The organism is Flavobacterium sp. Arc2 (assembly GCF_041431385.1).
GTDB lineage: Bacteria > Bacteroidota > Bacteroidia > Flavobacteriales > Flavobacteriaceae > Flavobacterium.
Genome location: NZ_JASMRH010000006.1, coordinates 67,198 through 182,540, shown reverse-complemented (window position 1 = coordinate 182,540; position 115,343 = coordinate 67,198). Strand labels below are relative to the sequence as shown.

93 protein-coding genes, 2 tRNA genes and 3 pseudogenes (1 of these 98 running past the window's edge) are annotated in these 115,343 nt (G+C 34.2%); 45 read left to right on the top strand and 53 right to left on the bottom strand.

Annotation, left to right across the window (positions count from 1 at the left end; translation table 11 throughout):
- Positions 1-505: the end of a GNAT family N-acetyltransferase gene (locus tag QO182_RS05900; RefSeq protein ID WP_371560441.1), read on the top strand. 644 nt of this gene lie to the left of the window's left edge; only the last 505 of its 1,149 coding nucleotides appear in the window; its start codon lies beyond the left edge, outside the window; it ends in the stop codon at positions 503-505.
- Between the two features lie 7 nt (positions 506-512).
- Here the strand turns inward: QO182_RS05900 and QO182_RS05895 are convergent, their stop codons facing one another.
- Entirely contained in the window at positions 513-1,382 is an 870-nt protein-coding gene (locus QO182_RS05895) for a diacylglycerol kinase family protein (RefSeq protein WP_371560439.1), read from the bottom strand.
- 65 nt (positions 1,383-1,447) lie between these two features.
- On the opposite strand from QO182_RS05895, the gene QO182_RS05890 reads away from it, so the two are divergent.
- Entirely contained in the window at positions 1,448-2,416 is a 969-nt protein-coding gene (locus tag QO182_RS05890; RefSeq protein WP_371543031.1) for an App1 family protein, read from the top strand.
- Between the two features lie 201 nt (positions 2,417-2,617).
- On the opposite strand, the gene abc-f is transcribed toward QO182_RS05890, so the two are convergent.
- The gene (abc-f, locus tag QO182_RS05885; protein WP_371543033.1) at positions 2,618-4,525 is read right to left on the bottom strand and encodes a ribosomal protection-like ABC-F family protein; all 1,908 of its coding nucleotides are present in this window, start codon (positions 4,523-4,525) and stop codon (positions 2,618-2,620) included.
- Positions 4,526-4,599: 74 nt separating this feature from the next.
- Here abc-f and QO182_RS05880 point away from each other — a divergent pair, with 74 nt between their 5' ends.
- Positions 4,600-4,983 (top strand): DUF983 domain-containing protein, encoded by a 384-nt coding sequence (locus QO182_RS05880; RefSeq protein WP_371560438.1) that lies wholly within the window; start codon positions 4,600-4,602, stop codon positions 4,981-4,983.
- A 2-nt stretch (positions 4,984-4,985) separates the two neighbouring features.
- Here QO182_RS05880 and QO182_RS05875 read toward each other — a convergent pair whose 3' ends face one another.
- The 8 genes from QO182_RS05875 to QO182_RS05840 form a co-directional block, all read right to left on the bottom strand.
- Positions 4,986-6,038: an NAD(P)/FAD-dependent oxidoreductase gene (locus QO182_RS05875; RefSeq protein ID WP_371560437.1), complete on the bottom strand. Its 1,053-nt coding sequence runs from the start codon at positions 6,036-6,038 to the stop codon at positions 4,986-4,988.
- Between the two features lie 130 nt (positions 6,039-6,168).
- Entirely contained in the window at positions 6,169-7,059 is an 891-nt protein-coding gene (gene gldN, locus QO182_RS05870; RefSeq protein WP_371543092.1) for a gliding motility protein GldN, read from the bottom strand.
- A 50-nt stretch (positions 7,060-7,109) separates the two neighbouring features.
- A complete protein-coding gene (gene gldM / locus QO182_RS05865; protein WP_371560436.1) occupies positions 7,110-8,648 on the bottom strand; it encodes a gliding motility protein GldM in 1,539 nt (512 codons plus the stop codon).
- Between the two features lie 47 nt (positions 8,649-8,695).
- Positions 8,696-9,343, bottom strand: coding sequence for a gliding motility protein GldL (gldL, locus tag QO182_RS05860; protein ID WP_371560435.1), 648 nt, complete (start codon positions 9,341-9,343; stop codon positions 8,696-8,698).
- A gap of 28 nt (positions 9,344-9,371) precedes the next feature.
- Positions 9,372-10,784 (bottom strand): gliding motility lipoprotein GldK, encoded by a 1,413-nt coding sequence (gene gldK / locus QO182_RS05855; RefSeq protein ID WP_371560434.1) that lies wholly within the window; start codon positions 10,782-10,784, stop codon positions 9,372-9,374.
- 129 nt (positions 10,785-10,913) lie between these two features.
- A complete protein-coding gene (locus tag QO182_RS05850; protein WP_371560433.1) occupies positions 10,914-12,065 on the bottom strand; it encodes a formimidoylglutamase in 1,152 nt (383 codons plus the stop codon).
- Position 12,066: 1 nt separating this feature from the next.
- Positions 12,067-14,598, bottom strand: a complete 2,532-nt coding sequence (topA, locus tag QO182_RS05845) for a type I DNA topoisomerase (RefSeq protein ID WP_371560432.1) — start codon at positions 14,596-14,598, stop codon at positions 12,067-12,069.
- 322 nt (positions 14,599-14,920) lie between these two features.
- On the bottom strand, positions 14,921-15,133 hold the full coding sequence (locus QO182_RS05840; RefSeq protein ID WP_371543053.1) for a hypothetical protein: 213 nt from the start codon (positions 15,131-15,133) through the stop codon (positions 14,921-14,923).
- Positions 15,134-15,506: 373 nt separating this feature from the next.
- Here QO182_RS05840 and QO182_RS05835 point away from each other — a divergent pair, with 373 nt between their 5' ends.
- The 15 genes and pseudogenes from QO182_RS05835 to QO182_RS05765 all read left to right on the top strand — a co-directional run.
- On the top strand, positions 15,507-17,087 hold the full coding sequence (locus QO182_RS05835) for an FAD-dependent oxidoreductase (protein WP_371560430.1): 1,581 nt from the start codon (positions 15,507-15,509) through the stop codon (positions 17,085-17,087).
- Positions 17,088-17,106: 19 nt separating this feature from the next.
- Positions 17,107-18,603 (top strand): glycerol kinase GlpK, encoded by a 1,497-nt coding sequence (glpK, locus tag QO182_RS05830; protein WP_371543058.1) that lies wholly within the window; start codon positions 17,107-17,109, stop codon positions 18,601-18,603.
- A gap of 21 nt (positions 18,604-18,624) precedes the next feature.
- Complete coding sequence (locus tag QO182_RS05825; protein WP_371560428.1) at positions 18,625-19,356, top strand: MIP/aquaporin family protein; 732 nt, start codon at positions 18,625-18,627, stop codon at positions 19,354-19,356.
- 18 nt (positions 19,357-19,374) lie between these two features.
- Positions 19,375-20,166 carry a hypothetical protein gene (locus tag QO182_RS05820; protein ID WP_371560426.1) on the top strand — a complete coding sequence of 264 codons (792 nt, stop codon included), beginning with the start codon at positions 19,375-19,377 and terminating at the stop codon, positions 20,164-20,166.
- Positions 20,167-20,500: 334 nt separating this feature from the next.
- Complete coding sequence (gene miaB, locus QO182_RS05815; protein ID WP_371560424.1) at positions 20,501-21,946, top strand: tRNA (N6-isopentenyl adenosine(37)-C2)-methylthiotransferase MiaB; 1,446 nt, start codon at positions 20,501-20,503, stop codon at positions 21,944-21,946.
- Positions 21,947-21,957: 11 nt separating this feature from the next.
- Positions 21,958-22,104: a hypothetical protein gene (locus QO182_RS05810; protein ID WP_371543069.1), complete on the top strand. Its 147-nt coding sequence runs from the start codon at positions 21,958-21,960 to the stop codon at positions 22,102-22,104.
- A gap of 70 nt (positions 22,105-22,174) precedes the next feature.
- Positions 22,175-23,434, top strand: coding sequence for a sigma 54-interacting transcriptional regulator (locus QO182_RS05805; RefSeq protein WP_371543071.1), 1,260 nt, complete (start codon positions 22,175-22,177; stop codon positions 23,432-23,434).
- Positions 23,435-23,620: 186 nt separating this feature from the next.
- The gene (locus tag QO182_RS05800) at positions 23,621-24,124 is read left to right on the top strand and encodes an LptE family protein (protein ID WP_371543073.1); all 504 of its coding nucleotides are present in this window, start codon (positions 23,621-23,623) and stop codon (positions 24,122-24,124) included.
- Positions 24,125-24,172: 48 nt separating this feature from the next.
- On the top strand, positions 24,173-25,024 hold the full coding sequence (locus tag QO182_RS05795) for a tetratricopeptide repeat protein (RefSeq protein WP_371560423.1): 852 nt from the start codon (positions 24,173-24,175) through the stop codon (positions 25,022-25,024).
- A gap of 3 nt (positions 25,025-25,027) precedes the next feature.
- On the top strand, positions 25,028-25,354 hold the full coding sequence (gene secG / locus QO182_RS05790) for a preprotein translocase subunit SecG (RefSeq protein ID WP_339918758.1): 327 nt from the start codon (positions 25,028-25,030) through the stop codon (positions 25,352-25,354).
- A gap of 131 nt (positions 25,355-25,485) precedes the next feature.
- Positions 25,486-25,761 (top strand): co-chaperone GroES, encoded by a 276-nt coding sequence (groES, locus tag QO182_RS05785; protein ID WP_371543078.1) that lies wholly within the window; start codon positions 25,486-25,488, stop codon positions 25,759-25,761.
- Between the two features lie 75 nt (positions 25,762-25,836).
- Entirely contained in the window at positions 25,837-27,465 is a 1,629-nt protein-coding gene (gene groL, locus QO182_RS05780; RefSeq protein ID WP_371543080.1) for a chaperonin GroEL, read from the top strand.
- 1,649 nt (positions 27,466-29,114) lie between these two features.
- Positions 29,115-30,206: a hypothetical protein gene (locus tag QO182_RS05775; protein ID WP_371560421.1), complete on the top strand. Its 1,092-nt coding sequence runs from the start codon at positions 29,115-29,117 to the stop codon at positions 30,204-30,206.
- A gap of 11 nt (positions 30,207-30,217) precedes the next feature.
- Positions 30,218-30,817 (top strand): DUF6705 family protein, encoded by a 600-nt coding sequence (locus QO182_RS05770; RefSeq protein WP_371543087.1) that lies wholly within the window; start codon positions 30,218-30,220, stop codon positions 30,815-30,817.
- A 97-nt stretch (positions 30,818-30,914) separates the two neighbouring features.
- Positions 30,915-31,235, top strand: a pseudogene (locus QO182_RS05765) (TCP-1/cpn60 chaperonin family protein); the annotation flags it as partial.
- 108 nt (positions 31,236-31,343) lie between these two features.
- On the opposite strand, the gene QO182_RS05760 reads toward QO182_RS05765, so the two are convergent.
- The 5 genes from QO182_RS05760 to QO182_RS05740 form a co-directional block, all read right to left on the bottom strand.
- Positions 31,344-32,027 carry a DedA family protein gene (locus QO182_RS05760; RefSeq protein WP_371560419.1) on the bottom strand — a complete coding sequence of 228 codons (684 nt, stop codon included), beginning with the start codon at positions 32,025-32,027 and terminating at the stop codon, positions 31,344-31,346.
- 293 nt (positions 32,028-32,320) lie between these two features.
- On the bottom strand, positions 32,321-33,676 hold the full coding sequence (locus QO182_RS05755) for an MBL fold metallo-hydrolase RNA specificity domain-containing protein (protein ID WP_371535973.1): 1,356 nt from the start codon (positions 33,674-33,676) through the stop codon (positions 32,321-32,323).
- A gap of 28 nt (positions 33,677-33,704) precedes the next feature.
- The gene (locus tag QO182_RS05750) at positions 33,705-34,538 is read right to left on the bottom strand and encodes an ATP cone domain-containing protein (protein ID WP_371535971.1); all 834 of its coding nucleotides are present in this window, start codon (positions 34,536-34,538) and stop codon (positions 33,705-33,707) included.
- Between the two features lie 116 nt (positions 34,539-34,654).
- Positions 34,655-35,524 carry a transglutaminase N-terminal domain-containing protein gene (locus tag QO182_RS05745; RefSeq protein WP_371560417.1) on the bottom strand — a complete coding sequence of 290 codons (870 nt, stop codon included), beginning with the start codon at positions 35,522-35,524 and terminating at the stop codon, positions 34,655-34,657.
- Positions 35,514-38,096 carry a circularly permuted type 2 ATP-grasp protein gene (locus QO182_RS05740; RefSeq protein WP_371560415.1) on the bottom strand — a complete coding sequence of 861 codons (2,583 nt, stop codon included), beginning with the start codon at positions 38,094-38,096 and terminating at the stop codon, positions 35,514-35,516. Before QO182_RS05740 ends, QO182_RS05745 begins: the two co-directional genes overlap by 11 nt.
- A gap of 83 nt (positions 38,097-38,179) precedes the next feature.
- Here QO182_RS05740 and QO182_RS05735 point away from each other — a divergent pair, with 83 nt between their 5' ends.
- The gene (locus QO182_RS05735; RefSeq protein ID WP_371535965.1) at positions 38,180-39,022 is read left to right on the top strand and encodes a transglutaminase family protein; all 843 of its coding nucleotides are present in this window, start codon (positions 38,180-38,182) and stop codon (positions 39,020-39,022) included.
- A gap of 135 nt (positions 39,023-39,157) precedes the next feature.
- Positions 39,158-42,580, top strand: a pseudogene (locus QO182_RS05730) (DUF2126 domain-containing protein).
- A gap of 109 nt (positions 42,581-42,689) precedes the next feature.
- Here the strand turns inward: QO182_RS05730 and QO182_RS05725 are convergent.
- Both QO182_RS05725 and xrtF read right to left on the bottom strand, forming a co-directional pair.
- Positions 42,690-43,121 carry an exosortase F system-associated protein gene (locus QO182_RS05725; RefSeq protein WP_371560413.1) on the bottom strand — a complete coding sequence of 144 codons (432 nt, stop codon included), beginning with the start codon at positions 43,119-43,121 and terminating at the stop codon, positions 42,690-42,692.
- Positions 43,108-43,659, bottom strand: a complete 552-nt coding sequence (gene xrtF / locus QO182_RS05720; protein WP_371560411.1) for an exosortase family protein XrtF — start codon at positions 43,657-43,659, stop codon at positions 43,108-43,110. The genes QO182_RS05725 and xrtF overlap by 14 nt, the downstream gene beginning before the upstream one ends.
- Before the next feature lie 72 nt (positions 43,660-43,731).
- Between xrtF and QO182_RS05715 the strand changes: the two genes are divergently transcribed.
- The 12 genes from QO182_RS05715 (at position 43,732) to rpe (ending at position 57,211) form a co-directional block, all read left to right on the top strand.
- On the top strand, positions 43,732-44,187 hold the full coding sequence (locus QO182_RS05715) for a GAF domain-containing protein (protein ID WP_371560409.1): 456 nt from the start codon (positions 43,732-43,734) through the stop codon (positions 44,185-44,187).
- Positions 44,188-44,221: 34 nt separating this feature from the next.
- Positions 44,222-44,380: a hypothetical protein gene (locus tag QO182_RS05710; RefSeq protein WP_371560407.1), complete on the top strand. Its 159-nt coding sequence runs from the start codon at positions 44,222-44,224 to the stop codon at positions 44,378-44,380.
- Between the two features lie 49 nt (positions 44,381-44,429).
- On the top strand, positions 44,430-45,164 hold the full coding sequence (locus tag QO182_RS05705; RefSeq protein WP_371560405.1) for an energy transducer TonB: 735 nt from the start codon (positions 44,430-44,432) through the stop codon (positions 45,162-45,164).
- A 107-nt stretch (positions 45,165-45,271) separates the two neighbouring features.
- Positions 45,272-45,538: a 30S ribosomal protein S15 gene (gene rpsO / locus QO182_RS05700; protein WP_007137711.1), complete on the top strand. Its 267-nt coding sequence runs from the start codon at positions 45,272-45,274 to the stop codon at positions 45,536-45,538.
- Between the two features lie 151 nt (positions 45,539-45,689).
- On the top strand, positions 45,690-47,831 hold the full coding sequence (locus QO182_RS05695) for a polyribonucleotide nucleotidyltransferase (RefSeq protein ID WP_371535958.1): 2,142 nt from the start codon (positions 45,690-45,692) through the stop codon (positions 47,829-47,831).
- 162 nt (positions 47,832-47,993) lie between these two features.
- On the top strand, positions 47,994-48,746 hold the full coding sequence (locus QO182_RS05690) for a hypothetical protein (RefSeq protein ID WP_371560403.1): 753 nt from the start codon (positions 47,994-47,996) through the stop codon (positions 48,744-48,746).
- 4 nt (positions 48,747-48,750) lie between these two features.
- Positions 48,751-51,537, top strand: a complete 2,787-nt coding sequence (locus QO182_RS05685) for a TonB-dependent receptor domain-containing protein (RefSeq protein WP_371560401.1) — start codon at positions 48,751-48,753, stop codon at positions 51,535-51,537.
- Between the two features lie 21 nt (positions 51,538-51,558).
- Positions 51,559-52,737, top strand: a complete 1,179-nt coding sequence (locus QO182_RS05680; protein WP_371560399.1) for a DUF4249 domain-containing protein — start codon at positions 51,559-51,561, stop codon at positions 52,735-52,737.
- The gene (locus QO182_RS05675; RefSeq protein ID WP_371560398.1) at positions 52,725-54,455 is read left to right on the top strand and encodes a hypothetical protein; all 1,731 of its coding nucleotides are present in this window, start codon (positions 52,725-52,727) and stop codon (positions 54,453-54,455) included. The genes QO182_RS05680 and QO182_RS05675 overlap by 13 nt, the downstream gene beginning before the upstream one ends.
- Positions 54,456-54,532: 77 nt before the next feature.
- Positions 54,533-55,396 carry an RNA polymerase sigma factor RpoD/SigA gene (locus QO182_RS05670; protein WP_007137700.1) on the top strand — a complete coding sequence of 288 codons (864 nt, stop codon included), beginning with the start codon at positions 54,533-54,535 and terminating at the stop codon, positions 55,394-55,396.
- A 359-nt stretch (positions 55,397-55,755) separates the two neighbouring features.
- Positions 55,756-56,370, top strand: a complete 615-nt coding sequence (locus QO182_RS05665) for a hypothetical protein (RefSeq protein WP_371560396.1) — start codon at positions 55,756-55,758, stop codon at positions 56,368-56,370.
- A 178-nt stretch (positions 56,371-56,548) separates the two neighbouring features.
- Positions 56,549-57,211, top strand: coding sequence for a ribulose-phosphate 3-epimerase (gene rpe, locus QO182_RS05660; protein ID WP_371560395.1), 663 nt, complete (start codon positions 56,549-56,551; stop codon positions 57,209-57,211).
- Between the two features lie 241 nt (positions 57,212-57,452).
- Here the strand turns inward: rpe and QO182_RS05655 are convergent, their stop codons facing one another.
- Positions 57,453-58,154: a helix-turn-helix domain-containing protein gene (locus QO182_RS05655; RefSeq protein ID WP_371560393.1), complete on the bottom strand. Its 702-nt coding sequence runs from the start codon at positions 58,152-58,154 to the stop codon at positions 57,453-57,455.
- Between the two features lie 544 nt (positions 58,155-58,698).
- Between QO182_RS05655 and QO182_RS05650 the strand changes: the two genes are divergently transcribed.
- The 4 genes and pseudogenes from QO182_RS05650 to QO182_RS05635 form a co-directional block, all read left to right on the top strand.
- On the top strand, positions 58,699-59,595 hold the full coding sequence (locus QO182_RS05650; RefSeq protein WP_371560391.1) for a tail fiber protein: 897 nt from the start codon (positions 58,699-58,701) through the stop codon (positions 59,593-59,595).
- A 51-nt stretch (positions 59,596-59,646) separates the two neighbouring features.
- Positions 59,647-68,244: a LamG-like jellyroll fold domain-containing protein gene (locus QO182_RS05645; protein ID WP_371560388.1), complete on the top strand. Its 8,598-nt coding sequence runs from the start codon at positions 59,647-59,649 to the stop codon at positions 68,242-68,244.
- Positions 68,245-68,303: 59 nt separating this feature from the next.
- Positions 68,304-69,221 (top strand): hypothetical protein, encoded by a 918-nt coding sequence (locus QO182_RS05640; RefSeq protein ID WP_371560386.1) that lies wholly within the window; start codon positions 68,304-68,306, stop codon positions 69,219-69,221.
- A gap of 333 nt (positions 69,222-69,554) precedes the next feature.
- Positions 69,555-69,807 (top strand): annotated as a pseudogene (locus QO182_RS05635) (ribulose-phosphate 3-epimerase); the annotation flags it as partial.
- 63 nt (positions 69,808-69,870) lie between these two features.
- On the opposite strand, the gene QO182_RS05630 reads toward QO182_RS05635, so the two are convergent.
- The 17 genes from QO182_RS05630 to QO182_RS05550 all read right to left on the bottom strand — a co-directional run bounded on the left by QO182_RS05630 (position 69,871) and on the right by QO182_RS05550 (position 88,171).
- Positions 69,871-70,302, bottom strand: coding sequence for a CBS domain-containing protein (locus QO182_RS05630; RefSeq protein WP_371560384.1), 432 nt, complete (start codon positions 70,300-70,302; stop codon positions 69,871-69,873).
- 137 nt (positions 70,303-70,439) lie between these two features.
- Positions 70,440-71,249, bottom strand: coding sequence for a zinc-dependent peptidase (locus QO182_RS05625; protein WP_371560382.1), 810 nt, complete (start codon positions 71,247-71,249; stop codon positions 70,440-70,442).
- A gap of 337 nt (positions 71,250-71,586) precedes the next feature.
- Positions 71,587-71,660: transfer RNA gene (locus tag QO182_RS05620), tRNA-Arg, on the bottom strand.
- Positions 71,661-71,745: 85 nt separating this feature from the next.
- Entirely contained in the window at positions 71,746-72,195 is a 450-nt protein-coding gene (locus QO182_RS05615) for a GatB/YqeY domain-containing protein (RefSeq protein ID WP_371560380.1), read from the bottom strand.
- Positions 72,196-72,507: 312 nt separating this feature from the next.
- Complete coding sequence (gene ftsZ, locus QO182_RS05610) at positions 72,508-74,442, bottom strand: cell division protein FtsZ (RefSeq protein WP_371560378.1); 1,935 nt, start codon at positions 74,440-74,442, stop codon at positions 72,508-72,510.
- Between the two features lie 59 nt (positions 74,443-74,501).
- On the bottom strand, positions 74,502-75,884 hold the full coding sequence (gene ftsA, locus QO182_RS05605) for a cell division protein FtsA (protein WP_371535925.1): 1,383 nt from the start codon (positions 75,882-75,884) through the stop codon (positions 74,502-74,504).
- A 7-nt stretch (positions 75,885-75,891) separates the two neighbouring features.
- Positions 75,892-76,614 (bottom strand): cell division protein FtsQ/DivIB, encoded by a 723-nt coding sequence (locus tag QO182_RS05600; RefSeq protein ID WP_371560376.1) that lies wholly within the window; start codon positions 76,612-76,614, stop codon positions 75,892-75,894.
- On the bottom strand, positions 76,601-77,950 hold the full coding sequence (murC, locus tag QO182_RS05595; protein WP_371560375.1) for a UDP-N-acetylmuramate--L-alanine ligase: 1,350 nt from the start codon (positions 77,948-77,950) through the stop codon (positions 76,601-76,603). Before murC ends, QO182_RS05600 begins: the two co-directional genes overlap by 14 nt.
- A gap of 17 nt (positions 77,951-77,967) precedes the next feature.
- Entirely contained in the window at positions 77,968-79,062 is a 1,095-nt protein-coding gene (gene murG / locus QO182_RS05590) for an undecaprenyldiphospho-muramoylpentapeptide beta-N-acetylglucosaminyltransferase (RefSeq protein ID WP_371560373.1), read from the bottom strand.
- 47 nt (positions 79,063-79,109) lie between these two features.
- On the bottom strand, positions 79,110-80,399 hold the full coding sequence (locus tag QO182_RS05585; protein WP_371560371.1) for an FtsW/RodA/SpoVE family cell cycle protein: 1,290 nt from the start codon (positions 80,397-80,399) through the stop codon (positions 79,110-79,112).
- Positions 80,400-80,436: 37 nt separating this feature from the next.
- Positions 80,437-81,768, bottom strand: a complete 1,332-nt coding sequence (murD, locus tag QO182_RS05580) for a UDP-N-acetylmuramoyl-L-alanine--D-glutamate ligase (protein ID WP_371535913.1) — start codon at positions 81,766-81,768, stop codon at positions 80,437-80,439.
- A 1-nt stretch (position 81,769) separates the two neighbouring features.
- Positions 81,770-82,999, bottom strand: coding sequence for a phospho-N-acetylmuramoyl-pentapeptide-transferase (mraY, locus tag QO182_RS05575; RefSeq protein WP_371535910.1), 1,230 nt, complete (start codon positions 82,997-82,999; stop codon positions 81,770-81,772).
- Positions 83,000-83,006: 7 nt separating this feature from the next.
- Positions 83,007-84,470 carry a UDP-N-acetylmuramoyl-L-alanyl-D-glutamate--2,6-diaminopimelate ligase gene (locus QO182_RS05570; protein ID WP_371535908.1) on the bottom strand — a complete coding sequence of 488 codons (1,464 nt, stop codon included), beginning with the start codon at positions 84,468-84,470 and terminating at the stop codon, positions 83,007-83,009.
- Positions 84,467-86,470, bottom strand: coding sequence for a penicillin-binding protein (locus tag QO182_RS05565; protein ID WP_371535906.1), 2,004 nt, complete (start codon positions 86,468-86,470; stop codon positions 84,467-84,469). Before QO182_RS05565 ends, QO182_RS05570 begins: the two co-directional genes overlap by 4 nt.
- Positions 86,461-86,808, bottom strand: coding sequence for an FtsL-like putative cell division protein (locus QO182_RS05560; RefSeq protein ID WP_371535903.1), 348 nt, complete (start codon positions 86,806-86,808; stop codon positions 86,461-86,463). The genes QO182_RS05565 and QO182_RS05560 overlap by 10 nt, the downstream gene beginning before the upstream one ends.
- Positions 86,809-86,814: 6 nt before the next feature.
- Positions 86,815-87,723 carry a 16S rRNA (cytosine(1402)-N(4))-methyltransferase RsmH gene (gene rsmH, locus QO182_RS05555; RefSeq protein ID WP_371535900.1) on the bottom strand — a complete coding sequence of 303 codons (909 nt, stop codon included), beginning with the start codon at positions 87,721-87,723 and terminating at the stop codon, positions 86,815-86,817.
- The gene (locus tag QO182_RS05550; RefSeq protein ID WP_371535898.1) at positions 87,698-88,171 is read right to left on the bottom strand and encodes a division/cell wall cluster transcriptional repressor MraZ; all 474 of its coding nucleotides are present in this window, start codon (positions 88,169-88,171) and stop codon (positions 87,698-87,700) included. The genes rsmH and QO182_RS05550 overlap by 26 nt, the downstream gene beginning before the upstream one ends.
- 395 nt (positions 88,172-88,566) lie before the next feature.
- Here QO182_RS05550 and QO182_RS05545 point away from each other — a divergent pair, with 395 nt between their 5' ends.
- Together QO182_RS05545 and yihA are read left to right on the top strand one after the other, a co-directional pair.
- On the top strand, positions 88,567-89,331 hold the full coding sequence (locus QO182_RS05545) for an alpha/beta fold hydrolase (protein ID WP_371560369.1): 765 nt from the start codon (positions 88,567-88,569) through the stop codon (positions 89,329-89,331).
- A gap of 37 nt (positions 89,332-89,368) precedes the next feature.
- A complete protein-coding gene (gene yihA / locus QO182_RS05540; protein WP_371535895.1) occupies positions 89,369-89,989 on the top strand; it encodes a ribosome biogenesis GTP-binding protein YihA/YsxC in 621 nt (206 codons plus the stop codon).
- Between the two features lie 202 nt (positions 89,990-90,191).
- On the opposite strand, the gene gldC is transcribed toward yihA, so the two are convergent.
- The gene (gene gldC / locus QO182_RS05535) at positions 90,192-90,527 is read right to left on the bottom strand and encodes a gliding motility protein GldC (protein WP_371560367.1); all 336 of its coding nucleotides are present in this window, start codon (positions 90,525-90,527) and stop codon (positions 90,192-90,194) included.
- Positions 90,527-91,483, bottom strand: coding sequence for a gliding motility lipoprotein GldB (gene gldB, locus QO182_RS05530; RefSeq protein WP_371560365.1), 957 nt, complete (start codon positions 91,481-91,483; stop codon positions 90,527-90,529). Before gldB ends, gldC begins: the two co-directional genes overlap by 1 nt.
- 101 nt (positions 91,484-91,584) lie before the next feature.
- Between gldB and nadE the strand changes: the two genes are divergently transcribed.
- Positions 91,585-92,385, top strand: coding sequence for an NAD(+) synthase (nadE, locus tag QO182_RS05525; protein ID WP_371535887.1), 801 nt, complete (start codon positions 91,585-91,587; stop codon positions 92,383-92,385).
- Between the two features lie 90 nt (positions 92,386-92,475).
- Positions 92,476-93,105, top strand: a complete 630-nt coding sequence (locus QO182_RS05520; protein ID WP_371535884.1) for a LuxR C-terminal-related transcriptional regulator — start codon at positions 92,476-92,478, stop codon at positions 93,103-93,105.
- Here QO182_RS05520 and dnaG read toward each other — a convergent pair whose 3' ends face one another.
- The 5 genes from dnaG to QO182_RS05495 all read right to left on the bottom strand — a co-directional run bounded on the left by dnaG (position 93,106) and on the right by QO182_RS05495 (position 98,737).
- A complete protein-coding gene (gene dnaG / locus QO182_RS05515) occupies positions 93,106-95,073 on the bottom strand; it encodes a DNA primase (protein ID WP_371560364.1) in 1,968 nt (655 codons plus the stop codon).
- A gap of 129 nt (positions 95,074-95,202) precedes the next feature.
- The gene (locus QO182_RS05510) at positions 95,203-96,279 is read right to left on the bottom strand and encodes a hypothetical protein (protein ID WP_371560362.1); all 1,077 of its coding nucleotides are present in this window, start codon (positions 96,277-96,279) and stop codon (positions 95,203-95,205) included.
- A gap of 30 nt (positions 96,280-96,309) precedes the next feature.
- Positions 96,310-97,011: a hypothetical protein gene (locus QO182_RS05505; RefSeq protein ID WP_371535876.1), complete on the bottom strand. Its 702-nt coding sequence runs from the start codon at positions 97,009-97,011 to the stop codon at positions 96,310-96,312.
- Entirely contained in the window at positions 96,998-97,558 is a 561-nt protein-coding gene (locus QO182_RS05500; protein ID WP_371535874.1) for an RNA polymerase sigma factor, read from the bottom strand. The genes QO182_RS05505 and QO182_RS05500 overlap by 14 nt, the downstream gene beginning before the upstream one ends.
- Before the next feature lie 201 nt (positions 97,559-97,759).
- Positions 97,760-98,737: a polyprenyl synthetase family protein gene (locus QO182_RS05495; protein WP_371535872.1), complete on the bottom strand. Its 978-nt coding sequence runs from the start codon at positions 98,735-98,737 to the stop codon at positions 97,760-97,762.
- A 193-nt stretch (positions 98,738-98,930) separates the two neighbouring features.
- Here QO182_RS05495 and QO182_RS05490 point away from each other — a divergent pair, with 193 nt between their 5' ends.
- The 3 genes from QO182_RS05490 to QO182_RS05480 are packed head-to-tail and all read left to right on the top strand — an operon-like array spanning position 98,931 to position 104,532.
- On the top strand, positions 98,931-102,020 hold the full coding sequence (locus QO182_RS05490; RefSeq protein WP_371560361.1) for a SusC/RagA family TonB-linked outer membrane protein: 3,090 nt from the start codon (positions 98,931-98,933) through the stop codon (positions 102,018-102,020).
- A gap of 10 nt (positions 102,021-102,030) precedes the next feature.
- Positions 102,031-103,437, top strand: coding sequence for a SusD/RagB family nutrient-binding outer membrane lipoprotein (locus QO182_RS05485; protein ID WP_371560358.1), 1,407 nt, complete (start codon positions 102,031-102,033; stop codon positions 103,435-103,437).
- A 12-nt stretch (positions 103,438-103,449) separates the two neighbouring features.
- Positions 103,450-104,532 carry a sulfatase-like hydrolase/transferase gene (locus QO182_RS05480; RefSeq protein ID WP_371560356.1) on the top strand — a complete coding sequence of 361 codons (1,083 nt, stop codon included), beginning with the start codon at positions 103,450-103,452 and terminating at the stop codon, positions 104,530-104,532.
- Between the two features lie 74 nt (positions 104,533-104,606).
- Here QO182_RS05480 and rlmN read toward each other — a convergent pair whose 3' ends face one another.
- Positions 104,607-105,650: a 23S rRNA (adenine(2503)-C(2))-methyltransferase RlmN gene (gene rlmN, locus QO182_RS05475; RefSeq protein ID WP_371560354.1), complete on the bottom strand. Its 1,044-nt coding sequence runs from the start codon at positions 105,648-105,650 to the stop codon at positions 104,607-104,609.
- A gap of 81 nt (positions 105,651-105,731) precedes the next feature.
- On the opposite strand from rlmN, the gene QO182_RS05470 reads away from it, so the two are divergent.
- On the top strand, positions 105,732-106,373 hold the full coding sequence (locus QO182_RS05470) for an O-methyltransferase (protein ID WP_371560352.1): 642 nt from the start codon (positions 105,732-105,734) through the stop codon (positions 106,371-106,373).
- Between the two features lie 160 nt (positions 106,374-106,533).
- Here the strand turns inward: QO182_RS05470 and QO182_RS05465 are convergent, their stop codons facing one another.
- The 9 genes from QO182_RS05465 to QO182_RS05425 all read right to left on the bottom strand — a co-directional run bounded on the left by QO182_RS05465 (position 106,534) and on the right by QO182_RS05425 (position 114,112).
- Complete coding sequence (locus QO182_RS05465) at positions 106,534-107,097, bottom strand: phosphatase PAP2 family protein (protein ID WP_371535861.1); 564 nt, start codon at positions 107,095-107,097, stop codon at positions 106,534-106,536.
- Positions 107,097-107,423, bottom strand: a complete 327-nt coding sequence (locus tag QO182_RS05460) for a twin-arginine translocase TatA/TatE family subunit (RefSeq protein WP_371535860.1) — start codon at positions 107,421-107,423, stop codon at positions 107,097-107,099. Before QO182_RS05460 ends, QO182_RS05465 begins: the two co-directional genes overlap by 1 nt.
- A gap of 107 nt (positions 107,424-107,530) precedes the next feature.
- The gene (locus QO182_RS05455) at positions 107,531-109,771 is read right to left on the bottom strand and encodes a M1 family metallopeptidase (RefSeq protein ID WP_371560351.1); all 2,241 of its coding nucleotides are present in this window, start codon (positions 109,769-109,771) and stop codon (positions 107,531-107,533) included.
- A 64-nt stretch (positions 109,772-109,835) separates the two neighbouring features.
- Positions 109,836-110,339, bottom strand: a complete 504-nt coding sequence (locus tag QO182_RS05450; protein WP_371560348.1) for a DUF6702 family protein — start codon at positions 110,337-110,339, stop codon at positions 109,836-109,838.
- Positions 110,336-111,076 (bottom strand): hypothetical protein, encoded by a 741-nt coding sequence (locus QO182_RS05445; RefSeq protein WP_371560346.1) that lies wholly within the window; start codon positions 111,074-111,076, stop codon positions 110,336-110,338. Before QO182_RS05445 ends, QO182_RS05450 begins: the two co-directional genes overlap by 4 nt.
- Positions 111,077-111,142: 66 nt before the next feature.
- Positions 111,143-111,886, bottom strand: coding sequence for a hypothetical protein (locus tag QO182_RS05440; RefSeq protein WP_371560344.1), 744 nt, complete (start codon positions 111,884-111,886; stop codon positions 111,143-111,145).
- Positions 111,876-112,604 carry a hypothetical protein gene (locus QO182_RS05435; RefSeq protein WP_371535846.1) on the bottom strand — a complete coding sequence of 243 codons (729 nt, stop codon included), beginning with the start codon at positions 112,602-112,604 and terminating at the stop codon, positions 111,876-111,878. Before QO182_RS05435 ends, QO182_RS05440 begins: the two co-directional genes overlap by 11 nt.
- On the bottom strand, positions 112,591-113,358 hold the full coding sequence (locus QO182_RS05430) for a hypothetical protein (RefSeq protein WP_371560343.1): 768 nt from the start codon (positions 113,356-113,358) through the stop codon (positions 112,591-112,593). The genes QO182_RS05435 and QO182_RS05430 overlap by 14 nt, the downstream gene beginning before the upstream one ends.
- Complete coding sequence (locus QO182_RS05425; protein WP_371535841.1) at positions 113,345-114,112, bottom strand: carboxypeptidase-like regulatory domain-containing protein; 768 nt, start codon at positions 114,110-114,112, stop codon at positions 113,345-113,347. Before QO182_RS05425 ends, QO182_RS05430 begins: the two co-directional genes overlap by 14 nt.
- Before the next feature lie 161 nt (positions 114,113-114,273).
- Here QO182_RS05425 and pepE point away from each other — a divergent pair, with 161 nt between their 5' ends.
- A complete protein-coding gene (gene pepE / locus QO182_RS05420; protein WP_371560341.1) occupies positions 114,274-114,981 on the top strand; it encodes a dipeptidase PepE in 708 nt (235 codons plus the stop codon).
- Between the two features lie 34 nt (positions 114,982-115,015).
- Here the strand turns inward: pepE and QO182_RS05415 are convergent.
- Positions 115,016-115,088 (bottom strand) — tRNA-Gly (locus QO182_RS05415).
- Positions 115,089-115,343 lie beyond the last annotated feature (255 nt).

Below are 115,343 nucleotides of genomic sequence, written 5' to 3'. Positions count from 1 at the left end.
TTCTAAAAGAAAGTTGTCTCTAGAGGAAATCACAACTTACAATTCAAGAATCTATGAATTGTACATGAATGTAGCCAAAAACGCTCCTTTCAATACCTTTTACTTAACTGAAAATCATTTTAAAACTTTAAAAACAGCATTAAAAGACAAGTTCTTATTTTACGGGTACTTTGTTGGAGACGAGTTAATTGGATTCAATACACTGATAAAAAACGGAAAAGATATAGATACCTATTTTCTGGGTTATGACGAAGTCTATCAAAGGGAAAAAATGTTGTACCTGAACATGCTTTACGACATGATTGGTTTTTCAATAAACAAAGGATACAGCCGTATTATTTTTGCCAGAACAGCTTTAGAGATCAAAAGTTCTGTAGGAGCACAACCTATGGATATGTTCGGGATGATGCAACATAGTAATTCTTTTATCAATCTGTTTGTCTCAAAAACGTTCAGCTATTTTGAACCAAAAATGGAATGGAAGGAACGAAACCCATTTAAATAATAAGCAGTTAAGGTATAGCTACTTTTAACTTTTTTGGAGAAATAGCCACGTTCAGCTCTGTCTCTCTACCACAATATTCTCCGTCAATTTGAAAACTTACTGGTGAATTTAATTTGATATTTGCCTTATCCGTTGAAATGATCTCGATATCACCAGTTTCTACTGGTATATTACCTGCAATAATTTTAGCAAAAATGGGCAAATCCAGATTTTTCAAAAGCACCAATTCAAACTTTCCATCATTCATGATTCCCTGAGGGTTAATAACAACTCCTGTTCCGTATTTTTTAGAATTAGCTATAACTATCATTTGTGCTACACATTCAACAATCTGACCATTAGCTGTAATTGTTGCGGTGAAAGGATCTTCTTTGTCAAGCAAAGTATTAAACACTTGTAAGGCATAACCCCACTTACCATGTATGGCGCTACTCTCATAGTTTTTTATGAGTTCTGCATTTAGCCCAAGATCACTAAGGTGCAAACTTTTGTTGCCATTTATAAGTATCATATCCATTTCCATAAAAGCATTATGAAATGCTACTGGAATGTTATCTTCTAATTTTTTAGGAATATTTAAATCAGTTGCCAAACCATTAGCAGAACCAGCAGGTATTATCCCAAAAATAACATCTGCATTTTCCAACGCTTCGGCGACTAATTTTATAGTTCCATCACCTCCTGCCACAACCACCCTTTCTGGTTTTAATGTGTCGTATAGCTCTTTTATTTTAGCAGTATCATCATCGGCTGTAGTAGTATAAATCACAATATTTAAGCCTTCCTTATCTGCAAACGCTGAAGTTGCTTCAATAATCTCTGACTTATCCATTCCTCCCGAAACTGGGTTTACAATCAATAGGATATTCTTTTCCACCGTTTTATTTCTTTTATTGATTAAAAATAATTAATTTTCAACATACTCCAAAAGTAGTAAACAAAATGAAACCAATCCTAAAATTATATCGTGGTTATGCAAATGAGCAAGAACTAATTGTGATGGGACATGTTTTTAAACCAACAACAAAAAAGGATTACGATTTTCTTTCAAAAAGTTTAAAAAATGCAAGATCTGTAATCAGTATGTTTCGGATTAAAACACAAGCAAATGCAGACGTCTACCTAATACACAACAACACAAAAATACACACAAAAACACTAGATGATGGTTATTTTAAATTTTGCATCCCGTTAGAAGAAACTACTCATTACGGATGGATTGACTACGAAGTTAGTATCATTTATAAGAATGATACAATTGTAACCAAAGGAAGCTATAACAGACCCAGAATAGGTAATTTAGGAATCATATCTGATATAGACGATACGTTTTTAGTTTCTTATACTCTGAACCCTTTTAAAAAGTTATACCATCTCTTATTTAGAAATGTCCACTCTAGAAAAGTTTTTGAAGATGTTGTTCCGCATTTCCAAGCTTTAAGTTCTGAAGGAAGAGCGGGTAACGAGGAACTAAATGCTTTTTTTTATGTTTCAAGTAGTGAGTGGAATTTGTATCGATTTCTTATACTATTCACCGAAATTCACCGCTTACCCAAAGCTGTTTTGCTGTTAAAAGATATTAAAACCAGTTTGACTAATTTCTTATGGACCGGAAGAGGTGGTCACAATCATAAGTTTGAAAAAATAAAACACATTTTAGAATTCTATCCTAATTTACAGTATGTTTTGATAGGTGATGATTCGCAGCATGATCCTTTTTTATATGAGGCCATAAGCAAGATTTTCCCTTTGACCGTGAAAGCAGTTTATATACGGCAAACTGGGAAACATAAAAAAGAAAAGATAATCAAAGTGCTTAAAAACCTGGAAACCTTAGATGTTTCAGTTTGTTATTTTGAAAATAGCGCACAAGCCATTTCACATTCTAAGAAGACAGGTCTAATTTCCTAATGAACACGATATCTCTTGGACGGACACCACAGTAGCCCAGATGGCAATGAAATCCTTTTACAGCCTCGTTCTATTTTTTCTTAGACTAAAAGAGCGACCTACGGAAGCTCCTTTTAGTATGTAGAAAAAACAAACGAGACCAGAAAGGATGGAATGAACAGCTGGAAAAAGCTACTCAAAAAATTTAAAATAATATATTAATTAAGCTTTGTCGATTTCTTCTTGAACATTTTCCCAGTCCAAAAGTAATTTATCCAAATCTGCCTTCTTTTTATTATATGCTTTGAAGAAAGAAGCGTCTTCAATATTTTTATTGTAATTTGAAGCTAACATTTTATCATCATGCTGAATGTCTTTTTCTAATTGCTTAATTTGACTTTCCACTTTGCTTAGACGATTCTGCAATGCTTTCCCCTTTTTTTGTTCTTCATACGAAGCTTTATTACTATCCTTGGGAGCGGCAGCTTTAAGAGCATCTTTCTTCTCGACCTCACGCATATTCTCTAAATTACGCTGCTCTAAGAAGTAGTTAACATCTCCTAAGTATTCTTTTATCTTTTGATCTCTAAACTCATAAACAATGTTAGACATTCCCTGAAGAAAATCCCTATCGTGCGAAACTAGAAGTAGCGTTCCTTCATATTTTTGTAATGCTGCTTTCAAAACGTTCTTAGATTTAATATCCAAGTGATTTGTAGGCTCATCCATTACCAATACATTTATAGGCTGTAAAAGCAATTTACAAAGTGCTAGACGGTTTCTTTCTCCTCCTGAAAGGACTTTTACCTTTTTCTCAACATCGTCGCCACGAAAGAGGAATGACCCTAGCATATCACGTACCTTAGAACGGTTAGTATCTGTAGCGGCATCTTCCATAGTTTGTAATAACGTAATCTCACCATCCAGATACTCTGCTTGGTTTTGGGCAAAATAACCTACTTGTACATTATGACCTAACTTTATATCTCCTTCATATTCAAATTCATTGACAATAGCTTTAATAAAAGTTGATTTACCTTGTCCATTTTGACCGACAAAAGCAATTTTACTTCCGCGCTCTACTAACAGTGAAATATCTTTTAAAATGGTTTTATCACCGTAGCTTTTTGTTACTTTTTCAGCTTCGATTACAACACGACCAGGAACCTTAGAAAGCGGAAAAGAGATATTCATTACAGAATTATCATCCTCATCTACTTCGATACGTTCTATTTTATCCAGTTTTTTAATCATCGATTGTGCCATGGAAGCTTTGGATGCTTTGGCACGGAATTTCTCAATTAATTTTTCTGTTTCTTCAATTTTTTTGGCTTGATTCTTTTGTGTAGCCAATTGTTTTTCGCGAATTTCATGACGCAATTCTAAATATTGAGAATAAGGTTTGTTGAAATCGTATGCTTTTCCAAGGGAAATTTCAATCGTTCTATTAGTCACATTATCTAAAAACATTTTATCATGCGAAACAATTACGACAACACCTATATAATTACGCAAGAAACTCTCCAACCAAATGATACTTTCGATATCAAGGTGATTCGTTGGCTCATCCAGTAGCAAAACATCATTAGCTTGCAGTAAAAGTTTAGCTAATTCGATTCGCATTCTCCAACCTCCAGAAAAAGTCTCTGTTTGATTATTAAAAACTTCTCTTTTAAAACCTAAACCTAAAAGAATTTTTTCAGTGTCACCAACATAGTTATAACCACCCAATAATTCAAAACGATGCGTATAATCGGATAAGTCTTCAATTATTTTAGAATATTCCTCACTTTCATAATCAGTACGGGTGACTAATTGATGATTGATTTCTTCTAATTTTTTTTCTACTACTTTTATATCGACAAAAGCTTCATAAGCCTCTTCTAAAACTGTACGGCCCTGCTCAAAATCAATATCTTGACGTAAAAACCCCATTCTCACATCTTTTTCTTGAGAAATCACGCCTGTATCAGGAAGAAAGTCACCAGCCAACATTTTGAGCATTGTAGATTTACCTGCACCATTTTTACCAACAAGACCTACGCGGTCTCCGGCACCCAATCGAAAGGTCACTTCTTCAAATAAATAGGAACCTCCAAACGAGACAGATAAATTGTGTATATTAAGCATGTATTATGATTTTATTCCCTTTCAAATTTGTAAATTTGTCACTCCAAAAAAAGGAAAAATTAAATTTTTTGCAAATGTTAAAAAAAGGATCCAAATTATATAGCATTTTAACAGGAACTTGTCCAAAATGTCAGAAAGAAAGTATGTATTTAGACCCAAATCCACTCCATCTGGGTAATATCTTAAAAATGCATGAAAATTGCAGCCATTGTGGATTAAAATATCAAATCGAACCTTCCTTCTTTTATGGCGCTATGTATGTCAGTTATGGACTAAATGTAGCTATTGGAATAACTGCGTTTATAATTTCATATGTACTATTAAATTCCTCTCTAAAAGTAGCTTTTATTTCAATAATCGCCTCTCTAATAGTTCTATTTCCATTTGTATTACGATGGTCGAGAAATATATATATCAACATGTTTGTCTCCTATGATCCTAATTTCAAGCAAAAATAACATTATCTCTGTCCTTTAGGCTGGAACCTTTTTATGTCAATTGCGGCATCGAGAACGATGTCATTTTCTATAGCGTCATACAAGGCCTTAGCCATAGAAGGGCCTAACATTACTCCTCTTGTCCCTAATCCATTTAAAATATGAATTGTAGGATGCATGGAGTGCGTTCCCACCAATGGTCTTCTGTCTTTTACTGTTGGTCGAACTCCTGCAAAATGTTCGATTATTTCAAAATCACAGCTAATAATTTCTTTTATTCTATCTACTAATTCCAGTTTCCCTTCTTCAGTCGCTAAGTCTGTCTTATCTTTCCAATTATAAGTTGCCCCCACTTTAAACAGATTATCGCCTAACGGCAGTATAAAGACACTTGTGTTCATAATAACATCAAGATCAAGCATAGGGGCTTTAATAATGAATAACTCCCCTTTTGTACCATCTAATGGTAAATGCTTAAAATAAGGATTAGCATGCATCCCAAAACCCTCTGCAAAAACAATATGTCGAGCCTCAATATCTTTGTAACGTACACCTCCAGATACAACTTCGAGTAATTCATAATCAAACGATTCTCCTAGGAATAAATCATTTCCAACAAGGTACTCCCTATATTTTTCTAATAAAACAGCTGTATCAACATGACCTGTTTGTAATACTTCTCCATAGTTGTAAGGCGAATCAATTCCTGAATATTTTTTGGTAATCAATTCCGTGGATAAAAATGGTGCCAATGAAACTTTATCAGAAGCTGCAAACCAATTATTTTGTTCTTCAATGGAAAAAAACTTCCTTAGAATAGGTTTCTTAAAATCAACTTTAGTTTTTAATTTATCTTCCAAAACACTATAGAACTCTTTCATCACGACTAATTGTTCTTGCGCCTGCCAAACTTCGCTAAAACGCTTAAGAATTACAGGGTTGTACAATCCGCCAGCAATCCTGGAAGAATTTTGGGAATTATTATCCAAAACCAAAATTGTCTTACTATTGCGTATTGCAATTTCAGCAAATCCAATACCAGCGAGACCCGAACCTATAATTAAATAATCAATCATCCTATAAGAGTAAAAGTTAATATAAAAACACAAAGAAAGAACATTAAAAGAACCAAACTTAAAAATTCAATATAAAAAAAACTCTCATCAATTACGACAAGAGTTTCCTTCTATTTAATAAAATATGAAATTAGTAATTCCACATATCTGATTCAAAGTCACGAATTTTTTCTTTCACTCTTTCTGATTCTAACAATTGATTCTGAGCATTGTCTTTCATGTACTCATCTATTGCTCTATCTCCATATACATTTTCTTCTTTGTATATAACGCTATTAAAGTGTCTGGAGTTCAATATTTGGTCAAAAGAAATTGGCATTGCAGAGTTAGCATCGTTAAAAGCTTTTGCTTCATGTAAAACCTCTCTCGCCGACGGGAAGAAAATCCAAAATAACTCAATATAATCTTTCTCGTCATTGTTCATTGTATAAACATCTGGCGTAACCGGACAAATACCCAACAATCGATATTTCAATTCACTTTGACGTTTATCAAAATACCAATATCCTTTAATCTTATACTGCGTAACATCCTGAGCTGTCAAATCTGACCGCATGATATATTCAGGAGAAACACTCATTCCTGCATTTACTTGCTCTCTACCCGCATCAGTTGTATCAACACGAGACAAAGATGCCTGAATGTCTTTGTACGACTTTTTTGTATTGAAGTAGCTATCAGAATACACTTCAGTAATAGCACCACTTTTTACAGCTTTTGTAAGTACGTCATATAATGAACGTCTGTTAGAACCAATATTTGCGGTATCAATAGGAAAATATAAGGCAAAATTAATTCTCTCATTAAGATCTATAATCTCCCAAACAGTTTTACCCATCAATATATCCCTATCATGCACATAACCATAAGCCAAAGGCTTATCATTGTCTGATATTAGTTGAGCAGCAGTTTTAAGACCTATCTCGCTTGGTGTTTTTGCATTTAGCAAATTAGATTGTGCAAAAGTAGCACATCCTCCAGCAATGGAAATAACAACTATTAAAAAATTTCTAACATTCATCATAATGTGATTATAAGATATTGAAGTAGCCTTTTAAAGCAACCTACGTATTATTGTATTTCAAAAATAACTGGAGCTGTTCTTGGTAATAAATAACTACCTGCACCAACAAGCTTCGTTTTAATCTCCGAAATAGTAACTTGATCTCCTCTTCCCGCTTTAGAAAGAACAGCCTTACATTGTGCATTTAATTTATCTCCTTGAACAACAACTGTTGCTTGCCCAGTAACTTTTAAATTAAATCCAACTACGTTCAAACCAACTTCAAAATCAAAATCTTCCAATTTAGCACCAATTGTAGCAATCTCTAAATTTGATTTAGGTCCTTTTACGACACCTGTTTCTCCTCTAATTGTACCTGTAGGTCCCGGAATTCCTTTGATTCTAAATACTTTTTTATCAGTAGCAACTTTTCCGTCAGACATTTTACCTGACACACTAATTACAACTTCATTTCCTCCACCTGGACTCATGTTGTATTTCCCATTACCTGCTTTAGACAAACCAGGAGCTGAAACAGAAACATCGCTATCAGATATACCAGCAAATGAAATAGACATTGGATTAACAACACCTCTATATACTACATTCATTTTATCTGCTGAAATCGTAGCAGAATTAGGTCTTGGAACAACTACATATTTTCCTTTAAACGCAAGAGGAACTGTTTTCCCATCTTCAAGAAAAGAAAATTGACCTGCTATTGTCTGCTCTCCTACACCACCTGCCGTCATTGAAATCACAGCTTGACCATTAACAATTTTTCCTGGACCTGAAAAAGAAGTTGGTTTTGTATTCCCATCATATCTACCAAGTACCACTTTACCAGTAACAGTCTCGCCTTGGAAGTAAGCGTTTTTATCGAGTACAACAATCGCTTCATAATTGCTATAAGATGCCGCAGCAACAGCCGCTTTACCTAAAGCAGAGCTATAAACATCTGATTCCGCTTTGTTAATATCATTTTGCCAAGTTGAAAGCTTTGCTATAGTTGCAATAGCTGGAAAACCTTTGAAATGATATGATAAAAATTTATCTTTTAATCCTTCTTTATTCTTTACATCTGAAACGTCAAATTTACTTTCAACTTCTTTAATAATTGAAGCATATTTTGCATCTGCTCCTAGTACAGACTTCATATCTGCTTTATACTTATTGATAGTAGCTATAATTTCGGTCCCCTTTTTTGAGTAACCTTCACCTTCAAACCAATCATCAATATTATCACCCTTATCCATATCTTCATAAGGCAATTTTCCAGTTTCAGGGTCTATTTCAAATCCTGTACCAGCTTGTGTTTTTAAAGATGCTATATAATTAAAAAAATTATCTGTTATTGTTTTTACTTTATGTGCTGTTTCTACTGCTACTATAAATTCACCTTTTGCTTCTCCAGCTTTTGCTTCTAATGCTCCTAAAAGTTGATCATTAGACAATTTTGAACTTTCATTTGATGTTTCAAATTTCTCATTCATCAATCCAAAACCTGAAATAACTTCTTTTGATACATTCATTGCCAACATAGCGATAAAAACCAGATACATAAGGTTTATCATCTTCTGTCTAGGGGTTAGTTTTCCTCCTGCCATATTTTCTAATAATTAGTTAGTTGTTTGTTTATCTAGTTCGAAACTAATTATCCTTTTTTACCCATTGCAGAAAGCATTCCACCATAAACATTATTCAACGATGACAAGTTAGTTGTCAATGATTGCATTTGTTCTTTTAATTTTAAATTATTTTCAAGAACTTCTTCATTGATTTGTGCATTTCGAGAAGCACTTTGCAACTGTACTTTATATAAACTGTTCAAAGATTCCATTTGCGCTGCCGCCATAGTTAACTCTTCACTGTATTTTTGCGTAGAAGCCATAGATTCAGCAGTTGGAGCAATACTTTTCGCTGCTGATTCAAAATTCTTGATGCTGTTTCCTAAACTTGACATTAATTCCCCATCAATTTTAGCATCTTTCAACATAGCGTCTAATTTTTGCGATAACATTCCTTGCGAATCAGAAGGCGCTTCCACTCTTTTTTTCGTTTCTGTTTTTATACCATTCGCCAACTCCGGATAAACCAATGTCCAGTCTAACTCATCATCAACGGGCTCAAATGCTGAAAGGGCAAAAATAAAAGCTTCTGTCAACAATCCCACTGCAAGCATTCTTGTTCCTGTTAACGGTCCAATTTCAAAGTGAATAATTTTGAATAAAGCGCCAACGATTACAACTGCAGCACCCATTCCATATGCGAAATTCATTGCTTTTTTACTTAATAATGCCATAATTTTTTTTGATTTAAGGGGGTTTTTTTTATCTGTTTTTAATTTTGGTTCCGTTTCCGGTTGTTTGTAATCCCATGTAATCCTGAACGGTTCTAAATCCGATAAAACTTCGTGCAGAATCAGCATATTCGAAATCTCTTGTACTTACTTGTAGGAAATAAGCAACATCTTTCCATGAACCTCCACGAACTACCTTACGTTTATTAGAAGCATCTAAAACATTTGGGTTCATTGAGGAAACATACTCATATGCATTGGGGTCGTAAGAAGAGTCTGTCCATTCTGAAACATTCCCTGCCATATTATATAAATTGTAACCATTCGGTTCGTAAGATTTTGCTTCAACAGTATACAATGCCTGATCTGCTGCATAATCTCCCCTATTTGGTTTAAAGTTTGCAAGAAAGCATCCTCTGTCATTTTTAGTATAAGGTCCACCCCATGGATATGTAGCTGACTCTAAACCTCCCCTAGCTGAATATTCCCATTCTGCTTCCGTTGGCAATCTAAATGAGTTTATTAAATCATGTCCTTTTTTCTTTGATTTAATATAACTGTTTTTATTTAATGTTCTCCAAGCACAAAAAGCTTTTGCTTGTGTCCATTTTACTCCTACAACAGGATAATCCCCGTACGCTTTATGCCAGAAATAATCATTGTGCATTGGTTCATTATAGGAGTAAGCAAAATCTTTAATCCAAACAGTGGTATCTGGATACACTTTTACTTCTTCTGTTTTTATAAAATCTTTTCGTTTCCCAACTTTAGCTTTAGCCGCAGCTTGAATATCCATCCAAGAATAACGAAATTTTAATTTATCAACATCAATAGTTCTTAATCCGTTGTATGAAGCCTCTTGTGGTAAATACATAGAATCCATTACTTCCACATAATACTCATCTGGATATAATTTAGGGTCTCTAATTAATTTTACTTTTTTATTAAGCTTTCTTCCAGCATAAGGATCGTCATCTGTACCAATACTATAATAGTTATCATACATATACTTGTCATAAGCAGTCATTTTTTCAGGATCTGAATCGTTAAAAGCAAAATCACCTATACTACCTGCATTTTTTCCCTTACCTTTTGTATCTCCGGCTTTTATACCACTCATATCTGCAAGAATAGCTAAACGAACTCTCATGGTAGAATCCTTAACCCATTCCACAAATTGACGGTACTCACTATTTGTTATCTCCGTTTCATCCATATAGAACGACCTAACAGTTACTGTTTTAGTAGGAGCGTCTTGTATTGAAGCAACATCATCATCAGATTTACCCATAATAAAAGCACCACCAGGCACTAATGTCATACCATATGGTTTCTCAGGATGCCATTTTTCTCCTTTAACTCCGACCAACTCACCTTTGTCACTTGACTTACCACAGCCTGCTAACAGTGCCAATATTGCCATAAATGCAATGAACTTCTTCATATAAATGCGGGTTATGTATTCATTATTTTTAAAGTTTGTAAACCTATTTATTATTTTTTAAAAAAACAATACTTTTAAACTAAACATTCTTTTTAATAGAATTAATTTAGTTGTATAAAATTCTTCTTTTTAAATACTGTTTTTACGCTGTGCCTTCCACCATCTTTCCGGCAATTCCTGATTACATGCTCCCAAATATTCATCGTAAGAACATGGTAATAACGTATTCCTCTTCAATTTATTATTGCCATTTGAAATAAATGGTATTTCAATCCACCATCTATCCGTTTTGTCACTTTTATGAAAAACTAGCACTTCATCTTCTAGAGGCACAATATATTTAATATAATTTTCTCGACTCCCAAACGGGTACTCATTAGATCGATAATGAAATCCTTCTATAAAATACCAAATGATCTGGGCTATTAGAACAGATTCCTGAGCTGAGTTATTATGATTGAATATTCCAAATATAGACACTTTATCACTAATTCCCGCATATCTTGATAAAGAACATATTTCTTTTCCGTTAAAACCGTTAGGTGCAAACGTATCAAAATTACCAGAATCAGATGACTTTACAGAATTCAAATCAAGACTAACTACATCTGCATCTCTAAATACAGGCTCCGCTAAAGCAATATTATTAGAAATCTCTCCTAATCTGTAACCATCAAAAAATAACTTCTCAATTAGATCAATCTCTTCTTGAGAATTATAATAAGTCTGATACCCTATATTACAAAAATTAAACAGATTATTGGGCTCGTCAATAATTATTTTAGTCAAATAAGACGAAGCATAAACCTCATCATTTTCTTTTCCAAAGTCAAATTTACTGTCTATTGAAACTAAATTTACCATCTGTTCCAATTCATCAAACGCTCTATAAAGTGCAAATGTTAAATCTTGTGAGCCACCAATAACTAAGGGTATAATTTTTTTCTTAATTAAATTTGAAACTACTTTTCGCAAAGCAAAATAAGAGTCTTCTATCGAATTTCCAGCCAGAATATCTCCTAAATCAGCAATTGACGCATCCCAGTTACCCGGAAACATAGTATATAACTCTTTACGAATTGCAGATAAATCGACAGCTTCTGTTACTTTACCTCCACCGCGGTTCTCTAAAACCCCGATTACAGCTATATTAATCTTATTTAAATCCGGAAGCTGGTCTTTTGTATGAAAAACTACTTTACTCCCCAACTGCTGGGATGTCAACCCTTGAACCAACTCAAGAATTTCATTATCAACAGCTTCTAAAAAATCAAATTCCATTCTATTTCTTTTTTGCTACAGGTTTCTTAACTGCGGTTTTTTTAGTTGCTGCTTTCTTAGCTGGTGCTTTTTTGGCAGCCACCTTTTTTGCAGGCGTCTTTTTAGCTATCATTTCTTGAACTTCTTCTAGGGTCAATTTTGTCGCATCAACTTCTTTAGGAAGTTCAATTTTTATTTTTCCTTTAGTTATAACAGAGCGTCCCCAACGTGCTTTTTCAACCAAAATTCCTTCCTCTTCCCAGTTATGCAAAACTTTATCAATATTTTTCTGCAATTTGTCTTCAATCAATGCTTCAATATCTGATTGCGACAAATTATCAAAATTATATTTCTTACTTACATTGATAAACAAACCATTCCATTTTATAAAAGGACCAAAACGACCAACACCTTTCTGCACACCCTCACTTTTATAAACCGCTATCGGCGCATCAGCAATTGCTTTCTCATCAATCAATTCTTTTGCTCTGTCAAAATCTACATCCAAAGGATTTTCTCCTTTTGGCAAGGACACAAAAGCAGCTCCATGACGAATGTAAGGACCATAACGACCATTACTCACCTCAACTTCTTCTTCTTTATATACTCCCAAATTTTTTGGAAGTAAAAACAAATTCAACGCTTCTTCCAAACCAATATTTCCAATATTCTGATCAGGCATTAAACTAGCAAATTTCTTTTCTTCGTCATCTGCTTCTCCAATTTGAGCCATTGGTCCAAATTTCCCTAAACGAACAGAGACTTGTTTTCCAGTTTTCGGGTCTTTTCCTAGAATTCTTTCTCCGCTTTCTCTTTCGGCATTTGCTTCTACATCTTTTACCGTAGGATGAAATTTATCATAGAATTCTTGCATCATCTCTGTCCAGTTCACATTTCCTTCTGCAATTTCATCAAAATCCTGCTCTACTTTTGCGGTAAAATTATAATCTAAGATATTACCGAAATTCTTCACTAAGAAATCAGTTACGATTGTCCCGATATCTGTTGGGACTAATTTTCCTTTATCAGAACCCGTATTCTCTTTAAGTAACTTCTCTTCTAATTTCCCGGATTGCAAAACCAATTGCGTATAATTACGTTCTTGACCGTCAAGATTTCCTTTCTCAACATAATTTCTGTTGATAATGGTAGAAATGGTAGGCGCATAAGTTGACGGACGACCAATTCCTAGTTCTTCTAGTTTTTTAACCAGGGAAGCTTCTGTATAACGTGCCGGAGCTCTTGAGTATCGTTCCGTTGCAGTAATATAATTATTTTGAAGTTTTTCATTGACTTTCATCGCTGGCAACATTCCTTCTTGCTCCTCTTCATCGTCATCATGACCTTCTAAGTATACTTTTAAGAAACCTTCAAAAAGTAAAACCTCACCAGATGCCGTAAAAATTTCACTATGATTGTTTGCTTCAATTTTTACGTTTGTTCTTTCCAGCTTTGCATCACTCATTTGCGAAGCCAAAGTTCTTTTCCAGATTAAATCATATAAACGAGCTTGATCTCTATCGATATTCACGGTATGACGTGACATGTCTGTGGGACGAATTGCCTCGTGCGCTTCCTGTGCTCCTTTACTCTTATTAACAAAAGTTCGAGGTTTAGAAAATTCTTTCCCGTACGATTTTATGATTTCTGCCTCAGCAGCTTCCATTGCATCCTTAGAAAGGTTTACACTATCCGTTCTCATATAAGTTATAAGTCCAGCTTCATATAAACGTTGCGCTAATTGCATTGTAATTCCAACAGGCAAATACAGTTTTCTTGCCGCTTCTTGTTGTAAGGTCGAAGTCGTAAAAGGTCCTGTTGGCGATTTTTTTGTTGGCTTTGTTTCTAAATCCGCAACCTTATAAGTAGAACCGATATTTTTATTTAAAAAAACTTCCGCTTCTTTTTTAGTATTAAAATTCTTCGGAAGTTTTGCCTTGAAAGATTTCCCTGATTCATTGGTAAACTCGGCAACAATAGAATAACTTGCTACAGCATTAAAGTTCTGAATATCTCTTTCACGCTCTACAATTAAACGAACCGAAACAGATTGCACACGACCTGCTGAAAGTCCGCCTTTAATTTTTCTCCATAAAACAGGAGACAATTCATAACCTACTAATCGGTCTAAAACACGACGAGCCTGTTGTGCATTTACTAAATTATAATCAATTTCACGTGGATTATCAATCGCTTTTAGAATAGCGGTTTTCGTAATTTCATGAAATACAATTCGTTTTGTTTTTGCTTTATCTAATTTTAATTCTTCGGCAAGATGCCAAGAAATAGCTTCTCCCTCGCGATCCTCATCACTTGCTAACCAAACCATTTCGGCTTTCTTAGCTAGTCCTTTTAGCTTGGTTACTAAGGCTTTCTTATCAGATGAAACTTCATATTTAGGTTTAAAACCATTCTCTACATCTACCCCAATTTCTTTAGAAGGCAAGTCGGCAATATGCCCATAACTTGACTCCACCTGAAAATCACTTCCTAAAAATTTCTCGATTGTTTTCGCCTTTGCAGGGGACTCCACTATTACTAAATTCTTTGCCATTGCTCTATTTTTCTGGGACAAAAGTATCTATTTTTTTTAAATATAGTGCTTTTGGTAATTTTAAAAGTGTTTTTTTCTGATAGGAAGCTTCAAAATATAGGTGCGATTCACACTTTTTTTTGCCAAAACAAACGTAGAAATACAACCGAAACATTTAATCACAACATATTTGAAGTAGGATTATTTAGAGAACCAGAAACAAAATAATAAACCTGCAATTCACCAGCTATAAATACATTAATTCGAATTTCTCTTCTCCTTTCATTTTAGTTTCTACATTAATACCATAATCGGTAAGAAGTATCTCTATTTTGCTAAAACCTCAGCTATTCATTTTTGTCACCTCAGCCATAATGACAACATGCTTAGCAACTTTAATCATAGTATAATTTACAAATGCATCCAAAACATTTAAAGTACTCAAACCAAATTCTAAATGGATAACAGCTGTTCCTGAAAATAATATTTTGCAAGTAAATTGGGTCTCAGGCTGAAGTCGCACTGTTTCAAATACCACCTCCCAATTGTGCCGCATCTATTTTTATTCCTCTAAAACGTTCTAAAGACACTTTTAACGAAGGTGCAAATACGCTCAATTTTTAAAACCAATTACTCCCCATGTGTGAGAAACAAAAGCTTCTCATTTTCTAAAAAATTAAAATCCTTTCATATGGCGTGGGCTGGAAGAGTATGTGTTGTGTAGAAATTTACCACATATCCATTTTGTTTTAATTCGATAAATAAATCCGCTTGTAGTCTGTTGACAAAAGTTATACTACCTATTAAACAGTATAATTGATGGTAAGAATAGCCATTGTAAAATTCACTTTTTTTTTGGTTTCGTTTTTTTTCGTTATCTTTAAAATCCTAAAGTAATTTGATATAAAAAAAATTATAACAAACTCATAATGAATAGACTAGAACAGTTAAAAAAACTAAAACAAACCACTGAATGGGATGTAATCGTAATTGGAGGCGGGGCTAGTGGACTTGGCACAGCGCTAGATGCAGCAAGTAGGGGTTACAAAACAATTTTACTAGAAGCAATAGATTTCGCCAAAGGAACCTCTAGTAGAAGTACAAAATTAGTTCACGGAGGTGTTCGTTACTTAGAACAAGGCGATATTTCCATGGTAAGGGAAGCTTTAAAAGAAAGAGGATTAATGGCTCAAAACGCCGCGCATTTAGTTAAAAACCAATCATTTGTAATACCTAATTACAACTGGTGGGGCGGTTATTTTTATACCATAGGACTTACTATTTATGATCTGTTAGCCGGAAAACTAAGTTTAGGTAGTTCTAAATATATTTCAAAGAAAAAAACCATTGAGCTACTTCCAACAATAAAGCAAAAAGGCTTGGTAAACGGCGTCACCTATCACGATGGCCAATTTGACGATTCCCGATTAGCCATAAATATCGCACAAACTGCAGTAGAAAATGGCGCTTGTGTTTTAAACTACACCAAGGTCGTAAATCTATTGAAAGACGACGAAAACCAAGTTACGGGTGTTCAAGTAGAGGATCTAGAATCTGGCGAGAAACACGAAATAAAAGGCAAAGCCATCATCAACGCAACAGGTGTTTTCACAAATGCCATAATGAAACTGAACGATACTGTATATAAAAAATACATTGTTCCAAGTCAGGGAATTCACCTTGTATTTGATAAATCTTTTTTGCCAAGCGATTACGCATTGATGATTCCAAAAACAAGTGACGGAAGGGTTCTGTTTGCAGTGCCTTGGCACAACAAAATAGTAGTAGGAACTACAGACACCCTAATGAAAAAGCACAGTGTAGAGCCAATTGCATTAGAAACTGAAATTGAATTTGTCTTAGAAACAGCACAAAGATACTTAGCAAAAAAACCCACAAGGGCCGACGTTCTATCTGTTTTTGCAGGGTTAAGACCATTGGCTGCACCAGACGAACCCGGAAAAAGCACCAAAGAAGTTTCCAGAAGCCATAAAATAATTGTTTCCGACACAGGACTAATAACAATAACTGGAGGGAAATGGACTACTTATAGAAAAATTGCCGAAGACCTCGTAAACAAGGCGATACGAGTACGACATTTATCAAAAAATAAATGTAAAACGGAGCATGTTTCTATTCACGGAAACAAAATAACGAACGCAATAGATCGGGAAAACCACCTATACATTTACGGAACAGATATCCCTAAAATAGTGGAATTACAAAACAAAGAACCCGAATTAAAAGAAAAACTACATCCAAATTACGACTACACCATGGCAGAAGTAGCTTGGGCAATTCGTTATGAAATGGCTAGAACAATTGATGATGTTTTAGCAAGAAGAGTACGCTTACTATTCTTAGATGCCCGTGCAGCAATCGCTTCATGTGAAAAAGTTGCGCAATTACTGGCAAAGGAATTGGGCCATGATGAGACTTGGACACAGAACCAAATAGCAGAGTTCAAAACTCTCGCTAATGGATTCCTCCTAACAGAATTTAGGAAATAACATCATTAAGTAGACAATCATGCAAAACAAATTAATCTTAACACTAGATCAAGGAACAACTTCCTCCAGAGCTATCGTCTTTAACCATGATGGTGAAACGGTAAGTATTTCTCAAAAACCATTTGAACAGATATTCCCAAAACCTGGATGGGTTGAGCATGACCCAAATGAGATTTGGTCCTCTCAAATTAGTTGCGCTGCAGAAGCTATCGCTAAAATAGGGATTTCCGGTAGAGAAATAGCTGCCATTGGCATCACCAATCAACGCGAAACAACAATCGTCTGGGATAGAGAAACTAGCAAACCTTTATACAATGCCATTGTTTGGCAAGATCGCCGAACAGCAAAATATTGCGATAAATTAAAAGCAGATGGCCATGCAGATATGATTCAAAAAAAGACAGGACTGGTTTTAGACGCTTATTTTTCTGGGACTAAGGTAAAATGGATTTTGGACAATGTAGAAGGCGCTCGTGAAAAAGCAGAACAAGGAAAACTATGTTTCGGAACTGTAGACACCTGGTTAATCTGGAAACTAACTCGAGGTAAAATGTTCATGACTGATGTCTCTAATGCAAGTCGAACTTTATTGTTAAACATTCATACATTAGAATGGGATACTGAATTACTTGAGTTATTCGACATACCACTAGCCATGTTACCCGAAGTAAAACAAAGCAGCGAAATATATGGACAAACCAGCACTACACTATTTTCTACAAAAATTCCAATCGCCGGTGTAGCAGGAGACCAACAAGCCGCACTTTTTGGACAATTATGTACCGAACCGGGTATGGTAAAAAACACTTACGGAACGGGATGCTTCATGCTAATGAATATTGGCGACAAACCTGTTTATTCTAAAAATAATTTACTGACTACGGTCGCTTGGAAAATCAACGGTAAAACCACTTACGCCTTAGAAGGAAGTGTTTTTGTAGGTGGAGCGGCAGTTCAATGGTTGCGAGACGGGGCAAAAATGATCAATACAGCGGCAGAAATCGAAACTTTGGCAGCGAGCGTACCAGACAATGGAGGCGTTTATTTTGTTCCTGCTTTAACTGGATTAGGTGCGCCACATTGGGACCAGTATGCCAGAGGCGCAATTCTGGGTATTACAAGAGGAACGACCAACGGTCATATAGCACGTGCGACCCTAGAGGGAATCGCTTATCAAGTATATGACTTAGCAAAATCAATGGAAGCTGATTTTGGAAAAGAAGGAAAAGAATTAAAAGTCGATGGTGGAGCAGCTGTTAATAATTTAATGATGCAATTTCAATCCGATTTGTTTGGCTCTAATGTAATTAGACCAAAAACGCTAGAAACGACAGCATTAGGCGCTGCTTACTTAGCTGGATTGGCTGTGGGCTACTGGAAAAGTGTAGATGACTTACAACAACAATGGTCTATTGACCGGGAATTTACTCCGGAAATGCCAAGAGAAGAAGTAGATAAACTACTAAAAAACTGGAACAAAGCCGTTGGGCGCGCTGGAAACTGGGTTGAAGAATAATTTTATCTCTAAAACAAAAATATGACACCATTTGTAGCAGAAATAATAGGCACAATGCTCCTTATTTTACTAGGTAACGGAGTAGTCGCAAACGTCGTTCTAAAAAAAAACAAAGGCAATAGTTCAGGATGGATTGTTATTACCGCAGGATGGGCATTTGCTGTTTTCGTAGCTGTTACCGTTGCAGGGCCAATTAGCGGAGCACACATAAATCCTGCCGTGACCATTGGGCTGGCAATCGCTGGTAAATTTGCATGGAATCAGGTAACCTATTATATCATTGCACAAATGATTGGAGCTATGTTAGGAGCATTCTTAGTCTGGCTTTTCAATAAAGATCATTTCGCTATCACCGATAATGAAGGAGAAAAGTTAGCTTGCTTTAGTACAAGCCCAGCTATCCGCAATTATTCTTCTAATTTAATCAGCGAAATCATCGGGACTTTCGTTTTAATTTTTGTGATCTTTCATATTGCTGGACCAGAACTTACTTTGAGCGCAGACAGTACTGCAAAAATAGGATTGGGTACTATTGGTGCATTGCCTGTCGCCATTTTGGTTTGGGCCATCGGTCTGTCTTTAGGAGGAACAACCGGTTATGCCATTAATCCCGCAAGAGACCTGGGGCCACGTATAATGCATGCAATCTTACCTGTAAAAGGGAGCAGCGACTGGTCTTATGCCTGGATTCCGGTAGTAGGACCTATAGTTGGGGCAGCCATAGCCGCAGGGCTACATATGGTACTACAATAACACTAAAAAAATAAAGTAATGAAAACCAAAATTTTTTGCGCTCTATTCATATGCTTAGGGTTAACTGGATACGCTCAAAAAACGGTTGTTTCAGACACAATAAACACCTCTAAAACGGAAATAAAAACATCTCGATTAGATTTTAATGTCAATCTTAGAACTAGCCATTTATGGAGAGGACTGGTCATAAACGATGGCATGACCGCCACTGGTTACATCCACTATGCCCTAAACAAAGAACAAAACTTTACTGTTGGGTTTTGGGGCGGAGCCGGATTTGATGGAAGGTACACTGAAATAAATTATTTCGTTCAATACCAGAAAAACAACTTATCAATTGCATTGTGGGATTTATTCAATACGACTGGGGTTGAAACTCCGCGGGTATTTAATTATGACAAACGAACTACCACACATCTCATTGATTTAAGAACATCCTACCGTTTTCCAGGAAACTTCCCTGTACGAATTGAAGCGGATGTATTACTTTATAGTGGTTTAAATGATCGTAAATTAAACGATGGTAATGATTATCGTAGCATACACTCTACCTATGTAGAATTAAGTTATCCACTTATTAGAGACCAAAAGGTAAATCTGAATGTATTTATGGGCGCTGCTTTTCCTATTAATGGGAGTAAGCATTTATATACTAACAAAACAGAAAGTAATTTTGATATCGTAAACACAGGTATGACGGTCACGAAAAACATTGAAATATTTGATTATAAGTTAGCTGTTTCTACAACTGCGATGTGGAATCCCGCTAATAAAATTGCAAGAATCCAATTAGATGTCGGTTTATTCTAAAGTTTTAATTTGTTGCATAAAGACTCGCTTATACTGAAAGAGAGTCTTTACTATTTTTAAAATTGTAATCTTTAGTTAGCCCAGATTAGAGTGAAAAGCCCGGAGTAAAAAAACTAAAAGTTTCTTGTTCTAGAAAAGCGACTGTAAGAAGCTCTTTCTGGGACTTTGGAAACTTTAATTCTTTACGAGGACTTGCAACGGAAAGCTGGAAAGAGCTGCACCTTTTGATTCTCAGCAGTAATACAAATAAAAACCAAAAACATTGTTAAATGTTCATCTGACATCTTGTCACATCTATAGCAATTACCGTATCTTTGCAATCTGAAAAAAGATAATGGAAAAGATAATTGAAGAAAGCAAACAAGGTGAAAGTCTTGTTCTAGAAAACAAACCTGAGAACACTAAAAAACTCTTTATAGAAAGCTATGGCTGTGCGATGAATTTTTCGGACAGCGAAATTGTAGCTTCCATATTATCTGTTAACGGATACAATACCACTCAAGTTCTAGAAGAAGCCGATTTGGTTCTAGTAAACACTTGTTCCATTCGTGATAAAGCAGAGCAAACAGTGCGAAAACGTTTAGAGAAATACAATGCTGTAAAGCGTATTAACCCGAAAATGAAAGTTGGGGTTTTGGGCTGTATGGCAGAGCGTTTGAAAGACAAATTCCTAGAAGAAGAAAAAATTGTTGACCTAGTTGTAGGGCCTGATGCCTATAAAGATTTGCCTAATTTATTGGCTGAAGTTGAAGAAGGACGTGATGCGATCAACGTAATTTTGTCGAAAGACGAAACCTATGGCGATATTTCACCGGTTCGTTTAATGAGTAATGGAATTACAGCACTAGTTTCTATCACTCGTGGTTGTGATAATATGTGTACGTTTTGCGTGGTGCCTTTTACCCGCGGACGAGAAAGAAGTCGTGAACCTCAAAGTATAATGAAGGAAATTCAGGATTTGTGGGACAAAGGGTTCAAGGAAATTACACTGCTTGGGCAAAATGTGGACAGTTATCTTTGGTATGGCGGCGGATTGAAAAAAGATTTCGCAACCGCATCTGAAATGCAAAAAGCAACTGCAGTTGATTTTGACCAATTATTAGAAATGGTAGCTGTTGGTTTCCCAAAAATGAGAATTCGATTTTCTACCTCTAATCCACAAGACATGCACGAAAGTGTTTTGCACGTAATTGCAAAACATCCAAATATCTGTAAACATATTCATTTACCAGTTCAATCAGGAAGCAATAGAATCTTGAAGGAAATGAACCGTTTGCATACCCGTGAAGAATACATGACATTGATTGATAAAATCAGAACTATTATTCCAAACGGATCTATCTCACAAGATATGATTGCCGGTTTCCCAACAGAAACAGAAGAAGACCATCAAGACACCTTGAGTTTAATGGAATATGTGAAATACAACTTTGGTTATATGTATTCTTACTCTGAAAGACCGGGAACATTAGCCGGAAGAAAAATGGAAGATGATGTAACCGAAGAAACTAAAGCACGAAGATTGCAGGAAATTGTAGACTTGCAACAAAAACATGCCTGGTCACGCTCTGAGGAATTTATTGGACAAACTGTAGAGGTTTTGGTAGAGAAAGTTTCAAAAAAATCTACCGAGGAATTTTCTGGAAGAAACTCACAAAGCATTACCGTAGTTTTCCCTAAAGAGAATTATAAAATTGGTGATTTTGTAAACGTAAAAATCACAAGCTGCACTAGCGGTACTTTAAAAGGAGAAGCAATTGCGTTGAGTGACATAAATTAAAAATACAAATAATGACAAAAAAACAAATACTCATCGCTATACTTACTTTCATCATAGGATTTGGAGGAACGTTTTATATAATTAGAACCTATTTCCCAAAACATAAAGTAGAAAAAACAGCCCTACAAAAAGACACGCAAACAAAAACTGACGAATAGACTATCTTTAAGATTATTAAGTCCCTGACTTAAAAAAAAGTTCTCTCGAAGCCAGTAAACAAAAAAAATAATGGAATCAGTTCAAAACATAAAACAGCGATTTGAGATTATTGGGAATGACCCAAAGTTAAATCGTGCGATAGAAAAAGCCATTCAGGTCGCCCCTACTGATATTTCAGTATTGGTTGTGGGTGAAAGTGGTGTTGGAAAAGAAAGCATTCCGAAAATTATTCATTCCCTTTCCCATAGAAAACACGGGAAATACATTGCGGTTAACTGTGGTGCGATACCTGAAGGTACGATCGACAGTGAACTTTTTGGTCATGAAAAAGGGGCTTTTACAGGAGCAACAGCAACGCGCGAAGGTTATTTTGAAGTAGCTGATGGCGGAACAATTTTCCTTGACGAAGTAGGCGAACTACCACTTACAACCCAAGTTAGGTTACTTCGTATTCTAGAAAATGGCGAATTTATGAAAGTTGGTTCTTCCCAAGTACAAAAAACAGATGTAAGAATCGTAGCAGCTACCAATGTAAATTTATTTGATGCTATCGAAAAAGGAAAATTCAGAGAGGATTTATACTATCGTTTAAGTACCGTTGATATTCTACTCCCCCCATTACGAGACAGAAAAGATGACATTCATTTATTATTCAGAAAATTTGCTGCTGACTTTGCTTTCAAATACAAAATGCCTCCATTAAAACTGGATGAAGGCGCAGTTCAAGTATTACAAAAATTTCGCTGGAGCGGAAACATCCGTCAACTGCGAAATGTTGCTGAACAAATTTCTGTTTTAGAAACCAATCGCGATATTAGTGCTGCTGTTTTACAATCTTATCTACCTTCTGAAGGCAGCAATTTGCCTTCGGTTATAAAGGATAAAAAAAGTGAGAGTGATTTTAGTAACGAAAGAGAAATTCTGTACAAAGTGCTTTTTGACATGAAAAGTGATTTACATGATCTAAAAAAACTTACTTTAGAATTGATGGAAAACGGCAGTTCTAAAGTTCAGGAAACTAATAAAAACCTGATTACCAAAATATATGGCTCTAAAGAAAATGATAATGAAATAGATTTTGAAGAAGAACCAAGAACAGCATTGATTTCGAGTCAAAGCAATGAAGGAAACTATCAAGAAAATGACGACAATTATCTTTTTGCCGAAACTGTTGAAGAGGAAGAAGAAGTTTTGAGATTAGAACAAAAGGAAATCGAAATGATTAAAAAATCATTAGAAAAAAATAAAGGAAAACGAAAAGCCGCTGCAGATGAGTTAGGGATTTCGGAAAGAACTTTGTATCGAAAAATTAAACAATTCGATTTATAACACAACTAAAACATCCAAAAAATAATTCGCTATTTTCCGATAGCTGAGCGAATTCTAAATTTGGAAAAGCAAAAACTAATAAATCAATTTCCTCATCCAAATTAGTATATTTGGCAAAATTGAAAATTATAAATTCGATCAAATTGGAATTTGAGTTTTCAAAAAATGGAATTTTCAATAATAAATATGAAAAAAATATATTCTTCACTAGCGCTGTTTTCTCTATTTATTTTAACTTCTTGTTCCGTGTACAACTTCACTGGAACTGGAAAGATCGATGCAAAAACATTTCAAGTTAACTTTTTTCAAAACAATGCCGCATTGATTGAACCTGGAATTGATAGAACATTTACGCTTGCCTTACAAGATATTATTCAGAATCAAACCAATCTAAATTTAGTAAAAAACGGAGGCGATTTAACCTATGAAGGCGAAATTGTCGATTATAGAATAAGCCCAATGACTGCGACGGCAGATCAAAAAGCTTCCCAAAACCGTTTGAAAATTAGAGTGAACGTAAGATTTACTAATAAAAATAAGGAAGCCGATAATTTCGAAAAAACCTTTGAATTTTATTTTGATTACGCTGCTACCGAACAACTTTCTGGCTCCACTTTAAATAGTGCGATTGACGTGATTTATGAAAGAATCACCCAAGACATATTTAATGAATCTCTCGCTAAATGGTAATCACACTTCGCAATTAGATTTAAAAAATCTGAAATCTGAAACTTAAAAATGAACGTAACGTCTTATACAGCCTTAATCAATAAACCAAACACTATTTCGGAGCTAGATACTTTAGCTTTAGATAAAGTGCTGGATGAATTTCCCTTTTTTCAAAGTGCAAGAGCTTTACGATTAAAAGGACTATACAACCAAAATAGTTTTAGATATAATTTTGCTTTAAAAGTTACTGCTGCACATACAACCGATAGAACGATCTTATTTGACTTCATAACTTCAGATAGCTTTATCGCAATTCAAAACGATTTGTTTGATAAAAAAGCGTTGGAACTTCTAGATATCGATGTCATTGACGGCGAAATAATCTCCCCTCAAGAGATTGTAGAGCCAAAAAAGAACACACTAGAACAATCAATCTTAACCTCTATAAAAGGAGTTTCTGCTGTTGAGATAAATACTGAACTAAATCCTACAGAAGAGAAACTAGCCATAGGCACACCATTAGATTTTTCTAAGAACGAACAACATTCTTTCCAGGAATGGCTTCAGCTATCTAGAACACAGCCTATCGACAGGGAGAATAAAAAAACAACCATCCCAAAACCAACAACACAAAACGAAGGTCAAAAGAAAAAAGCAGCATTAATAGATAAGTTTATTGAAACGAGCCCGAAGATATCTCCAGTTAAACACGGAGTAACATCCACGGTTCGAATTGATATAAACAGGGACGATCATTCTTCACTAATGACTGAAACTTTAGCAAGGGTATATTTAGAACAAAAAAAATATCAAAAAGCGATTCAAGCTTATGATATATTAATTTTGAAATATCCAGAAAAAAGTAGTTTCTTTGCAGACCGTATAGCGGATATTAAGATTTTACAACAAAATAATAATTAAACAATGAGCACATTTTCAATTTTTTTAGTTTTAATAACAATAGTTTGTTTTCTATTGATTGTAGTAATAATGGTTCAAAACCCTAAAGGCGGTGGATTATCATCTACAATAGGTGGTTCTCAAATGTTAGGTGGAGTACAAAAAACAACTGACTTTTTAGACAAAAGTACTTGGACATTGGCTACAATACTAATCGCATTAATATTATTATCAAGTTTAAGCTTCACAGGAACATTAAGCGATACAGATTCTAAAATTATTGACAACACAGAAACTGCAGCTCCAGTTGCACCTGCTACACCAATACAAGACGTACCAGCTACAAAATAATTCATCACATATATTATAAAAAATGCCAGCCTGACAAAGCTGGCATTTTTTATAAGAAATTATGTCAGTTAAATAAGGGTGGCATAATTTCTGACTTTCAATACACACTAATATAATTAAAAAATAAAATCATGGCTTTAAACATTAAACCACTTTCTGACCGCGTTCTTATAGAACCAGTAGCTGCTGAAACAAAAACTGCGTCAGGGATTTTTATTCCAGATACTGCTAAAGAAAAACCACAAAAAGGAACTGTTGTTGCAGTTGGAAATGGTACAAAAGAACTTACAATGACTGTAAAAGTTGGAGACAGCGTTCTTTACGGAAAATATGCTGGTACTGAATTGAAATTAGAAGGTAAAGATTATTTGATAATGAGAGAAGATGACATTCTTGCAATAATATAATTGCAGAAATAAATCTAAAATAATACAGGCAAGTATAAACTTGTCTCTTCAAAAAATTTAAAAAAAATAAAAGAAATGGCAAAAGATATAAAATTTGATATAGAAGCTCGTGACGGATTAAAACGTGGCGTTGATGCATTAGCAAATGCGGTTAAAGTTACTCTAGGGCCAAAAGGTCGTAATGTAATTATTGGAAAATCATTTGGTGGACCAACAGTAACAAAAGATGGAGTAACTGTAGCTAAAGAAATTGAATTGAAAGACCCATTAGAAAACATGGGAGCTCAAATGGTAAAAGAAGTAGCATCAAAAACCAATGATTTGGCTGGTGACGGAACTACAACTGCAACTGTTTTAGCGCAAGCAATTGTAAAAGAAGGATTAAAAAACGTTGCGGCAGGAGCAAATCCAATGGATTTGAAACGCGGTATCGATAAAGCGGTCGAAGCTATTGTTGCTGACTTAGCGAAACAATCTCAAGTGGTAGGTACTGATTCTGATAAAATCAAACAAATTGCTTCTATCTCTGCGAATAATGACGAAGTAATCGGTGAGTTAATCGCTGCTGCTTTTGCAAAAGTAGGAAAAGAGGGTGTTATCACCGTTGAAGAAGCAAAAGGAACAGATACTTATGTAGATGTTGTAGAAGGAATGCAATTTGACAGAGGATATCTTTCTCCGTATTTTGTTACCAATTCTGAAAAAATGGAAGTAGAATTAGAGAATCCTTATATCTTGTTATACGACAAAAAGGTTTCTTCTCTAAAAGAATTATTACCAGTTCTTGAACCAGTTGCTCAATCTGGAAAACCATTGTTAATTATTGCTGAAGATGTAGATGGTGAAGCACTATCAACATTGGTTGTAAATAAATTACGTGGAGCTTTAAAAATTGCTGCTGTAAAAGCACCTGGTTTTGGAGATAGAAGAAAAGCAATGCTTGAAGATATCGCGATCTTGACTGGTGGAACTGTAATCTCTGAAGAAAGAGGATATACCCTTGAGAATACTACCTTAGAAATGTTAGGTACTGCTAAAAAAGTAACTATCGATAAAGACAACTCAACGATTGTAAGTGGTGCTGGTGAAGCTGACATGATCAAAAATCGTGTAAACCAAATTAAAGGTCAAATGGAAGCTACAACTTCTGATTATGACAAAGAAAAATTACAGGAACGTCTAGCTAAATTAGCTGGTGGAGTTGCTGTTCTTTATGTTGGTGCTGCTTCTGAAGTAGAAATGAAAGAGAAAAAAGACAGAGTTGACGACGCACTTCACGCAACTCGCGCAGCTGTAGAAGAAGGTATTGTTGCTGGTGGTGGTGTTGCATTATTAAGAGCTAAAAATGTATTAAGCGCTATAAAAGCAGACAATGCAGATGAGGCAACTGGAATACAAATTGTATCTCGTGCAGTTGAATCACCATTAAGAACTATTGTTGAGAACGCAGGTCTTGAAGGTTCTGTTGTTGTTGCAAAAGTAGCTGAAGGAAAAGGCGATTTTGGTTACAATGCTAAAACAGATGAATATGTAGACATGCTGAAAGCTGGTATTATCGATCCTAAAAAAGTAACACGTGTTGCGTTAGAAAACGCTGCATCAGTTGCGGGAATGATTTTGACTACTGAATGTGCTTTAATTGATATTAAAGAAGAAAACGGTGGTGGAAACCCAATGGGTGGCGGTATGCCAGGAATGATGTAGCATCAAACAAACCCTTTTATATAAAAAATCCGTCCCGTTTAATAATGGGACGGATTTTCTATTTATACAGATCTGCTAAAAACCACAAGTATCAGTCCTAAAAAAACAACATGTGTAACATTGAAAAATGCTTCCTCATTTACCAGAAAAAAAATTAACCACTGAATGTCTTTTGATTGATATTAAAGAAGAAAATGATGGAGGAAACCCAATGAGTGGCGGTATGCCAGGAATGATATAATGTTTTGTCGAAAGACAAAAACAGAGCTGAAAAGCCCGAAGTTTATCGCTTCGGGCTTTTTTTGTGCCTATTTTTGGATCAAGGCTGTACTTTTCAAGTTTTAACAAAATGTACAGCGTAAACTGTATATTTTGTTAACGTTTAAAATAAAAAAAACAAATATTATTTCTTTATTATACTTTCGAGATGGAAAGAAATTTCATGCATAAAGTCTTTAATTCTGTAGGATTATATATATATATATATATATTAGCTACATGAATGGCAAAAAAAATGTTAAAACACACATATATATGTTCTCCTTGCTTTTATTTTTACAAATTATAAAAACAAAATAGTAACAACAGCTCAGGTTAAAATTAAGCAAACAAGTTTTTTTGTTGATGCAAAAAATAAAAATGCAGTTGACTATTATCGGAACGAGATTGAAAGTACCGTTTCGCTATTAGTCTCTCAAAAACAAATTATAAATCGAGAGTTAAACAAAAACGAAAGAGCAGCAATCATAGCAATTGCATTTCCAGAGGTCATACGATTTAACTCGTTTAGTGATTTAATTGAAACCTCTTCCAATAGAATATTATACATCAACAGAGGAAAAATGGCTTCTGATTTTTCGATAGGATATTTCCAGATGAAACCCTCTTTTGTAGAAGACTCGGAAGAGTTTGTCGCTAATTCTGAAAACTTAGAAAAATACAATTTTATTGTAATTTAGGATAAAGATGAAAAGAAAAGCAGAGAAGAAAGAATTAATCGTTTAGAAAACGTGCAATGGCAGTTGCGGTATTTAAAGGTATTTTATCAGGTGCTTGATGAAAAATACAAAAATATTGCCTTTAGAAGCAGAGATGAAAAAATTAGGCTTTATGCCACAGCTTACAATTATGGATTCTAGCAACCTGAACAAGCAATAATCAAGTATCAAACCATAAAAGTATTTCTGTACGGAAAAAACTCGAACAAAAAAAAATTGGCGTTTGCTGATTTTTCAATAGATTTTATAAATACATACTCAACCATTTTTAACCAATAAACTGCTATAAACTATGAAACAAAACAAAATAGTATTAATTAGTGTGCTATTCCTATTATTGACAAATTATTCTTGCCAAGTGAAAGAATTGTAACCCATTTCAACTGTAAAAGGTTCGCTTGAAACTACGAAAAAGGTAAGTCCTGCTTTTTTTAAACACGATTTAAGCAGTTACAAGATCATACCCATCTGGAAATCGGCAATAACATTTGAAAATACAGAAGCTGTAGAAGTGAATTTTACCTTGGATAAAAAAACTTATAAGCCATTATCTAAAAATGGAAAAATTAGTGGGCGACAGCGATTATTGCTTACATTTGAAAAGGAAAAATTAGAGAAACCATTATAGAATATATTCCATCAGATACATTTATGGGAGATATAAAAGAAATCAATAGCGGTAACTTTAAATCAAAGCAATTTGATGGCGAAGTTTCATTTAAAAACCCAAAAGACAATTATACTATGGTCTGGGTCTTATCAAAAGGTGTTGTAAATAAAAAATTAAAACGGACGTCGTCAATCACAAAACAAAAAAAGACATCTAAAACAGCTACTAACCTAGGCTACGTTTGTGCTGACCGTGAAACTGAATATGAAGTTTGTGTTGGCCCAGGAGGAGAGGAAGTTTGTTCAAACTACACATATAGTGTTTATGAATGTGAATGGATAGACGAGCCAGATCCAGAAACACCACCCCAAGAAGATCCTTATGACTGTGCAGTTAATAATAGTTGGCCTTGGTGTCAAGATGGTGGTGGTGGGGAAGACCCTCCTCCTCCAGCCGATCCACTTAGCGCCCCTTGTGATAACTTAAGAACAGTTTTTAGTGACATTAACCCAGAAAATATAAAATCACAAATTGATTGGCTAAAGGAGAAAGTGAATGCTCCAATTAATAACTTAGAACACGCCGTAGAAGTTCAAAAACGTATGAATCCTGATGAAACTTATAGATATGAATACACTCAGATTTCCTCAACTAATGAATTTTCAGTAGAGATATCAACGGGATCTACTTATATTGGTAGCATTCATAGTCATCCAGAAAATGGTTACGATATGTTTTCGTTTCAAGATATAAAAACATTATTAGCTACTTATGATAACGCAAGTTCTACCAGAGCTCGGGATGTTTTTCTTTCGATAGTGGTTGAAGACAATACTACTGGGGAAGCACTTATTTATACCCTACAGATTGACCAAGTTGCTATGCTGCGTAGTGAGGTTAATGCGGTATGGAATGATCCAAAATATAGTGGGTTTTCCGAAGAAAAAAAAATAAATTTAATACACGCTGAGCAAGCACAGAAATATGAAAAAAGTAATAATCAGCTAGAGAAAAGTTTTTTAGAGCAATTTAATAATTATGGGATTTCTCTTTTCAAAGGAGGCAATACACTAAATAATTGGGATAAACTAACGCTAAATCAATCAACCATAACAAAAACCCCTTGTCAATAACATATATAATTATGAAAAAAATTAACCTTACACTTTTGTTCATTGTGCTTACAATATCTTGCAAGGCACAATCTCCCGTATTTGATATTGAAGATCGAAATAATAGAGTTCCGGAAATTCAAGGCTTTTATATTAAAGACACAACTAACCAATTGAATGCCTATGAAGGCACTTATATTTATACCAGCGGTACTACTTCGCTTAAAATTGTATTACAAAAAAGGACAATGTACCAACTATATTCCGTCCCCGGTATTCGTTACGACGATTTAATTATTGGCGAATACCAATATATAAAAGATGGCATAGAATTGATAAATACACTCTATAAATTAGACCATCAAAACAATCATAGCATCACAGCAAATAGAATCTTGATTGGAAATGAATTGGGGTGCAATATTTGTGCCCCATCTGAAAAACGATTAGCTGGTGGTATTGTAGATGAGATTACACATAATTCGGGCGATATCCAAATCCGAAGAGTAACTGTAAATAGCCAAGCTGCCATTGAAATTTGGATTGGCTGGAGGATGCGTACTTATAAAGAGGGCACTCCAAAACCCGCAAAGCCCTATTTTGGTAGTTACATTACTTTAATAAAGCAATAGAATAAGATTTAGTAAAAAGGAATCAATCCTGCTCTAAAATTTTTTAGCAAGATTTTTCTTGTATTATTTTATAATTGCTATAATTTTTTTGTGTCTTGCTACAGGGATTCAAATCATATCTCGTGCAGTAGAATCTCAATTAAGAACTATTGTAGAAAATGCAGGTCTTGAAGGTTTTGTTGTTGTTGCAAAAGTAGCTGAAGAAAAAGGTGATTTTGGCTACAATGCTAAAAATGACGAATATGTTGATATGCTAAAAGCTGGTATTATTGATCCTAAAAAAGTAACACGTGTTGCGTTAGAAAACGCTGCATCTGTTGCAGGGATGATACTAACGACCGAATGTGCGTTGATTGACATTAAAGAGGAAAATGCAGGCGGAATGCCAATGGGTGGCGGTATGCCGGGAATGATGTAATTCCAAACCATTTATCATAAAAAAATCCGTTCACAAAAAGTGAACGGATTTTTTATTTAGTATAATAATGGAAATATAAACTAACCTTTAAAACTGATTATTCTATTTTTAATCTTCATTTACTTTACTTTTTTTAGCTAATTTAAGCAATACAGGAGAAAGAGTTAACACCACTAAACCAATAATTATTAATTCAATATGGTTCTTTAAATCAATTTGATAATTATCCAATAAGAAACCATATAAATAGTGTCCTGCAAAAATTAAGGTAAAAGACCAAAGGAAAGAACTTACGATATTGTAAAACATAAACTTTTTTTTATCCATAGTTACAATACCTGCTACAATAGGAGCAAAAGTTCTAAATATAGGCAAGAATCTAGCAAAAATAATAGCTCTACCTCCATGTCTCTCAAAAAAATCTTTTGATTGTACTAGATATTTCTTCTTAAACCAAAAAGTATCCTTTTTATTATAGAGATAATATCCGCTTTTAGACCCAAACCAATACCCTACTATATTACCTAAAACACCAGCTATTGCTACCGAAGTAGACAATATCATAACGTTAATAAAAGCACTGTCTATAAAAAGCACATTTTCTATTAACTCTCTATTATAAATTCCTGCCAAAAAAAGTAAACTATCACCCGGTAAAAAGAAACCAGCGAACAATCCTGTCTCTGCAAAAACAATAAATAACACAATATAAACACCTAGTTTTATACCGTTTACATCAAAATGAATGTAAAAAAGAGGGTCTATTAAATTCTTCCAATCAAAACTATTCATTCTTTGGGGTTTAATGCTTAGATTATTAATGCGTGAAAGTAGGTATAAATAATATTACCCACAATTTATTGCATAATTTTAAATTTTAATTAACTATTGAAGCATCATTTTAAATGAATTAGACCTTTAGATCGTCATCCCTTTTATTAGCTGAATATTTTTGACATTGGAAGTTTGTAATCAATATAACACAATTCTCTTTTTCTTAGGTACAATACTCTTTAAATTATCTTAAAAACAAAGCCCAAAGAGAAATCTTTGGGCTTTGTTTTTAATTCCATCTACAAAAAAATTTAGAGCTCAAATTCCTGTCCCATTAAAGGTACAGAACAATCAAACCCATAAACCTCTTTTACTTTTATACGAAGTTCATCTGCTGGTTTATTTTCACCATGAACTAAGAATACTTTTTTAGGTTTATTTTCCAATGCCGAAAGCCAACTGAGGAGTCCTTTTTGATCCGCATGTGCTGATAGTCCTTCTATTTCTAAAATATTTGCTTCTACGGGGTAATATTTACCGTAAATCTTGACTTCCTTGGCTCCTTCTACTAACTTTCTACCTCTTGTGCCTTCTGCTTGGTATCCCACAATAATGACGGTTGTTTCAGGTAAACTGATGTATCGTTCTAAATAACTCAAAACTCTCCCTCCCGTCACCATTCCACTTGCAGCAATCACAACTTTTGGTTTTTTATTATAAATTGTATCAATCGTTTCCTTATAATCAGTAATCATCGTAAACATTTTATTTATTGCTACACAATCTTCCAGAGACAACTTATGCCATTTTCTGTTTTCAAAAAAAACATCAAAAGCACTTACTCCCATTGGAGAATCTACAACATACGGAACATCAGGTATTTTACCTTCTTCTTTGAGTTCCCAAAGTAAATACATAATCATTTGTGCGCGCTCCACTGCAAAGCTGGGTATAATAACTGTCCCGCCCTTTCTAAAAGTATTATTAATATACGTTTCTAATTCTAACTTGGGGTCAGTATCCGGATGAAGACGATCCCCATACGTACTTTCAAGAAAGATATAATCTGCTTTTTTAGGTTTTGTTGGAGCATACATTAAAACGTCATTATCCCGACCAATATCTCCTGAAAAAACTAATGTTTTATTTTCGATTGTTAACTCAATACTGCAGGCCCCAATGATATGTCCAGCATTGACAAAAACCGCCGAAATTTCAGCATCTAACGGCACTGGCTCATCTACATTAACAATTCTAAAATGAGGGAAAACCTTTCGAGCCTGTTCTACATTATAAAGTGGCTCTGCGACTTCGTGTTTAGAATACTTTTCTTTGTTTGCTTTCTCAGCTTCCTCTTCTTGAATTTTACCACTATCTAAAAGAATAATCTCCGCAATTTCTTTTGTAGGACCTGAACAATATATTTTTCCTTTAAATCCTTGATCGACTAATCTGGGCAACCAACCGCAATGATCTAAGTGTCCATGTGTTAAAAGCACACAATCAATAGAGGAAGCCAAAACTGGTAATGGTTGCCAATTTAGTTCCCGCAAAGGCTTTATTCCCTGAAACAGTCCGCAATCAATCAAAATCCTTAACCCGTTGCTTTCAACTAATGTTTTAGAACCTGTCACAGTTCCTGCCGCACCTATAAACTTTACTTTCATGTTCCTACTTTTAAAATTAAAGACATACTTACTTCACACATCTAACTAACTCCCTTACTTCTTTTAAAACATTTTTAATTCTGTTAGCACTTAAACCAATTCTTTCTAATTTATCAGAATTATTTATTAGTTCTTTTGCCAATATTACATCTAGTATTAATAACTTGTCTTTTTCTGCCAGAGACAATGTTGTCAAACAAGTCACAGGATAAAGACAATCAATATCATTTTTAGTTTTCAAGTTATTGTCTTTTGGGTAATCCCAACTTAATAAATTCATGCCCGAACATTTTGAAAAATCTACCGCATCAGATGTAAATCGATTGTTGGTTACAATCCAGCATTGTTCAATGCTTTCATTCTTCGCAAAAACGATTTGCTTTCTTTCTTTCAAATCATTAAATCTCGAAAAAACATATAATGGAACTTTTACATCTGATTTATTTTCTCTTGCCGAATGAAACTTACATTCAATCATTGACAGCACATCGTCTTTCTTAATCAAAACATCAATTTCATGTGAAATACATTTGCCTGGCAAAATTAAATTGGTAGTAGTTTGATAGCCATCAGCAATAAATAGTCGCGCAATATATTTTTCGAAGAAAAAACCGGCAGGACCTAGTAATTGTAGACCCGATCTTAAATTATATCGCGCAGCATGTGAATTGGCTTCTTTTTTCAACAAAGCAAAAGCACGTTTGTAAATTTTTTTTGTAGAAATTCCCTCGTAAATCTCTTTACTGATTTTATGTAAGATATCCTCGACCGCTGATTCGTCTGCTCCTGATTTCATAAGTGATTTCCTGAGTTTCTCAGGATTGAAATCAACAATATCTCCAGAGTGTTTAATTATTTTCATACTTACAAAATACTGATTACTATACTACTAAGCCTACTGTAAGATACGCAAAACAAATCGAATATTTAGCCTTATATTAAAAAGCATCAATAGATAATTAAAAACGAACAATCTAATTATAAAATTGGAATTACATCAACCTCCACCTTTACTTTATGTTCTCCTGAACTAAATATAATTCCTTTTAATGGAGAAATATCGGAGTAATCTCGACCATAGGCAGTAACAATATGGCGTTCTCCTGATATTATATTATTTGTAGGATCAAATTCGCACCAGCCCATTTCAGGAACATAAACAGAAACCCATGCATGAGAAGCATCAGAACCCTGCAGTTTTACCTTACCTTTTGGAGGAAGAGTCTCTAGGTAACCACTTACATAACGAGCAGCAAACCCTAAACTTCTTACACCAGCAATCATCAAGTGAGTGAAATCTTGACAAACTCCTTTACGGAGTTTTAAAACTTCATTTAATGGTGTATTTATTGTAGTTGCTCCTGAGTTAAATTCAAATTCTGTGAATATTTTTTCAGATAACTTAGCAACTGATTCGTACAGTGATTCATTGGGGTCCAAGCAAGTCTGTGCAAAAAGTTTAATATCTTCATCCCAAAAAATAAAAGGGCTTGGAAGTTGAAATTGTAGTAATTCATTTTTTAACGCCAATTTAGTGTTAAACAAATTTAACGCTTCAGAACAGGTGATAGCATTAGCTACTATTAATTTTGGCGGAAAAACTTCAACAATACTAGTTGCAATAACCTGCAAAACTTTATGCGGTTTTAGAATCGAAAAATAATATTGGGTGTTGCCAAAATAATCTTTTCGAGCATATAAATTTTGTGGATTGGGTTCTATTGTCAATTTAAAATCTTCACAATTTTGCCTTTCTGAACTTATAGGATGTAAACAAACAATACATTGATAATTATGAATTGAATCAATGTAAGTATAGGTCGTTTTGTGTACTAATTTATATTTCATCAGAATTATTTTTATCTGTGGCTAAAAATGAAAGTTGCATCACTGAATGATTAAAATATAAACTTGATAAGCTACTAGTTACCGATGAAATTAGTTCAGAAACGGTGTTGATAGTGCTATCTAATGTCTCTCTAAAATTATTTTCGTCAGCTTTTTCTAATTCCTCAGGGTCAATTAATTTAATTATTGTACTTGCTTCTAACACTTTCTTTTCAGCAATACTCAATTGGTTAAACTCTGATTTTTTTGGCAAATTGGAAATATTATAAGCAAGCGTATCTAAAATATAAGCAAGTGTGTAAGGCGAATTTTTTTCTAGAAACAGCATGTTTATAACTGTAACTAAATTTAAGTGTGATTTGTAATTACTTCGATATTGAGCTAATAAGTTATGGTTTTCTAAAACAGATTCTAATAATAACTGTTCTACCTCTTCACTTCTTTTAAAACAAAATAAAGTTTGAATGACTGAAACAAGCGATAAAAATCGTTCAATATTTTTTCCGGCTTCAAACAAATAAAAACCATTTTCTCGCGGTAATGTTTCGTAAGTGTTTCCGTAAAATGCCATTAGTCTTATGTATAATTTATCTAGACCGTGAGTGGTTTGGCTAATCTTTTGTTCGTCAGACGCTTTCAAACTAACTAAACTTTCTTCTATTAAATAGATAATTCCTTTAGTATCATTATTCCATTTTTCACTAATATGATTGATTGTATATAAAAGCGACTGGACATTATAACTTAGCGAGCCTTCCTTTTTTGCATCTTTAATCAAAGGAATCAACTCTGCCAAGGGCTTTTCAAAAGCAGCTTCATCTTCTTCTCCATCTTCACCTACAAAGCCAGGATAAGTTTGTGTAAGATGCGTAACCGCTTTAAGTAAAACAACTAAAAATTCAGGTTGTTTTTTTCCATGACTACTTACATTTTCATTCAATCGATTAAAAATTATTTTCAAGAAACTAGTTAACACCAATGTTCTTTCAGACAACCTTCCTACCCAAAACAAATTTTCAGCATTTCTACTCGTCAAAGCCGTACTCATAGAAATCTGATTGGTTTTTTTAATTTCTATAATATCATCTTGCTGCTCTTTTGGCTCTTCTAATTCTTCCAGATTATCAGAAATAATCCAGGTATCTTTTGAAATCCCTCCAAATTGATTTGAAATCTGAAATTTATCCTCTACAACTGAACTACGAGTAAGCCCACCTTTCATCACTTTATAATTGCTCCCATCAGAAATTAAAAAAGCCCGAATTACAGCTAGTCTTGGCAGAATTTCGCCATCGATTAAAGAAGGCGTAGTCGACAAACTTACTTCTTCTTGCGCCACGTACTCCTTTGGATTACTCAAAATAGTAGCTTTGAGTTCCTTTAATTGTTCTTTATTTAACTTTCTTCCATAAACAGATTTAAAACCTAAATCTCTATTGGTTTTTTTTATAATTAATTTGGGTAAATTATTCAGAACATAAGTTAACTCCTTAGTTTGACCGCACCACCAAGTAGCGGTGGAATTCATGATTAGTGGCTCTTTCAATAAAAACTTACAAGCATTTTGAATAAATGCCATAAGCCCATGATTTTCTAAAACCGAAATTCCAGGAGGATTAATAACAGCTACATTTCCTAAGCGCATTACTTGTAATAGTCCCGGAATTCCTAGTAGCGAATTTTTATTAAGTTCTAACGGATCGCACCACTGATCATCAATACGCTTAATGATTACATCCACGCGCTCTAACTGGTCAATTGTCTTTAACCAAACGTACCCTTCACGAACCAATAAATCACTTCCTTCAACTAACTTAAACCCTAAATAGGAAGAAAGATAAACATGTTCAAAATAGGTTTCGTTTCCTGCTCCTGGTAATAAGAAAACCACATTTGGATTTTCAGCATTATTACCAAGTTTCCCTACCGTTTTTTGCAATTCAATAAAATACGGACCTAACTTACCGCGGTGAATATTTTTATTAAGTTGCGGAAAAACATTTGCCATAACAATTCTATTCTCAAGAGCATATCCTGATCCTGACGGTGATTGAACGCGATTATCTAATAACCACATTTTGCCATCCGGACCTCTCGCAATATCACATGCTAAAAGTGAAAGCTGGTGAAATTCGCTATGCTGTATATCGAAACAAGGTCTTAAAAAACCTGAATTATTAAAAACTAATTCTGCGGGAATAATATTGTTTTTAATTAATAGCTGCTCCCCATAAATATCCTTGTAAATCAAATCCAATAAATTAGCTCTTTGAATAAGTCCCTTTTCAATTGTAGCCCATTCAGATTGATGAATTACAAAAGGTATCGGATCTAATTTCCATGGACGAACTAATTCGTTCTCTGAGTCATAAACATTATAAGTAACACCGTTTTCCTTGAGTTTATTGATGATTTCCTCATTTCTAATCCCTAATTCATCTAGCCCTACAGCTTCTAAAGTAGCAAAAATAGTTGCCCAATACGATTTTACTTCGCCACTTTTATTTATAACCTCATCATATGAATTTATTGTTTTTTTATAGGAATCTAAAAAAGATATAGGTGTATTCATGCATAGTTTTTGTAAGGCGCGAATTTACAGCTTTTTTTAACAAATTCATCATGTTATATTCTAATATACAGTACTTTTGTCTAATGAGTTTTAGAATCAAAGCAGACCTTTTCTACGATGTATATGCTTCAAGCACATGCATTTTTAACATTCAAGCATTAGGAAATTCTTACAATCAAAAAATTATTTCAGAGTCTCTTGAAATAACACCTAACTTGCCTTTTAAACAGTTCTCTTTACCAGATTCAAAAATTAGGTTCATTACAGTTCAAGCCAATGAATTCGTCCCCTTTCAGATATGTTACCAAGGAGAAATAGACGTTAAATTCAAAACCATTAGCAAAAAATCTCTTTTTAAAAACACTTCTATTTTTGAATTAGACAACAAAATAGTGCCTTATTTGTCTCCAAGCAGACTTTGCCCTTCTGACAAATTAATGAAATTAGCGTTTAAACTTTTTGGATATTTACAATCGGATATCGAGAAAGCTGTTGCTGTAAATGATTGGATATTTAACAATGTCGATTACGTACCAGGAACAACTGATGCAAGCACATCCGCTTATGACACACTGAACCAACGGGAAGGTGTTTGTAAAGATTTTGCTCATCTTGGCATTGCTCTTTGTAGAGCTTTAAACATTCCTGCAAGATATTTTACCTGTTACGCAACAAATATTAATCCGCCAGATATTCATGCTTGTTTTGAGGTTTACATAGGCGGACAATGGATTATTTTTGACCCCACTCGCTTATCAAATATAAGCAGTTTAGTTAAAATTGCTCATGGGAAAGACGGGTCAGATGTTGCGGTTGCAAATCTTTTCGGAAATGCTTCTTGTACGTATATGAATATTGAATGTGAAAATTTGATTGGGGATTTAAACCCTGTTTATTCTTCTGATGATTTTTTTATTTCTTATTGAAAAGAACTTAATTTAAATTATCCATAAATTTTCATTCCCTAAATTCTCATTATCCTATATATTTTTTTATTTTATGAAAACGTATATTAATAACATATTTTTTAATTAAATTGTCAAAAACAAAATACTTACATCATGGCTGTTAAAATTGCGCTTTCCCACAAAACAACTTATACGTTTGACCGCAGTGTTAAGTTATTCCCACATGTTTTTAGACTACGTCCCGCAGCACATTCAAGAACAGCTATAGAAGGCTATACTTTTAAAATATCTCCAGAAAATCATTTCATAAATTGGCAACAAGATCCTTTTGGGAATTATCAAGCCCGTATCGTCTTTCCTGAAAAAATTAAAGAGCTAACGGTAGAAGTGGAAGTAATTGCAAAATTGCAAGTTATTAACCCATTTGATTATTTTGTAGAAGAATATGCAGAGGAATTTCCTTTTACATATGACCCAATGCTTCAGCAAGAGTTAACCGCTTACCTAAATTTAACCGAAGAAAGCCCTATTTTTCTAAAATTTATGGATGGTTTAAAACTAAACAAATCATTACCAACAAATGATTTTTTAGTCTCAATCAATCAAGCCGTTTACAAAGAACTTAGTTATAATTTACGAATGGAAGTTGGGGTGCAAACACCCGAAGAAACCTTACGAATCAAGAGCGGATCTTGCAGAGATTTTGCTTGGTTATTGATTCATGTTTTACGCCACTTTGGATTAGCTGCACGATTTGTTTCTGGATATATTGTACAATTAGCTCCAGATGTTAAATCTCTAGACGGACCTTCTGGACCTGAAAAAGATTTTACAGATTTACATGCCTGGGTTGAAGTCTATTTACCAGGTGCTGGATGGATTGGGCTTGATCCAACTTCCGGCCTTTTTGCAAGTGAAGGACATATCCCATTGTGTTGCACACCTCATTATGAAAGTGCAGCGCCTGTAACTGGTGCGACAGAAAAATGTGAAGTTAGCTTTGATTTTGAAAACACAGTAACCCGTATACATGAAGATCCACGCGTAACAAAACCCTATTCTGACAAGCAATGGGAAGACATTATGCAAGTAGGAAATGATGTTGAAAAAGATTTAATTGAAGGTGATGTACGCTTGACCATGGGTGGAGAACCCACTTTTGTTTCTATTGATGATTTTGAAGGTGCTGAATGGAACACTGCTGCAGATGGGCCACTGAAACGAAAACTAGCTTATGACTTAGCACTTCGTTTAAAACAGCGATTCGCCCACGGAGGGTTTATCCATTTTGGACAAGGAAAATGGTACCCCGGCGAATTATTCCCTCGTTGGCAATATGCATTATACTGGAGAAAAGACGGTTTGCCGTTATGGAAAAATGATGCTTTAGTAGCAAAAGAAGGAGATACAAAATTCACCTTTCATGATGCTGAAAAATTTGCAACTGAACTTACTAAACATTTAGGAATTGATCCTAAAAACGTAACTCCAACTTATGAAGACCCAATTTATTGGGCTTTAGAAGAAGGAAAACTTCCTGTTAATATAGACCCTTTAAAAGTAAATTTAAAAGATTCTGTAGAAAGACACAAGCTAGCGATGCTTTTAGAAAAAGGCTTGAATAATCCAGCAGGATTTGTTCTGCCAATAAGAAAGGACCATGTCGCTGACAATTGGGAAAGCTGTGCTTGGGAATTTAGAAGAGGAAATTGTTTTTTAGTTCCTGGTAACTCCCCAATTGGATTGCGTTTACCATTAGACTCGCTTCCAAAAACTTCTAAAAACAAGAGAGAAATTGTTGTAGACAGAAGCTTATTTGAAGATTTACCTGCTCTAGGTGATTATGATGAAAAGGTGAAAAAACGTTACGGAACTATTTCGAAACTATTTGAAGCAGCAAAAAGAGTTTTATCCAAAAAAGAAGAGAAGCAGAAAAAGAGCGAAGAAAAAGACGAAACCGTATTTGAAGTTGACACTTTTATTACAGCAATGTGTATAGAAGAACGTGATGGAATGCTATATGTTTTTCTACCGCCAACCGATTATTTAGAAGACTATATCGACTTAATTACTTCAATAGAAATTACGGCAGAAAAATTACAAATGCCAGTACGAATTGAAGGTTACCAACCTAAAACCGATTATAGAGTTGAGAAAATGATGGTTACTCCAGATCCTGGTGTAATTGAAGTGAATGTGCATCCCGCAAAAACGTGGCAAGAAATAGTTGATAACACTTCTGCTTTATATGAAGAGGCCTTTTTATGTCGTTTAGGAACAGATAAATTCATGGTTGATGGTCGTCATACCGGAACTGGTGGAGGAAATCACGTAACATTAGGAGCTGAAAAGCCAGAAGACAGTCCGTTATTAAGAAGACCTGACTTATTACGAAGCTTAATAACGTATTGGCAACATCATCCCGTTTTAAGCTATTTATTCGCAGGCCCTTTTATTGGACCTACGAGTCAAGCACCTCGAATAGATGAAGGAAGAGATGAGAAGCTATACGAAATGGAAATTGCCTTTGAACAAATTCCAAAAGACAAAGAAGTTCCCTTTTGGATGGTGGATCGAATTTTTAGAAATTTATTAACTGACATCACGGGAAACACGCATAGAACTGAATTTTGTATCGATAAATTATATTCGCCAGATTCATCAACGGGAAGATTGGGTATTTTAGAGTTACGCGCTTTTGATATGCCACCACACAAACATATGAATTTAGTTCAAAATTTATTAGTTCGTGCATTAGTTGCTAAATTCTGGAAAGAACCTTACGAGAAAAAACTAATTCGTTGAGGAACTGAGTTGCATGACAAATTTTTACTTCCTCATTTCGCTTATTTAGACATGATTGACGTGGTGAACGATCTAAAAGATTCTGGATATAACTTTGACATTTCTTGGTTTGACCCATTTTTCGAATTTAGATTCCCACATCATGGTAATGTTACGATTGATAATGTTCAATTAGAAATCCGATTAGGAATAGAGCCTTGGCACGTACTTGGAGAAGAGCTTTCTAGCACGGGAACTTCACGATTTGTAGATTCTTCATTAGAACGTTTGCAAGTTAAAGTCTCTGGAATTGTACCTGACCGCCATATCTTATTATGTAAAGGATGTAGAATTCCATTAAGGAGCACAGGAACAAAAGGAGAGTACGTAGCTGGAATTCGCTACAAAGCCTGGAATCCACCATCCGCATTGCATCCAAATATTGGTATTGACGTACCGCTAGTTTTTGACTTAGTTGACACTTGGAATAATAAAGTTATTGGTGGTTGTACTTATTTTGTCAATCATCCTGGAGGAAGAAGTTTTGACACCTACCCTGTAAATAGCTTTGAAGCAGAATCAAGAAAAATGAGCCGTTTTTGGGATTTTGGCCACACACCTTCTACAACTATTGCAGAAATAGGAACAGAAGCAATATCAAATCAAGCCGCGACTTCTAGATTTTTAGTAGAATCTAAATCAGAACTTAAACCTGACACTCCTATAGAGCTTATTAATCCTGAATATCCTTATACATTAGATTTAAGGCATTACTGGAAAGCAAAGAAATAGATAATAAAAACACATCAATTGTATGAGGATCTGCAAATATTTAAAAAAATCTAACTTAAGATGCTTTAAAATATTTGCAGATTTTTAATTTTTATAAGAATCAACAAAACTATCTACTTAGCTTTTGATAATAAAATGCTGGGATAAACAAAATCACAAAAATAGGCTGAATAAGAAATCGGCGGACATAAAAAAGCATCAGATTATTATGAGCCCCATAGAAATAAATTATGATGTAGAATAAGGAAACTAAAACTAGAAAGAAAAAGGCATACAGCATCGAAGCAAACTTAATCATCCCACTATCTTTAAAAAGTACATAAATTAAACCTAGCGACAAAGCTGTGTTTAACCCGTAACGAAACAGCAGTCCCATAGTTAACTGAAAAGAATCAAAAGAAGGTAATGGCAAAGTATTAAAATCACTTTTAAAATAATTCAAAAAAGGGTCGTAAAACAATTGGTATTCGTAAGCCCGCACCACAGCGAGCAAAACGACAAACACTAACCCCAAAACAATTCTTAACTTATGCAACAGCATCTTTTTTAGCATATAATGAAAATTTACGCACCCAAATTACCCACAAGATAAAAACTACGCCATAAATAAATAGAGGAAACAACACGCCGTGTAGCAAAGATTCTTGCTTTGGAAAATAATAAATTAAGACCGTCAGTAAAGCAATTCGTATCACATTTAATATATAAATCACTACACTTCCACCAAAAATAAAAAGTAAAGTAGGCTTCAACTTTCTTGAGAATGAAACAACAAATGCAATAAATAAAATAATAACACTAATAGCATTGCACCCTTCTATAATCCGGGCAACGTACCTATTATTATAAATTAATTTAATAAATGTTTCCGCTGTATTTTCTTCTATAGTTATATCAGCATGAAATAAGCCCAACAACTGTTCCGTATTTCTCGCTACTAATTTAGTAACAGAATCAATCCTATTATCTTCGAAACTACTCAAAAAAACTTGGTACAGCACTGTAAGAATTATAAAAGTAAAAAAAAACTTGCTCAAAAAAAGTAAGAAAGGTTTGTAATGAATAAAATGTTTTTTCAAAATCTATTTTTTAACAAATTTATATAATTTTTAAACGGGACTTTAAATACTTTTGTATAAAAATCAGAAAATATGACATTTCAGGAATTACAACCAAAGGTAACTGCAATTACATTAAATACTAGTCTTTCTAGAGACGAAAAACTCTTATCCGTTTGTCAACTATTAAAGGACAATGTAGAATATTACAACTGGGTTGGGTTTTACTTTGCAAACCAAGAAACCCAAACACTTCATCTGGGATCTTATGTAGGAGCAGAAACGGACCATACAGTAATCCCTTTCGGAAAAGGAATTTGCGGACAAGTTGCAGTTTCTAATGACAATTTTGTCGTTCCAGATGTTGCGGCTCAAGACAATTATATTGCCTGCAGTTTTACGGTAAAATCAGAAATCGTAGTCCCTTTGTTTGTAAACGGAGAGAATATTGGTCAAATCGACATAGATAGTCATGTTATTGATCCATTCACTGAAGCTGACGAACGCTTTTTAGAATCTGTAAATAAAGAAATTGCTAAGTTGTACTAATAGTATTAAATTTATTTCTTTATTAAAAACATTTATGAAATCAAATTTACATCCCGCTTTATTATTTTTAATTCCCCTTTTATCATTCTCACAAACTCCAGTTAGTAAAATTGTTTACTATGATTCTATCTGGAAAGAATCAACAGAAGATAATTATAGCTATTATAGAATTATAAAAGGACTATTATACTGACAAGAATACTTACAAAATTCTTAATTATTATAAGTCAGGAGCTTTAGAAATGGCTGGAACATCTAGCAATAAAGACTATTTAATAAAAGAGGGACAGTTTGTATATTACTATGAAAACGGCAATAAAAAAACAGTTTCAAATTATATAAAATCTAGACCAAGCGGAAAACAGTACAAATGGTATGAGAACGGACAAACCAAATCTGAAATTCAATATCCAGAAAATCAAAAAGAGACTAGCTCCGATTCTAAAGTTAATCAATTCTGGAATACAGAAAATGTTCAAACAGTCATTGATGGCAATGGAGATTATGAAGATTTAAATGATGGATTTTTCGAAGGTGGAAAAATAAAAAATGGATTTCATGATGGAATTTGGAAAGGACGCAGCAAAAAACCAAACTATACTTACGTCGAAAGCTATGAAAACAACAAATTAATATCAGGAACAAGTATTGACTCATCAAATACCGAACACACTTATAAAACAGTTTACCAAGCTCCTGTACCAAAAAAAGGAATGAAAAATTTCTATAGCTATATTGGAAGAACAATGAGAATTCCAAAAGTTGCTCGAAACACAGTTTATGGAAAAATATACTTAACATTTGTAATTGAAACGGATGGCAGTATCGTTGAAGTCAAAATTATAAGAGGCCTTGGCTACGGGTTAGATGAAGAGGCAACTAGAGTTTTAAATAATTACAAAGAATGGATTCCGGGAATAACCAGAGGAATACCTGTAAGAGTTCTCTACTCCCTTCCTATTACAATTGCAAAATAATATTAATTATTAAATTTGTTTTAGATTTCTCCAAAATAAATAGTACTTTTGCACCCGTCTTACAATAGCTGTGAGACATACATAAAAATCATTAAACAAATATTGGAATGTATTTAACTAAAGAGATTAAAGAAGAAATCTTCGCAAAACACGGAGAAAAAACAAACACAGGAAAATCAGAAGCTCAAATTGCTTTGTTCACTTTCAGAATTAGCCACCTAACAGAACATTTGAAAAAAAATCGTCACGATTATAACACAGAGCGTTCACTAGTATTGCTAGTTGGAAAAAGAAGATCTTTGTTGGATTACTTGAAAAAGAAAGAAATCAACAGATATCGTGAGATTATCAAAGTATTGGGTATCAGAAAATAATCAATACATTAAAGAGGCGCGAGAGTGCCTCTTTTTGTTTTATATATAATAATAAAAAAAGTTTGGTTTTTCATTGGGTTTTAGGCATTAACTACGCAAAACAACAACTACAACACAACTAAAACCCATGTTTAACTAAAAAATTAAATTTATGATTCCACAATTATTTGTAGAAACTATCGATTTAGGTGATGGAAGAAACATCACAATCGAGACAGGTCGTCTAGCCAAACAAGCTGACGGATCTGTATTAATAAGAATAGGGAAAACTGTTATTTTAGGTACAGTTGTATCTTCAAGAAAAGCAAGTCCTGGTATTGACTTTTTACCTTTAACGGTAGATTACCGCGAAAAATTTGCTGCAGCAGGACGTTTTCCTGGTGGTTTCTTCAAGAGAGAAGCAAGACCAAGTGATAGCGAAGTATTAACAATGCGTTTAGTAGACCGTGTTTTACGTCCGCTTTTCCCAAATGACTACCATGCAGAAGTGCAAGTTATGATTCAGTTAATGTCTCATGACGAAGATGTAATGCCAGATGCATTAGCAGGTTTAGCAGCATCAGCAGCTTTAGCATTATCTGACATTCCTTTTGAAACATTAATTTCTGAAGCTAGAGTTGGTAGAGTTGATGGACAATTCATCATCAACCCAAGCCGTGCTCAATTAGAATTATCTGACATCGATATGATGATTGGAGCGTCTATGGATTCTATCGCAATGGTAGAAGGTGAAATGAAAGAAATTTCAGAAGCGGAAATGGTAGAAGCAATTAAATTTGCTCACGGACATATCAAAAACCAAATTTCGGCTCAACTGCGTTTGCAAGCTGCTTTTGGTAAAAAAGAAGTTCGTACATACGAAGGAGAAAGAGAAGATGAAGCTATTTACGCTAAAGTAAAAGCAGCATCTTACGATAAAATCTACGCTATTGCAAGCAAAGGTTCTTCTAAACAAGAACGTACAGCGGCATTTGACGAAGTGAAAGAAGAAGTTAAAGCTTTATTTACTGAAGAAGAATTAGCAGTAGATGGAGAATTAGTTTCTAAATACTTCAAGAAAACTAACAAAGAAGCAGTTCGTAACGTAACCTTAGATTTAGGAACACGTTTAGACGGAAGAAAAACTACAGAGATCAGAGATATCTGGTGTGAAGTAGATTACTTACCATCTGTACACGGATCTGCATTGTTTACACGTGGAGAAACTCAAGCATTGGCTACAGCAACTTTAGGAACATCTAGAGAAGCTAACCAAATTGACTCTCCATCTCAACAAGGTGAAGAAAAATTCTACTTGCACTATAATTTCCCTCCTTTCTCAACTGGTGAAGCTCGTCCTTTAAGAGGAACTTCAAGAAGAGAAGTAGGTCACGGAAACTTAGCGCAAAGAGCGTTAAAAAATATGATTCCTGCTGATTGTCCTTATACAATCCGTGTGGTTTCTGAAATCTTAGAATCTAACGGTTCTTCTTCTATGGCAACAGTTTGTGCTGGAACTCTATCTTTGATGGATGCTGGTATTCAAATGATTCGTCCAGTTTCTGGAATCGCTATGGGATTAATTACTGACGGAGATCGTTATGCTGTATTGTCTGATATTCTTGGTGATGAAGATCACTTAGGAGATATGGACTTTAAAGTAACTGGTACTTCTGTAGGAATTACAGCTTGTCAAATGGACATCAAAATTGACGGTTTGAAATACGAGATTATGGAAGCAGCATTAGCGCAAGCTCGTGATGGTCGTTTACATATCCTTGGAAAACTAATCGAAACTTTGGCAACTCCAAAAGACGATGTTAAAGCTTACGCTCCAAAAATTATTACTAGAAGAATTCCTAATGCTTTTATTGGAGCATTAATTGGACCTGGTGGAAAAGTGATTCAAGAATTACAAAAAACAACTGGAACAACAATTGTTATCAATGAAGATCCAACTACTGAAGAAGGAGTTATTGAAATTCTAGGAACAGATCCTGCTGGAATTGAAGCAGTATTGGCTAAAATTAAGTCGATCACTTTCAAACCACAAATGAATGAAGCATATGATGTGAAAGTAATCAAAATGCTTGATTTTGGTGCAGTAGTAGAATACCTAGAAGCTCCAGGAAATGAAGTATTGCTTCACGTATCTGAGCTAGCATGGGAACGTACAGAAAATGTTTCTGACGTTGTCAACATGGGCGATGTTTTTCAAGTGAAATACTTAGGTATGGATCCAAAAACAAGAAAAGAAAAAGTGTCAAGAAAAGCACTTTTGCCAAGACCTCCACGTGAGGAAAGAAAAGAGTAATCAGATCTTAGTTTACTAAAGGTTTATTTATAAAAAACCCCATTTCATTCATTTGAAATGGGGTTTTTGTTTTAAAAAAAAGAAATAAAAAAATATCACAAAATTCCGAAAATACTTATATATTTGTTAAAAACCTTTCTTTTCAACAAATTAAAAATACGTATGGCAATTTTAAAATTCCTAAATCGATTACGTTCTGTTTTCTTATTATCTCTAATTTGTAATACTTTTATAGCAAATAGTCAGACAAACCAAGAAGAATCGCTACACAATTGGTTTGACAACATAGTAGGTCGGAAAAATTTAGATATAAATAATGGACCGTTCTATACCGATACTTATAAAACAATTGGAACAAATAACATGTACCTTACTACTAATAAATACACTATTGGTAACATCAATTATGAGGGACAAAATTACTACAACGTAAATATTAAATATAATATTTACAAAGATGAACTAATATTAAATCCCTACGGAGAGTCTGAACATATTGGTATAACCCTCATACAAGATAAAATAGACTCTTTTTATCTCAATAATAAAAACTTCGTTAAAATCAATCAAAATGAATCTTCCTTAGCTCAATTAACGACCGGCTATTATCAACTAGAAAGGATTAATGACAATTTCAACTTTTATATAAAACATCAAAAAAAACTTGCTAAAAGAATAAATGATGATGGAGTGTATTATAATTTTCCAGAAGACAATCAATTTTTCATCTCCTTTGAAAATGTTTTTTACAACACAGACAGCAAAAACGATATCATAAAAATCTTTCCACACCAAAAAAAAGGAATTAATGATTTTTACTCAACGCATAGAAATTTGAAAATAGCTGACTACAGTCAATTTATCATAAATCTAATGAAATATATTAATATTTCTCAAACCAATACAACCAAATGAACCAATGAGAAAACTGCTGTTAATAATATTTATTCTGATTTCCAATCAAATAGTCCTTGCTCAGGAAACAAAAGATAAATTCTCATTTGAATTTAAAAATTCTGACTTGACAACCATCATTCAAACTATTGAAAATTCGTCCTCTTACAAATTTTACTTTAAACCAGAATGGATCCAAGCAAATAAGGAATTAGTAACTGCCAGCTATACTAACATTTCTATCGAAGAGTTACTGGATAAAACATTTAGCACTACAAATATTAATTTTCTGATTCTTGACCAGAAAATAATATTAACAAACAATAACCGAATTCACGATAGTCTACCGTCAAACTATTTTGCTACTTCAAATTCAAGTAGCTCAGACAAAGCGAGTGACAAAGGGTTCCAAAACCCAATATTTTATAAGCAGTATGATTCAATTAAGAATTTTGGTTCAAAAAGAAACGCATCTATTAAATTTATCGGTAAAGAATCTGACATAACAAACAAGATAAATTGCACTTTATCTGGATATATAAAAAATGGAGCTACTAATAAACCTGAGCCAAATGTCTACATAAACATAAAAGGGAAAAATATAAGTGCTACAAGTGACAATCAAGGCTATTATACATTACAAGTCCCGATAGGTATTAATATTATAGAAATAAAATCAATAAACTACAAAAACATTACGCAAACAGTAATGGTTTATAACGATGGATTGCTTGATATAGAAGTTCAAGAAGACACCAACTTATTAGATGAAGTAATCGTAAAAAACGGAAGGGCAAAAACTACAGAAACTGTTATTTCAGGACTGGTTTCCATCGATTTAGTAGCTATGAAAAATGTTCCACTAATACTGGGAGAACGAGATATTTTAAAAATAGCAACTACTTTCCCTGGAATAAAAACTACTGGAGAAGGTTCTGCTGGATTTAATGTAAGAGGAGGAAAAGAAGACCAAAACTTAATTCTATTAGATGATGCAGTAATGTATAATCCGCAACATTTTTTAGGATTTTTCTCTGCTATAAATCCCTATACAGCTCGAAAAGCTGAAATCTATAAAGGAAGTATTCCAGCAGAGTTTGGAGGTAGATTATCTTCAGTATTCGATATTACAACAAAAAATGGCGATCCAGATAAATTCTCTGGTGAAGGAGCCATAGGTCCCATAACATCAAATCTAACTATTGGTACTCCTATAACAAAAGGAAAGTCTAGTATTCTTCTTGGAGCAAGGGCCACCTACTCTGATTGGATATTAAAATCTTTAGACGATGAAGATTTGAAAAACAGTCAAGCTGGTTTTTATGACGGAATTCTTAAGTACAACAATACTCTCAATGAAAACAATTCCCTTGAGACAACTCTTTACTATAGTCATGACCGTTTTAGCATTAGTTCTGATTCTGTTTATAAATACAGTAATCGACTTGCATCTGTAAAATGGGACCATGATTTTAACAAGAGAAACAAAGCTGCATTAATTTTTACAAATAGTGAATACAAGTTTAATATTGACTACAACTCAAACAACACCAACGATTTTGATTTTGGATACAAAGTAAATGAATCACAATTGATGTTAAAACTCAATTATTCCCTTAACAAACAACACACGATTTCTTACGGAATATCAAGTAAATTATATAATATCTCTCCAGGTTATCAACATCCCACAAATCCAGATGCGACTTTGATTTCGACAGACATTGCAAAAGAAAAGGCATTAGAATCTGCCGTTTATTTATCTGACAGTTATAAAATAAGTAAAAAATTACTAATCGATTTAGGATTAAGATATTCTTTTTATGCCTCCATGGGAGAAGCAGATGTAAATATATATCAGCAAGGTCTACCTTTGAGTGATGAAACAGCAATAGGAACTAAACATTACAATAATAATGAGTTTATAAAAACCTATGGCGGAATAGAGCCCCGTTTAGCAGCACGCTACTTTATCACTGATGACTTTTCGATTAAAGCAGGTTATGACATGACCAGACAATACATCCATCTTCTATCAAGCAATACTACTCAATCACCAACCGATACTTGGAAATTATCTGATACCAATGTCAAACCACAAAGCGCAAAACAATTTTCGCTAGGACTTTATAAAAACATAAATACTGCCGATATTGAACTTAGCTTAGAAGGCTATTATAAAACGTCTGAAAACATTCTTGATTATAAAGTGGGTGCTCAATTATTATTAAACGAAAATGTTGAAACAGAATTGTTGCAGGGTAAAGGAAGAGCCTATGGAATTGAGTTGTTATTAAAAAAACAATTAGGCCGTTTAAATGGATGGATTGGATATACCTACTCTCGAACTTTTATCCAACTTGACAGTGAGTTTAGCTCTGAAACAGTAAACAATGGCAACTACTTTTCTGCCAATTTTGACAAGCCTCATGATTTAAGTGCCGTTTTAAATTATAAATTCACAAAACGTTATAGCTTATCGACTAACTTTTTATACCAAACTGGAAGACCAATAACCTATCCCATAGGAACCTTCCATTATGGCAACTCAGACTACACTTTATACAGTGACAGAAATCAATACCGAATCCCTGATTACATCCGTCTAGATATAGGTATAAATATCGAAGGGAATCATAAAATAAAAAAGCTAGCGCATAGTTTTTGGAATATATCCGTCTATAATGTTTTAGGAAGAAGTAATCCGTATTCAATTTATTTTAATACTGACAAAAACGGGGAGGTAAAAGGATATAAAACATCTATTTTTTCAATACCTGTACCAAGTATTACTTATAATTTTAAATTTTAATCATCAAACGATTTTAAAGAAATGAAAATATACAACCTTAAATCTATATTATTGTTACTTCTATTAGTAACCATTTTTAGTAGCTGTACTGAAACATACCCCTTACTAACTAATACATACGAAGAAGCAATTGTTGTCGAGGCTACTTTAACAAATGAGCTTAAAAATCAAGAAATAAAAATTTCTAAAACTGCTCGATTTGAAGATGATGGAGTGCAAACCGAAAAAGATGCCATAGTCATCCTTAAAGACAATCTCGATAACCAATATAAATTTAATGAAAAATCTGGCATTTACATATCCCAATCTGTTTTTCAAATTTTGCCCAATAGAGAATATACCTTAGAAATTAAAACTACTGACGGTAAAGTATATCAATCGACTCCAGAAACTCTAACAACGGTCACTCCCATAGGAAGCATTATCCCAACCATTACTACAAATAAAGACAATGAAATTGGTGTCCAAATTAATGTTAACAGTTACGACCCTACAAACACTTCAAAATATTACCGCTATGAATATGAAGAAACATATAAAATTGTAGCGCCAAGATGGTCCTCATTGAAACTAACAGCAACTGGACCCGAATCTATACAACTGATACCCAACTCAATAAATACAAGGATTTGTTATTTAACTAAAAACTCAACAGATATTATATTACTAAATACAAATGACCAAACAGAAGACAGAGCAAACCTCCCAATTAGATTCATAAATCAAAATAATTATATCATAGGAGAAAGATATAGCATCTTAGTTAAACAATACGTAGAAAATTTAGAAGCTTATAATTTCCATAAAGTGATGAGAGATATATCGAGCTCTTCAAGCGTTTTATCTCCAAAACAACCAGGTGTAATAACCGGTAATATAAGATGCATTAGCGATTCTAACACGAAAGTTATTGGCTATTTTGATGTTGTATCTACTTCTTCTAAAAGAATCTTTTTCAATTACAATGACTTATTCCCTAGCCAACCAAAACCTCCTTACATTGTTGAATGTGATAACATACCATTTTTCTTCTGCTTTAGAGGAATTGACTGTTCAGGACCTAGCATGATCTATAACATCCAAAATAACTTAATGAGTTATATTTCTAATGAAAGCTCGAATTATATTTTAACCCCTGTAGAATGCGGAGATTGCACATCATTTTCATCTAATAAAATACCATCATTTTGGACAAATTAAAGCACCTAATCCTATTGTTTGTATTAATTAATACACAATTAACTATAGCGCAAGAAGTAATCACCGTAGATGAGACACTATTTATACATATAAATACAACTACACTCGTTTCTGGTGAAACCCTATTTTATAAGCTCTATTGTATAAAAACCACAGATAAAACGCCTAGCCTAGTTAGCAAATTAGCCTATGTTGAACTTATAGACAACAATAATAACTCTGTATTTAAGGACAAAATATTCCTAGAAGACGCAACGGGCGAAGGAGATTACTTTATACCTACAACTCTACAGACCGGGAATTACAAACTAATTGGCTATACAAGTTGGATGCTAAATTTACCCGTTTCAAAAATGTTGCAAATAGACATAAAAATTATAAATCCATATCAAACAAATGAAACTGGCTTTTCAACAAATAAGCTAAGTCAGAAAAATTCAGATAGCTTAACAATTGCAAAAAATACAATTTATCAAGAATCATCAGCAAGTCAAAAAAGAGGAATAGAACTAAACAAAAAAACTTATACTAATAGAGAACGAGTTACTGTAAAAATCACCCCTTCAATTATAAATAACGAAAGTGGAAGTTATTCGCTTTCTGTTAGAAAAGTAGATGAACTACCTACAGTAAATCAGACTACTGCAAATGAATTTACTAAAGTCTCCGCTACCACAAACCCAGATAAGCTAGACGCTCAAAAAAAGATAATACTACCTGAACTTCGCGGAGAAATGATTTCTGGAAGAGTAGTATCAGTAAAAGAATCTGACAATCTTCAAAACATAACTATTGCATTGTCACTGCCTGGAAAATCGGCTGCTTTTAAAATTGTAGAAACAGATCAAACGGGGCATTTTATTTTTAACCTAAACAAGGCCTACTATAATCCTAATATAGTTATGCAGGTAATAAACGAACATACAGATAATTATACCATTGAGCTTGACAAACCCAATAACCCTGACTATTCTAAATTAAGTATTCAGTCTGATTTTACCTTATCAGCTAACCTGAAACAAACATTATTAGACCGCTCTATAACAAACCAGATTGAAAACGCCTATTATCAAAGAAGCAAAGATAGTATCAGCACACTAAATGATTCAAATCCATTTTACTACCCCCTTGCAAAAGAGTATATCCTTGATGATTTCACCCGATTTCCAACATTAAAAGAAAACCTCACAGAGATCACTAAAGAACTATATTATAAGAATAAGAACAACAATTACTCTTTACATGTAAATGATTATACTGTATATCCACAATTACCTGAGCCGGCATTAGTGTTAATTGATGGTTTGCTTTTACAAAATGTAAACGAACTCTTTAATTACAACATGAAAAATATCTATAAGATTAGTGTTATTGCGGGAACATATTATATAGGCCCTCGTTTTTTTAATGGGTTAATCAGCTTTACCACTACCAACAATCAATTTACAAGTGATATAAAAGAAAGCTATATTTTGAAACCATCAACCCAAAGGCCTTCAATTAAAAAACAGTACAATAAAATTGATTATTCAGATATCAAAAAAAATGAAAGAATTCCCGATTATAGAAATCAGCTTTCATGGATACCTGCAGCTGATCTCAACAAAGAGATTTCATTCTACACATCAGATGTTACAGGCACATTTGAAGTTACCATTGAAGGTTTTACAGAAACTGGAAAGGCAATTTCACTTAAAGAAACATTTAATGTAAAATAAATTCACTCTTTTGTAACTTTTTTGCAACTTCATACGTATAACTACTTGTACACTTAAAAACTGAGGACACAAAAATCATGAGACAACTTAAAATCACCAAGCAGGTAACTAATCGTGAAACTGCTTCATTAGACAAATATTTACAAGAAATTGGAAAAGTTGACCTTATTACCGCTGACGAAGAAGTAGAATTAGCACAAAAGATTAAAGCTGGGGATCAAAAAGCCCTTGAAAAATTAACAAAAGCAAATTTACGTTTCGTTGTTTCGGTAGCAAAACAATACCAAAATCAAGGATTAACACTTCCTGATTTAATTAACGAAGGAAATCTAGGTCTTATCAAAGCAGCTCAACGTTTTGATGAAACGCGTGGTTTTAAATTCATCTCCTACGCTGTATGGTGGATTCGTCAATCAATATTACAAGCTTTGGCAGAACAATCTCGTATCGTTCGTTTGCCTTTAAATAAAATTGGTTCTATCAATAAAATCAACAAAATGTATGCGTTATTAGAGCAGTCTAACGAGCGTCCACCTTCTGCTGAGGAAATTGCAAAAGAACTTGACATGACAGTAAATGACGTAAAAGAGTCTATGAAAAACTCTGGTCGTCACTTATCAATGGATGCACCTCTTGTTGAAGGAGAAGATTCTAACCTTTACGATGTATTACGTTCAGGTGAATCTCCAAATCCAGATAGAGAATTAATCCACGAATCTTTACGTACTGAAATCGAACGTTCATTAGAAACATTGACTCCAAGAGAGGCTGATGTAGTTCGTTTGTACTTTGGACTTGGTGACCAACACCCAATGACTCTTGAAGAAATTGGAGAGACTTTCGACCTAACACGTGAGCGTGTGCGTCAAATCAAGGAAAAAGCAATCCGTAGACTGAAACATACTTCTAGAAGTAAAATACTAAAAACCTACCTAGGTTAAAAATATTCCCCAATTAAAATCTTTAAACTATTAAACATTTTAATTCAAAATGAACAACAGTTTGATTGACTGTTCGTTTTTTGATTGATGATTGAAACTCCGGCTGATTACCGGAGTTTTTTATTTTAAATTAGTTTTTTAGATGCTCAAACTTTACTATTCAACATTACAAGTGTGTTGCCTCTATTTTTTAAGCTCGGATTTTGAAAATTAAGCTCATCAAACTCCTTCAAAAATAAAGACAGACCACAGTAATTCCATACACAAACTCAACAATTAGATAAAAATAAATTAACAGGTAACACTAATATCAAACACATTAATTTATATCTTTAAATTTTAAAACCAAAAAATCTGATATGAAAAAACTTATTATAGCTCTTACTTTGCTAAGTATAATTGCTTGTAAAGATAATGAAGTAAAAAAAGAAGAGCCTAGTTTAATAGAAGCTGTACAAAATGTTAACAAACTGAATAAAGCTGCAGACTCGATGAAAGAGTATGAAAAGCAAACTGAAAAATTAAAAAAAATTAAACCCGTTTCTAACGAAGTATTCAAGCAGGTGCTTACTGAAGAATTAGGAAATCTGAAAAGAAGCAGTTTTAACGCAGGGAATGCCTCAATGGCGGGGTTAAGCTCCTCTGACGCAACATATGGAGACAGCAATGATAAGAATGTAAAAATCTCTATTTTTGATGGAGCAGGTGAATCAGGAAGTGCATTAATAGCAATAACTCATATGTCAATTGCCATGGACACAGAATCAATTGAGGGTACTAAAACTAAAAAAACAGAGGTAATCAATGGTGTTAGATCCATAACAGAAAACGACACTAATCCTGATTCATATAAGAGATCTTCGATAACTTTCATTTATAATGATAGATATCAGGTGAGCCTCGAAGGTAATAAAATGCCATTAGAAGAATTAAAGACTTATATACAAAAACTTAATTTCTCCAAATTGCCATAAGATATAAATTGCAATTTATAAAAAAGCAGTAAGGGTATTTAGAACATAAATTTGTTTTGAATACCCTTACTGCTTTTAATGCCTTTTCAAAATTTTATTATTTTAAAATCCTATTTATCTTAAAGTGATTTTATTTTTAAAAACTATCTTTGCAAAAACAACACCTATTACAACTACTATGAAAAATACACTTATTGCACCTTCAGTTTTGGCTGCCGATTTTGCTAACCTGCAACGGGATATCGAAATGATTAATAATAGTGAGGCCGATTGGTTCCACATTGATATCATGGATGGAGTTTTTGTACCTAACATCTCTTTTGGAATGCCGGTACTTGAAGCTATTTCACGACATGCAAAAAAAACAATAGATGTCCATTTAATGATTATCGACCCAGATCGTTACATTAAAACTTTTGCAGACTTAGGAGCAAATATCTTATGTGTACACTATGAAGCATGTACTCATTTACATAGAACATTGCAAGCGATTAAAGCCGAAGGAATGAAAGCTGGAGTTGCTCTAAATCCGCATACTAGTGTTGATTTACTCGAAGATGTTATTAATGACATTGACTTAGTTTGTATTATGAGTGTGAATCCTGGATTTGGCGGACAATCATTCATAGAAAACACTTATGATAAAGTAAGAAAGTTAAAAGAACTTATCAAGCGAAAAGGAGCTAATACTATTATTGAAATTGATGGTGGTGTTACCAATAAAAATGCAAAACAACTTGTAGAAGCTGGAGCAGATGTTCTAGTAGCAGGAAGTTATGTGTTTAAGGCCGCTGACCCAACTGAAACGATTAAAGATTTAAAAAAACTAACAAGTTTCTAAAGAAATAAAAAGTCCCAATCTAATCTTATAGATCGGGACTTTATTTTTACCTCATATACCATTTCACTACAGATTCATGAACAGCATTATAAAGTTCCACAATTGATGACATTACTTTTAGCCAAAACCTGTTACTTGCTATTTATAATTGCACTGTCAAAATAACAATCGTTTTTAATATCATTTGATTTCTCATTGCATACCATTTCATCTCAGTTTCCATCGACTTCTTTCAAATTAATTATACAACAGCTCTTACGGAAAACAGCTTTGATTTAACAGTGCTATTTATATAATCACTCACCGAAATCCCTATAAATTTTTTGAAGTTTTTTGAAAATGTAAATCGTGAATTAAACAAGCATTTTTCACCCAATGAGGCCACTGTGTAGCTATCAAGATACCCTTCCTTAATGAGTGATAATGCATAAGTTATTTTTACTAGATTACTAAAATCATTAATGGAATAGTGACAATAGTACTTGAATACAAACTCTAAATGACGTTTTGGTATTATTAAATTCTTGGACAAAGTACTTACGGTTAAAGTTGTCGTAGTCAACATAGGGACTGATTTCTGAAGGATTTGAATATCCGAAATAATGAAATCGATTCTCTTTGAAATAGTACTATACACTACTTTGTCTTTTTCTTCCACTGGCTTTAAAAGCTTTCTACTCCATACTAAAAACTCTGTTGACTCATTTAAATGCATGTTTTTCAACAAATAGTGTTCTCCGAATATTACAATTGGATTTTTAAACATGTAAATAAGTAGCAATAACCACAGTAATGATGAATACCTATAAAACGAACCTAAATTCATTTGAGCATTCGTTCCGCTTAATAAAAAATAATTAGAATAAACGAATAATAAAAAAGTTAAACTAATCATTAATAGTAACCAGGTCTTTATATGACTATAACTAATCATCTCAAGCATTGATGTGTTTTTTCGATACATAAACTTCTTGAAAAGAATAAGAATCAATATAAAGTAAAACGTAGAGTAGAAAAAAAAGAATATATAGCCGATTTCATATACCATATTTACAAAAACAAACAGTGTTGGTAAAATAAAATGTAAAAGTTCGTTTTTAAGTCGATCGTACCCTTGAATTAATCTTCTAAAGAATAAATAATAAATAGGAACAATATACAAAGCTAGAGATAATTTTTTCTTTAATGGGCTATATGAATTTTCTATAAGACCTAAAAATTCAATGCTGTAAATAAACCTTTGTATGCCTACAATAAACAAAATAAGCACAAAATAGATATTCGTCTTATGGTTTTCAATTTTATTAAAAATCATAAAACATGCGATCAAAATGCATAAAAAACCGACGAATAACGATATAAGGTCTAAAAACATGTGTCAAATAATCAAAATGTGTAACAAATATAAGTTTTGTAAAGATAAGATGTTGTTTGTATACTAGTATTATTGTTATTTGTTGAAAAATAATCAAACCCTCTTTTCTCCCATGAAAAAAATCTACCTAACCCTCTTCGCTTTTATCGCTATTGTTTTAACTACAAATGTCAATGCTCAAACGAATGTAACTTCTTCAGGAATGTCTATCCAAGGAATTGCCCGTGACGAAACCAATGCCGCAATAGCTAACATAGATCAGCTGGCATTGGTATTTACCGTTTACTATTTAGGTACTGGTAATAGTGAGCAAACTATTCTTACTAAAACCGCCAATGTAAAAACTGATAATTTTGGCGTATTCTCGTATGTATTGGATATAGACCAATTACAATATAATCAAATCAACACCCAATCTGCTTATTTGAAAGTGGTGCAAGGTAGCGTGGTCTTTTCGAACGAAAAATTACAAGCCGTTCCTTATGCTATTTTTGCACAAAACGGGGTACCTACTGGCTCTATAATGCCTTTTATAGGAACTGTAGCTCCTAATGGCTGGTTGCTTTGTAATGGAAGTACTTTTGCCGATAATGCAAATACAGCTAATTTGAAAGCATTATTAGGTAGTACGACTACGCCTAACCTAAATGGAATGTTTTTACGTGGAACTGGTACAGCAGCAAGTGGTAAAGTTGGACCTGCTTTAAAAGCGGTACAACAGGATGATTTAGGACAGCATTTACACTCAGTAAATCTGACTACTAGTACTAATGGCCTCCATGATCATAGTAATAATAGTGACTACAATAGAGCCTTAAAATATGATGGAGCAGCAACGGCTAATAGCACTGATACTTCAAATAATACGACGGAACCCAATCTATATTCATCTAAACAAATAGTAGGTGATGGAAATCACAACCATTCTGTTTCAGGTAGTACAGGCAACACAGGAATTACTGAAACCCGCCCAATCAATTATGGTGTAAACTATATTATCAAAATATAATCCTAATTGGCTTTGCTTTCCTATTTCTTACTATCCTAATAAAACCTACACATGACGAAATACATTTATGTGCTATGCTTACTGCTGTTAAGCTATAGCACGCTATTCGGTCAAGAACAAAAAGGGGTTGCCACTGTAATTAGTGCTGCAGCTTCTGAAAAAGAAAATCTCAATCTCACCTTAACGCGAAAGGTAAATGGCGTAGACAAAACATTTACCATACAAAGAGTAAGTTTACAAGTGGGAATGCCTTATATGGGGGTGACTGATAAGCCATATACCAATAACCCTACACAAAATTACACGAAAGATTTAGGTTTTCCTTGGGGAATTCGGTATCGATACAATACTTTTTCTGAGGATGCTTTTACGGTCTCTAAAGGTTATTTCAGTGATCGAATTGAAATCAACTGGGATATAAAAATGAACCGGGAAAAAATTATAAGTATATCGGTCTATCGCACAGAAGACATAGACAGTCCTAATCCAAATTGGGGGAAATCATTAAAAACACTAGCCGCAGATGCAGGTACATTTGTAGATACCAATATTGAAGGAGGTAAATTATATCGTTATAAAATAGCCGCAAAAGGAGTTGAAGTGGACGGTTTAGAAATTATTTACAGCACGTACATAACAGGAATAGGCTACAGAAACCCAACAGGCGTCATCACCGGTAATGTGAGTTATACTGGTGGAAATCCAGTAAAAGATGTCTTGGTTGTTGCCAATCCAACTGGCAGCAAACTAAGTTTTGGAAGTTCGTTAAAAGTACCAGCTGCGGGATATATTTCTGTACCGAGATTGAATAAAAGTTTAAAAGACTCCATTAGCTTACAAACATGGGTAAAACCTGAAACTGCTTTTAATAATGATGTATTAACTTTATACAGATTAGAAAGTGATGTCACCGAAAATTTAGACTTTAAAGTTAAAATGGCTTTGGTTGGAGGTAAAAATATACTTACTGTCTACTTAGGAAATCACAACATTACCTTGAGTGATTATATGCCAAGTGGTGAAATCGATAATAAAGGTGATGATATTTTAATACCAATTACTACTATAAATACTTCATTTACTCATTTTAGCGCGGTTATAAGAGACAATAAAATACCAGAACTTTATATCAATGGACGAGAAATCTCAGCAGCTTATGTGGCTAAAATGAATAGTATTTTTTCCCAAAACACCTTAACGGGTAAGCCCCCAACCGCTGCTTTTACAACTTCAAATACAACAATCAAATTAAATACATCGGTTAGTGGACATCCACAAACTTGGATTCATTATAAAATGGGTGGCGGAAAAACCGCTTATCTAGATGAATTTAGGGTGTGGGAAACAGCATTAAGTTCTTCCCAAATCAAACGAGATTATCGTCGTTATTTAAACGGAAACGAAGCTTTTCTGAACACCTATATTAGTGCCAATGAGAAAATTGGTGATTATGCGTATGACATGGCCCATACTGGTTTTAACTTTCATGGGAATGATGCCAAACTTACCAATTCTTTATTGACAACTGCGCAAACACCAAGCTTTGACAACAATACTAGCAATATCCCTACTAGCAGTCAATTGGGCGTTCTTGGGGTAAGTGATGAATTTGGGAATTATGTGATATCAGCAGTGCCTTATAGCGGTAATGGCGATTCATTTACGATCGTTCCTTCCTTAGGGAAACACGAATTCAATCCTACTCAGCAACTAGCCTTTTTAGGTGTTGGTTCTACGGTAGTAAATAGAGTTGATTTTACGGATAAATCTTCATTTGTATTTAAAGGAATTGCCGTTTACGACAGTAGAGGTGTTTTCCCCACTACTTCTGACGCTCCAATTACAGGGGACATTAAGGACGATGAAGTGTACAATGCCTACATAAAAGGCACTGTAAAATACCAAAAAGGAGAATATTGGGCCGAGAAAGATGCTACAGGAAAAATCACAAAATTAAATAGATATGCACAAATACCTGTTCCTGGTGCTTTTGTAAGTATTGATAATGTGCAAGCTATTGACGCAAATAATGTAGCCGTACAAACAGATATTAATGGTCGCTTTACCTTACAAGTGCCAATAGGCCAACATGCCATTAGTTTAACTAAAAGCGGACATACTTTTGATTTCGAAGGAAGATATCCCGCTAAAGAAAGCTCGGTAGTAAGTGGAGTAACCTATTATAGCAATACGTATCAAGACTTTTTTGAAGATCGAGATGAACCTATAACTTTTATAGATAACACAAAAGTTATAGTGATCGGTAGGGTTGTTGGAGGGACGATGCAAGCTGATAAAAAAATTGGCTTTGGTTATGACGGTAAGAAAACCTATACGTATAAAGATGCAGACAACATTAGTAGAACCACAATTTACACTTCTGAAAACAATATTGGTAAAGCACAACTAACTCTTGGTTACTTACCAACTGGCGCAACCAGTGTTACACCAGAATATAAATCTACCTTTCTAACCAATGTAGATACAGGTGAATACCGTGTTTCTTTATTACCCTTAAGCTACATGCTCTCTAAAAATGATTTGACCTTTACCAGTGGTAGAAACCCAAACAACACGCTACTTTTGGATGCTGATAGAAACATTAATTTCACTTCAATAAAAGGGGTACAATATCCAAAGTTTGTTCAAGGAAAAGATACCATTATTGGGCAACCTTATCAGGAAGTATTGAAATTTACGTATATCGCAAAACCAACACAAAAGGTATTAAGCCAAACATCTGACAAAACGATCCTTTCCGGCGGTACTACTTTCAACATAACAGCGCAGCAAACCACGCCAATTTATACCCAATTTGGCGATTACAGCATTCAGGTTCAAGGTCAGGAGTTGTATTATAACTATGATAAAAGTGTAACGTCACCCGTTGTGAACACGGTTCCAGTAGAAGGTGGAACATTAATTGTAACCAATAATCTTGCTTTAGAAAACAGTGAAAAATTAGTGGTTTCGGCCACTGATCCTAGTATATTGATATACACCTTTAAAGGAGGAACACCTAACACTGATGCGGCAAGCAATTTTAAAAGAACCCTAGATTTAAAATACCGATCCAACGGCGTGGATTATCCTCTTACGGGTTATAAAAGTGATGGTATTGTGATGGGAGGCGTTGCCGATGGTTCGCAAACCTTTGTTACCGCAGGTCCACAACTACCGGATATTATTTTAAGAGACCCTCCAGGTTCGGGCAGTTCTGCCACTATTGAAAAGGGATCTTCTTTCAGTTTTTCGAAAGAAAACACATCCAGTTCAAGTAATGGTACCGATTTGAATACTACTATTTCTCTCGGATTTAAAATGAGTTTAGGAGGAGGCTTGGCTGGACCTGTAATGGAAACAGAAAGCACCAACGATTTAACTACCGGGATAAGTACCGAACAAACTTCCACCAATGGAAAAAGTGTATCCACTACCTATAGCTTTAATCAAACGATTTCTACAAATGATGAAGCGGATTGGGTTGGAGGTGATGCAGATTTGTATATCGGATCGTCAGCGAATCAATTTTATGGAACCTATAACGAATTAGTAACCTCAACTACAGTTAATTCAACACCAATTTTGGTTGCCTACGCATCTGGAACGGCATCAAATGCCACAAAATTATACCCTAAAGTAAATAAAGCGATGTACTTTAATGAATCGCCAGAAAAGACCGTGTTTATGTACACGCAACATCATATCTTGAATGAAATTATACCTCAGTATTTAGATATTGTTAGCCAAATTGAATCTGGTGCTTTGGTTGAAAACCAGAATGGTGTGCTTAGCAAAAGTGCTTATAAATCGTCAATCAATCTTTGGAGAAAAATAATTCTGAATAATGAATTAACAAAATACCAAGCGCTTAAAGATAAAGACAAACTAAAAGCATCATTAAATTCCATTATAGAAAGTTTAAAAGACCCGGTTACCAAAACTTTATCCGACTCAGCTAAGCAGCTTAAAGATTTATTAAATAAGACTTTTTATGAAAACATTTCTTTTGATTCTGGTATTGGCGAACTGACCAAAAGTTTTGAAATTGGACGTTTAAGCAGCAGTTCCTATTCTTATGAATTACAGCTAGACGCTTCGGTTGTTGCATCTGTAGGTGCTACTTTTAACGAAACTGGTTTTGGCATGGAAAGCAGTACGAGCAGCGGTTCTGGAAATGGCAGTTCCTCTGAAGATAGCAGTGACGAAACCACAAACATCAGCTATACGCTAAAAGACCATGACATTAACAATATATTTAGTGTTGATGTAATCAATGCATTTGATGGCAATGGACCTGTTTTTATCACTAAAGGTGGACAAACCTCATGCCCTTATGAAGGAGCAGCACTCACTTATTTTTACAATCCTACCCACCCCAATGTCACCAATCCTTCAGCTACAATTATAGATTTGCCTGAAACTTCTCGTGTGCCTTTGACGGTAGCCACAATTGCTTTAGAAAAACCTGAAATAACAGTAGTCGCATCCGATGTTGCTGGCATATATGATGGTAGAAATGCCGAATTTATACTCCAGCTTCGTAATACTAGCACGGCAAATAAAGATGCTACTTTTAAATTAGTAGTAGATCAAGCAAGCAACCCAGACAATGCTGAAATCAATATTGAGCCTAATGGAACTTTTATCAATATTCCAGCTGGAAAAACGGTTTCATACACCATGACACTCAAGAAAGTTAAACAAGATCAGTTTGACTATAAAAATATCAAAGTGTCTCTAGAATCTCTTTGTGACGAAAATGCCACAGCTAATGTGCTCGTGTCGGCTAATTTTGTCCCTGCTTGTTCTCCAGTAGCTATTATATCTCCATCGAACAACTGGTTATTGAACAGGAATACAGCATTTACTACGACAACTACTAAACCTATCAATATCAAGTTAGGAGATTTCAACACCAGTTTTGCCAGTTTCCAAAAAATCAATTTAGAGTACCGATTAAAAGGTACACCAGATTGGATTGGTTTAAGAACATTTTATAAAACGCAGCAAGATTACACTATTGCTTATACTGGTGGAGATACCAATATAGAATTGATTGTTGGTACCGAATTAAATTATGCTTGGGACATTGCTGCACTGGGTTTAGCCAATGGAAACTATGAGTTAAGAGCTCGCACTAGTTGTAATAACCAAACTGCCTTCGAATCTAAAATCATAGAAGGACAGGTTGCTCTTACCGCTCCGGTACTTTTTGGCACACCAACTCCAAAAAACGGAATCTTAGGTTTGGGAGATGATTTAACTTTACGATTTAATGAGCCTATTAAAACCAATGGCACTGTAACTAAATTTGAATTTTTGATCCAAAAAAACCAGAGTCCTTCGGCACATGAAGTATCACTCGCTTTTAACGGTTCAAACAATACGGCAACCATAAATAAACCTGCTATTACCACTGGCGATTTTAGTATCGAGTTTTGGTTAAAAAACAGCAGTCTTGCTGGAACTTCAACCTTATTAACCCAAGATTCTGGAATCAAAGTAGAATTAATAGACAGCAGTTTAAAATACACTATTGGCGGTCAAAGTATTAGTACAACTATCGCAAAAGACAATACATTTAATCATTATGCACTTTCTTATGATGCTACGGCGAAAAAGCTAACCGTCATAGAGAATGACAAAGAAAAAGCAACAAAAACGCTTGACGCAAAATTAAGTTTCACGAATGAGAACCCTATTATCTTTGGAGGAAACACTTTCAAAGGGAATCTTCACGATATACGATTTTGGAAAAGCAATATTAGCAGAGAAGCTTCTGTAGCCAATATGAACAGCTCCTTAAATGGTAACGAAACGAACCTGATAGGTTATTGGCCAATAAATGAAGGTAGTGGATTACTTGCTAATGACTTGGCTCGATACAAACACCTTGTTATTGCTAATACCAACTGGGATATTAGCCCAAAAGGGACCGCTTATGCTTTTAATGGAAGCAATTACTTAACCCTGTCAGAGGCATCCAAAGTAATTATTTCTAAAGAAACAGATGCTACACTTTCTTTTTGGATGAAAACCAACCAAACAGCTACAGCAACTCTTTTGTCCAACGGTAAAGGAGATGATACTGATGCTCTGGAAGGCAATGGATTTAGAAACAAATGGGCGATAAGCTTGAATGCCAATGGTACCCTAGAATTACGTGCTGAAGCAAAAACATTTTCATTTGGTAATGTAAAAGTAAACAACAATAGCTGGCATCATATTGCATTAAGTTTATCCAGAAATGGTTCTGTAAGAATGTATATTGATGGGAATCAGCTAGAGTCCTATGCTAGTGTGGATATAGGCGGATTTTCTTCTTCCACTATCTTTATTGGAGCTCGTGGACAAATCAGTTCTTCAAGCATAGACCAAAAATATGTGGGCTTGATAGACGAATTGTGTCTTTGGGAAACTGCTCGTAATGCAGATCAAATAAAGGCGGATCAATATCATGAAATTGATTATAAAAGTACGGGACTCCTACTTTATTCCACTTTTAATAAACCGGATATTACAACTGCATCTGGGCCTAAATATTACTATCCGCTAAACACTTTTGAAAAAACAAGCACTTATGCTTCATTAAACAATAGCGCACTTGCTTTTACAGATGAAACACCCGCTATTAAACCGCTTCGACCTACCGAATCAATTGTGGTAAATGCGGTGATTAACGGCGATGCAATAGCCTTGAACCCTCAAATTACCGATTGGGCAAGCATTGAAGGAAAAGTGGCTTATATTACCGTTTCGAATCTTAATGACATGGCAGATAACAGGCAGCAATCGCCCGTTACCTGGAGTGCGTTAATTAATAAAAACCCTATGAAATGGTTTGTAGAGGGGCAAAATGACATTGTTAATTTAGTAAAAAGAGCCAATGAAAGCCTCAGTTTTGACATTACCATTATTAACAGAGGAGGAACCACACAACCGTACAACATAGAGTTGCCTTATTGGTTAACATTGACTGCAAGCTCTGGAACTCTTGCACCAAACACAAAACTAACGCTCAAAGCGACCGTTGATAATAATTTGGCTATCGGAAATTACAATACCATTTTATCTTTAGCTACTAGTTATGGCTATAACGAAAAGTTGCAAATAGACTTAAGGGTATTAGAAAAAGAACCAATTCTTGATTTAGATCCTAGTAAATTTAGTCAATCAATGAATATCATTGGAAAAGTAAAAATAGACAACATTTTTACAGATGATCTTTACGATAAAGTAGTTGCCACCGTTAACGGCGAAATTCGTGGCGTTACTAGTGTCGTTTATGACGCAAGTTTTAAAGAGTATTTTGTTTATCTAACGGTGTACAGTAATGAATTTAATGGTGAAACGATTTCATTCTATATCTGGGATGCTTCTGACGGAAAATTGAAAGAGGCCACTATGGACAGTAAATTTGCTATTCCCTATGTGCCTGACCAAATTTCAGGAACATATACCAATCCTTCTATTTTTGATAACACAACAGTAACTGGCCAACAATTAGCCCTTAATCAAGGCTGGACATGGACTTCTTTTAACGTAACCGATGCTCGATTTGGTAATTTAAATGCGCTTACGTCAAACCTTGTTTTGAAAACATCCGACTTAATAAAGTCAAATGCTCCAGCGCTATTTGATGCTTATGAGGTTAACACAACTAATTCAGCCCAAAGCGGATGGTCAGGAACTGTTTCTAGTAATGGAGGAATTTCAACCAATAACATGTACAAAATCAAATTATCGACGGCTCAAAAGTTAAACACGAAAGGCGTCCCTGTTGATTTAAATACTTGGTCTTTTAGTTTAAACCAAAATTGGAACTGGCTCCCTTATGTGGTTTCTAAAAACACACCAATAACGGATGCGTTAGCTAACCTAAATGCGAGTGATGGCGACCTTATAAAATCACAATCGGCATTTGCCATTTACAGCCCCTCGACAGGATGGAAAGGTTCGTTGACTTATTTAAAAGTGGGCGAAGGATACATGTTAAACACCAGTGTAGCACAAAAGATGACGTATCCTGAATACTTGAACAGAGCAACTAATAAAAAAATAGCTCAAAACAAAGGATTAATAAGCGATACAGAAAATGAGGTTTTGACCAATCAGTATGCTCAATTTCCAAATACCATGAGTGCAGTCGTAAAACTACCCAACGGCTTTGAAAATCTGACTTTTTATAATGAGGATGGCCAATTAAGAGGAAACGCTACGACTCAAAATATTGAAGGCACCAATCTGGCTTTTATCACTATTTTTGGTAATCAAGCAGAAACACTGAGAGCCTTTATTGGAAATGGAAACAGCGCACAAGCTACAACTAAATCTATCAGTTTTGCGTCAGATGCTATATTAGGTAGTCTTTCTAATCCAGTGCTAATTGAGCTGTTGGACGAGAAAATAAGCATCTTCCCCAACCCTTTCTATCACGAACTTGAAATAGCAATTGAAACCAAAGAGAAAGGCAATGCTGAACTAATGATTTACAACATGCTCAGTCAAATGGTATATAAAAATACTTTTAAAATAAATTCAGAAAAAAACATTTTAAAAATACAACCCGCTATTCCAAGTGGTGTTTATCTTCTTCAATTGCAAATCGCAGGCAAAACGATAATCGAAAAAATAATAAAGCACTAAAATAAAAATTCCGTGACAAGCTGATTTAAAAATTCATGACACGAAAAAAAAACTTTAATATGAAAAAAATAGTCTTTTGCTTTATACTAGCGTTACTTCAGTTTACCAACATGAGGGCACAAGCACCCACTTGGTCAGTGAATGAAAATGATTATCAGTATACGATGACCTTTGTAGCAAAACTTAATGTGGATGGAAAACAATTAACGAATCCAAAAGACAAAGTAGCTGCCTTTGTTGGTGCTACATGTCGAGGATTAAGTGGTGTTACCTATGTCGCAAATGAAAAAACCTATTATGCTTTTCTGACGGTATTTTCAAACACACAAGGAGAAAACATAAGCTTTAAACTGTACGATAGTGCAACCGACAAAATTGCCACGGTTAGCAAACAAGTTGTATTTACAGTAAATGAGCATAAAGGGAATCTATTTCAATCTTACAGCATAGCAGAACCTGCGCTTAATGACAAGTCCGAAATTCTAACGTTTGATTTTATGGACACTAAAAGTGTCTCATCAGTTATTAACAGTGGTAAGATCAACATCACCTTGTATGAAAGTTACGCTTTAACTGCGCTAAAACCAGTATTCACCTTGAGTAAAGGTGCGAAATTGTTGAAAAACAGAATTGTACAAAAATCGGGGGAGATTACAGATAATTATTCTTCAACAATAACATATGAAGTCCTGTCTGAAGATGAATCAAGTCTGAGTAATTATGCGGTTGTTATAAATCAAACCGCTACTCCAACCTTGTTCTATAAAAAAGATGCCGTTTGTGATATAGATGGTGTGATAAAAGTGGTATCTGTACAAGAAGGTGCTTCAGTGGTACTAACAGCTAATGGGAAAACGATTTTAACCAAACAGATTACAAATGGAGAAGCTCTTTTTTCAGATCTTGAAACGGACTCTTATATAGTAACAATAGGGAATGAATGGAAGCTAATAAACATTATATTAAAAGAAAAATAACAATGAAAAAAATTAAAAAAAGCTTGAAGATTGTCGGAGCCCTAATCGTTCTTTTTTTATTCTCAGGATGCAAAGCAGATTCATTACCCTGCAGAAGTGTCCCACAAGGAGATTTTGTATTAGTGAAATAATTTTCTCAGTTAAAAACCTTGACATTAATCAAAATCAGGAAACTATTTTTATTATAACTGATTGGCTTTTATTAGCCGGAAAACTAAAAGAAAAGAAGTATTCTTGATGGATTTAAACGAAATGAGCACGATAGAATATCGAGCTCATTATTATCAAAATTAATTATAAACTTGTTCAACCTTCTGGGTTCAGTATAACTGTTACATTAAAACTTTTGCAGACTTAGGAGCAAATATCTGATGCGTACACTATGAAGCATGTACCTATTTACATAGAACATTGCAAGCGAAAAGGAGCCAATACTATTATTGACATTTACGGTGGTGTTACCAATAAAAATGCAAAACAACTTGTAGAAGCTGGAGCAGATGTTCTAGTAGCCTGTAGTTATGTGTTTAAGGCTGAAAACCCTACCGAAACTATTGCCAATTTGAAAAAGTTGACAACCATTTAAAACAATGGTTTTTTATAAAACAAATATAATTCCCGTGCTTGAAGTTTAGCACGGGAATTTCTTTTATATCTCTTCTTTGTATTGCTCCACTAAATATTTTATCAAATCTGTTGTAGTAACGATGCCAACCAATGCCTCATTATCACACACTGGCAATGCATGAAATTCATTTTTAGATAAGATTTCAGCAGCTTCTTTTATAGTAGTTTCTGGAGAAATCACAATTATATCTTTGGCCATTACCTGTCCCACAGAAAACATATTAAATACAATAGACTCCACATGCTGTGCTTCGTTATCGACCGCATCAGCATAGGACACTCGTAGCAAATCAGTATAACTGAGTAACCCTACTATTTTGTATTCATTAACAACTGGAATATGCCTAATATTATGCTTTTTAAATAAGGCCTCGGCTTTGGTTAAATTATCCGAAAGATTCAGCTTAATTATATTTTTAGTCATAATTACGGACACTGGTACATTCTGTTTCATGACATCATCGTTTTTAATTAAACTTAAATTTACAACTAAAAACGCAAATCACAACAAACTGCCACAATCAAAAATCGATAGCGATCAATAATTTCACAATTAGTAAGGGTGTAGATATCTTTCTAAAAACCTGAATTTTAGGAATTAGAATTTTTTTCGTCGAAATTAATCATCTCCCTAACATAATTATAAAGCTCTGGGAACTCTTTCTTGAAAACGTGAGGTGTTTCGAAGAAATGTTCTAAAATCACGGCCAAAAATTCCACTTGGTTTGTATAAGCATAAATCCTGAAGTAATTAGAGGAGATAACCTGCTCCAGTATCTTAGGTTGTACTAAGTATTCTTGTATTTTAACATAAGTACTCGAAAAAACAACACCGCTTTGATCCCTACTCTTCAAACCATGAAAGTACAGAGCGTGAGCAAACTCATGTATCCCTAAGTTTAGATTGTCATTATCGCAATAATATCCTTCCTGAAAGTCTTTCCATGAGAAAACCACAGCTTTCAATCGTGGATTAAATTCGCCCTTGTGGTACTCATTACGTATTGTAGACAAATAAGGTTCGGGATAAATAATTATTTTATTAAAAACGGCAATCAGATAATGTCGCATCCCAAAAGTCAACATTACATATGTAGCAGCGATTACAACTTTGCTATGCTCTGTTACAATAAAATCACCTTTTCCAAAAAATTTGTATTTAGCGATAAAAGTAGCCGTACGATGCTCAAAAAAAAGCTTCTTCTTAGCCGATAAATTTTGGTAAAAAACACTTTCTTTCCTTAAAACAGCTCGCTGTCCAGGATTAAGTTTTCGCTTAAACGGATACCAATGAATATAAAGCGGTTTATTAAAAATTAGCACATATACTGGTTCGACAATTAATATGACGACAATAATGCCAAGCAGAACAATTAGAAAAAATTGAATAACACTAATCATCTTTACTTTATTTGTGGTGTTGCATCTTCAAAACTATCATATTTAAAAACAAATAAGCAACAAAATGGTAAAACTTATCTTTCAAATGTTACTTTCATTTTATTGGCCACGAAAGGATTTAAACCTGCACCCTTAACCACTTAACAGACATCTTAAATAACTCCACTGAAATAACAAAAAAACAAACTTAATAATCAATAAATCATGCATTTACAAACTTTTTTAAAGACTCTAAACAGTGGCACAAATAGAATACATTACTAAAATAGTTTGGCAAGTTCTAAAAACAAAAAAAAAACACAAACCTTTACTAATAAAGAGTTTGTGTTGTTAAATGTGGCCGCGACAGGGTTCGAACCTGCAACCCTCAGAGTCGAAATCTGATATTCTATCCAGTTGAACTACGCAGCCTAATAAATTGCTGATTTTGGATTAACAAATCTCGATTTTAGAACTAAAATCTTTGAACCTATTTTCCAAATTCAGCAACTATATCTTAAACTAAAAGTTTCTTTACAATTGCAGAGATTGTTTTTCCCTCGGCAGTTCCTCCAAGTTGAGCTGACGCTAATCCCATCACTTTACCCATAGAAGCAATTCCTGAAGCACCTGTTTCAGCAATGATTTTTGCAATTACTACTTCAACTTCTGCTTCGCTCAATTGCGCGGGTAAGAATTTCTCAATTACTGCGATTTGTGCCAATTCTGGTTCAGCTAAATCCATACGGTTTTGCTCCGTGAAAATTTTAGCACTGTCCTTACGGGTTTTTACTAATCTTTGAAGTAATTTAATCTCGTCTGCTGACGAGATTTCTTCTTTTGAACCTGAAGCTGTCTGAGCTAAAAGAATTTCAGATTTAATCGCTCTTAAAGCTTCTAAAGCTACTGTGTCTTTAGCTCTCATGGCAGTTTTAATATCGTCCATGATTTGTACTGATAAACTCATTTTTGTTTTTATTTGATTAAGCAATGCTGCTTAGTTTACTTATTAGTGATTTGCGCAAAAAGCTTTTTTCATTTGCCCCTGATGGTAGTGAAAAGCCTTTTATGAGAAATTGCGTTTTTTCTTGAACTTAAAAAGCGACCAAAGGAAGCTCTTTTAAGGACTTTGAAAAAAGCATTTTTGAGAAAAAGCTTGAAACGACAGCAGGATTTAGGCTCATAAAATAAAACCCCACATTGTGTGTGCGAAGATAAAAAAAATAACCCGAAAATTAAATTCAATTTTCGGGTTAAATCATATTGGTTTATGTGAATGTTAATCTACATTGTCATGTAAAAAAGAGTTGTTAGAACGCAACTGTAAATCGTTGTTGCTATCAGTCCCAACTGAGATTCTCGAATTTGTATTGTTTGACTGTGTATTTGAAATATCTATCCCTAATCTTTTATAGGCAGGTTCTTTTTCGTACTCATCAATTTTAGAAACATTGTTATGAAACTTATAATTGAATTCTTTTAGTTTCTTTCTTCTCTCATCAGCTCTAAGCTTCAAAGTTTCTTCAATTGTCATTTCCATAGGAGAAATTTCCTCGAATCTAGAAGGCGCCTCTGTAGTCTTATCAACTTGCTTCATTGTAATATTTAACTCTGCAGGAATGACTTCTTCCACTACTTTTGCTACTGGTTTAGATGTCGAAAAATTATCCTCAGCGTCCATATACTCTTCAAGAGAATATTTGATAATTCCTTTGTCTGTTACTTCAGTCACAGGCACAAATTGAACTGGTTGATTTACCTTAATCTCACGTGTTTCGTTAGTCACTTCAAACAATACTTTATCCTCTTCCACTTTTTGTACTGGTTCAGGTTTGTGTATTGGCAAATCAAAAGAGAAAGTAGTTTGTTCTTGTCTTTCTACCGCTTTAGGCTGTTGTACTTCTTTTACTTCTGCCGCTTTTGGAGAAGTAAAAGTGAAATCAATATCCTTAATAGGAGAAACGATTTCGAATGTAACATCTAAGTTCTTAATAAACTCAGACATTGCCATTAAGTCTTCGTTTCCTGCAACAGGAACAATAGCTTCTGGAGTTTCATCGTCTTCTACTAAATCAAAAACAACTCTATCATCAGAATTTGAAACCGTTTTCTCAGCATTTAAATCAAATGCCGCTACTGTATTCTGTGATAGATTATGAACACTTCTTTGCTCATCCTCTAATGTATGAATTATTTTTTTTGGCTCTGTATTTACAATTCCGTTTTGTTGTTCAATATCAAATCCAGTAGCGATAATAGTAACTGCAATGGCATCACCCAATGTTTCGTCTTCACCAACACCCATAATAATATTGGCATTGTGACCCGCTTCATTTTGAATATGGTCATTAATTTCCCCTATTTCATCTAAAGTGATTTCATTAGAACCTGAAACGATGAGCAACAATACGTTTTTGGCACCAGTGATTTTATTATCATTTAGTAAAGGAGAATCTAAAGCAGACACAATCGCCTCTTTGGCTCTGTTTTCACCTTCGGAAACAGCCGATCCCATTATCGCAGTTCCGCTATTAGACAAAACTGTCTTAGCATCACGTAAATCGATGTTTTGAGTATAGTGATGTGTTATAACTTCTGCAATTCCTCTGGACGCAGTAGCCAAAACCTCATCCGCTTTTGAAAACCCAGCTTTGAAACCAAGATTTCCGTATACTTCTCTTAATTTATTATTGTTGATAACAATTAAAGAGTCTACTTGTTTGCGTAGTTTCTCGATTCCTATTTTAGCTTGCTCTTGACGAACTTTACCTTCAAATAAGAATGGAAGTGTTACAATACCTACAGTAAGAATTTCTCTTTCTTTAGCTAATTGTGCAATTACTGGCGCAGCACCTGTCCCGGTACCACCACCCATTCCTGCAGTGATAAAAACCATCTTGGTATTGCGATCCAACATCTTTTCGATTTCAGCGATACTTTCTATAGCTGATTGTTGACCCACGTCAGGATTTGCTCCTGCACCAAGTCCTTCAGTTAAGTTCACACCTAGCTGAATTTTATTAGGAACTGAACTGCTTTGTAATGCCTGAGAATCAGTATTACAAACAATAAAGTCTACTCCTTTAATTCCTTGTTTAAACATGTGGTTTATAGCGTTGCTTCCGCCTCCACCTACACCAATTACTTTGATTACATTTGATTGGTTTTTTGGTAAATCAAATGAAATACTTCCAAATTCTGAGTTGCTCATCATTTTATTTGGTTTTTGATATTAATTATTAATTGTTGTATTTTTTCTTTGGGTCGATGCCCTTATTCTGCGTTATCTAAAAAATCTTTAATCTTGTCAACATAACGATCAAAAAATGATCTTTTTATTTTGTCTCCAGTAGATTCTTCTTTATTCGCTTTAGTTCTTGTTTGAACCTCTTCCTCTTCCTCTTCTTCTCTTCTATCATAACTTTCAACAACAGGAGCGCGATAAACCGCTGCTTTTGGTGGAGCTATCTCATCCATTCTAACTGCACTTTGTGTTTTATTCTCAATGCTGTTCATTACTAGTCCTACTGCTGTTGCATATAATGGGCTAGAGAATTCTTCGTCAGAGTCACCAGCTAAATGCTCGTTTGGATATCCTATTCTGGTATCCATCCCTGTAATGTATTCTACTAACTGTTTAATATGTTTCAACTGCGCACCACCACCTGTAAGAACGATTCCTGCAATTAATTTCTTGCGAGGGTCTTCATGTCCATACGCTTTGATTTCCGTAAAAACTTGCTCCACAATCTCCACAACACGTGCGTGAATTATTTTTGACAAGTTTTTTAAAGAAATTTCTTTTGGCTCCCTTCCTCTTAATCCAGGAATAGAAACAATTTCGTTATCTCTATTTTCACCAGGCCAAGCTGAACCAAATTTTACTTTTAATAATTCTGCTTGTTTTTCGATGATTGAACATCCTTCTTTTATATCATCAGAAATCACATTTCCTCCAAAAGGGATTACTGCCGTATGGCGTATAATTCCGTCTTTAAAAATAGCTAAATCTGTTGTTCCTCCACCAATATCGATTAAGGCAACTCCAGCTTCTTTTTCTTCTTGACTCAATACAGCGTCAGAAGATGCTAATGGTTCCAATGTCAATCCGGACAATTCAATTCCTGAACTTTGGATACAACGCCCCACATTTCTAATTGATGATGCTTGTCCTACTACAACGTGAAAACTAGATTCTAATCTTCCGCCGTACATTCCTATAGGCTCTTTGATTTCAGATTGACCATCAATTTTAAATTCTTGAGGTAATACATGAATTATTTCTTCCCCTGGCAACATGGCCAATTTATTCACTTGATCAATTAGAAGTTGAATATCAGCTCCTCCTATCACTTCTTCAGGATTATTTCTACTGATATAATCCGTATGCTGAATACTGCGTATGTGTTGACCTGCAATACCTACTACAACATCCTTAATTTTATAACCTGAATTATTCTCAGCTTCTTGAATTGCTTGTTGGATTGATTGAATGGTTTGTGTAATATTATTTACCACTCCTCTGGCAACACCTAAACTTTTAGATTTACCAACTCCTAGAATCTCCAATTTACCATATTCATTTTTCTTGCCTATCATGGCAACGATTTTTGTAGTCCCAATATCTAGACCCACTGCAACATTCTCTTTTTCCATTATCTATTTATTTAGTGCAAACTACTTGTTTTGTAAATCTCAGGTCAATTTTTTTATACTTATACAACGAACTGTCTAAAACTGCTTTTTGAAAAAATGCTTTATAATCATTAAATTTTTGCTCCATATCTGAGGAATTTCCAAAGTCAATTTCATAATTATAATTCCTATTCAACATTTTCAACCTCCCGCCAGGCATAATTTGAACAGCAATGATGTTTTTTTTCAAAAAATCATCGTCATAAATTAACCGAAATAACTGGGCATATTTTTCGCTATTTTTTATATTAATCTCCCCCGAAACAAGTGGAACTCTGGCCGTAAAATTAGTTGACAATGGCATTACACCACCCTCGTAATCAATGTAAAAAGAGCCATTCCCATCCAAAACCCGCGCCACCGGAGTCTTTTGTTTTACTACTGCTTTTAGAACACCATCAATACTCACAAATACATCTGATTTCTCAATCATCTCATTTGAATTCAGTCTTCTCTCTAGCTTATTCAAATCTAATTTATCTTTTCCAATGCTTGAAGCATTCTCTTTATTTTCTATTAACAATTTATTAACCGTTTCTCTTTTTACAAAAAGAGCATTATCTCCAACAAAAACAACGACAGATTTAGTAAGTTTTCTATTCTCATTTCGATTTGCTGTAAATGAAAAAAGGAAAATTACAACCCCAATCATGAGCACTAGTCTCGTATTTGTCCAGTTAAATATTTTCATTTAGCGCTTTTTTAATTGACCCTACTAATTCACCAATATCACCTGCTCCTATAGTCACGATTACCTCAGCATCACTTTCCAGAATAGCTTCGATCATATTCTCTTTTGTAACTAATTTCTTCTTTTGACTATCCACCTTACTCAATAACCATTCCGATGTTATTCCTTCCATTGGTAATTCACGAGCCGGATAAATATCCATCAACAAAAGCTCGTCAAACTGAGACAAACTTTTAGCAAAATCATCAGCAAAATCCTTTGTTCTACTAAACAAATGGGGCTGAAAAATCGCAAGAACTTTCTTAGTAGAATACAATTCTCTCACTGCTTGATATACCGCATTAATCTCCGTGGGATGATGTGCATAATCATCTATATATACTAAATCATCTGTTTTTATCTGATAAGAAAATCGTCTTCTTATCCCTTTGAATGAAGCCAAGGCTATTGCAATCGCATCGGTTGGGGTGCCGAAATTTATCGCCATTGCGATAGCCATTAATGCGTTCATCAAATTATGTTTTCCAGGCAAACCAAAACGGAAATCTTTTAAAGTTTCAGTTGGCGTTTTTACATCAAAAATATAACTCCCGTTGTCAATTCTTACATTTACCGCACTGTAAACTGCATCTTCATTCACCGCTACAGTAACACCTTCTAACGGCAGTTCCTCCGTTATAAACAACCTACTTTTGTCTTCTACTTTATTAGCAAATTCTACAAATGACTCTTCAATCGCATCACTAGTCCCATAAATATCTAAATGGTCTGCATCCATTGATGTAATACAGGCAATATTAGGATGTAAATGCAAAAAAGAACGATCAAATTCATCAGCTTCTACGACTGTAACTGTTTTACCGTCACCTATTAAATTCGAATTATAATTTTCGACTATTCCCCCAATAAAAGAAGTAACATCTGCACCACTATCATATAGAATATGACCTAAAATACTCGACGTTGTTGTTTTTCCATGCGTTCCCGCAACTGCAAAACAAAATGTATCTTTTGTAATTATCCCTAAAACTTCGGCTCTTTTCTTAATATGATATTCCCGCTCTACAAAATAGTTCCATTCTGAATGTGTTCCTGGAACAGCAGGCGTAATAATGACCAAAGTGTTTTCGACGAAATAATCTTTGGGAACCAAATCAATACTATCTTCAAAATGAATTGCTATACCACTTTCTATTAGCTCTTTTGTTAGAGTCGTAGGAGTTTTATCATAACCAGCAACTTGTTTCCCTATATTTTTAAAATAGCGAGCCAAAGCACTCATTCCGATGCCACCGATACCGATGAAGTAGACGTTATGTATTTGGTTTAAATTCATATTGATTTAAATCTGTTTTATTTATTTCTAATTAATTTCACGATTTCGTCAGCTATTTCTTTTGTCGCTTCCGGCATCGCTAGATCCTTGATGTTTTTACTTAGTTGACTTTGCTTTGCTTGGTCTTGTAATAGCGCCTCAAAAACCAGGCTAAACTCTGAATCAAGTTCAGATTCTTTCAATAAAATCGCTCCTTTTTTATCAACTATAGCTTTTGCATTCTTTGTTTGATGATCTTCAGCTACATTAGGCGAAGGAATAAAAATTACCGGCTTCCCAACAATAGATAATTCCGATACTGATGATGCTCCCGCTCTAGAAATAATGACATCTGCAGCTGCATACACAAAATCCATTCTTTCTATAAAATCGACAACATGAACCGATTTAGAATCGTATTTTTTATAATCGTCAAAATATAATTTCCCGCATTGCCAGATTAGCTGTACCCCTTGATTTTGAATGTTTTCCAATTCCTTTTCAATCAACTGATTCACTCTTCTCGCTCCAAGACTTCCGCCTAGAACTAATAGTGTTTTTTTATTGACATCTAAATTAAAATACGCAACAGCTGCTGGTCTTTTACTATCAATATCAATTAAGTCCTGACGAACTGGATTCCCAGTTAAAACCATTTTTTCTTTTAAAAAAAATCGTTCTAAATTTTCATATGCCACACAGATTACATCTGCTTTTTTACTCAATAACTTATTCGTAATCCCCGGAAAGGAATTTTGCTCTTGAATTACAGTGGGAACCTCCATAATACTTGCCATTTTTAATAATGGACCACTGGCAAAACCACCAGTTCCTATCACCACATCCGGTTTAAACTCTTTTATAATTTGTTTTGCTTTCCATAAACTATCTGCTAATTTTAATGGAAACATCATATTTTGCAAAGTTATTTTCCTTTGTAAACCCGCAATCCACAAACCCTTAATCTGGAAACCAGCTTGAGGTACTTTTTGCATTTCCATTTTATCTTTGGCACCTACAAAAAGAAATTCGGCATCAGGAAAACGTGATTTTAATTCATTTGCAATAGCAATCGCAGGATAGATATGTCCACCTGTTCCACCACCACTTAATATGAATTTGTATTGCCTCATTGTATTGAAATTTTTTAGTTTTAAAATTAATTTAACCCTCAAAAATATTATTTATTCAAAACTGCGTTCATTGGGTTTGTCGCCTTCTCTGTAATCGAATAATCCTCATCGACCTCCTTCTCTGAATCTAATTCAGCGTCGATTAGTTTTTGAAGTGCTTCCTCACGTTTAGCAGCGTTTTTAAGCTCTTCCTCAATTTCTTCATCTTTTTTAGTAACACTAATAATAATTCCTAGCGAAAAACAAGTCATCCAAATTGAACTACCTCCACTACTTATTAGTGGTAATGTCTGCCCCGTTACCGGTAATAATTCGACTGCAACCGCCATATTGACCATCGCTTGAAATATCATTGGAAAACCAAGCCCGACGACAACTAACTTCCCAAAGAGAGTATTGGCCTTATGTGAAGCGATCACAAATCGAAACAGCAGCAATAAATATAAAATCAGAACTCCAAAACCACCTATAAGACCATATTCTTCAACAATAATTGCATAAATAAAATCCGAGGAGGATTGTGGTAAAAAATTCTTCTGAACACTTTTCCCAGGTCCTAATCCATAAATTTTACCAGATGCAATAGCAATTTTAGCTTTTTCAATTTGGTAATCATCTTCATCTGGTTTATCCGTACTGAAATTTTCTATTCTACTTTCCCAAGTGGATACTCTACTGAAAAATCGAGAATCAGGAAAAGCTTTGGCAATAAGAACAAAAAAAACAAGAAACAGAATTCCAGAACCTACAATAGCTCCAATATATTTTAATGGGTATTTCCCAATAAATACCAACATCAATATCATTGCAAAAATTAATGCTGTAGTAGAGAAATTGGCAGGTAAAATTAGAATAAGAGTAATAAAAACAGGCAACCACAGCTCCCATAACGAGGACTTAAAAGTAAGTGGCTCTTCTCTGGTTTTAGATAAATATCGGGCAACAAATATGAATAACACTACAGATGCCAATGTTGACGTCTGGAATGATATCCCAATAAAAGGAACCTGAATCCATCTACTCGCATTTGCTCCGGCAATTACAGTCCCTTTAACTAATGTATAAAGCAACAATATCCAAACTACTGGTAACGCGACTTTAGATATTGCTCTAAAATAATGATACGGCACTCTATGCACACCATAAATAATTAGAAACCCAATACAAATATGTGCTAAATGTTTTACCAAATAACCCAAAGTATTTCCGGTTCCGTGACCCAAATAAGCCAAATTACTACTGGCGCTAAAAACAGGCATAAACGAAAACAGTGCTAATAAAGCCACGAATGACCATATTACTTTATCTCCTTTTAATTTGCTTATTAGTTCCTTCATTTGTATTATTTAATTTTAAAAAAATATAATTTTCTGCTTAAAGGTTATGAACCGCTTGTTTAAATTGATTTCCTCTATCTTCATAGTTTTCAAACAAATCAAAACTGGCACATGCAGGTGATAATAAAACTGCATCTCCTTTTTCTGTTAATCGTTGTGCCATTCTAACGGCGTCATTCATATTCGTAACTTCTACCATCATATCCACTACGTTACCAAAGGCATCAATTATTTTTTTGTTATCAACGCCCAAGCAAATGATAGCTTTCACTTTTTCACGTACCAATGACATCAATTCATTGTAATCATTTCCTTTATCAACACCTCCAACAATCCATACTGTGGGCATATTCATACTATCCAATGCAAAAAAAGTAGCGTTTACGTTCGTCGCTTTTGAGTCATTGATATATTGTACATTCTGAATTTTCAATACTTTCTCAAGGCGGTGCTCCACACCTTGAAAATTAGATAAACTTTCACGGATTGTTGCTTTTCTTATTTGCATCAATTTTGCTACAGAGGTTGCTGCCATTGCATTTTTCATATTATGTTTCCCTTCTAATGCAATAGATTCTGTTTCCATTAAAAATTCATCTTGATTGATTTTTACTTCCATTTTGTTGTTTTGTATAAAGGCTCCTTCGTTGAATGTTTTTGTCAAGGAAAAAGGGATTAATTTAGCGTTTGTTTTATTATTTTCTAACCATGTTGTAATAGCCTCGTCATCTGCGTCATAAATGAGGTAATCATCCTCAGTTTGATTCATTGTAATTCTCATTTTAGAATTAATATAATTTTGATAATTATATTCGTATCGATCTAAATGATCCGGACTTATATTCGTTATGATAGCGATATGCGGTTTGTAATCTACGATTCCGTCCAACTGGAAACTGCTTAATTCAAGCACGTAAGAATCGTATTTATCATCTGCAACTTGCTCTGCAAAACTTTTCCCTATGTTTCCGCCCAATCCTACATTCAATCCTGCTGATTTAAGCAAGTGATAAGTTAACATCGTTGTCGTTGTCTTTCCGTTACTTCCCGTAATTCCTATTGTAATTGCTTTTGTGAAAGGAGCTGCAAACTCTATTTCAGAAATCACTGGAATTCCTTTCTCAATCAGTTTTTTTACAATTGGCGATTTCTCTGGAATCCCTGGGCTCTTCATGACTACATCGGCATTGAGAATTAAATCCTCTGTATGTCTTTCTTCTTCCCAATCGATGCCGTTATCTATAAGAACTTGTTTGTATTTATTTTTTATTTTTCCAAAATCAGATACAAAAACGTCATATCCTTTTTTCTTCCCTAAAATCGCAGTACCTGCTCCACTTTCTCCTCCTCCTAAAACTACTAGTCTCATACTATCTTAATTTTAGAGTGATAATCGAAAGTATCGCTAACATAATAGCTACAATCCAGAATCGGGTTACAATCTTACTTTCATGATATCCTTTCTTTTGATAGTGATGATGCAACGGCGCCATCAGGAAAACTCTTTTGCCTGCGCCAAAGCGTTTTTTGGTATATTTAAAATAACTCACCTGTAAGACCACAGATAAATTTTCGACTAAAAAGACACCACACAATAGCGGAATTAGTAATTCCTTACGAACTGCAATTGCCAGCACCGCAATGATTCCACCGATTGTCAAACTTCCAGTATCTCCCATAAAAACAGATGCGGGATAGGAATTGTACCAAAGAAATCCAATTAAGGAACCAACAAATGCAGCTATAAAAACCGTCATTTCTCCTGAATTAGGGATATACATTATATTTAAATAATTAGAGAAAATAATATTCCCAGAAACGAAGGTAAAGATCCCCAATGCCAGAACAGATATCGCCGAGGTACCCGCTGCGAGTCCGTCAATTCCGTCTGTTAAGTTTGCTCCGTTAGAAACTGCTGTGATAATAAAAATAACAACCGGAATAAAAATTACCCAAGCCCATTTTTCATATCCTTCACCCGTCCACGCCAACAATTCAGAATAATCGAATTCGTTATTTTTAAAAAAAGGAATCGTAGTAGCAGTCGATTTTTCCTCAATTGGACTCGCGGTAATAACCGTTTCTGTAGTGGTTTTAAAAACATCTCCTTTTCCAGTATCCGTTCTTACAGTTACAGCTGGACTAAAATAAAGAACCGTCCCAACAATAAGACCTAATCCTACTTGCCCAAATACTTTAAAAATACCTTTTAATCCTTCCTTATCTTTTTTAAATATTTTGATATAATCATCTATAAACCCAATTGTCCCCATCCACAAAGTCGTCACAATCAACAACACTACATAAATATTTTGCAGTTTTGCAAACAACATAACAGGCACTAGGGTAGCAAATATGATAATCAAACCTCCCATGGTAGGCGTTCCCGCTTTTTCATTTTGACCTGCTAATCCAAGTTCACGAACCGTTTCACCCACTTGTTGATTTTGCAAAAAACGGATGATTCTTTTTCCATAAATTGTAGATAACAATAACGAAAGTATAAAGGCTAACGCCGATCTAAATGTTATATATTGAAACACTCCCGTTCCCGAAATGTTTAATGTCTTGTTTAAGTATTCAAATAAATAATACAGCATATTTTTACTATTTATGAAGTTGTTCTAATATCTCTTTCACTATTTCCATGTCATCAAAATCATGACGCACTCCGTTAACTTCCTGGTAGGTTTCGTGTCCTTTTCCTGCAATCAAAATAATATCGTTTGGCTGAGCCAATTGACACGCTGTTTTTATAGCTTGCTTTCTGTCAGTTATCGCAAGTACTTTTTTATAATTTTCTGCCGCCACACCTACTTCCATCTCCTGGATAATAGTATCAGGATCTTCATTTCTAGGGTTATCAGAAGTTAGAACTACTTTGTCGCTCAATTCAGAGGCGATACGCGCCATAATTGGTCGTTTAGTTTTGTCCCTATTTCCACCGCAGCCTACAACAGTAATCAACTGTTCATTTTTAGTTCGAATGTCATTGGTTGTTTTCAACACATTTTCCAGCGCATCGGGAGTATGAGCATAATCAACAATTGCCGTGATATTTGTAGCTGAAACGATATATTGAAATCTTCCCGAAACACTTTCCAACTCAGACAACAAGCGAAGTGTTTCTAAACTATCCATTCCTAATTCAACCGCAGTACCATATATTGCTAAAACATTATAAGCATTGAAAGTTCCAATTAATTTCACCCAAACTTCATTCCCTTCAATCTTCAACAACAATCCCGATAATTGATTTTCGAGAATTTGCGCTTTATAATCAGCATATGACTTTAAAGCATAGGTGCGTTTAATAGCCACTGTATTTTGCAACATTACAGCACCATTCTTATCATCAACATTAGTCAGTACAAAAGCATTTTTAGGAAGGTTGTCAAAAAAAGATTTTTTCACATCTCTATATTCTGCAAAAGTGGGATGGTAATCCAAATGGTCATGAGACAAATTGGTGAAAACGCCACCAACAAAATGTAATGCTTCTGTTCGTTTTTGATGAATCCCGTGAGAACTCACTTCCATAAAACAATATTCAACACCTGCATCTCTCATTTCAGCTAAGTAATGATTAATAGTAATTGAATCTGGCGTTGTATGTGTTGCTTTGTATTCTATATCGTCTACTAAAATTTTAACTGTAGAAATCAATCCTACCTTAAAACCTGCTTTTTTAAATAATTGATATAATAAAGAAGCAATGGTAGTCTTTCCGTTTGTTCCAGTAATACCAACCAACTTTAATTTTTCAGATGGATTCCCAAAATAATTAGCAGCCATGAAAGCCAATGCTTTATTGGTATCTTTTACCTGTATGTAAGTGATTCCTTTTTCAAAACTTTCAGGAAACGCATCACAAACAATTGCTATAACCCCTAGTTCGATTGCTTTTTGAATATAGTCATGCCCGTCTGAAACAGATCCACGAATAGCTACAAAAACGTCATTCTTTTCAATTTTTCTTGAATCAAATTCGATTTTACCTACAGCAACTTCAGTCGAACCATGTACGGCTTCGATTGCAACTTTATATAATATGTCTTTTAGTATAATCACAATAATTCTAATGTTATAGTTGTGTTTTTTATTAGATCCTGTCCCGCTTGAAGCGATTGTGTCTTAACTTTTCCCATACCCACTGCTTTCACTTTTATTCCTAAATTTTCCAATAAAGCAATAGCATCCATTCCCGGCATGCCTTTAACATTTGGAATTGACCTTTGCTGCTTTTGCAACTTAGCAAAGTAGTTGTTGTAGTTATCTTCCTGTTTAGGGACTTTCCTATTTATATTTTTTATTTCATTTGTCGAAGGAACATCTGTAAAAATCTTTTGTGCAATTCTTTTAAAAACTGGTCCTGCAACGCCGGCTCCATAAAAATCTCCCTTAGCAGTGCTTGGTTTATGAACCACTACTATACAAGAATATTTAGGATGATCTGCTGGAAAATAACCTACGAAAGAAGACGCGTAATACATTGCTGTGCCGTCTCTTTTTCCATAATTTACTTGAGCTGTACCTGTTTTACCTGCCATCGAGAAATCTTTAGAATACAATTTAGACGCAGTTCCTTTTTTAACTACGTTAGCTAGAACTGCTTTTAACTTTTTTATTGTTTCAGGCGAACAAACTCTCGGGTTGATTACTTCTTTTTCAACCTTTACAATCGTTTTATTCCATTCTTTAATTTCTGAAATAAATTGAGGTTTCACCATCACACCATTATTTGCCACAGCATTATAAAATGTTAAAGTTTGCATTGGTGTAACAGATACTCCATAACCAAAAGCCATCCAAGGAAGAGAGATATTACTCCAACGCTTGTCTGTAGGTTGAGGAATAAAAGGGCGACCTTCACCTTCAAAATCCATTTTTAATTTCTTGTTCAATCCCCAAGAATTAACATGGTTAACAAATCGAGATGGATTGTCTTTATAATTATCATAAACCGCCTGCACCATCACCGTGTTTGAAGATAATTCGAATCCTCTGGCTAATGATATTTTTCCGTAGCCACCTTTATGTGAATCCCTTACTGCCTTTCCTGAATATCTTATCTCTCCTCCCTGCGTATCATAAACCGTACTTGTGTCAGCTACTTTATCTTCTAAAATAGCCATCATGTCAACTAATTTAAATGTAGATCCAGGTTCATGAGACTCAGCTACAGCATAATTTGTAGTTTCATAATACGTTCCGTCACTAGCTCTTCCTAAGTTTGCGATAGCCTTTACCTGACCTGTTTCAGTCTCCATGACAACTACACAGCCATGATCCGCGTCGTACTCTTGCAATTGTTTTAACAAAGCATGATGCGCAATATCTTGTATATAAACATCAATTGTAGAAATAACATCATAACCATCCTGAGGGTCAACTTCATTGACATCACGAATAGGCTTCCACTGTCCTTTTGCAATTTTTTGCTTTAGAATCTTACCGTCCTTTCCATTCAGGTATTCTCTATACGCCCATTCAATTCCCTTACCGTCAAACTTGTCTTCAGCTATTTCTCTTTCATAACCAATAGTTCGCTCCGCGATTTTACCGATTGGATGTTCTCTAACCGTTTTTTGCTCTACAATAATTCCTCCCTTGTAAGCTCCTAATTTAAACAAAGGAAATCCCTTGATTTTTATATAGTCAGTATAACTCAGACCGCGAGCGATTAAATAATAGCGATTGTTATTTGCTCGCGCTCTTCTAAGTTCGTTTTGATAAAACCCACTTGACTTACCCAAAATCGTAGCCAGAGAATCAGACAATGCTTGCACATTTTTTTCGAAATTCTCTACTTTTGGAGCAAGAGCATCAAACCTTATCGTATAATTAGGTATTGAAGTAGCCAATAAACTTCCGTCTGCCGAATAGATATTCCCTTTATTTGCAGGAATAACAAAATTCTTAACCGTTCTTTCCTTAGCTAATTTTCTATAATAATCACCTTCAACCCACTGAATATTAGTTAACTTAACGGCAATCGCAATCGCTACCAAAAAGATAGCAAACGCAACGAGATAGATTCTATATGATATGTGTTTATCTTCTACTGCCATATTTTTTTAAGAAAAGTTTTCTCTTCTTCTTTTTTTACTTTTATTTTAATTGGAGGAACAGTCGATGGGAAAATTTGCTTTTCTACCATTTTCTCAGAAACAGTAGATTCCATTTTCAATTTCATCAATTGAGAGCGTCTGTCAACAAATTCCGAACGTAGTTCTTTTACTTCATTTGTTAGTTTGGCAATTTTAAAAACTTTCTGTTCATAACGTTGCGTATTAGCAATCATAACAATAGCCAAAAGAATAAGAAAAACGATAAAACGCCAATTTTTCATCGCATCATCATCGATAAGAAATCTCGCTTTTAATATGTTATAAACACCGTTTTTCATTCTGAATTATATCTTTTCTGCTATTCTTAATTTAGCGCTTCGAGCTCTATTATTTAACTTTATTTCTTCTTTGTCCGGCACTATTAGTTTTCCAACAGTCTTAAACGGAACGGAGAAATTACCAAAAAAATCACGCTCAGGCTCCCCTTCAAACATCCCGTTTTTCATATATCGCTTCACCAATCTATCTTCTAATGAATGATATGAAATAACACTTAATCGCCCACCTGGTCTTAACACTTCTAAGGACTGCTCTAGAAATTCCTTTAAAACATCCATTTCTTGATTTACTTCAATTCGAATGGCTTGATAGATTTGAGCTAATATTTTATTCCTTACTCGCTCTGGTAAAAATTTTGCTAAAACCTCTTTTAATTCATCGGTAGTCTTAATAAGCTGTACTTCTCTTGCCTCAACAATGGTTCTTGCTAAAACTGGAGCATTTTTCAACTCTCCATAATCTAAAAAAACTCGTTTTAAATCAGCCTCATCGTACTCATTTACTACTTTATATGCATTTAAGTCATTTTTTTGACTCATTCTCATATCTAGCCCAGCATCAAAACGAGTAGAGAAACCTCTTTCAGCTACATCAAATTGATGAGAAGAAACCCCTAAATCAGCCAAAATTCCATCTACACTTTTCAACCCGTAAAAACGCAAGAAACGTTTGATAAATCTAAAGTTCTCATTAATAAGCGTAAATCGCTCATCTGGCAAAGCATTTGCCAAAGCATCTTCATCTTGATCGAAAGCAAACAGTTTCCCGTTTGGTCCCAACCTACTTAATATTTCTTTTGAATGCCCACCTCCACCGAAGGTTACATCTACATAAACGCCATCAGGCTTTATATTTAAACCATCTACTGATGCTTGAAGCAAAACCGGATTATGATATTCCATTGTCGTCGTCATTTATATTTCCCATTACTTCTTCTGCTAAATCTGCAAAATCTACGTCTTCACCATTTATCGATGTCTCGTATAAATCTTTATCCCATATCTCCACTATATTAACAGCGGAAGAAAAGACAACCTCCTTAGTAATACTACCAAAAGTCACCAAATCTTTAGGGATTAACAATCTACCCAAAGAATCAATTTCTACCATTTTTACACCCGCAGTAAACCTGCGGATAAAATCATTATTCTTCTTTACAAACCGATTCAATTTATTAATCTTAGCCATCATCACATCCCATTCTTCCATGGGATACAACTCCAAACAAGGCTGAAAAACAGAACGCTTCAAAACGAAACCGCTTTGAAGAGAAGGTGTCAACTGCTTTTTTAAAGGCGCCGGCAACAGCACTCTTCCTTTAGCATCGACCTTACATTCATATGTCCCAACAATTGTATTCAAAAGAATCGTTTTATAATGATATGAAGCAAAAATATGAAAAATATCACCACTATCTACCACTATCTACCACTTTGTTAATAAGTTTCACCACCTACAACCCAAACACCTTAGATACAAGACTAACAGATTGTCAGACTATTAGCTGTTTTATACGTTATTTAAAAGAAAACTTAAACTATCGAAATTCCCGGCTATTTATTTTCAATATTTTAACTAAAATGCCTTTTTACTTACAATGGAAAATAACTTTACAAGATCTGCTTTTAGACAATATTAAGCTTCTGAAAAATAAATACAATCAAATTGCATTAATATGCTCAAAAATTGTTTTCAAAAATTCTTTTTAATTTATTAAATCCTATATTTGTGAAAATTGAAAATCCGTATTCAAGAACATGGAAAAAAACTATAAGAAGGAAGGTAAATACAGCTATTATGAAGCTGGAGAAGGAACGCCAATTGTAATATTACATGGGCTAATGGGAGGGTTAAGTAATTTTGATGCCGTGGCTAGTCATTTTTCTGAGAAAGGATACAAAATTGTTATCCCGGATTTACCTATATATACTCAAAATATTTTAAAAACAAACGTAAAAAGTTTTGCTAAATACGTTAAGGACTTTATCACTTTCAAAGGATTTAACAGAGTAATTCTTCTAGGAAATTCCCTTGGAGGACATATCGCTTTATACCATACAAAGATGTACCCTGAAAAAGTTGCTGGACTTGTAATAACAGGAAGTTCTGGACTATATGAAAGTGCAATGGGTGATAGCTATCCAAAAAGAGGTGATTATGAATATATCAAGAAAAAAGCTGAAGACGTATTCTACGATCCTGCAATTGCTACACCGGAATTGATTGACGAAGTTTATGCTACAGTTAATGACAGAATAAAACTAATCAAAACATTAACAATTGCCAAAAGTGCCATTCGTCATAATATGGCGAAAGACCTACCAAAAATGCATGTACGAACTTGTATTATTTGGGGTAAAAACGACAAAGTAACTCCACCGGATGTTGCTGAAGAATTTAATAAATTATTACCCAACTCAACCTTATATTGGATCGATAAATGTGGTCATGCGGCAATGATGGAACACCCAGAAGAGTTCAATCGTTTACTTGAAGAATGGCTAACTAAATCCAATTTATAAGTACCTCGCCCTTAGAAGAGGTTTTACACAAAAAAATATGAAAATCAATACCGCCGAATTTGTAATTAGCAACTCCGATGTTAGCAAATGTCCAAAAGACCGTTTGCCAGAATATGCTTTTATAGGCAGGTCTAATGTTGGGAAGTCCTCATTAATCAATATGTTGACCAACCAGAAAAAATTAGCTAAAACATCTGGGCGACCAGGAAAAACGCAGCTAATAAATCATTTCCTAATCAACAACAACTGGTTCTTAGTTGATTTACCTGGATACGGTTATGCCAAAGTATCAAAGAAAACAAAATCAGTTTTTCAGCAGTTTATAACTGATTATTTCGAAACAAGAGAGCAATTAGTTTGTGCTTTTGTTTTAATCGACATTCGTCATGAAGCTCAAACAATAGATATTGAATTCATGTCCTACATGGGAGAGAGTGAAATTCCTTTTTGTATTATTTTCACCAAAGCAGACAAGATCAGTAAAGTAAAAATTGATTCTCATATTGCAGCATACAAGAAAAGTATGTTTGCTAACAATTGGGCCGAAATGCCACAGTACTTCGTGACCTCTGCAACAGAATCCTTAGGAAAAGAGGATGTTCTGAGCTATATCGACGAAGTAAATCAAGAAATTTTTAAAGGCGGTGGTCAATTCTAAAAATAGAATACGTTGATTACTACATAAAAAAACATCCCAAAGCTTAAATTTAAGCTTTGGGATGTTTTGCATTACAGAAGTAACTAATCTGACCTCCTCGATTTTTTAGGTATATATTAGCAACAATAGAAGTCTACCATTTTAGAATTTTCAAGATAATGCCTTACTAATTGTATTAACGAAGCACTATCCTTGCAGAAACTTACTTCTTCAACTCTAATTTCTCAGCAAAATATTCACAAAAATCCCTCATGGTATCTGCCATTTTCTCATCACCTGTGGCACGTTGATAAGTATCTGACATCGCTACCAATGTTTGATGAAAGAAAATTTTCATCTCATCTACAGGCATCTCTTTTGTCCATAAATCAATACGCATACTTTCTTTGGCTTTACTATCCCAAACAGACAGCATAATTGCTTTTGCCTCTTCTAATTCTACACCGCCATCTTCTGCGGTCCACATTAGTTTTTCTGGAACGCGGTTTTCATCTAACTCTACAAGGAATTTAATTTCCGATCTTTTTTTATCTGACATTACTTTTTAGGTTTGTATTTTGATTTTTCAAATATTTCTTTAGCATTTGCATCTAATAACTGTTGCAAAGATACTTCATTGTTTTTCATATACGAGCGAACAATTTGCCATCCTATCCAACCACCAACTTGACCCGGTGTTTCATTGTCTATTTCTAAATAAAATTTAGAAAAGGGAGCTGGACTTATAAAACGTGGAATCAGTTTTTGATCATCACTATAGAGCATTTCTTTTTCTATAAAATAACGCCATATATAACTCTCGTTTTCATTACACCATTCAATCTGCTCATTTGTATATCCCATTTTATCAGCATCGCTATAATCAGGCAGCAGTAGATCTTTTAAATATAATTCCTTTCCTGAATTTATCATTTTAGACAATAATTTTTTATCGGCATCTAGTACTACTTTTCGTTTGTAGAAACTAGAAACAACATCAGGCATAATCTGATTTTCCTCAAAGTTCTGCTTGATATATTCTGGAAACTGATAAAACTTATGTTCCTTTCCTAAATACATTTCGAGCGAAATAATCACCAGACTATCTGCATATATGACTTTATTATTGTAATCCATTTCAGAAATTACGGTAATCACTTTTGGTATTTTCGTTTCAGGAAAATAATACTTCACATGCTTAAAAAGCTCCTCCAGTTTGATTTTAACGGGTTCAAAATTTGAATATTTTTTCTGTACCTCAGTATATAATTCTCTCCAAAGAGGATCCTTCATTTTATCTAACCAAACCGCATCTTCATTTCCGGGAGGAAAAAAAAACGGAAACTCTTTTTTTACTTTATCCAAGTTTTTCGGCTCCGTTTCAAAAAAGACTTTATCAAAACGCTCTACCTTTATTTCCACAGGAATTTCTTCAACAGCTTTTTCTATTTTGCTTTTTTTATCACATGATAGAAAAAAGAGACATAAGAGAAGTGGAATGTGATATGTTTTCATTATTTTTTTAATTAAATTTGCCGATATAAAATCAGAAAAACAGGCGTACCCTTGAATGATTTTGCAAATATACATTCCTGCTCGTTAAAACGTAAACTATTATGATTAAAAAAAAAACGCTTCAAGTTGAGAAAGTAAATACTCATATTGTTAATTGGTTAAAAACATATGCTGAAAACGCAAAAGTAAATGGATTTGTTGTGGGAATTTCTGGCGGAGTAGATTCAGCAGTAACTTCAACTTTATGTGCTCAAACAGGACTTAAAGTTTTATGTGTTGAAATGCCTATTCATCAGCATGAAAGTCATGTTAGCCGTGGACGCGAGCACATTGAGCAGTTAAAAAGCAGGTACCCTAACGTTTCAGAAACCCTGGCAGACCTAACTTCTGTTTTTGAAACTTTCAAAAGTGAGGTTCCTACCGACTTTGAGGAACACAAACTTAACCTGACTCTTGCTAACACACGTGCTCGTTTACGAATGACTACCCTATATTATTTTGCTGGAGTTCATGGATTATTAGTGGCAGGAACAGGAAACAAAGTGGAAGATTTTGGCGTTGGTTTTTTTACAAAATATGGAGATGGCGGTGTAGACCTTAGTCCGATTGCTGATTTAATGAAATCAGAAGTATTTATGTTAGCTGCTCATTTACAAGTTCCAGATTCTATTTTAACTGCAGCTCCATCTGATGGACTGTTTGGTGATGAAAAAACAGATGAAGCTCAATTAGGCGCAACCTATGATGAATTAGAGTGGGCTATGACTCAGGACGAAGAAGGAAAATCTAGTACTGACTTCTCAGGAAGGGAAAAAACGGTATTTGATATTTACAAACGTTTAAATAAGATTAACCAACACAAAATGAAAGAAATACCCGTTTGTTTAGTTAATCGGGATTAACGGTATTTCATCCGAATAATTAGAAATTAAATATAATTTTTCTTATATTTAATAATGAATAGTGACAAAAAAAATCTAAAACCAAAAATCATGATAAAAGTTTGTTTAGCTGATAACTTCCCTGTAGTGCATTTTGGAGTGAAATCTTATTTTAAAGATCATGCCGAAATATCATTAGTCGCCAATGTTGGTAATTTTTTAATGATTCGTGATATTCTCCTTACTAAAGATATTGATGTTTTAATTCTAGACTTAGAACTAGAAGGTCTTTCCAGTATTTTTGAAGTCAAATCAATTTTAAAAAACTTTCCTAAGACAAAGATTATTATATTCAGTGGTCTTTCGGAACAGATTTACGCACCAAATGCCATTAAAGCTGGTGTTTCAGGATTTGTTCACAAGAAAGAGAAATTGGAAACCTTAGGTCTATCAATAATAAAAGTGAACCAAGGAAAGATTATCATGAACGAAACCGTGAAAAAAAATATCGCCTTAATTGCAAAACAAAGCAAAAGTGAACGTTTGTATCGAAAACTTTCCAATCGTGAAGTTGAAGTGTTGCGTTATTTAAGTGGAGGTAAGAAAAATCACGAAATTGCTGAAATTCTAGGCCTTAACGAAAAAACGATAAGTACCTACAAATTGCGTTTGTTAACAAAACTAAATGTTACTAACCTAGTTGATTTAGTAAACAAAGCAAAAAAATTAGAAATAGTTTAATTAAAAACGAGACATTACCCGTCCTAATTTTTTCGAAAAAGCAGAAGTTAGACCAAGATAGTCTCTAATCATAGTCATAGGCTCCGTATTGTCTGATTCAGATGTTATGGAGCTTTTTATTTCTTCAATAATTTTACCTACTAAATACCAGCGTAGGGTTAAAATAGTCTCTGAGACATTCTGACCTATAGTGTCCTTTTTATATTTTGGGAAAATATTCTGACCTTCCCAATTGTGTAAAATAACTCTTTCGTCTTCCATCAAAATATCAGTAACCTCTTGAGCAAACTCAGGCTGCAAATGCATCAGATATTGCTCTAAGCTGAAACCATCATTTTGAAGAAAATAATTAATCAGATCGTTGAATATGTCCCTAAACAAAGGATTTGCTAACTCTACCTCATCCTCTTGTAAACTCAAATAGATTCTGTGAAATACTTTGTATTCTTTTTTCTCAATCACATGTTCAATCTCACCTTCTCCATTCGATTTTAAAAGTACATCTTCAAATTCTTCCGTTTTATCACCATAAAGAAGCAACATCTCTATAATTTTTCTTTCTAAACGATATAGTATATCTACTTTTTCAGTATCGGCAGGATTTTCATTTTTTACAACTTCTAATGCCTTGTATTCTTGCTTCTTTTTTTTACCAACCTCAGTAGTGTCTTTCTGAACTAACTGTGCCAAAGTACTAACTAGTACCTGCTCTGAAATATCCATTATTCGGGAACATTCCTGAATGTATATTTCGCGTTGGATTCTATCTGGTATTTTAGAAATACTAACTACCATATCTCGAATCAAATCGGCTTTTTTTATAGGATCATTCTTTGCTTCATTCATCAAAAGCGATGCTTTAAACTGAATAAAGTCTTTTGCATTATTTTCAAGATAATCCAGCAAATCATCATGAGACGTTTTCTTGGCAAAACTGTCTGGATCTTCCCCATCAGGAAATGTACAAACCTTTACATTCATACCTTCTTCCAGAATTAAATCAATTCCTCGAATGGAAGCACGCAATCCCGCTGCATCACCATCAAAAAGAACAGTAATGTTTTTTGTAAGTCTATTAATTAAACGGATTTGATCTGGCGTTAACGCCGTCCCAGAAGACGCAACTACGTTCTCAATTCCAGATTGATTAAATTGAATAACGTCAGTATAACCTTCGACCAAAAAACAATTATTAAGTTTAGCAATCGATTGTTTGGCTTGAAAAATCCCGTAGAGCACTTTACTCTTATGGTAAATCTCACTTTCTGGTGAGTTTAAATATTTAGCTGCCTTTTTATCATTGGTCAATATTCTTCCCCCAAAACCAAGCACCCTTCCCGACATACTTTGTATAGGAAACATAACCCGGCTTTTGAAACGGTCAAATGGCCTGTCTTCTCTGGCTATTGTCAAACCAGTACTTTCCAGAAACTCTAATTTATACCCTTTCCCAAGCGCTTCTTTAGTAAAAGCATCCCAAGTATCTGGAGAATACCCAAGGCTAAATTTCTCTATAGTTTCATTAGTAAACCCTCTTTCTTTAAAATAAGAAAGGCCTATGGCTTTTCCCTCTTCTGCTTTTAAAAGTGTTTTATGAAAATAGTCTTTTGCAAATTCAGAAACTAAGTACATACTCTCTCGAATATCTGTATTTGCTTTTTCTTCATTTGTTTGCTCTGTTTCCTCTATTTCTATGTTGTATTTTCTGGCTAAGTACCGGATGGCTTCAGGATAAGTAAAATGTTCGTGCTCCATTAAAAAAGCGACAGAATTCCCCCCTTTTCCAGAACTAAAATCTTTCCAAATCCCTTTAGCTGGTGAAACCATAAAGGATGGAGAACGCTCGTCAGAGAATGGACTCAGTCCTTTAAAATTACTTCCTGCTCTCTTTAATTGGACAAAGTCACCAATAACCTCCTCAACTCGAGCAGATTCGAAAACAGTATCAATAGTCGCTTTTGAAATCAAAATAGATGTAAAGTTTTAATTATTTAAAGAATGCAAAAATACGCAAATCAAAGTTCATAATTCAACATCTAAAACAAAAAGTGCTTCTTGCGAAGCACTTTTAAAGTAATAAATTAACTCAACCTAAACCTAATTAAAATCAAAGCGAACACCTAGCGAAACGTTATTTTGCTTGATCGCATTATCTTTAAAGAGTGGGTTTAAGTCGTATCTTAAATATAAACTTGTTGCTTTGTACCCTACATAAGCACTTAGTCCATAATTCCAATCATCAACATTCCAATTCCCTTTTTGTCTTTCTGTTATCTGATTTCCGTCCTTTTCATAACTTAAAAACTGTTTAGAATTGGTATTATAGCCAACAAATCCTCCTAAACCGACTCTAAAACCTCGTTGAATTCTAAAAGAATTGTCCTTATCTTCAATTCTATTTTTTGTGAAATCCAATTCTAAAAATATTGGAATAGTAATAAAAACATTTTTGAAATAACTACTGTTATTTTTTAAATTATACGGGTAATATGCAACAACAGTTTGACTTTTATCTGTGATAAAATAGCGATTATTGGTTAGATATAAAGTATTATAAACACCGGTTAACCCATATTTTAAATGCAATAAATTGCTATCCTTAAATAATCTCGTATTAAATGTTAATCCCCATTCTAAGAAAGAAGAACGCAAATAGTAAAAACCTGAGTTTTCTACGCTACCATTAGTCATTAAATTATTAAAACCAGTAGCAAGGACTATTTGATTTGATGTTCGTTTTACAAATTTATTTTCATTTATAGAATCTTTCCTTTTTACATTATCTATAATTTCATTTTTTCCATAATAAAACTTAAAGGTTTTACTTTTTTCAGAATTTATAAAATCTTGCGAGTTAATTTTACCCTCCACTTGCGCTTGCACTAATTCTTTTAGTTCTTGTTGAGTAACAGCAACTTTATTTTCAATTATAGTCGCTCTCGCCTGTGACAATTGCTGCTTTTTTACATCGGCCTGTTCTTGTGAAATACTTCCTTTCTCTAATTGCAGGTTGACCTCTTCTACTTCCACTTTCAACGCAGCTTTTTGTTCATTAGTAATATTCTCGATTTTTAAAGCAATTTTTTTTGCTTGTGCTTCAAAGGTTTCTTGCCCTAGTATTTTACTCGCCATAAGGCATAAAAGAATTGCTAAGTAAATGGTGAAATTTCTCACAATGATTTAATTTTAAAATTGATTGATGATTTATTCTAGATTACGATTGGCAAAGGCCACTTTTACAGTTTGGTAACTTTTACTCACTTTACTAATTACTTTCTCCCTAAAAGAAAGTTCTAATTCAGTATCAACTTGCGACAATAAATAGGAAGCATCCACAGTTACCTTACTACTTTTCATAACGACATCGTTACTTGCTGCAACTTGAGGAACCATTTCTTCAACAGTCGCTGTTGATTTCTCTGCAATTAATACAGACTTGTCTTTATTGTTTTGCCAATGTGGTGTATTGACTTGATTGATGATTGAACGCTCCGTTTTATTATTAATATTATTAGTTACTACTCTTTCTTTCTTTATAATTTTACCAAGTCGCTTTTCTGAAACTACAACTTCTTTTTCGTCAGAACTTGAAGCTGTATTCATCAATTCTCCTTCCTCTATCACTTTCTCCTCAAGACCTCTTTTTTCATTCTCTTTATACTGTATAACTACTTCATTTCCTTGCTCTATACTCTTCGTTTCTGTTAGATAACTAAAAACTGTCCCAATCAGTAAAAACCCAACTATACTGGCTGCTATATAAATCCAAGAGAAGTTCTTCCTCCTTTTTGTGTTTTGAGCTTCATCTAACATCCCTTCCAATTTATCCCAAGCTGCGCTCGAAGGTTGAATACTGTTATTCTCCAGCTTCTGTTTTATTTGGCTTTCAAAGTTATTTAGTTCCATACTCGTAATTTTTTATTGTATTAATCTGCTGTTGCAAAATCTTTCTGGCGTGCGACAACTGCGATTTTGACGTACCTTCATTAATACCTAAGATCGCGGCAATTTCCTTATGCTTAAAGCCTTCGATGGCATATAAATTAAAAACCATTTTATAACCATCTGGCAGACTATCAATTAAAAACTGAATGTCAGCTATTGAAAATTCACTTTCGATTGGATTAAAACTTTCTTCAACATAAATTTCATCTTCGATAAACTTAACCTTCTTATGAACTCTAATATAAGAAATGCTTTCATTGACCATTATTCGTCTAATCCATCCTTCAAAGCTTCCATTATGCTGAAACGCTTTTAAATTTGTAAAAACTTTCATAAAAGCAGCAATCATAACATCTTCGGCTTGTTGTAAGTCTTTGATATATTGCCTGCAAACGCCTAACATTTTTGGAGAAAACCGAGTATAAATAGACTGCTGTGCCTTTCGATTATTCTCGATGGCCAACCGAATCATTTCAGTTTCTTCTTGATTTAAGTTGATTACTTTCATTGTTAGTGTTCCGTTTTTAGTATTCAGTTGAAACACTGATAATAGGCTTCTATATACATAGACGTGAATGGATGCAAAAAGGTTGTATGGGAAATTAGATAATGTGAAAACTAGTTGGCCATGTGATTTTAAATGCCTAAATACCAACTATTTACAATATTTAAAATAATTTTATAATTATCTGATTTTCTGATTACCAAATTATTTCTTTCTTTCGATTACGTAATTCACCATCAAGATTAAGGCATCTTTAAAATCTGAATTCGGATAGTTATCCAATAATAAAAGTGCATCCTGCTGAAATTCAATCATTTTATTTTCAGCATAAAGCAAACCGTCATTGTCTTTTACAAAAGCAATAACTTCTTTAACGCGTTTTTTGTCTTTGTTGTGGTTTTTAATCGAATTGATTAACCATGACTTTTCTTTAGAAGTACAGATATTTAGAACATGGATTAAAGGTAAAGTCATTTTTTGTTCCTTGATATCGATACCAGTTGGTTTCCCTATCGCATCCTCAGTATAATCAAACAAGTCATCTTTAATTTGGAATGCCATTCCGATGAGTTCGCCAAACTTTCTCATATTCTCCACCTGAATCTCATCCTCAATAACTGATTTTGCTCCAAGAGCACAACAAGCAGCAATAAGTGTCGCTGTTTTTTTTCGGATGATTTCGTAATAAATTTCTTCGGTAATATCAAGCCTTCTCGCTTTTTCTATTTGCAGTAATTCACCTTCGCTCATTTCACGAACTGCTATTGAAATTATTTTCAATAAATCAAAATCACCGTTGTCAATAGAAAGTAACAATCCTTTTGAGAGTAAATAATCTCCCACAAGCACTGCAATTTTATTTTTCCAAAGTGCATTGATTGAGAAAAAGCCTCTTCTACGATTACTGTCGTCTACCACATCATCATGAACTAAAGTTGCGGTATGTATTAGTTCAATAACACAGGCACCCCGATAGGTTCTTTCGTTCACTGTTCCTGCAGAAACCATCTTAGCAGTTAAGAAAACGAACATAGGTCGCATTTGCTTCCCTTTTCGGTTGACTATGTAATACGTGATTCTATTCAATAAAGCCACTTGCGAGGTCATCGATTCATAGAACTTTTTTTCAAAAAGTTCCATTTCTTTAAAGATGGGCTGTTTTATTTGAGAGGTGACATTCATTAAGATTTCAAAGTTACATCTTTTACTAATTATAAATAGACTTAAAACTAATTTAAGTCTTCTAATTTAGGAAAAACTTGCTCTTAACATTGCTAACTTATTCTTAACTACATGTCTCTTTTTGTTAAACTTATCTTAATCTACTGAAAAAATCACAATTATAAGTTTGCACGACAAACATAACTATAAAAAAATGAAAATTTTAAAACAAAATCTACTCTTGCTTTTACTTGTATTTTGTACGCATTTAATCAATGCTCAATCAAAACCGGTTAAAGGAAAAGTAACTGATTCAACTGGTTTTCCATTAACTGGAACAACAATTTTAGTCAAAGGAACTAAAAACGCCACAATCGCAGATGCAAATGGAAATTACACTATTGCAACCGAAAAAGGAAAGACCTTAGTTTTTACTTTCATGGGATTTACTACTAGGGAAGTTACAGTGAGTAATCTTGAAAATCTAAACATTACTCTTCAAGATGATTCTATATCATTAGGTGAAGTTGTAGTTACGGCATTAGGAATTAAAAGAGATAAACGTGTGCTAGGTTACGCCTCGCAAGAATTAAAATCAGATGATATTAATAAAGTAAACTCGGCTAATTTTGTTTCAAATCTAACAGGTAAAATATCAGGGGTGCAAATTTCTGGCTCTGGTAATGGAATCGCGAGTTCGTCAAGAATTACGATTCGCGGGGACAAATCATTAAACATTAATAACAATGGCCCCTTATTTATAGTAGATGGTATTCCCATTAACAATAACGTCTATGGTGTGGGAGGCTCTTCAACAAGTCAAGCTGATTTACCTACAGATTATGGAAATGGTGCGTCAGAAATTAATCAAGAAAATATTGAAAGTGTAAATGTACTAAAAGGGGCAGCAGCATCTGCTTTATATGGTTCTCGCGCTGCTAACGGTGTTATTGTAATTACTACTAAATCAGGCAAGAGAAGCAAAGGCTTAGGAGTTTCAATTTCCTCTTCTTTTATGACAAGCGAAGCATTAAGATTACCTGAAATTCAAGGTGTGTATGGCGCGGGTTCTAAACAAATTTACGACGCAGGTGCAGATACAAATTTAGGCCCTCGTTTTGACTCTGGTATTTCATTATTACAAAACGGAAGTCCAGGATATTCTGTAGGACAAGGGCAAGTATTACCTTTTGAATTTAGATACAACCTCAATGATTTTTTTAGAAAAGGAAGTTCTATTTCAAATTCGGTTTCTGTTTCTGGTTCTGATGAAAAAACGAATTTCAGATTGAGTTACGGAAAAACAACCAGCGAAGACATTGTTCCTAACTCTAATTTAAAAAGAGAAAACATCAGTTTGAATCTTAATTATAACATTTCAGATAAATGGAAACTGGCTACTGTTGCCACCTATACAAAAAGTTCCAGTGATAATACTCCGGTTACTGGCTACGGAAGCCAAGGTATCATGTATAATTTACTTTGGAACCATACCAATGTTGACTTAGACTGGTTGAAAGATTATTGGATTGTAAAAGATGTAAAACAAAATAGCATGTTTGGCTGGGGAGACAACCCTTTTAAAATTGCTTACGAAAACATCAACGCCTTTAAAAAAGGCCGCATTTTTGGAAACATTTCTTCTACTTACGAGATTAATAATGATTTTTCATTCATGGCGAGAATAGGTATGGATAATTCAAATGATTTTAGATGGTCACGCAGACCTATTGGATCTTCACGATACACACAAGGAATGTACCGCGAGCAAACCATTGCATTTACAGAATACAATGCTGATATGTTACTTTCTTATGATCATACTTTTGGCGATTTTTCCTTTAAAATTTCTTACGGAGCAAATAGCATGAATCAATACACGTCTGAAAGTAAAATTGAAGGACAAGGAATTAGTATTCCCGGCATCTACAATTTACAAAATATCAATGTGATGCCTATACAATCTCGAAACATTTACAAAAAGCGCATCAATAGTATGTACAGTTTAGCGAATATAGGATATAAAGATTACTTGTATTTAGATTTAACAGCTAGAAATGACTGGTCATCTACCCTACCTGCAAACAACAACTCTTACTTTTATCCTTCTGCTTCATTAAGTTTTATTCCAACATCATTATTTGAAATGAATGAGAATATTGACTTCTTAAAATTAAGAGTAAATGCAGCCTCTGTAGGGAATGATACTGATCCGTATCGATTAGTAAAAACTTACGATAACGGTTCTTTACCAGGAACATTAACTAACCCAAGTGCTATTTTAAATAGTAATTTAAAACCTGAAATTGCAACTTCATATGAGGTGGGAATTGAAGGGCAGCTTTTCAAAAAAAGGATTACGCTAGATATGAGTTATTATATCACGAACTCAAAAAACCAGATTGTAGGTTTAGATATTTCTCAGGCTGCAGGTTTTAATTCTAATGTGATTAATGCAGGTAAAATTCAAAACAAAGGAATCGAAATCGGTTTAGGACTTACTCCAGTTAGAACTAAAAATTTTGAATGGTCGCTTAACGCCAATTTTACTCAAAACCGAGGTACTGTAAAAGAACTAACTCCAGGAATTGATAATTATATTATCGCCCAAGGCCCCAATGGAGGTACTATTGAAGCCCGTGTAGGAGAACGAATGGGAGATTTATATGGTCGTGGTTATTTAAGAAGTCCAGACAAGCAAATTGTGTATGACAATACAGGGTCACCAATATTAGATACTAAAATTAAAAAAATAGGAAACTATAATCCAGATTGGATGTTAGGACTTGCTACTAATTTAAGATATAAAAATATCAGTCTAAATGCGCTGTTTGACGTTAGACATGGCGGGAAAATATATTCGATGACAAACGCAATCGGAATGGAAAGTGGCATACTTGCCGTTTCATTACAAGGAAGAGAAACAGGAATAATAGGCGAAGGTGTTGTGAAAAATACCGACGGATCTTACAGCCCAAATACAACTTCAATAAGCGCTGAAAACTGGTATTACTCTAATGCCTTTCGTAGAGACAACATAGAGGCTAATTCATTTGATGCGTCTTATGTAAAATTAAGAGAAGTGAGTTTGAATTATAGATTTTCTGAAAAATGGACTAAATCCGTAAAAATGCAAAATGTAAGCATTGGTCTAGTGGGAAATAATCTGGCACTTTGGACGAAAGTCCCAAACATTGATCCAGAAACTCAATCCATAAGTGGAGGTACATTATTACCAGGATTTGAAGTATTACAACTTCCGTCTTCCAGAAACTATGGAATCAAATTAAATGCTTCATTCTAAAAAAATTATCATGAAAAAAATCATATTATTCGCATTATTATTAAGTGCTATTATTTCTTGTACCGATGGATTTGAAGAAATTAACACTAATAAAAATCAACCTACTGCCTCGCAACCCAAACAATTGCTACCAAACGTTATTTTCAATTTAGCCAATAGTAACGTTACTAACTCTTATGATTTTGGAGATGTTCTTGCTCAATATGCAGGTTTCTACGAGTACAATCAATTAGACGTTTATAACTGGGGGGCTGACAATCGTTTTTGGGGATTGTACAAATGGCTTAATGACATCTATGACATTAAAAAACAAGCCGTAGCTCTAAATGACAAAAACTATGAAGCCATAGCGCTAGTTCTAGAAACCTACACTATGAGTCTAATTACTGATACTTATGGTTATGCACCATACATGGAAGCCGCAAAAGGAGAAGAAGGAATCTTGAAACCAAAATACGATTCGCAAGAAGCAATTTACACACAATTGCTATTGAATTTAGATCAGGCAAATGCAATAATTGACACTAAAACAAAAGTTGAAGGCGATTTATTGTATAATGGAGATATGTTAAAATGGAAAAAATTCTGTAATTCATTACATCTAAGACTTTTGATGCGTACTTCTAATAAAGTAAATGTAAGTGCTAAGTTAAACGAGATCATTACAAAACCTACAGAATATCCATTATTCCAATCTAATGCTGACAATGCAAACTATCTTTACTCAGGGAGCTATCCTAATATTTCTCCAATGACAGATGGTATCAATAGATTGTATGGATATAATATTGTTGTTCCTTCTACTAATTTAGTAAACACACTAATCGCTAATAACGACCCAAGGCTGGAAGAGTGGATTGACCCAATTGCAGGGACCACTAATCACTTAGGATTACAACCAGGACTTGCTTCAGATCAAATTGGGGAACCAACGAAGTATTCTAGAAGAGCTGAAGATTATTTTTATACTAAAACAAAAATATCTTCAATATTTATGACTTATAGTGAATTGAACTTCCTATTGGCCGAAGCAAGTCAGCGCAGTCTTATTACAACTGGGACCGCAAAAACATATTACGAGACTGCCGTAGACGCTTCTTTTAAACAATGGAATGTAATTATGCCCGCAGATTACCTGACTACAACTGCTCCATATAGTGCTACGACTGAGGTTTTATACACGCAAAAATGGCTAGCTTTATACCACACCGGAATAGAATCATGGTTAGACTGGAAAAGAACAGGTAAACCAAGTTTTATTAAAGCAGGTCCAGGAGCAAAAAACAATGGTAAAGTTCCTAGAAGAATCATGTACCCTAGCCTAGAGCAATCTGTTAATGCTGAAAATAATAGCGAAGCATTACAAAAAATGGGCGGCGATGATATCAATGTAAAAGTATGGTGGGATAATTTTTAAAGAAATATAAACATGAAAAAAATAGTTATAATTCTCTTCCTTTTTAGTGCTGTAATCACACAAGCACAACAAGCTGAAAACATTATCATCATAACTACTGATGGCTTTAGATGGCAAGAAGCTTTTAAAGGAATGGATGAAACATTAGCAAGAGATAAAAAGTTTAATCAAAATGACAGCAGCTATATTTATAAAAAATACTGGGCCGAAAACGTGAACGAACGTAGAGAAAAACTAATGCCTTTTATGTGGTCTGTCTTAGCTAAAAAAGGCCAAATTTACGGTAACAGAACCTTAGGAAACAAGGTTAACAATGCCAATCCATATTGGTTTAGCTATCCTGGATATAGTGAAATAATGACTGGATACGCAGATACTTTGATCAACTCTAATCAATATCCTGAAAATCCAAACACTACCGTTTTAGAATATTTAAACCAGCAAACAAAGCTAAAAGGAAAAGTGACTGCTTTCGGTGCTTGGTATGTATTTGACAATATTTTAAACGAGAAAAGAGCAGGCTTTTCAGTAACATCAGCATTTGATAAAGTGGGAGGCACAAACCCAAACGAAAAACAAAAACTGATTAATGCTATGATGGCAGATTCATTTAAGCCGTTTCACGAAGAAGAATGTCTGGATGTTTTTACACATTATGGAGCTCTTGAAGAATTGAAAACCAATAAACCCAGAGTACTGTATATTTCCTATGGCGAAACGGACGAATGGGCACACGCTGGATTTTATCGTTCTTATTTAGATGCCGCACATCAAGTAGATGCCTGGATTAAAGAGATTTGGAATTTTGTTCAAAACGATCCACAGTATAAAGACAAAACGGCTTTAGTTTTTACTACTGACCACGGTCGTGGAGACAAAGTAAAAGCAGAATGGACTAGTCATGGAAATAAATTTGAAGGCTCTTCTGAGATATGGTTTGCGGCTATGGGACCACAAATTGAAGCTAAAGGAGAAATGAAAAACGAAAATCAGTTGTACCAAAATCAATTTGCACAAACCATGGCAAAAATAATGGGATATACCTTTAAAGCTAATCATCCAGTTGCCCAAGAAATAACTGGAGTAGTAAAATAGCAACTTTTTGACTACAAGAAAAAAGGGTTTGACAAATAATTGTCAAACCCTTTTTCTATGTCTTCTAATTTAAACTACACTTGTTTATTAGCTAGTTGCCCACAAGCCGCATCGATATCTTTACCACGACTTCGTCTCACTTTCACTACAATTCCGCTTGCTTCTAATGCTTTTATATAAGCATTTGTAGCTTCCTCTGAGGCTTGTTGGAATTCACCATCATCAATAGGGTTATACTCTATTAGGTTCACTTTGCAAGGAACGTACTTACAGAATTTCACTAAGGCATCAATAGACTCTTTATTGTCATTGATATCCTTCCAAACTACATATTCATATGAAATTTTGCTTTTGGTTTTTCTATACCAATATTCCAATGATTCCCTTAAATCAGCCAAAGGGAAATTTTTGCTGAAAGGCATGATTTTAGACCGAATCTCATCAATAGCAGAATGCAGTGATACCGCTAGTTTGATTTTCACATCATCATCCGCTAATTTTTTTATCATTTTTGGCACTCCTGAAGTCGAAACCATGATTCGTTTTGGAGACATCCCTAAACCTTCTGATGAAGTAATCATTTCGATTGCTTTCATCATGTTGTTATAATTCATCAACGGCTCGCCCATACCCATAAAAACAATATTTGACAAAGGGTGATTGTAATACAAACGACTCTCTTTATCTATCGCCAATACCTGATCGTAAATCTCTCCTGGCTCTAAATTTCTCATTCTTTTTAATCGTGCCGTAGCACAAAAATTACAATCTAAACTACAACCCACCTGACTGGAAACGCAGGCCGTTGTTCTGGTATTAGTAGGGATTAAAACAGATTCCACCACTAAACCATCATGCAAACGAACTGCATTTTTTATGGTTCCGTCGTCAGAACGTTGAATGGTATCCACTTTAATATGATTGATGACAAAATTACTTTCTAACATGGAACGTGTTTCCTTAGAAATATTAGTCATATCCTCAAAACTGTGAGCGCCCTTGCTCCATAACCATTCGTATACTTGATTGCCACGAAAAGCTTTGTCCCCATGGGTAACAAAAAATTCACGTAATAATTCTTTAGATACGGCTCGTATGTCTTTTTTCTCAATTTGCATGCTGCAAATTTAATGACTATTTCTTGATTTGTTGTTTTGATAATTTAATAACTTTGCAGCAAATTGAAAAAACCAGCACAAATGCACTTCATTTCCCAAGAGTTAGAAGATTATATCGAGCAACACTCTGAAAAAGAGCCTCAATTATTAGCCGCTTTAAATAAAGAAACCTATCAGAAAATTTTATTGCCACGTATGTTAAGCGGGCATTTTCAAGGACGCGTTTTGAGTATGTTAGCTAAATTGATTCGGCCAGTGAATATTCTCGAAATAGGAACTTATACCGGTTATTCCGCTTTGTGTTTGTGCGAGGGAATTCAAGAAAGCGGTACGCTTCATACTATTGACATCAAAGAAGAACTGGTTGATTTCCAAAGAAAGCATTTTGACAAGTCGCCTTGGGGAAAACAAATTGTACAACACCTGGGAGAAGCAATCGACATTATACCAACACTGGATGTGAAATTTGATTTGGTATTTATTGATGCCGATAAGGAAAACTACATTAACTATTTCAATATCATTTTGCCAAAAATGAACAAAGGAGGAATTATCCTCTCTGACAATGTATTATGGAGTGGAAAAGTGCTAGAAGAGGTACACCCGAACGACGTGAGTACCAAAATACTGGTAGAATATAATGCATTATTAAAAAACGATCCAAGGGTTGAAACCGTTTTATTGCCTATTAGAGATGGCTTGACGGTAAGTAGAGTACTGTAGCTTTTTATTTTTAGCCCAGATGGAAATACAAATCCTTGTGGATGAAAATGAATTTTTTCTAAACAAAAAAGAGCGACCAACGGAAGCTCTTTTATTGTTATTGAAAAAACCATTTTTCAGTCATAAGATTGAAATGAACAGCTGGAACTGCTACTGAAAACTATAGTGGAAAATACTTTTTTTGAACTGCTTGATATATTTTAAAAACTGAATATCCTGAAAATATCCCGAACAAATACCCAGATAAAATATCTAGTGGATAATGCAAGCCTAAATAGATTCTACTGTAAGCGAAGATTAGAGGCCATAAGAATAACAAAAAGCCATATTTGTAACGGTGAAGCAAAACGCTGTATATAAGAACAGAAACCGCCATACTATTTGCAGCGTGGCCTGAGAAAAAACTAAAGGAGCTGCGGCTTTGAACAACTCGTATTATTGTATTGATTTCTGGGTTACTACAAGGACGCAACCTTTGAAATCCATTTTTAAACAAGTTTGTCATCTGGTCCGTAAATGCAATTAAAACGGCTATAGCCAAAATAAAATACAAAGTTTGCTTTGCCCCCAATTTTTTATAAATAAAAAATAATAGAACAAGAAAAAAGGGAGTCCAATAGAGTTGTTGGGTAATTATTAGCCAAAGGCCATCATAACTTTGTGAACCTAAACCATTCAAATAAATGAGCAATTCAGTATCTAAAGACAAAATTTTATCGAGCATTATTTACTGCGTTTTACAGGTCCAGTAATCTCTTCTATATCTTCCTTAACTTTATTAGCCTGAGTAATTGAATCGCCCATCAGGTCATTCTTAACTTTATCAATCTGAGTATTAAAGTTACCCGTCAAATCTGATAAGGATTTTGAATCAAGACCATTAGCCTCAACACCTTTTTGAATTTCACTTTTTATGTCGTTAGTCGCATGTTTTAATTGCGCCATAGCCTTACCCATAGTTCGTGCCATTTCAGGCACTTTATCTGAACCAAAAAGCATTAGAACGATAAACAATATAAAAACTAACTCTCCTCCTCCTATACCAAACATAATTATTAATTTTAATTGTTGCAAAGATACCAAATTTAGAATCCCTGCCTTTTAAATTTTTCATAAAAAAAAGACTCAAAATTGAGTCTTTTTTTTATGCTTATTCCTTAGTCAAATTTACTTTTCACTGTTTCTTTTGGCCAAGTGTTATTAGTAACATCAATATCGGCTGTTTCTAATTTAGGGTCAATCTGAATTTTTTTGATTGCTTTCTCAGTAGCATATACTTTTTTAGCACTCTCATTATTCTTTCTCCAAATTTGAGCTGGATATTTATAGTTCTCAATTGTACCATCCTCGTATGTAATCTCAACTAGTATAGGCATAATCATTCCGCCTGGTTTATTGAACTCTACTTCATAGAAGTATTTTGGGGATTTAAGACTTCCTTTTTCTTCAGCAGTAAGAGTACTTACATAATCTGAAAGTAATTTCACATCTTCTATTTTTAGTGCTTTCTTTTGATTTGATTTTAACTCTGCATTGTTCTCTGCAACTAAATATACAAACGGCCCTTTATCTACACCAAAACGACCTTTTCTTACCTTAGCGTCTTTTAATTCTTTTGTAGGAGTTTCAGAAACATAATATTGTTTCACTTCCTTAATACCAATATCTACAAAATCAGTAGAGTAAAACCACCCTCTAAAGAACCAATCCAAATCAACGGCAGAAGCATCTTCCATTGTTCTAAAGAAATCTTCTGGAGTAGGATGTTTAAATTTCCAACGGTTTGCATACACTTTAAAAGCATAATCAAACAACTCTCTACCCATAATCGTTTCTCTAAGAATATTTAGTCCTGTCGCAGGTTTTCCGTACGCATTATTACCAAATTGAATTATAGTTTCTGAATTTGACATAATAGGTTCCAAGAAGTTTTGATCTCCACTCATATAAGGCACAATGTTTTTTGCAGGACCACGTCTTGAAGGAAAGTTAGTTCCCAATTCCTGCTCTGCCATGAATTCCATAAAAGAGTTTAATCCTTCATCCATCCATGTCCATTGACGCTCATCTGAATTCACAATCATTGGGAAAAAGTTATGTCCCACTTCGTGGATTACAACACCCATCATCCCGTTTTTAATTTGGTCACTAGTCACTCCATTTTCATCAGGACGACCAAAATTCCAACAAATCATTGGGTATTCCATTCCTTGATCTTCGGCAGAAACTGAAACTGCTTTTGGATAAGGATAATCAAAAGTATGCGAAGAATAACTTTTTAAAGTATGCGCTACTGTTATTGTTGACGTTTCTCCCCAAAGCGGATTTGCTTCTTTAGGATAAATAGAAACTGCCATTGTTGTTTTAGTACTTAATTGAACAGCCATGGCATCAAGAATAAATTTTCTAGAAGTCGCTATTCCAAAATCTCTCACGTTTTTAGCGCTAAATTTCCAAGTTTTCTTCTTGTCAGAAAACCCTTTTTCAGCTGCTTCAGCTTCTGCCTGAGTAACAATTACTACAGGTTTATCAAATGTTTTTTGAGCTAACTCATATCTTTTTACTTGAGCGGGTGTAAACACTTCGCTTCTATTCATCAACTCTCCTGTCGCCTCCATAACGTGGTCAGCAGGAACGGTTATATTGACATCAAAGTCTCCAAATGGGACAGCAAATTCACCACTTCCCCAAAACTGCATGTTTTGCCAACCTTCAACATCATTGTAAACTGCCATTCTAGGATAGAATTGTGCAATTACATACAATCTATTTCCTTCTTTTTCGAATAACTCATATCCGGAACGACCACCTTCTTTTTGGTAATTATTGATATTATACCACCATTTTACAGAAAATGAAACTGAAGTTCCAGGCTTCAATGGGGAAGCCAAATCAATTCTCATCATGGTATGATTGATAGTATAAGTCATAGGAACGCCTTTAGCATCCTTAACATATTCAATATTAAAACCACGTTCTAAATCTTTCTTTAAAAATTTATCAGTAAAACCAGAAGCCGGGAATGTTTGTGTTATTCTTTCACTTTCGGCTAAAGGAGACTCAGAATCTTGAGCCTGTTGATTTTGATCTAATTGCACCCATAAATAATCTAGATTATCTGGTGAATTATTATAGTAAGTAACTGTTTCAGATCCGCTTAATTTAGCATTTTTATCATCTAGCTCGATGTCAATTTTATAATCTGCTTGTTGTTGGTAGTATGCTGGACCTGGAGCCCCTGCAGCGTTACGAAACATATTAGGCGTTGCTAATAAATCGTACATCTGACTGAACTTATTAGTATCGTACTTACCTGATTGCTCTGGAGTTACCGTTGTTACTTTTTCTTGAGCAAATAACATTGCCGGAAGAATAAAAAATAATGTGATTTTTTTCATGGATAGAATTCGAATTATTTAAGTGCGTGAAAATACAGTTTTTTACCAAATAACAGTTATTTTATCAGAATTTTAACATTCGTTTAGTCGAAGAAGCGGTAAAAAGAAAACTCTGTTTTGTGCCCAAAACAGTGAAGTGGGCGATGTTTTGCTGCTCTGAATCCCAGTCAACTAAAATAGCATTGTAAACTTCTAAGGATTTCAATTTAGAAACGTCCTTTATACTTGAATAACAGATAAGGACATCACCTTCTAACTCTTTACTTAAGAAATTAATGGCCCTAGATTGTCCGTTGACTTTTATTGTAAAGTGCTCCGATAAATATTTTTTGAGTAAAACCAGATCTTCAGGAGACTCTTTGTCGGTGCCTAAATAAAGCTTCTTATTGTATTTTTTTTCTAAGGCTTTGTTCAAGTCATCCACAAAAATTCTGGAGGTAATTTGAAGCATTTCCTTGTCAGGCGCATAATTAACTTGATATACTGCGACATAAAATTTATGAAATTCAAAAGAAGTTAAGCTCAGGAACAAGATTCCGAAAAAGAGATATAATATTGTTTTTTTCATATTGCAAAAATAGCAATTCTTTTGTACTCTTCATTTTTTGATATCACAAAATCAATCAAGCTAAATTTATTTTCAGCAGCCAAAAATCGTTTTGCTTTGACATCATTCTCGCAAAAAATTAGAAACAACCCTATTTCATCTTCTTTTAGCTGTAAGGATTTAGTAAAAAATTGGAGACTAACCGTTTTGAAAGTTGCTTCTTGAAAATTTTCGTAGTAGTTTAGTTTTCCCTTTGAATCTTTCCGTTTAGCAAATAGACCCCCAATCATCCTTCCTACCTTAATAAAATTAAATCCATTCTCAATTCCGTAGAATGGTGTTGTACTATTTTTAGCGGTAGATTGCGCATCATCAAAATAAGGCTTATCAATTATTTCTTGTTTACTGCCTAAATAAGGCACCCTCGTTTTAGGAACAAGCACTTCTTTTAACTGATTTGTAAAAGTGTCTAATTTGACTATCAATAAAGACTTTTTTAAATCTTCATCTGTAAGGACTAATTTTATTGACTTAAAGGCTAAACTTGAAACGAGCAGCGTATCGTTTTCTTTCACCAGAATATCAAAGTAGCCTTCAACATTTATGGAGGTTTTCATTTTTGCAGTTACATTAAATACATATCCGCTATCTACATTTACAGAATCATTCAATACTTGGGCATGCATCAGCGTTCTACTTGCTGTTTGCCCTAAAGACAACTGAAAAACCAAACACATCAGTAAAACTGCTATTTTCATTTTGACTCAAAATAAAATGATAATAATTCTATTTACAGCACCAGATAAGTAATTGTATCGAAAAAACTAAAAGGTTGTGATTTTTTTATACTCTTTATTTTTTGTGATTAGAAAATCCATAAGTTGGAATTCATCACTAGGCTGCATTAACGTTCTTGACTTTGGATCGTTCTCACAAAAAACAAGAAACAGTTTTATCTCATCATCTTTTAAACTCAAGGTATTGGCAAAAAAAGAATAATTCACTTTTTTCAGAACTAGCTCAGAGAAGCTTGTGTCTTTATAAAAATCGGTTGTTTCGGGGTTGTTTTTTCTTAATATTTTAACAACATCTTTGTATATCCTTACAAAGTCTGTTCCATACAAGATACTTCCATCCCTTGGCATTGCAGTATTTTTTAATGCAGACTGCTGATCACCAAAATACATCAAATCGACATATTTCTGAGAGCCACCAGAAACTGGATTAAGTTCCTTTTTTGCTAATATCAACACTTCCTTTAATTCATTTGTAAACACTTCTAGTGTCACCACAAATTGAGGGTCTATAAATTCTCGTTCTGACAGTACGATTTTTTTAGATTTAAATGTCAAACTTGAGAAAACTAGTGTGTCATTAACTTTAGCATTAATATCAAAAAAACCATATTGATTAACAATCGCTCCTGTTTTTGAGTTAACATTAAAAACAATTACGTTTTCAACTGGCGCCAAGACGTTTCTAACCTGACCTTTCAATTCTTTTCTAGACTCTATTTGGCCAAAGCAAAGCTGACAAAATAATGATAATAGTAAAATTTTAATTTTCATTTGCTATAGTTTTATTGTATTTCTTGGCTAAGGTAATAATCAAAAATTGAGACAATGTTTTATTTCTTGAATTCAAAGACGCGACTAAATCAGTGTCCTCGACACAGTAATACTGAAATCCCCGGATGTACTCTTGAGGGATATTCAATGTTTCTGTATAATATTCAGGTAAAAAAAGATAGTCTAACCTGACTAACATTTGTTCTTTATACTCAACCGCTACTTCTTTTTTAAGCATGGCTTTTCTTCCTGAAATAGAATTTAAAAGTCCATCAATACCTCCACCCGATGTAGCCGTATATAGTTTCCTTTCGGCAGCAGTGTATTTCTTTTGTCCAAAAGGAATAATTCCTAAATTTTCTGCAGTTATCTGAGTACTTTGGTTGATGACTACCTCCTTCAGCTCAACACTTTGAGCAGTCATTTGAATCGAAAGAACATTAGCCAACAAATCTTGTTTATTAACCACTTTACGTAAAGTTACAAGATTTACAGCAGAAAAAACTAAAATGTCCCCTTCTTTTACAAAAAGAAAAAATACCCCCTCTTTATCAGAAGCCGTTGACTTATTTGTCATTAGATTTACAACATTCACTCCTTCGACAAGAACCGTATCAAAACTTACTTTTCCCTGCATTCTTTTAGAATCTACACTTTGCCCCAAAACAACTTGAGAAAGTAAAATTACAAACAAAATAAAAGTGTTATTCGTTTTCACAGGCAATGACTTCAATATATTTCACAGCTAATTCCGCTAATAATAGTTTGATAATTGGTTCCTTCTTGTCTTTTAAAGCCAATACAAATTCTTCATTTTCTACAACATAATATTTAAAACCTCCCACGTACTCAGATGGGATCTTTAAATCATCCACAAAATAGTTTTCTTGAAAAAGAACATCTAAATATTTTAAGTTCAACTCTTTCCTCTCTAAAACCACTTCTTTTTTAAGCCGTTTAGTTCTTCCATTTATTTTATTAATCAATGGATCTAAAGGCATTGATCCACCAATTAATCCCAACAGCATTATAGGCTTAAAATCACCCGCTGTCCTTAACTTCCTTTCTGCGGGTGTATATGTTTTTTTGTTTTTAGAAACAATTCCCAAAGATACCTCGTTAATATTTGAGTTTTTATTTATTATTACCTCCTTCAATTGATTGTTTTTTTGAACCATTTTAATCTCCAAAATAAAATTTACAAAATCTTCTTCAGCAACTACTTTACGAAGCGTCTCCAAGTTTATAGATGAAAAAACTAAAATATCACCTTGTTTTACAAAAAGAAAAAACAACCCCTCTTTATCAGAAATCGTCGACTTCTTTGTCATTAGATTTACAACATTCACACCTTCGACAAGAACGGAATCAAAACTTATTTTTCCCTGAATTCTTTTAGAATCTACACTTTGCCCCAAAACAACTTGAGGAAGTAAAACTACAAACAAAATAAAAGTGTTATTTATTTTCACGGGCAATTATTTCTTTATATTTTATTGCGAGCTCTCCTAACAAAAACTCCGTTGTAGTTACATTCTTTTCATTTAAAATCTTTGTGAATTTATCGTTGTCAACAGCATAATACTGAAATCCTTTAACGTAGTCTGCAGGAATCTTCAACTTATCTACAAAATGACTTCTATCAAACATCGCATCTAATTCTCTCAGGTATAATTCTTTCTTCTCTACTTTAAGTTCCTTTTTTAGCATCGCTGTTCTACCACTGAGGAAATTAATCAAAGGATCTGCAGATATAGATCCACCAGCCATTGAACCCGCAGTAGCAGAAGCATTTAACCCCGTTGCTGTTTTTAATTTTCTTTCTGCAGCGGTGTATGATTTTTGATTTCCCGGAATAATTCCTAAAGAAACTGCATTAATATTATTATAACGCCGAATCACAACCTCATTTAACTGATTCATGATTGGTTCCATTTTTACAAAAACCAATCCTTTTTCAAAATTGTTTAAAGTTAAAACAATTCTTCTACTTTTATACTGCACTGACGAAAACAACAAAGTATCCCCCACTACTCCATCTATCTCAAAATAGCCTTCTCCATCAGTTATCACCGCTTTTTCGGTGGTTAAATTAATAACATATACTCCATCAACGTTAAACCCATCATCATTCACTCTTCCTTTTACTACAGCAGAAACGGGTCCCTGTGCAAAAGCCGCCGTAGTTAGAAACATTACAAAAAGAAGCCTAAACTCAACCATCATACTTATTTATATCACCAAATTAATGTCAAGTTGTAAATGTATCCTAATCTGTTCCAAATTAATTACTAAGAACTTGGTAAATAAAAGTTAATAAAAAATCAAAAATACAGAAATAAGAAACCCGATTTTATACCTTTAGGGCTACTAAAACAATACGAAAAATGAAAAACATTATCATTGCAAGCACATCCACAGTACACGGAACCGACTACTTAGAATACCTCTTACCTGAGTTAAAAATCCATTTTAAACATTGTAAAACGGTACTTTTTATTCCTTACGCAAGGCCTAGTGGTATTTCGCATGAAGAATACACGGCAAAGGCCGCTTTGGCTTTCGCCAAAATAAATATAGCGATAAAAGGAATTCATGAATTTGATGACGCTGTATCCGCCGTCGAAAAGGCAGAAGGGATTTTTACTGGAGGAGGAAATACCTTTGTATTAGTGACCCAATTATACAAAAACAACATTATAATTGCTCTTGCAGAAGCGGTAAAAAAAGGAACACCATATCTAGGAACTAGTGCAGGAAGTGTTATTTGCGGTCTAAGTATGCAAACGACTAATGACATGCCTATTGTGTATCCTCCAAGCTTTAAAACCTTAGGATTAATTCCCTTCGATTTAAATGCACATTATTTAGATGCAGACTTGCAATCAAAACACATGGGCGAAACACGCGAAACCAGAATAAAAGAGTTTCACGCCTATAATACTATTCCTGTTTTAGGTTTACGCGAAGGAAGCTGGCTGAAAGTAGACGCTGATACAATAATACTAAAAGGAGAGTTATCTGCCAGACTTTTCAAACAAAATCATTCAGCTGAAGAACTTGAAACTGGAACCGACATCAGTTATATCAAATAAAAAAAGCCGAAACAATTAAGTTTCGACTTTGAAGAGCGAAAGACGAGGCTCGAACTCGCGACAACCAGCTTGGAAGGCTGGAGCTCTACCAACTGAGCTACTTTCGCATTAACAGGTTGCAAATATACAAACTAATTCAAACCAACGCAAGTTTTTTTATAAAAAAATAAAAACACTTTCATTTATTAAAATCAAGAATGAGCAATACACTATTTCAAACCTCTTCTAAAGGTTAAAAAACAATTCAACATTAGTAATAAAAAAGCCGAAACAATTAAGTTTCGGCTTTGAAGAGCGAAAGACGAGGCTCGAACTCGCGACAACCAGCTTGGAAGGCTGGAGCTCTACCAACTGAGCTACTT

Coding starts and splice junctions, on each gene's coding strand:
- QO182_RS05645 (WP_371560388.1), top strand. CDS start 59,647: ATGACGAAATACATTTATGTGCTATGCTTACTGCTGTTAAGCTATAGC.
- ftsA (WP_371535925.1), bottom strand. CDS start 75,884: ATGGAAAAAGAGAATGTTGCAGTGGGTCTAGATATTGGGACTACAAAA.
- nadE (WP_371535887.1), top strand. CDS start 91,585: ATGATTAAAAAAAAAACGCTTCAAGTTGAGAAAGTAAATACTCATATT.
- QO182_RS05890 (WP_371543031.1), top strand. CDS start 1,448: ATGAAACCAATCCTAAAATTATATCGTGGTTATGCAAATGAGCAAGAA.
- QO182_RS05680 (WP_371560399.1), top strand. CDS start 51,559: ATGAAAATATACAACCTTAAATCTATATTATTGTTACTTCTATTAGTA.
- QO182_RS05875 (WP_371560437.1), bottom strand. CDS start 6,038: ATGATTGATTATTTAATTATAGGTTCGGGTCTCGCTGGTATTGGATTT.
- QO182_RS05600 (WP_371560376.1), bottom strand. CDS start 76,614: ATGAAAATATTTAACTGGACAAATACGAGACTAGTGCTCATGATTGGG.
- murG (WP_371560373.1), bottom strand. CDS start 79,062: ATGAGGCAATACAAATTCATATTAAGTGGTGGTGGAACAGGTGGACAT.
- QO182_RS05560 (WP_371535903.1), bottom strand. CDS start 86,808: ATGAAAAACGGTGTTTATAACATATTAAAAGCGAGATTTCTTATCGAT.
- QO182_RS05770 (WP_371543087.1), top strand. CDS start 30,218: ATGAAAAAAATTAACCTTACACTTTTGTTCATTGTGCTTACAATATCT.
- QO182_RS05740 (WP_371560415.1), bottom strand. CDS start 38,096: ATGAATACACCTATATCTTTTTTAGATTCCTATAAAAAAACAATAAAT.
- QO182_RS05820 (WP_371560426.1), top strand. CDS start 19,375: ATGAAAACCAAAATTTTTTGCGCTCTATTCATATGCTTAGGGTTAACT.
- rpe (WP_371560395.1), top strand. CDS start 56,549: ATGAAAAATACACTTATTGCACCTTCAGTTTTGGCTGCCGATTTTGCT.
- QO182_RS05440 (WP_371560344.1), bottom strand. CDS start 111,886: ATGAAAATTAAAATTTTACTATTATCATTATTTTGTCAGCTTTGCTTT.
- QO182_RS05850 (WP_371560433.1), bottom strand. CDS start 12,065: ATGGAATTTGATTTTTTAGAAGCTGTTGATAATGAAATTCTTGAGTTG.
- rlmN (WP_371560354.1), bottom strand. CDS start 105,650: ATGCAAATTGAGAAAAAAGACATACGAGCCGTATCTAAAGAATTATTA.
- gldN (WP_371543092.1), bottom strand. CDS start 7,059: ATGAATGTTAGAAATTTTTTAATAGTTGTTATTTCCATTGCTGGAGGA.
- QO182_RS05810 (WP_371543069.1), top strand. CDS start 21,958: ATGACAAAAAAACAAATACTCATCGCTATACTTACTTTCATCATAGGA.
- QO182_RS05625 (WP_371560382.1), bottom strand. CDS start 71,249: ATGATTAGTGTTATTCAATTTTTTCTAATTGTTCTGCTTGGCATTATT.
- gldM (WP_371560436.1), bottom strand. CDS start 8,648: ATGGCAGGAGGAAAACTAACCCCTAGACAGAAGATGATAAACCTTATG.
- QO182_RS05775 (WP_371560421.1), top strand. CDS start 29,115: ATGGGAGATATAAAAGAAATCAATAGCGGTAACTTTAAATCAAAGCAA.
- QO182_RS05755 (WP_371535973.1), bottom strand. CDS start 33,676: ATGAAAGTAAAGTTTATAGGTGCGGCAGGAACTGTGACAGGTTCTAAA.
- QO182_RS05545 (WP_371560369.1), top strand. CDS start 88,567: ATGGAAAAAAACTATAAGAAGGAAGGTAAATACAGCTATTATGAAGCT.
- QO182_RS05505 (WP_371535876.1), bottom strand. CDS start 97,011: ATGGAACTAAATAACTTTGAAAGCCAAATAAAACAGAAGCTGGAGAAT.
- glpK (WP_371543058.1), top strand. CDS start 17,107: ATGCAAAACAAATTAATCTTAACACTAGATCAAGGAACAACTTCCTCC.
- QO182_RS05880 (WP_371560438.1), top strand. CDS start 4,600: ATGTTAAAAAAAGGATCCAAATTATATAGCATTTTAACAGGAACTTGT.
- QO182_RS05425 (WP_371535841.1), bottom strand. CDS start 114,112: ATGATGGTTGAGTTTAGGCTTCTTTTTGTAATGTTTCTAACTACGGCG.
- QO182_RS05495 (WP_371535872.1), bottom strand. CDS start 98,737: ATGAATGTCACCTCTCAAATAAAACAGCCCATCTTTAAAGAAATGGAA.
- QO182_RS05665 (WP_371560396.1), top strand. CDS start 55,756: ATGAAAAAACTTATTATAGCTCTTACTTTGCTAAGTATAATTGCTTGT.
- murD (WP_371535913.1), bottom strand. CDS start 81,768: ATGAGACTAGTAGTTTTAGGAGGAGGAGAAAGTGGAGCAGGTACTGCG.
- QO182_RS05750 (WP_371535971.1), bottom strand. CDS start 34,538: ATGAAAATAATTAAACACTCTGGAGATATTGTTGATTTCAATCCTGAG.
- QO182_RS05630 (WP_371560384.1), bottom strand. CDS start 70,302: ATGAAACAGAATGTACCAGTGTCCGTAATTATGACTAAAAATATAATT.
- QO182_RS05470 (WP_371560352.1), top strand. CDS start 105,732: ATGCACTTCATTTCCCAAGAGTTAGAAGATTATATCGAGCAACACTCT.
- QO182_RS05460 (WP_371535860.1), bottom strand. CDS start 107,423: ATGTTTGGTATAGGAGGAGGAGAGTTAGTTTTTATATTGTTTATCGTT.
- pepE (WP_371560341.1), top strand. CDS start 114,274: ATGAAAAACATTATCATTGCAAGCACATCCACAGTACACGGAACCGAC.
- abc-f (WP_371543033.1), bottom strand. CDS start 4,525: ATGCTTAATATACACAATTTATCTGTCTCGTTTGGAGGTTCCTATTTA.
- groES (WP_371543078.1), top strand. CDS start 25,486: ATGGCTTTAAACATTAAACCACTTTCTGACCGCGTTCTTATAGAACCA.
- QO182_RS05615 (WP_371560380.1), bottom strand. CDS start 72,195: ATGAGTTTATCAGTACAAATCATGGACGATATTAAAACTGCCATGAGA.
- QO182_RS05655 (WP_371560393.1), bottom strand. CDS start 58,154: ATGCTTGAGATGATTAGTTATAGTCATATAAAGACCTGGTTACTATTA.
- QO182_RS05490 (WP_371560361.1), top strand. CDS start 98,931: ATGAAAATTTTAAAACAAAATCTACTCTTGCTTTTACTTGTATTTTGT.
- QO182_RS05565 (WP_371535906.1), bottom strand. CDS start 86,470: ATGGCAGTAGAAGATAAACACATATCATATAGAATCTATCTCGTTGCG.
- QO182_RS05585 (WP_371560371.1), bottom strand. CDS start 80,399: ATGAAGGAACTAATAAGCAAATTAAAAGGAGATAAAGTAATATGGTCA.
- QO182_RS05640 (WP_371560386.1), top strand. CDS start 68,304: ATGAAAAAAATAGTCTTTTGCTTTATACTAGCGTTACTTCAGTTTACC.
- gldK (WP_371560434.1), bottom strand. CDS start 10,784: ATGAAGAAGTTCATTGCATTTATGGCAATATTGGCACTGTTAGCAGGC.
- QO182_RS05795 (WP_371560423.1), top strand. CDS start 24,173: ATGAACGTAACGTCTTATACAGCCTTAATCAATAAACCAAACACTATT.
- QO182_RS05445 (WP_371560346.1), bottom strand. CDS start 111,076: ATGAAAATAGCAGTTTTACTGATGTGTTTGGTTTTTCAGTTGTCTTTA.
- yihA (WP_371535895.1), top strand. CDS start 89,369: ATGAAAATCAATACCGCCGAATTTGTAATTAGCAACTCCGATGTTAGC.
- QO182_RS05465 (WP_371535861.1), bottom strand. CDS start 107,097: ATGCTCGATAAAATTTTGTCTTTAGATACTGAATTGCTCATTTATTTG.
- QO182_RS05735 (WP_371535965.1), top strand. CDS start 38,180: ATGAGTTTTAGAATCAAAGCAGACCTTTTCTACGATGTATATGCTTCA.
- QO182_RS05685 (WP_371560401.1), top strand. CDS start 48,751: ATGAGAAAACTGCTGTTAATAATATTTATTCTGATTTCCAATCAAATA.
- QO182_RS05455 (WP_371560351.1), bottom strand. CDS start 109,771: ATGAAAAAAATCACATTATTTTTTATTCTTCCGGCAATGTTATTTGCT.
- QO182_RS05670 (WP_007137700.1), top strand. CDS start 54,533: ATGAGACAACTTAAAATCACCAAGCAGGTAACTAATCGTGAAACTGCT.
- QO182_RS05715 (WP_371560409.1), top strand. CDS start 43,732: ATGACATTTCAGGAATTACAACCAAAGGTAACTGCAATTACATTAAAT.
- QO182_RS05450 (WP_371560348.1), bottom strand. CDS start 110,339: ATGAAAAAAACAATATTATATCTCTTTTTCGGAATCTTGTTCCTGAGC.
- QO182_RS05520 (WP_371535884.1), top strand. CDS start 92,476: ATGATAAAAGTTTGTTTAGCTGATAACTTCCCTGTAGTGCATTTTGGA.
- QO182_RS05725 (WP_371560413.1), bottom strand. CDS start 43,121: ATGCTGTTGCATAAGTTAAGAATTGTTTTGGGGTTAGTGTTTGTCGTT.
- secG (WP_339918758.1), top strand. CDS start 25,028: ATGAGCACATTTTCAATTTTTTTAGTTTTAATAACAATAGTTTGTTTT.
- gldB (WP_371560365.1), bottom strand. CDS start 91,483: ATGAAAACATATCACATTCCACTTCTCTTATGTCTCTTTTTTCTATCA.
- QO182_RS05690 (WP_371560403.1), top strand. CDS start 47,994: ATGGCAATTTTAAAATTCCTAAATCGATTACGTTCTGTTTTCTTATTA.
- QO182_RS05710 (WP_371560407.1), top strand. CDS start 44,222: ATGAAATCAAATTTACATCCCGCTTTATTATTTTTAATTCCCCTTTTA.
- topA (WP_371560432.1), bottom strand. CDS start 14,598: ATGGCAAAGAATTTAGTAATAGTGGAGTCCCCTGCAAAGGCGAAAACA.
- rpsO (WP_007137711.1), top strand. CDS start 45,272: ATGTATTTAACTAAAGAGATTAAAGAAGAAATCTTCGCAAAACACGGA.
- QO182_RS05650 (WP_371560391.1), top strand. CDS start 58,699: ATGAAAAAAATCTACCTAACCCTCTTCGCTTTTATCGCTATTGTTTTA.
- gldC (WP_371560367.1), bottom strand. CDS start 90,527: ATGTCAGATAAAAAAAGATCGGAAATTAAATTCCTTGTAGAGTTAGAT.
- QO182_RS05835 (WP_371560430.1), top strand. CDS start 15,507: ATGAATAGACTAGAACAGTTAAAAAAACTAAAACAAACCACTGAATGG.
- QO182_RS05485 (WP_371560358.1), top strand. CDS start 102,031: ATGAAAAAAATCATATTATTCGCATTATTATTAAGTGCTATTATTTCT.
- QO182_RS05480 (WP_371560356.1), top strand. CDS start 103,450: ATGAAAAAAATAGTTATAATTCTCTTCCTTTTTAGTGCTGTAATCACA.
- rsmH (WP_371535900.1), bottom strand. CDS start 87,723: ATGACGACGACAATGGAATATCATAATCCGGTTTTGCTTCAAGCATCA.
- gldL (WP_371560435.1), bottom strand. CDS start 9,343: ATGGCATTATTAAGTAAAAAAGCAATGAATTTCGCATATGGAATGGGT.
- murC (WP_371560375.1), bottom strand. CDS start 77,950: ATGAATTTAAACCAAATACATAACGTCTACTTCATCGGTATCGGTGGC.
- QO182_RS05760 (WP_371560419.1), bottom strand. CDS start 32,027: ATGAATAGTTTTGATTGGAAGAATTTAATAGACCCTCTTTTTTACATT.
- QO182_RS05745 (WP_371560417.1), bottom strand. CDS start 35,524: ATGAAATATAAATTAGTACACAAAACGACCTATACTTACATTGATTCA.
- QO182_RS05500 (WP_371535874.1), bottom strand. CDS start 97,558: ATGAAAGTAATCAACTTAAATCAAGAAGAAACTGAAATGATTCGGTTG.
- QO182_RS05840 (WP_371543053.1), bottom strand. CDS start 15,133: ATGCGGCACAATTGGGAGGTGGTATTTGAAACAGTGCGACTTCAGCCT.
- groL (WP_371543080.1), top strand. CDS start 25,837: ATGGCAAAAGATATAAAATTTGATATAGAAGCTCGTGACGGATTAAAA.
- QO182_RS05695 (WP_371535958.1), top strand. CDS start 45,690: ATGATTCCACAATTATTTGTAGAAACTATCGATTTAGGTGATGGAAGA.
- QO182_RS05825 (WP_371560428.1), top strand. CDS start 18,625: ATGACACCATTTGTAGCAGAAATAATAGGCACAATGCTCCTTATTTTA.
- QO182_RS05800 (WP_371543073.1), top strand. CDS start 23,621: ATGAAAAAAATATATTCTTCACTAGCGCTGTTTTCTCTATTTATTTTA.
- miaB (WP_371560424.1), top strand. CDS start 20,501: ATGGAAAAGATAATTGAAGAAAGCAAACAAGGTGAAAGTCTTGTTCTA.
- QO182_RS05705 (WP_371560405.1), top strand. CDS start 44,430: ATGGCTGGAACATCTAGCAATAAAGACTATTTAATAAAAGAGGGACAG.
- QO182_RS05805 (WP_371543071.1), top strand. CDS start 22,175: ATGGAATCAGTTCAAAACATAAAACAGCGATTTGAGATTATTGGGAAT.
- mraY (WP_371535910.1), bottom strand. CDS start 82,999: ATGCTGTATTATTTATTTGAATACTTAAACAAGACATTAAACATTTCG.
- ftsZ (WP_371560378.1), bottom strand. CDS start 74,442: ATGATGAGCAACTCAGAATTTGGAAGTATTTCATTTGATTTACCAAAA.